We start from the raw sequence: 113,376 nt of genomic DNA on the forward strand, positions 1-113,376 counted from the left end.
CCGGACGCGCAGAAAAAGGCGCAGCGCAAAGGCGCGTCGGAGGCGTCACGGGGAGGGGAAATCGCCCGTGTCGAGCGGATGCTGCGGCTCCGGCGTCCCCTGACCGACGTGCAGCGCGCCGCGTTCCGGAGCCGGTTCTCGGACGCGCAGTGCGACGAGCTCGGCGGCCGCGCGAAGAGCGGACCGGTGCTCCGCGAAGCGCTCGACTGGGCCGCGCGGATCCAGAAGACGCTCGAGGGCCCCCACGAGGGGCTGCGGTACTCCGGAGAGCGGTTCACCTGGCTGCTCGAGTGCCTCCTCGCGCTCGCGAAGGAGCGCGCGCTGTACAAGAGCGCGCAGGGCTCTCCCGACGGCGCGCGCTGCCTCGGAGAGCGGGCGCGGGCGGCGTCGCTGGAGCTCCGCGACGACCTCCTCGGCCTGCTCGCCGAGCTGGCCGGCGGGGTGGAGGCCGAGGTCGATGCGCTCGCGAAGGCGCAGGGGACGGCCGCCGACGATCGCGAGCTCGCCGCGTCGCTGCGCGCGCTGGCGGGGCTCGCGGAGGACTGGCTGCGCCGAGGGGGCGACGTGGAGCGCGCGCTCGTCGCGTCGGCGGGCCTCACCCAGGCCCACGCGCAGGCCGCCTGGCGGTCCGCCGACGAGCTCGAGCGCGCCGCCGCGGACGTCGCCCGGGCCGCGGGCGAGGGCGGCGAGGGCGCCGCGGTCGCGAGCGGCGGCGCCGCGCCGGGCGAGGGCGGGGAGGGGGGCGGGGGCGAGCGCGACGCGACGGCGCTGGCGCGCGCCGAGGGGCGCCTCCTGCGGGAGATGGCGGTCGCGATGCGCAGCTTCTCGGAGGCGCGCCGCAAGAACCGCGCGATCCGCAAGCTCGTCCCCGGACCTGCGACGCGCGGCGTGCTCAAGCCCCGCAAGGCGCGGGCGCCTGCGCCGGAAGAACCGACCTCCGAGCCGGGGGCGCAGCCGTCCGAGCCGGGGGCGCAGCCGTCCGAGCCGGAGGCGCAGCCGTCCGAGCCGGAGGGGACGTCGCTGGCCCAGCCTGCGCCGGATCACGACGCCGCGCACCACGCCTCGATGAACGGCCAAGCCTGACCGCCGGCGCGCCCGGGCGAGCCGCCGGCCCGCTGTGCTCCGCCCGGCGCTTCCCGCGCGGCGCTCCGCCCCGCGCTTCCCGCGCCGGCGCGCCCGTGCGAGATCGCGCCTGCCGGCGATCTCCCGCCGGCCAGCGCTCATGCCGGGCTACGTCGCCCTCGTCCTCCACGCCCACCTGCCGTACGTGCGCCACCCCGAGCACGCGCGCTCGCTGGAGGAGCGCTGGCTCTTCGAGGCGCTCTGGGAATGCTACCTCCCGTTGCTCGGGGTCCTCGATCGCCTCGCCGCCGATCGCGTCGTCGCCCCGCTGACCCTCTCCGTCTCGCCGCCGCTCCTCGCGATGCTGCGCGACGAGCTGCTCCTCCGCCGGTTCGAGGATCACCTCCGCCGGCACGCCGCGCTCGCCGCCCGGGTCGAGGCCCGCTTCGCCGGCAGCGGCTTCGCGGCGGCCGCCGCGTTCTACCGCGCGCGGCTCGCCGGCGCGGCGAGCGCCTGGGCGGCGCTGGGCGGCGACGTCCCCGGCGCCCTCCTGCGCCACGCCGCGGCGGGCCGCGTCGAGCTCCTCACCACCGCCGCGACGCACGCGTACCTGCCCGGCCTGCTCCCCACGCCGGCGTCGATCCGGGCGCAGATCCGGCTCGGCCGCCGCGCCTTCGCGGCCCTCGCGGGCGCGCCCGAGCCGCGCGGCTTCTGGCTGCCCGAGTGCGCTTACGCGCCCGGCATCGACGCCGATCTCGCGGCGGCCGGCGTCCGCTTCACGGTGCTCGACGCCCACGCCCTCGCGCTCGCCGCGCCGGCGCCGTCCGCCGGCGCGTCCGTCCCCGTGCGCTCGCCGGCCGGCGTCGCGTGCTTCGCGCGCGATCGCGACAGCGCGCGCGAAGTCTGGTCGCGCGACGCCGGCTACCCGGGCCACCCGGTCTACCGCGAGTTCTACCGCGACGTCGGGCTCGACCTGCCCGAGCGCGAGCTCGACGGGGAGATCGGCCCCGGCGGCGCCCGGCTCATGACCGGCCTCAAGCTCCACCGCGTGACCGGTCCCGGCCCCGACAAGGCGCCCTACGACCCGGCCCGCGCGTCCGCGCAGGCGCGCGCCCACGCCGCGGCGTTCGTGGCCCGCCGCGAGGCCGCGCTCGCGTCGATCCGCGGCGCGCCGTTGGCCGGCGCGCCGTTGGCCGGCGCGCCGGGCCGCGGCGCGTCGGCCCCGCCCATCCTCGTGGCCCCGTACGACGCCGAGCTCTTCGGCCACTTCTGGCTCGAAGAGCCCGAGTTCCTCGAGCACGCCCTGCGCGGCCTCGCCGCCTCGGATCGCGCCGTCCCCATCGCGCTCGGCGCGTACCTCGAGCGCCACCCGCCGGCGGAGGTCGTCGCGCCCGCTGCCTCCACGTGGGGCGAAGGCGGCTACGGCGCGTACTGGACGGGCCCGAGCGCGGCGCGCCTGTGGCGGCACGCCCATCACGCCGAGCGCGCGGTGCTGGGGGCGCTCTCGCGTCGCCGTGGCGCGGGCGGCCTGCCCGGCCGCGCGCTCGACCAGGCGATCCGCGAGCTCCTCCTCCTCCAGTCGAGCGACTGGGCGTTCATGATGTCCGCCGGCGACATGGTCCCTTACGCGGAGGCGCGCACGCGCGCCCACGCGGCCCGCGCTCGCCGCCTCGCGGGCCTCGCCCAGGAGCCCTCGGCCGCTCCCGCCGACGTCGCCTGGCTCGACGCGCTCTGTGCGCTCGACCCGTTCCTCGCCGAGCTCTCGGGCCCTGCGCTCCAGGACGCCTTCGACCCGTGGCGATGAGAGGCGTCTCCATGGCGCTGCCCCGTCCCCGGACATCTCCGGAGATCGGGAGCTGAACCGCTTTCAACCTCGCGAAGGCACACACACGGGAATGCGCCTTTGCTGAAATATTCTATAGAGGAATTCGCCGCGACCGCTGGCGGCCTGCTCCGAAGCGCAGCACCTTTGCGCCGCGGATGCCACGGAGGCCGCGGCCGCGGCGCGCGACGTTGGAGGAGGGCGCATTCGCGCGGCGGCTCACCGCTCCGGCGCCGCCTTTCCGGAGGATGACCGGCGATTCACCGCTCCGTTTCATTGTCGATCGCCGGCCGGCGCAACCCCGAGCGCGGCGCGCAGCACGTTTTTCTCGGCATGGCGGCATAAAGTGCGAGAGGGACGGAGACATCGCCGGATCACCCCCTTGATGACCGGCCGGTCAGGACCCTACTGTGGTGCCCGCCAGCTTTGCTCCTGGACCGCACCGGCAGGCGCTGGCAAAGAACCGGGCGGACTCCCCATGACACATCCTCCTTGCGGACCCGAGCGCCGTATCGCTCGACGGGTTTTCGGCGCTCGTAGCGCCGCCTCGAACCACTCCCGCGCCGCCGTCGTCGCGGCGCTCCTCGCCGCGCTCGCGGCGACCACGCTGACCGCCTGCAAGCGCCCGGAAGCGGAGGCGAAGCCCGCGCCCGCGCGCGACACCGCCGCGCCTCGCGAGAAGCCCGCCGTGCGCTTCGGGAAGGTGACCGCGCGCCCGCTCCCGCAGACGCTCGACATCAGCGGCACGCTCGTCGCCGACGAGACGAGCGAGGTGGCGACGCAGGTCGCCGGCTCGGTCGTGAGCGTCGAGGTCGACGTGGGCTCCCGGGTCAAGAAGGGCGACGCGCTCGTCGTGCTCGACGCGCGCAACCTGGCGCTCCAGTCGCAGGCGGCCTCCGCCGCCGTGGCGCAGGCCCGGGCCAAGCTCGCGCTGCAGCAGGGCGCGTCGCCGAAGGACATCGATCCCGACCAGGTGCCGGAGGTCCGGGCCGCGAAGCAGAGCATGGAGCTCGCGAAGGCCGAGGCCGACCGCGTGAAGCAGCTCTTCGACCAGGGCGCCGTCGCCCAGTCGACCTGGGACGCGGCGCGCACGCAGGCGCAGAACGCGACCGCGCAGTACGAGGCCGCGGTCAACGGCATCCGCGCGACCGTCGCCGCGCTCTCGTCGGCGCAGGCGCAGGCGGGGCTCGCCTCGAAGTCGGTGGCCGACACGACGGTGCGGGCGCCGTTCGACGGCGCCGTCGCCGAGAAGCGGATCAGCGTCGGCGAGTTCGCGAGCCCGGGCCGCGTGGTGGCGGTCGTGGTCCGCGACAACCCGCTGCGGCTCCGCATCGACGTGCCCGAGGCGGACATCGCGAGCATCGAGGTCGGCAAGCCGGTCCGCATCTCGGTCGCCGCCTTCCCCGATCGCACGTTCCCGGGCGTCGTGAAGCGCATCGGCGCGAGCCTCAAGGCCTCCTCGCGCACGCTGCCCGTCGAGGCCGAGTTCGACAACAGCGAGGGGAAGCTCCGGCCCGGCCTCTTCGCGCAGGGTCAGCTGGCGCTGACCGGCGAGTCAAAAACGGCGCTCCTCGTGCCCGAGGCGGCGGTCGGCACCTCCGGGACGAGCGCGCGCGTGTTCGTGAGGTCCGGCGATCGCGTGACGGAGCGGCTGGTCAAGACCGGCCGCAAGGTCGACGGACTCGTCGAGGTGATCGGCCCGGTCGCCGATGGGGAAGAGGTCGCGATCGACAAGGTGAGCGAGCTGGCGGACGGCATCGAGATCGCGGCGGCGCAGTGAGCCGAGCGCGCTGCGCGTCTCATTACTGAAGAAAGGTAGCGACCATGCAATGGCTCGCGGCAATCTGCATCCGTAGGCCGGTGTTCGCGTCGGTGATCGTCCTGCTCCTGACGGTGCTCGGGGCGTTCTCCTACTTCGGCCTCGGCGTGGACCGGTTCCCCAAGGTCGAGTTCCCGTTCATCGTCGTGACGACGGTCCTCCCCGGCGCGGCGCCCGAGGAGGTGGAGACGGAGATCTCCGACAAGATCGAGTCCGCGGTCAACACGATCAGCGGCATCGACGAGCTGCGCTCCGCGTCGGTCGAGGGGCTCAGCCAGGTCATGATCTCCTTCCAGCTCGAGAAGGACGTCGACGTGGCCGCGCAGGAGGTGCGCGACAAGGTCGAGGGCATCCTCGCGGAGCTCCCCGAGGGCATCGATCCGCCGATCGTGGGCAAGCTGGATCCGGACGCCGCCCCGATCCTCACGCTCGCCGTCTCCTCGCCGAAGGCGGACGTCCGCGAGGTGACCGAGTTCGCCGACAAGACGCTGCGGCGCGAGCTGGAGTCGCTCGCCGGCGTCGGCCAGGTGCTGGTCATCGGCGGCCGCAGCCGCCAGATCAACATCTGGATCGATCCGGAGAAGCTCGAGAAGTACTCGCTGACGGGCGGCGTGGTGGCCCAGGCGCTGGCGAGCCAGAACGTCGAGATCCCCGCCGGCCGCATCGAGCAAGGGGGCAGGGCGCTCACCCTGCGGACGCGCGGCCGCGTGCAGTCGGTCGAGCAGATGGCGGACATCGTGCTCGCGAACCGCGACGGCTACTCCGTCCGGCTCGGCGACGTCGCCGAGGTCCAGGACGGCATGGCAGAGCCGGAGTCCGCCGGCTTCCGCGGGCTCGACCCCGCCGTGCTCCTCAGCATCCGCAAGCAGAGCGGGACGAACACCGTCGAGGTCATCGACGGCCTGAAGGCGCGGATCAGCGACGTCGAGAAGCGCCTCCCCCCGGGCTACCAGATCGTCATCGCCCGCGATCAGTCGGAGTTCATCAAGAACTCGGTCAACGCCGTCAAGGAGCACCTCGTGCTCGGCGCGCTGCTCGCCGCGATCATCGTCGCGCTGTTCCTCGCGAACGCGCGCAGCACGGTCATCTCCGCGATCGCGATCCCGACGAGCATCATCTCCACGTTCGCCCTGATGAGGGTGGCGGGCTTCACGCTCAACGGCATCACGCTCCTCGCCCTGACGCTGGCGGTCGGCATCGTGATCGACGACGCCATCGTCGTCCTCGAGAACTGCTACCGCTGGATCGAGGAGAAGGGCGCGAGCCCGTGGGAGGCGGCGCTCCAGGGCACGCGGGAGATCGGCCCCGCGGTGCTCGCGACGACGCTCTCGCTGGTCGCGGTGTTCCTCCCGGTCGCGTTCATGAGCGGCATCGTCGGCCGCTTCCTGAACTCGTTCGGCCTCACCATGGCGTTCTCGATCCTGGTCTCGCTGATCGTGAGCTTCACGCTGACGCCGATGCTGTCGGCGCGGTGGCTGAAGAAGCCGGACAAGGGCGGCTCCCACAGCTCCAAGGAGTCGCGCTTCTACGGGCCGATCGAGCGCGGCTACATGTCGCTCCTCCGCTGGTCGATGGCGCACCGCTGGGTCATCGTGCTCGCCTCGGTCCTGGCCCTGTTCTCGATCCCGGTCCTCGGGGGCCTCGCGAAGTTCAACTTCCTCCCGGTCGAGGACGAGTCGCAGTTCCAGGTCACCCTGCGCGCGCCCGAGGGCGTGAGCCTCGACGGGACGCGCGTCATCGCCACGCGGCTCGCCTCGGACATCGAGAAGCTCCCGGGCGTGAGCTACACGCTGACGACGATCGGCGACGATCCGCAGAAGACGCCCAACCTCGCCACCATCTACGTGAAGCTCAAGCCCACGAGCGAGCGCGAGCTGTCGCAGCAGGACCTCATCGACCGGGCCCGGCGCGAGCTCCAGCCGAAGTTCGACGCGGAGAGGCTCCGGGCGAGCATCGGCGTCGTGCCCGCGTTCTCCGGCGGCCAGAGCGCGCAGATCGCGTACCAGGTGCAGGGCCCCGACCTCCAGAAGATCGGCCAGTACTCCGACGCGCTGCTCCAGAAGCTCAAGGCGATGCCGGGCGTCGTCGATCCGGACACGTCGCTGCTCGTCGGCAAGCCGGAGATCCGCGTGAACATCGATCGCAAGAAGGCCGCCGATCTCGGCGTCCAGGTCGGCGACGTGGCCAGCACGCTGCGCCTCCTGGTCGGCGGGTACAAGGTGTCGACCTACAACGAGGGCGGGGAGCAGTACGAGGTGCGCGCGCGCGCGCTGCCGAGCTTCCGCTCGGACAAGGAGGGCCTCGCGAAGATCACGGTGCCGTCGACCAAGCTCGGCGCGGTCACGCTCGACAACGTGGTCACGTTCGCCGAGGGGACGGGCCCGTCGCGCATCGAGCGGTACAACCGCCAGCGGCAGGTCATGCTGACGGCCAACCTCGAGGCGGGCTACTCGCAGCAGACGGTCGTACAGGAGCTCGACAAGGCGGTGGCGCAGCTGAACCTGGCGCCCGGCTACTCCGCCGGCCCCGTCGGCGCGTCGAAGGAGCTCGCCAAGATGATGAAGAGCTTCCTCGTCGCGCTGCTCCTGTCGTTCGTCTTCATGTACCTCGTGCTCGCGGCGCAGTTCGAGTCGTGGCTGCACCCGATCACGATCCTCCTGTCGCTGCCGCTGACGGTGCCGTTCGCGTTCATCTCGGTCATCATCTTCCGGCAGTCGCTCAACATCTTCTCGCTGCTCGGCATCGTCGTGCTGTTCGGCGTCGTGAAGAAGAACTCGATCCTCCAGATCGATCACACGATCAAGCTGCGCGAGCACGGCTTGCCGCGCGCGCAGGCGATCCTCGAGGCGAACCGCGACCGGCTCCGGCCCATCCTGATGACCACGCTCGCGTTCGTGGCCGGCATGATCCCGCTCGTCGCCTCGAGCGGCGCGGGCTCGGGGACCAACCGCGCGACCGGGTTCGTGATCATCGGCGGGCAGACGATGGCGCTGCTCCTGACGCTGCTCGCGACCCCGGTCGCCTACTCGCTCTTCGACGACGTCTCGTCGTGGCTGAAGCGGGTCCTGCCCTTCATGCGGGGCGGCGACGATCCGGGAGCGCCTCGCGGGGAGGGGGAGGGCGGCGTCGCTCCGGCGGGCGACGGGGTCGTCGCGGCGGGCCATCACGGCGCCGCGGCGCGCGCCGTGATCGCGCACGAGGGCGGCCGGCCGGCGGGGGCGCACCTCGACTAGCCACGCTGCCTGGCGGCGCTCGGGGGCCGCGGCGCGCCACGCCCGGCCCCCGTCGCTGCCTCGACGCGGCGCCGCCACCCCGCGCGGCGCTCACCGCGACGCGCCGGTCACTGCGTGTCGCCGTGCACCTTGCGCAGGATCACATCCAGGAGACCGTCGAACGCGTCGCGCATCGCCCAGGCCTGCGCGGCGTTGTCGTCGAGCCCGGCGGCCTTGCGACGGCCCTCGGCGAGCGCCTGCCTCGGGCCCCGGCACGAGGGGCCGAGCCGGCGCTCCATGTCGAGCGAGGCGCCCTCGTAGATGTGATAGCAGGACGCGAAATCCCCCTGGTTGTAGAGGGGCGAGCCGACCTGGATGGCGCCGTCCATCGTCCGCGCCAAGACGAGGAGATCCCCCTCGGTGCAGCCGCGGAGGATCGCGAGCGCGTGGTGGGGCACCGAGCGCTTGACCGCCGGCAGCGCCTGCTCCTCGTCGGCCGTCTCGGCCGCGAAGGTCGAGAGCGGCACCGGGTCGGGGCGCACGAGCAGCCGCTTGAGGTAGTCGGCGGGCACGCCGAAGTTGAGGTTCTGCCCCTGCGTCGCCACCGCGGCGGCGACGCCGATCACCTCGCCGCGCTCGTTGAACAGCGGCCCGCCCGAGGAGCCCGGCGCGATCGGCGCGGAGATCTGCAGCAGCGTCAGCGCGGGATCGACCACGCGGACCGCGCTCACGAGGCCGTTCGACACGGTGTCGGCCAGGCCGAGCGGATGCCCGATCGCGACCACGGGATCGCCCGGGCGCACCGCGCGGCTGTCGCCCAGGGGCAGCAGCGGGAGCTTCCGCGGCGCGTGGATCCGGACGATCGCGAGATCCCGGTCCTCGTCGAACGCGAGCACCTCGAGCACCGGGTGCTCGCTCTGGTCCCAGAGGACGACCTTGAGATCCGGGATCCCGGCGATGACGTGGAAGTTCGTCGCGATCCAGCCGTCCTCGCGGACGAGGAAGCCCGCCCCCAGCGAGCCGTCGCCGCGGATCGTGACGACCGCCGGCGTGGCGCGCGCCGCGATCTGGGCCGGCGTCATCGCGGCCGACGGGGGCGCCGAGCTCGCCGGGTGGCCTGCGGAGCCGGCGCAGCCGAGCGCCGCGAGGGCCGCCGCGGCGAGGAGCCCGGAGAGGCGCGGCCAGCGGGGCCGCCGCGGCGGCCGGGAACGCGAGGGAAGGGCGGCGCTCGGGCGCCGGTCGTCGTCGTGGAGCTCGCCTTTCAGGCTGCGATGGTTCATGTCGCTCCCCGGGGCCGCCCCGTGAACGGCCTCTCTCCGCAAGCGTAACGAAGACCCGACGGGTCGTCTCGCGTGCACGAAGAAATTCCGGGCGCGGCCGCCTATGCTGTCGCGGTGAGCCAACACCACGACGCGCGCGATCCGATCTTCGCCCTCAGCGACGAGTTCGTCGAAACCTTCGCCGCACAATGTCCTGCCCACGCCACCCTGGCGGGCATCCCGTGCGACGACGGCGCCTGGAACGACTGGAGCCCGAGCGGCGCCGCCTCATGGGCCTCGACCGTCGCGTCCTTCCAGGAGAGGCTCCGGGCGCTGCCGCCGCCTGGTCGCGGGCCGGAGGCGCGGTGGGACCGCCTCGCACGCCGTGTGATGGCCGATCACCTGGACGAGCGGCTCGACGATTTCCGTCACGGCGAGCACCTGCGCGACCTCAACAACATCGAGTCGGCGTTCCAGCACCTCCGGGTGGTCTTCGACCTCATGGACGTGCGCAGCGCGGCCGGCTGGGACGCCATCGCGTCGCGCCTGGAGGGGCTCCCGCGGGCCTTCGACAGCTACCGGACGTCGCTGGAGGAGGGGCGCCGGACAGGCCAGGTCGTCGCGCGCCGCCAGGTGCGCGCCGTCATCGAGCAGGCGCGCTACCAGGTCGGCGAGGCGTCGTTCTTCCTCACGCTGCCCGTCGCCTACGAGGCGTCCGGCTGCGCCACGGACGCCGGCCGCGCGCGCCTCGCCGCCGGCGTGGACCGGGCGCGCGCCGCGTTCGGCGCGTTCGCCGATCATCTGGAGCAGACGTACCTGCCGAGCGCGCGCGCCGCGGACGCCGTGGGCGAGGAGCGTTATCTGCGCATGGCGCGACGCTTCCTCGGCGCGACCATCGATCCGATCGAGACCTACGCCTGGGGGTGGTCCGAGGTGCACGACATCGAGGCCCGGATGGCGCGCCTCGCCGGCGAGATCCTCCCCGGCGCGTCGCTGCCCGACGTGATCGAGGTGCTCATGACCGATCCCGCCCGGTGCGCGCACGGCGCCGACGAGTTCCTCCGCCTCATGTCCGAGCGCCAGCGGAAGGCGCTCGCCGAGCTCGACGGCGTGCATTTCGACATCCCCGATCCCATCCGCCACATCGAGGTGAAGCTGGCGCCGCCGGGCGGCGCGCTCGGCGCGTACTACATGCCCCCGAGCGACGGCTTCAAGCGGCCCGGCACCGTCTGGTACGCCGCCGGCGACAAGCAGCAGTTCCCGCTCTACGAGGAGATCACCACGGCGTACCACGAGGGATTCCCCGGCCATCACCTGCAGTGCGCGCTCCAGGTGCACCTCGAGGACCGGCTGAGCCGGCTCCACCGCTTCCTGGTGACGTGCTCCGGCTTCGCCGAGGGGTGGGCGCTCTACGCCGAGCAGCTGATGTACGAGCTCGGCTATTTCGAGCGCCCCGACTACGTGCTCGGGATGCTCGCGGGCAAGCTCACGCGCGCCTACCGCGTCGTCCTCGACATCGGCATGCACCTCGAGCTGCCGATCCCCCAGCACGCCCCGCTCCACGCCGGGGAGCCGTGGCGCTACGAGACCGCGGTCGAGTACCTCCACCGCCGCGCCTTCCTCACGCTGGATCACGCGCACAGCGAGGCGACGCGCTACCTCGGCTGGCCGGGGCAGGCGATCTCGTACAAGGTCGGCGAGCGGGTCGTCCTGGAGCTGCGCGAGGAGCTGCGGCGCCGGCAGGGCGAGGCCTTCGATCTCAAGGCGTTTCACGCCAAGGTGATCGGCTCTGGCTCGGTCGGGCTCGACCACCTGCGCGAGATCGTCATCGAGGGCGCGGAGGACGGGGCGCTGCGCTGAGAGCGCGCCCGCGAGGCGGGGACGCCGCCGGTGCGGGCGCGGGGCGACAACCGGCGCGCCTCGCTCCCGAGCGCCTCCGGGCCCCCTGGCACGGTCCTTTCTTTACCTCGCTCCCGAGCGCCTCTCCGCGTCTGGCGGCTGATTCCAGGCGTCTCGCTGGCATTCTTTGGCACAGGAGCGAATCCCATGACAGCTCATCGTCTTCCTTGGTTCCACATCAGCGGCCTGCTCTCGGTGGCCGTCGCCCTCGCGTCGGCGGGCGCGCTCGCGGGCTGCCACATCAACGTCGTGGATGGCGGGACCCCCTGCGACGTGGACGGCACCGTCTACAGCCCCGGCGACTCGTTCCTGGACAAGGACGGCTGCAACACCTGCGTTTGCTCGGACGACGGGACCATCGCCTGCACCCGCAAGGCGTGCGTGCCCGGCTGTACGTACGACGGCGTGAACCACGCCCCCGGCGACTCCTTCCGCGCCTCGGACGGCTGCAACGCGTGCATCTGCGACCCCTCGGGCAGCGGCAACGTCGAGTGCTCCACCATCGCGTGTGAAGGGTGCGCGCCGGGCGAGGAGCTCCCGATGGACGACGGCTGCAACACCTGCAGGTGCGACGCCGACGGCATCGCCGTCTGCACGGCCGTCCTCTGCTACGACGGCTGCTTCTACGAGGGCTCGATCTACGAGGTGGGGGAGGCGTTCCCGTCCATCGACGGCTGCAACACCTGCACGTGCGCGGCCGACGGCAGCGTCGCGTGCACCGAGCGCGCCTGCGCGTGCGACCCGGAGGCCGAGTGGTGGCGCAGCTACGCGGGCGACAGCCCGGAGACGTGCCAGCTCATCGACTTCGTCTGCCCCGACACCACGGCCTACTTCCAGAACGCGTGCGGCTGCGGCTGCGAGCAGGACGCGAGCTGCCCGCCGTCCTTCAACTGCATGCCGCCCGAGCCGTGCGACGTCGAGGCGATCCAGGAGCGCTGCCCCTACTCGGAGATCGTGTTCTGATCGCCGGCCAGCGCGCCCGCGCCTGCCTCCGGGCGCCGGGCGCGCCTCGCTCGCCCGCCTCCCGGCTCGACGCGCGGCCGCGCGCGTGCCAATCGAGGCGGGTGAGCTCTCCCCCGGCGAGCGAGATCCCCGAGGCGCGGCCGAGCGGCTCGGACCTGTGCACCGCGTGCGGCCTGTGCTGCACGGGGCTGCTCTTCGACGTCGCGCCGCTCGAGGAGGACGAGCTCCCGCTCGCCGAGAAGCTGCGCCTGCCGCTCGCGTGCAACCAGTACCACGACGCCTTCAGGCTGCCGTGCCCGTGCCACCGCGACCGGAAGTGCACCGTCTACGAGACGCGCTTCTCCGTGTGCAGCAGCTACGAGTGCGGCCTGCTCCGGCGCTGCAAGGCGGGCGAGGTGCCGCTCGACGAGGCGCTCTCCCGCGTCGAGCGCGTGCTCCGCTTGACGGACGCCGTGCGCCGGCGCGTGCCCCCGCTGGAGCCGCCGCGCCCGCTCTGGGACGAGGCCCGCGAGCACCTCCGCCGGCGCGACGCCGAGGACGCGTCGCCGGCGTGGCGCAGCGAGCGGGAGTCGCTCGTCGCCGCGCTCGCCGAGCTCAGGGCCGCTTGCAGGGAAGGGCTCGATCCGTAGCGCCGGCGGCGCCGGAGACGCCGCCATCCCAGCGGAGAGCGGGATCGGGCTCCCCGGGGCTCGCGCTGGATCGAACCGCCGATCTGCAGAGTTGCTCCGGGGAGATCTCGCTTCGCCGCGCGCTCGCGAAGAGCGCCGGGGCCCGCGATCGGGATCGCGGCGACTCCCGCGCTGCGCCCTGGTCGAGCGCGGTTCGTCCACGACTTCGCGCGTCGCGGGCGCGACCCGGCGGGCTCGTCCGGCCTCCCGGTGGCCAACGCCGCGCCGTATATACGATCGATGGAACCGAAGATCCGCCGACTGACCAACAAGTATTCCGCCATCACCGCGGTGACGAGCTTCGTCACGCAGCCCATTCCCGGCGCAGACGAGCTGATCGTGGTTCCCATCCATTACTGGTTTTCCGCGTCGCTGACGCGGGCGCGGGGCGTGCCGCTCCTCGGGGCTCCGTGGCTTCAGGTGAGCAAGATCATCTGGGGCGGAGCCGCTGTGCGGCTCTTCGCCAACTTCACGCTCGGCCTCGTCCCGGTCGCCGGTCTCTTCTCCAACGCGATCACCGCCGTCGCGCTGACCGAGCTCCTGGGCCGTTACCTCGACAGCGCGCTGAGCAGCCCGGCGGCGCCTCCCTCGATCTCCCTGAGGACCATCCGAGACGTGGTGGCGAGGTCGCGCCGAGCGCGGAGACCTCGGCGAGCGTGGCCCGCGATCCGTCGGGCCTTCCAGCGATCGGTCCCCGGGCCGACCCCGGCTTGAGCCGCCAGCGCCCCCGGCGCGGGCCGCCGCGGCCTCTGCGCGCGGGGCGGTCTCTCCTGGCGATCGCCGCCCAGATCGAATAGATCCCCGGCCATGCTCTCCGAGACCCGCGAGAAAGTCCTGGACATCAAACGGCGCTTTGAGGCGCTAAGGGGGCATCTTTGACGTCCCTAAGCTCGAACGGATGCTCCAGGACCTGACCCAGACGACGCTGTCGTCCGGGTTCTGGAACGATCAGGAAAAAGCCCAAGCCGTCCTCCGCAAGCGCGCCCAGGTCGAGGCGAAGCTCGAGATGGCGCAGAAGCTCGGCCGCGAGATCGAGGATCTCGCGGAGTACCTCGAGCTCGGCGCCGCCGAGGGCGACGAGGGCGTCATCGCCGACGCCGACGCGCAGTCCGACGCGATCGCCGCGCGCCTGCGCAAGGCCGAGCTCGATCGCATGCTGTCCGGCCCCGCCGACCGCGGGAACGCCATCGTCAGCATCCACCCGGGCGCCGGCGGCACCGACGCGAAGGACTGGGCGTCCATGCTCCTCCGCATGTACCTGCGCTTCTGCGAGCGCCGGGGCTACAAGACGGAGATCATCGACTACCAGGACGGCGACGAGGCCGGCATCGACGCCGTGACCTTCACGGTGGCCGGCGACGCCGCCTACGGGTACCTGCGCTCCGAGGCGGGGGTCCATCGCCTGGTGCGGATGAGCCCGTTCAACGCGGATCACACGCGCCAGACCGCGTTCGCCGCCGTCGAGGTCACCCCGGACAGCGACGACGAGATCAACATCCAGGTCAACGAGAAGGACATCGAGATCACGACGATGCGCGCCGGCGGCAAGGGCGGGCAGAACGTGAACAAGGTGGAGACCGCCGTTCGCCTGCGCCACATCCCGACCGGCCTCAACATCGTGTGCCGCGCCGAGCGCAGCCAGCACCAGAACCGCGCGATGGCGATGAAGGTCCTCAAGGCGAAGCTGTACGAGATGGAGCTCCAGAAGCGCGAGGCCGAGGTCCAGGCCTACAACGCCGCGAAGAGCGCCATCAACTTCGGCAGCCAGATCAGGAACTACGTCCTCGCGCCCTACCGGCTCGTCAAGGACGTCCGCACCTCCACCGAGGCCACCGACGTGGACTCCGTCCTCGACGGCGATCTCGAGGGCTTCATCGAGGCCTATCTGCTCGCCGCGGCCGGCGGCTCGCTCAGGAAGGGCGGCTCGGTCGCGGAGGACGACGCTCCGTGAGCCAGCAAAAAGACCGACCGAACGACAAGAAGAGCGAGCGGCTAGCGAAAGAGGCCGCCGAGGCCGCGCGCGCCGAGGAGACGCTGATCGCCACCCGCAAGGCGAAGGCGGCCCGCCTCCGCGCCCGCGGCGAGAACCCGTTCGCCAACGACGTCACGACGGGCGAGCCGCTCACCGAGCTCGCCGCCGTCCGCGCCCGCTTCGACGGGGCGCGGGCCGCGGCCGAGCCCCGGCCGGAGGGCGCGGCGCCGGACCGGCCCGCCGCGCCGACGGTGGATCGCTACGACCCGGCGCGCGTCGAGCCGATCCCGTTCCGCGTCGCGGGCCGGGTCCTGTTCGTGCGCTCGTTCGGCGGCGTCACCTTCGTGCGGCTGCGCGACCGGACCGGCGAGCTCCAGCTCTACTGCGAGCAGGGGAGCCTCGCCGATTTCGAGCGGCTGGAGGACATCGATCTCGGCGACTTCGTCGAGGCCCACGGCGCCGCCATGGCCACGCAGAAGGGGGAGCTCTCGATCCGCGCCGAGCGCCTCCGGCTGCTCACGAAGGCCTACCGCCCGCTGCCGACCAAGACGAGCTTCAAGGACGTCGAGTCGCGCTACCGCATGCGGTACGTCGACCTCGTGGCCAACCCGCACGTGGCGGGGGTCTTCCGCGCCCGCAGCGCGATCGTCGCGGCGCTGCGCGAGTTCCTCGACGCGCGCGGCTTCCTTGAGGTCGAGACCCCGACGATGCACACGCTCGTCGGCGGCGCGGCCGCGAAGCCGTTCAAGACCCACCACAACGCGCTCGATCTCGAGCTCTTCATGCGCATCGCGCCCGAGCTCTTCCTGAAGCGGCTCGTGGTCGGCGGCTTCGAGCGCGTCTACGAGATCGCGCGCTGCTACCGGAACGAGGGGCTGTCGACGCGGCACAACCCCGAGTTCACGATGCTCGAGTACTACCAGGCGTACGCGACGTACGAGACCCTGATGGACGCGACCGAGGCGATGCTCCGCCACGTCGACGCCCGCCTCGCCGAGCGGCTCCCGGCCGAGCACGCGGCCTGGGCCTCCCAGCGCGCGTTCTCGCTCGAGCGCTTCGCGCGCGTCCCCATGGCCGAGGGGCTCGCCCGCGCCCTGGCCAAGGCGGGGCTCCCCGCCGACGTCCCGCAGCGCGTCGCCGCGGACGACGCGCCGATCAAGGAGTGGGCGAAGGCCGCCAAGGCGAGCGGGCGCGAGATCGACTGGACGAACTTCCGCGCGGGCGCGAAGAAGTGCGAGTCGCCCGGCGAGCTCGTCTTCTGCGCTTACGAGTACGTGGTCGAGCCGTTCCTCACGAAGGACTACCGCACCGAGGCGGGCGACAAGAGCGTCCCCGTCTTCATCATCGACTATCCCTTCGAGGTCTCCCCGCTCGCGCGCAAGAAGGACAGCGATCCCTCGCTGGTCGACCGCTTCGAGCTCTTCATCGAGGGCCGCGAGCTCTGCAACGCCTTCAGCGAGCTCAACGACCCCGAGGACCAGGACGCGCGGTTCCGCGCGCAGGTCGCCAAGAAGTCGCGGGGCGAGGAGGAGACGATGGATTACGACGCCGACTACGTCCGCGCCCTGGAGCACGGCCTCCCGCCGACGGCGGGCTTCGGCATGGGGGTCGATCGCCTGACGATGCTCCTCACCGGCGCGACATCCATCCGCGACGTCATCCTGTTCCCCCTCCTGCGCCCCGAGACCGACGCGTGATCGAGCTCTCCCGACCCCTGCAGGCCGCGCTCCTCGCCGCCGTCGCGCTGGGTGTCCTCTTGCTCGCCTGGCGCGGCTACACCCGCTTCGACAAGAAGGGCGAGCTCGAGCCGCGGCGCCCCGTCGTCGCGCGCGTCGGGCTCGTGCTCGCGCTCGCGGGCGGCGCCCTGCTCGCGCTCGCGCTCGTCACGTCCGGCGGGGGAGCGAAGGCCCTCGGGCTCGTCGGCGTGGTCGTCGCCAGCAACCCCGAGATGATCGCCGGCGCCCTCGGCGGGCTGGCCGGGACGGGCGTCGGCTTGCTGCTCGTGACCGCGACGGGCCTCGGCTGGCGGGTGTTCGGCGCGCGAGGGCCCAAGGTCCGCGCGTTCGTCAGGGCGCTGGGCGTGATCGGCCTCGTGGCCGCGCTCGCGGTCGCCGTCGTCTGGCTCGCGGTCCTGCCGATCCATCCGACCCTGAAGTGGCTCCTCGCGGGCGTCCTGATCGCCGCGGGCGTGGGCTACGCGATCGCCGGGACCCGCCCCGTCCGCAGGGGGCTCTACCGCGCGCTCGGCTGGTGGTGGGGCGCGCTCGTGGGCGTCACGTTCGGCGTCACCGCGGCGCTCACGGCCAGGATGCCCGTCGGGCGGCTCGCGTCGCACAACACCACCGATCAGATCATCCGCTTCGCCGCGCTCGTCTCCAGCACGGTCTTTCTGTTCTTCGTGCTGTCGGCGCTCCTGCCGCTCGCCCTCGACGCCCTCGAGCGCCGGAGCTTCGTGCTCCACGTGGGCGCGCGCCACGTGCGCGCCTCGAAGAGCGGCTTTCTCACCGTGATCTCGGTCCTGTCGATGGCCGGGGTCGCCGTCAGCTCGTGCTCCCTGTGCTCGGTCACGAGCATCATGGGCGGCTTCGGCGCCGACCTGAAGCGCAAGATCCTCGGCAACAACGCGCACATGGTCGTCGACGCGACCCGCCCCGGCGGCTTCGGCAACTGGGACGACAAGCTCACCAAGGTGCGCGTCGCGCTCGCTCCTTACGGGGGCGCGGCGACGCCGGTCGCGGCCGGCGAGGCGATGGGCTCCAGCGCCTCGAACACCGCCGGCGCCATCGTCCGCGGCATCGATCCGGACACGATCGGGCAGGTCATCGATCTCCAGAAGAACATCGAGGTCGGCAGCTTCGACTACCTGCGCGATCCCGAGAAGCTGACCAGCCTGCCGCCGGAGGAGATCATCGGCCGGGGCCCCGGCGGGGAGCCGTACTTCAAGGGGCCCGACTTCCGCCAGCCGCCGGACGTCGACCCGTCGGTGCGCGACTACCTGAAGCGGCAGACGCGCGTGTACCCGGGCGTCGTCATCGGCCGCGAGCTCGCGAAGTCGCTCCACGTGCTCGTCGGGGACGAGGTGACCCTCCTCTCGCCGGTGGGCGAGCTCGGTCCCACCGGCGTGATGCCGCGCTCCCGCAGGTTCCGCGTCGCGGCGATCTTCTACAGCGGCATGTACGAGTACGACGTCTCGCACGCGTACGTCTTGCTGGACGAGGCGCAGAAGTTCTTCGGCCTGGAGGACAAGATCACCCATATCGACATCCGGATCCCGGATCCCGAGCGGGTGCAGGATGTCCGCCCGGCCGTCGAGGCGGCGGTCGCCGCGGGCGCCGCGCTCGACGAGGCGCCGGAGGGCGGCAAGCCGCCCCCCGAGCTCCGCGTCCGCGACTGGGTCGAGAGCAACAAGAGCCTCTTCAGCGCGCTCAAGCTGGAGAAGATCGCGACGTTCATCATCCTGTCCATCGCCATCGCGGTCGCGAGCTTCTGCATCGTCTGCACGCTGCTGCTCATGGTGACGGAGAAGGGCAAGGAGATCGCCGTCCTGAAGGCGCTCGGGGCCTCGGACAACGCGGTGATGCGCGTGTTCATGCTCGAGGGCGTCATCATCGGCGCCATCGGCACCGTCTACGGTGTCGGCACCGCGCTGGCGGTCTGCACGGGGCTGTCCTGGTTCGGCGTCCGGCTCGATCCGGACGTCTATTACATCGACCGGCTGCCCGTGAACGTGAACGGCTCCGACTATGCGATAGTCGCGGTGGCGGCGCTGCTCATCTGCACGATCGCCACCCTCTACCCGGCCCGCGCCGCCTCGAAGCTCTCTCCGGTCGACGGGCTCCGCTACGAGTAAACCCCTCCATGTCCACTCCGCTCGTCGTCGTCGAAGATCTCCGCAAGACGTTCGTTCACATGGGGCGCGAGCTCCACGTGCTCTGCGGCATCGATATCGTGATCAACCAGGGCGAGGTCGTGGCGTTCGTGGGCCCCTCCGGGGCCGGCAAGAGCACGTTCCTCCACTGCATCGGCACGCTGGACCTCCCGACGAGCGGCCGCATCCGCCTCGGCAGCGACGAGCTCACCGGCATGCCGAGCTCGCGGCTCGCGGCGATCCGGAACCGGATGATCGGCTTCGTCTTCCAGTTCCACCACCTGCTCCCCGAGTTCAACGCGGTCGAGAACGTGATGATGCCGGGCCTCATCCAGGGGAAGACCCGCCGCGAGATGGAGCCGATCGCGCGCGCGCTGCTCGCCGAGGTCGGGCTCGCCGCGCGCGCGACGCACCGGCCGGGCGAGCTGTCGGGCGGCGAGCAGCAGCGCGTGGCCCTGGCGCGCGCGCTCGTCCTGTCGCCGAAGCTGCTCCTCGCCGACGAGCCGACCGGGAACCTCGACACCGCGACGAGCGACTCGATCCACCAGCTGTTCTTCGAGATGAACCGCAAGCACGGCACCACGGTCGTCGTGGTGACGCACAACCTCAGCTTCGCCGAGTCGATGCCGCGCGTGGTGACGATGCGCGACGGGGCCGTCGAGAGCGACCGCATCGGCAACGAGCGCGCCGCGGCGGCCGGGTACCGCGGCGGCTCAGCCGGATAGCCGCTCGCTCAGGAGCTCGGCCGCGCGCAGCGACATGGCCATGATGGTCATCTGCGGGTTCACGCCGAGCGACGAGGGGATCGCGCTCCCGTCGCACACGTAGAGCCCGGCGACGTCGTGCGCCTGGTGGTCCGGCCCGAGGCACGACGACCGCGGATCGACGCCGATGCGGCACGTCCCGAGCGGGTGGAACGCGGCCACGTCGATGTCCCCGGCCTTGATCTGCCGCCCCTTGAGCCGCTCGAGGTCCTCCGGGCCGTTCACCTCGTCGCAGCCGGCGACGAGCGGCAGCACGCGCCGCGCCCCCGCGGCCAGGAACACCTCGCAGAGCAGCTCGATCCCGCGCTGCATCCGCGCGACGTCCTCCGGGTTCATCGTGTAGAGCACGAGCGGCGTGCCGCCGAGCCCGGGCCGCACCTCGCCGCGGCTCGTGTCCTTGATCATGAACCCGAACGTCGCGAGGTGCGGGTACCGCTCCATGAGCTCGGTGTAGCGCCGCCCCGTCCACGGCACGGCCAGCGCGGCGACGTCGAACGGGAGCGAGCCGCCCTCGAACATCAGCCCTTCGTCGGCGAAGTGGTCGATCTGGTAGCCCTGCGGGATGCCTCGCCACTGGTCGACCCGCTCGTCGAAGAGCGCCATCACCTTCGACGCCGGGTGGATCGACAGGTTCTTCCCCAGCATGCCGCTCGAGAGGCACGCCCCGCTCCGGCGCAGCAGGAGCGGCGTCATCAGCGCGCCGCCGGCCACCACGACGGCCTCCGCCTTGACCACGAGCCGCGGCCGCCGCCGCCTCGCGCCGCCGGCCGCGCGGCCGCCCCCGGCCCTCGTGTCGCCGCCGAGCACGGCCGTCGCCCCGCGCGCGCGGCCCGCCACGACGTCGATCGTCCTCACGCGCGCCGCCGTGATGAGCTGCGCGCCCCGCTTCAGCGCCTCGGGCACGTAGCTCACGTCGGTCGAGCGCTTGGCGCCGGTCGGGCAGCCGAAGCAGCAGATCCCCTGTCCGTCGCAGTCCGGCGCGTTGCGCTGGAGCGGCCCGTGCTGCAGGCCGAGCCGCTCCGCGCCGCGCCGGATGATCGGCCCGATCGCCCCGAGGTGCAGCGGATCGGCCGGGGCGACCTGGAGCATCCGCTCGACGCGCTCGTAGTAGGGCGCGAGCCCCTCGGACGAGAACTCCGCGGGCAGCCCCATGCCGTCCCGCCACGACGCGAAGGTGCTCTCCGGCGCCCGGTAGCAGGTCCCGGAGTTGATCACGGTGCTCCCGCCGACGGCGCGCCCCGCGAACACCGGGATCCCCACGTTGCCGATCGCCATGTCGAGCCCGTGGTCGCGGTACATCTCCCGGTACGCGCGCGCCGGCCGGCCGGTGAAGCTCGAGCGGCGGTGGTAGTCGCCCTCCTCGAGCATCAGGACCGCGTGCCCCCGCGACGCGAGCTCGTAGGCGGCGGCCGCGCCGCCGGCCCCGGTGCCGATCACGAGCACCTCGCACTCGAGCTCCAGGTCTTCCTCGACCTCGCGCCCGTTCGTCACCTGCGACAGCCAGCGGGGGCTCTCGTCGCGCACGGTGGGCAGCTCGTAGCGGCAGCCCACGTGCTCGAACATCTCGGGCCGGTCGTAGTGGAGGAACCGGAGCGGCGTGAGCACGGCGCGGAGCAGCGAGCGCAGCGCCAGCGCCCGGCTCTGCTCGAAGCCGCGGAGCACCTCCATCCGCTCCTCGAGCGGCAGCGCCGACAGCGGCCTGAGCCGCGTCGCCACCGGCGCGAGCTCGATCGCCCACAGCGCCGCGCGCAGCCCCTGGGCCAGGTGCGGCGGGATCGACGACAGAAAGGCCGCGAGGCGGGCGGCGGTCGCCGCGCCGGCGCCCTCGAGGAAGCGGCCGGGCGGCATCGCCGCCTCGGCGAGCGCGGCGGCGATGCGCAGCTCCCGCTCCGAGAGCGCCGGCTCCGCGCCAGGCCGTCCCCCTGTCGCGGGCGCGCCCTCCGCCGGCTGCGCCGTCCCGGGCCAGCGCTCCTTCCGCTCCAGCCGCTCCAGCGCGGGCCAGCGCCTGAAGTCGAAGTCCAATCCCAGGGTCATGGTCGTCCGAGCCCCTCGTGAAAACTTCTATTAATTCTGTAGCAACAGAATCGTCGAAATGCAAGGCGGCCCGGTCCGCTCGGTCTGCGCGTTCCGGTCGGAGCGCGCGGCGGCGTCGCTCAGGGCATGGGCAGGACCCAGATCGGCGCGCGGGGCTCCAGCGCGAGGTGGTGCCAGGCGTCCTCGGCGATCGCCAGGCCGCGCTCTCCCTCGTCGCGGAACTGCGCGGCGACCGCGCGGAAATAGGGGGCGTCGGGGCGCTCGAGCGCGACGATGCCCTTCGGATCCGACGGGCTCGGCGCGAACGGCCGCCCTGCCTTGGCCTTCTGGGTGTCGCTCACGAGGGAGATCTCGTCCATGCGGGCGGTGAAGTGCGGCCCGCCGTCGAACGGGTCGACCCTGTGGGCGTAGCGGAAGCCGACGCGGCGCAGGAGCTTCTCCACGCCCCGGGTCTGCGACCCCACCTTCCCGATCACGCGCTGGGCGTCCTCGGGCAGCAGCGAGGCGTAGATGGTCCCCTCGGGGAAGAGCCCCTTGATGAACTCCTTGTTCTTCTTGGAGAGGAGGTCTGCCTCGGCATAGCTCATGTCGGTGAACTTGCGCCCCAGCGCCTCCCAGAGGTGGCTTGTTCCATCCGGCTCGAGCGGGGGCATCAGCTCCGCGAGGATCTCCTCCTGGAACAGGTCGGGCCGCGCGGCCATGTAGAGGAAGCGAACATACGAGATCATCGTGCCGAGCCGCTCGGGCCCCTGCCGGTAGTCCGGCATGAGCACGAGTCCGCCGATCTCCGTCGGTCCATTGTACGAGTAGCCGATGCGCAGCACGGTATGATGGAAGTGCTTGTCGATCGTGGCCGAGTACTTCTCCTCGTCGAGCACGTCGAAATAGATGTACGGGACGCCGCGCCGGCCGAGCTGCGCGATGATCATCGAGGTGCCGACGATCATGCCCTTGTCGCCCTTCGTCAGGTCGACGAGCACGAAGACGTATTGGCGCAGGCGGGGGTCCTGGATGGCCCCGCTGAAGCTCCGGTGGCTCTCGGCGACGATCTCGTGGATTGCGTCACGGTTGTTCGGCAGGTTGACCGAGTTCAGGTGGCGCGCGACATAGAGGAGCTGCTCCTCGTCGCCGGTCACGGCTGCGCGTATTTCAAACGAGATCATCGGGAGAAGCCTACGCGTGGCGCTCGCGCTTGGCCATTGCTCCGGATGCCGCGCGCGGGGCGTACAACAGAGCTCGCCGCGCGCCGCCCGTCCCCGCCGGCGCGCGGGCGGCGCGAGCAGGCCCCGCGCGGCGGCGCGCGTCAGCCGAGCTGAGCGCGGAGCGCTTCGTCCATGGCGTCGAGCGGCGGCTCGCGCCCGGTGTACAGCCGGAACTGCTCTGCCGCCTGGTGAAGGAGCATCCTCCCGCCGTGAACGGCGGTGGCCCCGCGCCGCCGCGCCGCCTCCACGAGCTCCGTGATCATCGGCTTGTACACGATATCCATCACCAGGAGACCCTCCCGCAACGCCTCCTCCGGGACGGGGCTCCGCGGGTCGACCTCGGCCATGCCGCGCGAGGTCGCGTTGACGAGGACATCGTGGTCGGGCGTGAGCGCCCCGTCGTCGAGGGGCACGGCCGCCCCGCCGACCGCCGCGGCGAGCTGCCGCGCCTTCTCGAGATCCCGGTTCGCGATGGTGACGCGGGCGCCGCGCTCCGCGAGCCCGAACGCGACCGCGCGCGCCGCGCCCCCCGCGCCGAGGAGCAGCACCCGCGCGCCCCCGAGCTGCGTCGCCTCCTCGAGCGCCCGCGCCGCGCCGATCCAGTCCGTATTGTACCCCCGGAGGCGCCCGCCGTCGTTGACGATCGTGTTCACCGCGCCGATCCGCGCGGCGATGGGATCGATCTCGTCCAGCAACGGAATTACCGCCTGCTTGTAGGGCATCGACACACCGAGGCCGCGGATCCCGAGCGCCCGCATCCCGCGCAACGCTCCCTCAACATCGGTCACCGCAAAAGGGATATAGGTAAAATCGAGCCCCAGCGCGCGGTAGGCGGCGAGGTGCATGGCGGCGCCTGTCGATACCGGATGAAGCGACATTGATCCGCAGAGTGTGAGGCGGCCCAGAGCTTGGGAGAATGATGCAGTCGACGAAGTACAGCCGTGCATGCAGCGAAGCTGGCCTGTCTGCAGCGCGGATGCTAGCCCCGCCAGCGATGAGCGAGCAGAGCTCCCCGGGGCCGGCGGCGGAGGCGGCGACAGCGTGCCTCGAGCCCGCCAAGGCCGGCCTGTTCATGCCCCGAGCCGATCGCGCGTTCGCGCGGCGCGCCTACCAGACCGTCGCGCCGCTCGGCCGCACCCTCCTCAAGGTCCTCGCGGTCCTCGCGATCCTCACGCTGGGTCGCTCGACGCTCGCGGACCAGTACCACGTGCCCACCGGCTCGATGTGGCCGACGATCGCCCCCGGCGATCGCATCCTTGTCGACAAGGTCGCCTACGGGCTCCGCGTCCCGCTCACGGATCGCTACGTGTTCGAGCGCAGCGGGCCGAGCGCCGGCGACGTGGTGCTCTTCGCGGATCCGCGCGGCGGCGCGACCCTCCTCGTCAAGCGCGTGATCGCGCTCCCCGGGCAGACGGTGATGCTCCGGCGAGGCGTGCTGTACGTCGACGGCGCGGCGCAGGCGACCGAGGAGCTCGGGGACGGCACGCGGGTCGAGCACCTCGGCCCGGTCACGCACGCGGCGGGCGAGCCCGACCTCGAGGCGTTCGGGCCCGTCGTCGTGCCCCCGGGCCACCTCTTCGTGATGGGCGACAACCGCGCCGCGTCGCTCGACAGCCGGGCGATGGGCGCGGTGCCGCGGGAGCTCCTCCGCGGCCGCGTGCTCAGCGTCGTCTATCACCACGACGCCGAGGGTTTCGATCTGTCCCGCGCCCTGCGGAGCGTCGACTGACCGCCCGGGTCACGCGTCGCCTCGCGCCATCATCGCCCTGAGCTCGTCGCCGCTCAGGGTCTCGACCTCGTAGAGCCTCGCGGCGATGCGCTCGAGCGTCGCGCGGCGCCCGCAGATCATCGCGCGCGCCCGCGCCTCCGCGTCCGAGAGGATCCGCGCGACCTCCGCGTCGATCTCGCGCGCGGTCGCGTCGCTGCACTCCCGCCCCGCCCCGGACGGGGGCGCGCCCCGCGGCTCGCCGAGGAACGACAGCGGCCGGCGCGGCTCCAGCGCCGAGAGCCCGACCCCCTGGCCCATGCCGAGCTCGCGCACCATGCGGCGCGCCAGCTCCGTCGCGTTGAGCAGGTCGTCCTGCGCGCCGGTCGACAGGTCCCCGACGGCCTCCGCCTCGGCGGCGCGCCCGCCGAGCAGCACGACCAGCCGGTCGAGGATCTCCTGCCGGCTCCACAGGTAACGGTCCTCCCGCGGCAGCTGCATCGTGTACCCGAGCGCCCCTGGCCCGCGCGGCACGATGGACACCTTGCGCACCGGGTCCTGCGTGGGCAGCAGCGTCGCCGTCAGCGCGTGCCCCACCTCGTGGTAGGCGACCACGAGCTTCTCGCGCGCGCCGAGCCGCCGGCCCCGCCGCTCGAGCCCCGCGAGCCCGCGCTCGATCGCGGCCTCCAGGTCGATCTGCCCCACCGCGGCCGCCCTGCGGCGCGCCGCGAGCAGCGCCGCCTCGTTGACGACGTTCGCGAGGTCGGCCCCGACGAGCCCCGCCGTCTGCGCGGCCACGGCGTCGAGATCCACGTCCGCGTCGAGCGCCACCTTCCTCCCGTGCACCGCGAGGATCTCCCGCCGCTCGGCCAGATCGGGCCGATCGACGTGCACCCGGCGATCGAACCGCCCCGCCCGGAGGAGCGCCGGATCGAGGATCTCGGGGCGGTTCGTCGCGGCGATCACGACGATGGCCGCGCGCGCGTCGAACCCGTCCATCTCGGTCAGGAGCTGGTTGAGCGTCTGCTCGCGCTCGTCGTGGCCGCCGACCGAGCCGCCGATGCCGCGGGCCTTGCCGACCGCGTCGAGCTCGTCGATGAACACGAGGCAGGTCCCCTTCTCGCGCGCCTGGGAGAAGAGATCGCGCACGCGCGCGGCGCCGACGCCGACGAACATCTCCACGAACTCCGACCCGCACGCGCTGAAGAAGGGGACGCTCGCCTCTCCCGCGATCGCCCGGGCCAGCAGCGTCTTGCCCGTGCCGGGCGGCCCCACGAGGAGCACCCCCCTGGGCATCCGGCCGCCGAGCTTCTCGTAGCGCTCGGGCGCCTTGAGGAAGTCGACGATCTCGCCGAGCTCGGCCTTCGCCTCGGCGCTGCCCGCGACGTCGCGGAACGTCGCCGTCGACCCTCGCTCCTCGTAGAGCCGCGCCTTGTTCTTGCCGAAGGCGGTCGCGGCGCCCGAGACGTTCCCCGCCGCCGCCGACCGGCGCGACGCGAGGTGGACCATCGCGACCAGCGCGGTGAGGGGCAGCGCCAGCCAGAGGTACGGAAGCAGCCCTCGCTCGTCCGCGGCGCGCGTGTACGGGATTCCGCGCCGGTCGAGGGCGGCGAGCAGATCCTTCTCGGTCTGCTCGATGCGCCCCGTGCGGTAGCTCCGCGGTGCGCTAGCGCTGAGGCCGGGCGCCGCTCGCCCGACGTACACGCCGTCCCGGATCTCGACCTCGGCGAGCTCTCCGCTCTCGGCGAGCGAGCGGAACCGCGCGTACGGGATGCGGCTGTCGGACGCGACCACCACCTGAAGCAGCAGCGCCGAGCCGAGCACCAGGACGAGAACAATCCAGAGCGACCGCATGGCCCGCCTCCGCGCGGACAGGCGACGTCGCCGGCAAGCCCGGTCCGCGCCACGGTGCGCCCTGCACGGAGTCTGCCAAGGCGGCCCGTGCACCCTCGAGGCAACACGAGACGAGGGACCGCTCGACCGATGAAGTTGCGTAACAGGCGAAACAGCGCCGAGCGCGTCCGGCGCGCCGTGGACGCACGGCGCGAACCGATCAACCCTCATCGCATGGGGAGAGCTCTTTTCTTGATCACGGGTCCGTTGACGATGTCGTTGCTCGGGTGCGGCGGGGCTCCGCCACCTCCGGCCGAGCAGCCCGAGCCCGCGCGGCTGGAGGAGCCCGAGAAGGGCGCCGAGCCCGCGCCGGAGGCCGCCCTGGGCGCCGAGGCGCAGGAGGCGGAGCCCGCTCCGGCGACGCCGTCCGCCGCGCCGGCGGCGCCGCGGCGCGACGACTCGGTGCCCGACGACTACGCGCTCATGCACGGCGACTGCGTCGAGCTCGGCAAGCAGCTCACGGTGCTCACGCGCTCGGAGCAGGTCGCGGCGCTGAGCGCCAAGCTGACGCCGGAGCAGCGGGGCGAGACCGAGAAGAGGATCGACGCCGTCGCGGCCACCCTCGGGGAGCAGTACGCGCAGTCGTGCGAGCAGAACGTCGGCAAGCACGTGGATCCGAGGTCGCTCAAGTGCGCGTTCGACGCGCGGAGCGTCAGGGCGTTCGAGGCCTGCCTCAACGCGCCGCCGCCGGCCAAGTGACGGCTCCGCGTCGCGTGCGCCGGATGACGGCGCGCGCGATGCGGATATAATGCGCGCTCGCATGGACGCTTCCCTCCTCGACGACCCCTGGATCGCCGCTCAGGTCGACGCCGCCGTGGCGCCTTACGTGGGCCGCCTGCCGGCGCACGAGGTCGCGTGGATGCGCGAGCAGCTCGCGGAGGTCTTGCTGCACGACGAGGAGGCGATCCGCCTCCTGCGGCGCGCGCACCCGCGCGAGGTCGACGAGAGCGGCGAGCGGGCGTTCGGGGTGCTCGGCGCAGCGGGGCGCGCCAAGGCGGGCTAGCGGTGCGCACTCCGGAAGACCGGCTGCTCGCCGAGGGGCTCGATCTGCTCCAGCTGGTCGCGAAGCGCGTCGCGCGCCGCCTGGGCCGCCGCATCCCGGTCGAGGACCTCGTCGCGCTCGGGCACCCGGCGCTGCTCGAGGTGGTGCGGACGTACGATCCAGGCCGATCCTCGTTCGAGGCGTACGCCAAGCGGAAGATCCGCTGGGCGATCTTCGACGGCATCCGGCGGGAGACGCGCTGGCGATCTGCGGCGGCGCGGGCCAGCGCGCTGGCTGCGTCGGCGCGGTTCGCGGAGGGGCGGGGGGCGGAGGACGACGCCGACGCGCCGGCCACGCAGGAGGACTACGCCGCGCGGCTCGGCAGCCTGCTCGCCGGGCACGCGGCCGCGATGGCGCTCGGCCTGCTCTCGAACCAGGGCGACGTCGCTGCGGTGCCCGACGCCGCCGACAGCCCCGAGGAGCGCGCCTCTGCCGCCGAGCTCGCGCAGACCGTGCGGCACGCCGTGCGCGAGCTCCCCGAGCGCGAGCGCGCCCTGGTCGAGCGCCACTACTTCGACGACGAGCGCTTCGATCAGATCGCGCAGGATCTCGGGATCAGCAAGAGCTGGGCGAGCCGCCTGCACAGCCAGGCGATCGCGCGGCTGGGCGAGCTGCTCCGCGCGCTGCGCTGACGCGCGGGCGCGCCGCTCCTCCCGGGCGCGCCCGCGCCTCGTTCCCCCTCGACGGATGGCCGTTATCGCTGCCGGCTCTGGACCGAGCGGAGGTAGGGGGCGCGCTCCTCGTCGGTGACCGCCTCGTTGCTGATCACGCGGTGGTCGCGCGGCATGAAGTGAACGAGGCGGACCATCATGTGGTCCTTCGCGATGGTCAGCTTCCCCTTGCGGCGGAGCTCCGCGGCCTCCTGGAAGGTCTGCACCTTGGGATCGTAGGCGATCATGTGCAGGTCCCTTCCGAACGGCTCGGGCAGGTCTTCGATCTCGACGATCTTGTAGATGCGGATCCCTCCGCTCTTCTCGGTGGCCGCGACCACGGCGCCGACGACCAGATCCTTGCCGGTCGGATCGGAGGTTTCGGGCACGGGGGGCGCGCGGTCACAGGCCGGCGCGAGGGTCAGGATGCCGGCGCACACGGCGGCGGCGAGCGCGATCGACCTCATGGGCGCTGAATAACATCGATGCGACCCGGCGCAAGCGGCTACCGCGCTCGGCGCGGAGGGAGCGCGGCGCGCCGCGACGTCGTCCGCCGCCGGGGGGCGGCGCTGTGGTAGACGCGCCTTCGAGACAGTGGCCGGGAGCGATCCCTCGGAGGAATGCGATCATGCGACTCGAGGACACGAAGTTTGTCGTCACAGGCGCCGCCCAGGGGCTGGGTCGCCACTATGCGCTGCGGCTCGCGGAGTTCGGGGGCCAGGTCGCCGCGGGCGACGTGAACGAGGAGGGGCTCGCGTCGCTGGTCGAGGCGAGCCAGGGTCTCCCCGGGAAGATCCACGCGCGGCCCTTCAACGTGGCGGTGGAGGCGGAGGTCGAGGCGTTCGTCCGGTTCGCGCATGGGGCCATGGGCGGCCTGAACGGCCTCGTGAACAACGCCGGCATCCTGCGGGACGGCCTCCTGGTCAAGAAGGACCGCCAGACCGGCGCCGTCGTCAAGCTGAGCGCGGCGCAGTGGCAGGCGGTCATCGACGTCAACCTGACGGGCGCCACGCTGATGGTCCGCGAGGTCGTCGCGAAGATGGTCGAGACCGAGCAGAAGGGCGTCATCGTCAACATCAGCTCGATCGCGCGCCACGGCAACCGCGGCCAGTCGAACTACACCGCCGCGAAGAGCGCGCTCGCGGCGAACACGAAGACCTGGGCGATCGAGTTCGCGCCGTTCGGCATCCGCGTGGGCGCGGTCGCGCCCGGCATGATCGAGACGCCGATGACGCAGGGCATGCACCAGAAGGCGCGCGACGCCCTGGTCGCCATGATCCCGGTCGGCCGCATCGGCGTGCCCGAAGACATCTGGCAGGCCGTGCGCTTCGTGATCGAGTGCGAGTACTTCAACGGCCGCTGCATCGACGTCGACGGCGGTCTCACGATGTGACCCCGGCGCGGCGGCCCCGGGGATCCCACCGCGTCCCCGCGGCGTCCCCCGCGCCCCGCGCGTCCTCACCGCGTCCCCGCGCGTCCTCACCGCGTCCCCGCGCGTCCTCACCGCGCCCCATCGCTTCGCGCCTCGCCTCCTGAACACCCAAGGTGCTGCCCGGCGGCACCCGTCGTCGGCCTGCCCCCCGTCCGGCGGCCCCACGTCTCGCTCCGCCGGCGCTGCAGTCGGGGGCCGGGGGGCGCCCGAACCTCGAGAGGCCGAGCCACGAGCCGGCTCGGCGATCCGCCCACGAAACATTCGCGCTTGACGCGTCGATATTGAAAGCTATGTTCAATATCAACCTACCCGTTTAACGTAGCCGGGGGTTCTGCATGTACGTGTGCCTCTGCATGGGCGTCTGTGATCGAGAGATTCGCGAAGCGGTGAACGAGGGGGCCTGCTCCCTGGCCGAGGTGATGGAGTGCACGGGGGCCGGCACGCGGTGCGGCTCCTGCCAGCCGACGATCGCCAAGCTCGTCGGCGCAGGCGAGCCCGTCTCCGCCCCGCGCCGCCTGACGATGGCGCCGGTCTCCAGCGCAGCCTGATTCTCTGGATCGCCGCTGCGCTCCGGGGTCTCCCTGGCTCTGGCGGAGATCGGCGACCTTTTCTTAGAAATTTCTTGCGCACTTCCGTGGACCTTGCGCATTTGACCTGGGCGCTGGCGCTCCCGCCGGCGCCTCCTCGCCGTGGCAGGCGGGGCGAGCACGAGAGGCACGAGCGCGAGAGGGTCCGATGAAGGGTGCGAAAGATGTCGTCGACGCGTTGAACGAGGTGCTCGCGGCGGAGCTCGTCGCGATCAACCAGTACTTCCTGCACGCGAAGATGTGCGCGCACTGGGGCTTCGTCACGCTCGCCGCGCGCGGCCGCGCCGAGTCGATCGACGAGATGAAGCACGCGGACGCGATCATCGATCGCATCCTCTTCCTGGAAGGGCTGCCCAACCTGCAGCGCCTGGACACCCTTCACATCGGGCAGACCGTGCCGGAGCAGCTCAAGAGCGACCTCGAGCTCGAGTACCACGCGGTCAAGCGGCTCAACACGGCGATCGCCCTCTGCCGCGACAAGGGGGATCGCACCTCCGAGGAGCTCCTGGCCAACATCCTCGAGTCCGAGGAGGACCACATCGACTGGCTCGAGACGCAAATCGGCCTGATCGAGAAGCTTGGCGAGACCGCCTACCTGTCCCAGCAGATCCGCGAGTAGGGTAGGGTGGGGCTCGGCCCCCCGCACCGACGGCGCACCCCGCGCGCCTTCTGGCGGCGGGGGCCGCGCTTGACGTACGATACTCTGGACGCATGTCCAAGGCGCCGCGGACGACCGCGCCCGCGCGGTTACGCGCCGGCTCGGTGCGTCGGCCGTGATCGTCGCGCCGCGCCCGTCCCTCGAGGAGGATGAGCGCGGCGGGGGAAATCCATGTCGAAGATTCTTGTCGTCGATGACCAGCGGAACATGCGGACCACGCTCGCGATGATGCTGCGTGGCGCCGGGTACGAGGTCGATGAAGCGGGCGACGGCAGCCAGGGCGCCGACCTGGGCGCCAAGGGTGCGTACGACGTCGTGCTCACCGACCTGCGGATGGGCGGCTTCGACGGCATCGGCGTCCTGCGCGCGGTGAAGGAGTCGAACGCGAACACCGAGGTCATCGTGATGACCGCGTACGGCACCATCGAGAGCGCGGTCGAGGCGATGCGGCTCGGCGCGTTCGACTACATCCAGAAGCCGTTCTCGGAGCAGGAGCTCCTCGTGAAGGTGGAGCGCGCGATCCAGAACCGGAAGCTCACCGGCGAGGTGCAGCTGCTCGCCAGCGAGTTCAAGGAGCGCTACCGGTTCGAGAACATCGTGGGCCGCTCGCAGGCGGTCCGCGAGGTGCTGGGCCGGATCGTGAAGGTCGCGCCGACCGACGCGACGGTGCTCATCACCGGCGAGAGCGGCACCGGCAAGGAGCTGGTCGCCAAGGCCATCCACGCCAACAGCAAGCGCGCCGATCGCCCCTTCGTGCCGGTGAACTGCGCCGCCATCAGCGAGACGCTCCTCGAGAGCGAGCTGTTCGGCCACGCGCGCGGCTCGTTCACCGGCGCGATCTCGGCGAGGAAGGGGCTGTTCGAGGAGGCCGACGGGGGCACGTTCTTCTTCGACGAGATCGCCGAGACCCCGCTCACCTTCCAGGCGAAGCTGCTCCGCGCGATCCAGGAGAACGAGATCCGCCGGGTCGGCGAGAACAAGCCCATCCACGTCGACGTGCGCATCATCGCCGCGACGAACCAGGAGCTCCTGACCGCGGTGGCGGAGAAGCGGTTCCGCCAGGATCTCTACTACCGGCTGAACGTCGCGCGCTTCGTGCTCCCGCCGCTGCGCGCGCGGCGCGAGGACATCCCGATCCTCTGGGAGTTCTTCCTGGAGAAGTACAACCGGAAGATGGCCTGTCGCGCGCGCGCCGCGGACGGCGTCATCGAGGCGCTGACGCAGTACGACTTCCCCGGCAACATCCGCGAGCTCGAGAACATGGTGGAGCAGGCGGTGGCCCTCTCGGGCGGCGGCGTCATCAGCGTCGACGACGTGCTGCCCGCCGCGGTGCAGCCGAAGCGGGCGCCCGAGGGCGGCAGCCGGCTGCTCGCCGACGTGGTCGACGGCGCCGAGCGCCAGGCGATCGAGGCCGCGCTGCGGGAGTGCGACGGCAGCCGGGAGCGCGCCGCCGAGGTGCTCGGGATCAGCGCGACCACCCTCTGGCGCAAGATGACCCGCCTGACGATCACGTATCCCCCGGGCTGAGCTGCCCCTCCGCGGCCGCTCTGCCGTTCCTGACGACCAGGCTCGGCAGGACGTTCCCTCGGGGTACAGCAGGTCTCCGCAGACCCGACTGAGCAGGCCAGTGCTCACCCGGCTGAGCAACCTTCTGCCCACCGGGCTCAGCCGGCGTGTGCCTGCCCGCGGTTCGACCGGCACGTACGGCCAGGCTGAGCAACAGACCTGACTCGGCAGCAAATCAGGGCAGCTAGACCACGTTGGCTTGCATCTTTGCAATGGTGCAGGGTCGGGATTTGCCTTAGTGCAATGAGGCAGCTGATGTAGACTGTGCGCATCTGTTTCACTTCGGCGTCGGCAACCGCTACACGGTGATTCGGCAGCTTGGCCCGGCAATTGCAAAAACGTGAGCCAAGAACTGATAGGCGTAGTCATGGTTGGCGGCGCTCGCCGCAGGAGGACGCTTAATGGCCCGCATGCTGATCGTGGACGGTGAGAATTCCCAGCGTCGCGCTCTTTCAGCAGGGCTAAGCGTCGAGGGGTTCGAGGTCGTCTTCGCCGCCTCGTTCCAGGATGCGCTGCGCATCCTCGGCGCCTCCCCGGTCGACGTGGCGATGATCGACCTGATGATGCCGGACCTGAACGGCCTCGAGCTCGCCCGTCACATCCGGCATGCCTTCCCGAGGGTGCGGGTCGTGCTCTCCAGCCCGTATCACCTCTCCGCGCGCCAGGTCGAGCGCGCCGACTGCGGCGCCGTGGCGTTCGTCCCGAAGCCTTACAAGGTGGGCGAGATCTGTCGCTTCCTGCGCGCCAAGACGAACGTGCTCACGCCCGCGTCGTGCTAGTAGCGCGGCGTGCGCTGCGAGCTGCTCGACTACGAACTCCCTGAAGCGCTCATCGCGTCGCGCCCCCCCGAGGAGCGCGACGGCGCCAGGCTCCTCCTGGTCGACCGCCGCCGCGAGCCCGGCGAGGTCGAGCACGCCGCGATCCGCGATCTCGACCGGCACATCGAGCGCGGCGCGCTCGTCGTCGTCAACGACACGAAGGTCGTACCCGCCCGGCTGTTCGGCAAGAAGCGCGGCACCGGAGGGCAGGTCGAGCTCTTCCTGCTGCACCGGCTGGACGAGGCGCCCGACGGCGGGGAGGGGACCGCCGGCCACCCGCGCGAGGGCGCGACGCGCCCCGAGCGCTGGCGAGCGATGGGCCGCGCGTCCAAGCCGATCCGGCCGGGCGCGGTGCTCGATATCGAGCGCGACGGGGCGCTGGTCGCGGAGGTGCTCGAGCGCGCGGACGACGGCGTGCTCACGGTGCGGCTCTCGTCGCCGGCAGGGCTGTCCGTCGAGGCCGCGATCGACGCGTACGGGCACGTCCCGCTCCCGCCCTACCTCGGCCGCGGCGACGACGCGTCGGATCGCGAGCGGTACCAGACCATCTTCGCCCGCGTCCCGGGCGCGGTCGCCGCGCCCACGGCGGGCCTCCACCTCTCGCCCGCGCTCGTCGAGCGGCTCCGCGCGAACGGGGTCGAGATCGCGAGCGTCACGCTGCACGTCGGCCTCGGCACGTTCCAGCCGGTCACGGTCGACGACCTCGACCAGCACCCGATGCACGCCGAGGTCTACTCGATCCCCGAGGCGACCGCCGGCGCGGTCGCGGCCGCGCGCGAGCGCGGCGCGCCGGTGGTCGCGATCGGCACCACCGTGGTGCGCGCGCTGGAGAGCGCGGCCGACCCGGCGCGCGAGGGCCTCGTGCGGGCGCAGTCCGGGGAGACGCGCCTCCTGATCCAGCCCGGCTACCGGTTCCGCGTCGTCGACGGCCTGCTGACGAACTTTCACCTGCCGCGCTCGACGCTGCTCGCGCTGGTGTTCGCCTTCGCCGGCCGCGAGCGCGCGCTCCTCGCGTACCGCGCGGCGATCGAGGCGCGCTACCGCTTCTATTCTTATGGAGACGCCATGCTGATCCGCGGCGCGAGCGCGCCATGAGCCGGACGCCCGGCTTCGCCTTCTCCGAGCTCGCGCGGGACGGTCATGCCCGCACGGGCGTGCTCTCCACGCCGCACGGCGACGTGCCGACCCCGACGTTCATGCCGGTCGGCACCCAGGGCAGCGTGAAGACGTTGACCCCCGCCGAGGTGGCCGCGACCGGCGCGAGGATCGTCCTCGGCAACACGTACCACCTGTGGCTCCGCCCCGGGCCCGAGCTCGTCGCGCAGCTCGGCGGGCTGCACGCGTTCACGCGCTGGCCGCACGCGATGCTCACGGACTCCGGCGGCTTCCAGGCCTTCTCGCTCGCCGAGCGGCGCACCCTCGTGGAGGACGGCTTCGTGTTCCGCTCGCACCTCGACGGCGCCCGCAAGGCGCTCACGCCCGAGGTCGCGATGGAGGTGCAGGGGCTGCTCGGGGCCGACATCGCGATGCAGCTCGACGTGTGCCCGCCCGGCGGCGCGCCGCTCGCGGAGGTCGAGGAGGCGTGCCGCCTGACGACGCGCTGGGGGAAGCGCTGCCTCGCCGCCAAGCGCCCCACCCAGGCGCTCTTCGGCATCGTTCAGGGCGGCACCTCGGTCGCCCTGCGCACGGCGCACGCGGACGAGCTCGGGGCCCTGCCGTTCGATGGGCTCGCCCTGGGCGGCTTCTCCGTGGGCGAGCCGATCCCGCTGATGCACGAGGTCGTCGCGCAGATCGCGCCGAACCTCGATCCGTCGCGACCCCGCTACCTCATGGGCGTGGGGACGCCGCTCGATCTCGTTCACGCGATCGGCGCCGGGGTCGACATGTTCGATTGCGTGCTCCCCACCCGGAACGCCCGCAACGGGCAGGCGCTCACGCAGCACGGCAAGATCGTCATCAAGCAGGCGCGCTACAAGGAAGACCGATCGCCGCTCGACCCGACCTGCGCGTGCCCGACCTGCGCCGGGGGCTACAGCCGCGCGTACCTCCGGCATCTCTACATGGCGGGCGAGATCCTGGTGCTGCGCCTCCTGACCGAGCACAACCTCCACCTGTATGGCCGCCTGATGCGCGAGGCGCGCGCGGCCATCGCCGAGGGGCGGTACGCGGCGTTCGCCCGCGCGTGGCTCGGCGCGCGCGATGCCACCGAGTAACCGAGCAACCGAGCAGCCGCGCAGCCGCGCAGCCCCATGGCCGAGCGACCGCGCGATCGAAGGCCGCCTACATCGTCTCCATGGTCTCTGGAGGCGCTCCTGGAGCGGCCGCGGCGGATCGCGCGGAGGGCGCAACGTCCGCGCTGCCCGGGAGGGTTCCGAGTTACGATGGGCGGATGGTGAGCCCTCGCCTCCGGCACGGCGTCGCGCGCCCGCACTTGCGCGCGCGGGGCTACGGCTCGGCCGCGCTCGATCCGCCCGTAGGCCCGAGGCGCCGGCGCACGAGCCCCAGCCAGCCGCACCCGCCGAACGGCCGCCCTCGCGCGCGGACCGCGTGCTTGCCCGCGCTTTCCTCGTCCATTAGCCTTCGAACTCGGCCCGCGGAATGACGCAAGACGCCAACAAGAAGCCGCTCGGACGCATCCTCCTCCAGCAAAGGGCGGTCACCCAGCCCCAGCTCGAACAAGCGCTCCTCGAGGCGCGCGCGAAGGGGGTCCCCCTCGCCACGAACCTCATCGAGAGCGGCACCGTCTCCGAGGTCGCCGCGCTGAAGGCCCTCTCCGAGCAGAGCGGCGTTCCTGGCATCGACCTCAACCAGGTCTGCATCAAGCTCAGCGACCTCTCGATCCTGCCGCGCGAGATCGCCGCCAAGCACAAGCTCCTGCCCGTGCTCGTCCGCGAGGATCGCATCCTCGTGGCCATGGCCGCGCCCGCCGACAAGAAGGTGATCGACGAGCTCGAGTTCGTGACGGGCAAGCGCGTCTTCCCGTACATCGCGCTCGCGGGCCCCCTCGTGCGGACCATCGCGGCCGCCTACGACATGAAGGAGCAGGGCGAGCCGTTCTTCGTCGGCGCCAAGTGCCCGCCCGAGGTGCTGAAGCGGGCCGGGCTCGGCGCCGCGACCGCGTCTTCCGCGCCGGAGGCGCCGCCCGCGCCCGCGCCCGCTCCTGCGCAGCCTCCGCCCCGCCGGCCTGCGTCCGCCGTGCCGCCGTCGACGGTCGCACAGGCCCCTGCCGCTCCTGCGCCCGCGCCCGCGCCCGCGCCCAGCGCCGCCCCGCCGGCGAAGCCCGCGCCGGAGCGCCCGCGCGACGACGCCGAGATCTCGTTCGCCGATCTGACCGACGACCCGAGCCCGCCCGCTGCCCCGTCGCCGGCCCGCATCTCCTCGGCGGGGCCCCCGCTCGTCGTCGACGACGCCATGCGGAGGGCGGCGGCCGCCGACGAGCTGACGGACACCGATTTCGGCACCGCCGACCGCGATCTGTCCGTGGTCGAGTCGCTCCCGGGCGCAGGCAAGGCGCCGCAGGGCGATCAGACCACGATCCTCGTGGTCGACGACGAGCCGGAGATCCGGAAGCTGCTCCGCCGCATCTTCGAGGAGCGCGGGTACCGCGTCGAGGAGGCCGACCGCGGGCTCCTCGCGCTGCGCATGGTCAAGGAGAATCCGCCCGACGTGATGATCCTCGACGCCATGCTGCCCGAGGTGCACGGCTTCGACATCGCCCGCCGCATGAAGGGCACCCAGCGCTACGGCCACATCCCGATCATCATGATCTCGGCCGTCTACCGCGGGTGGCGGTTCGCGGAGGACCTGAAGTCGAGCTACGGCGTGGAGGCGTACATCGAGAAGCCCTTCCGCGTGGCCGACGTCGTCGCCGCCGTGGAGAACGCGCTCCAGGCGCGCTCGATCCGCGGCGATCAGGACCGGATTTCGGCCGAGGCAGAGCGCCTCCTCGCCGCGGGGATCGCGGCGTACCGCGCGGGCGATTTCGACAAGGCCGTGCGGCACCTGCGCGAGGGCACGGCCATCGATCCGCTCGCGTACCGGCTGCACTTCCACCTCGGCCTGCTCTACGGCAAGCAGGGGCAGCTCTACGACGCCATCCAGGAGCTGGAGACGGCGCTGCACATCAACGGCAAGCACTTCCCGGCCCTGAAGAACCTCGCGGTGCTCTACCAGAAGGCCGGGTTCCGCAACAAAGCCATCGAGACGTGGGAGCGCGCGCTGGGCGTCGCGCCCGATGACCCGACGCGGCAATCCATCAAGGAGCACCTGCTCGGGTTGCTCTAGCCGTCTAGCCCATGTCGCCCGCGGCCAAGCTGTCGTAGACTGCGCCGATTCCACCGGCAGGCGCGTCCCTGGATGAAATTCATCTGCGATAACTGCAAGGCCAAGTACCAGATCGGCGACGAGAAGGTCGCCGGCAAGATGGTGCGGATGCAGTGCCGGCGATGCGGGCACCTCATTCAGGTGAGCGCGAGCGTCACCGAGAGCTCCGTGGCGCGGGCTCTCCCGGTCGAGCCGCCGCGCGCGACGGCCGACGACGCGCAGCTCGCCCCCCCGAGCGACGAGGCTCCGCCCGCCGGGCTCGGCGCGACGGTGGCCGACGCCGGCGCCGCGAGCGCGCCGAGGCCGCCGCCGGCGTCGTCGCGGGGCCAGGGCGCTGCGCCGGCGCCGCCCCGGCCGGCGTCGCAGGCCCTCCCGCGCCCGGGGGGCGCGCCTCGACCTCCGGCGCCGCGCGCTGCGCCCGGGCCGGCGTCGGGCCCGCTCCCTGCGCCGGGGGCACCGACGCCCGGGACGCCCGCGCCCGCCGTGCCGCGGGCCGCCCAGCCCGCGCCCGCCGCGCCGCGGGCCGCCCAGCCCGCACCCGCCGCGCCGCGGGCCGCCCAGCCCGCGCCTGCCGGTCCGGCCGCGCCCGCCGCGCGGGCGGCGGAGCCTGCGCCGGCCGCAGCGGCCGCCAGCGCGTTCACGCGATCGATGTCCAACGACCGGCCGCTCGGGAAGGCGCCGGCCGTGCGCGCCACGGCGAGCGAGGACTGGTACGTCGGGGTCGGCGGGGTCCCGCTCGGCCCGGTGCGGCTCGCCGTCATCCGCGAGAAGGCGCTCGCCGGCGCGGTGGACGGCGACTCCCTCGTCTGGCGCGAGGGCTTCGACGAGTGGCTGCCCCTCAAGAACTTCCCGGAGCTGCTCGAGATCGTCACGCAGGCCCAGACGACCCGCGTGTCCGCGCCCGCGCGCCGCACCAGCAGCACGGGCTTCGCCGCCGTTCAGCCGCAGGTCCCTCCCTCGGCGAAGGCGCCCTCGTCGTCGAGGGTCCCCCCGCTCGCTGCGGCCGCGCCCGCGCGCTCGGCGGCGCTCGAGCCGGAGGCCCCCGGCCTGAGCGAGCGGTCCCCCGCGGTCGCTGGCGCGGTCGCCGCCTTCACCGCGGCGGGGACGCCGGCCGCGAGCGCGCCGGCGACCTCCGCCGCGAGCGCGCCGGCCGCGTGGCCCGACGCCTCGAGCGGCGCCGCGCGGCCCCACGCCGCGGGCGCCGCGCCGGTCGAGGTGCTGGCCGATCCGTTCGCGGCCGGGCCGGCGGCCGCCGCCGTGTCCGCGCCGAGGTCCGACCTGGCGCCGCCCGCCTCGGCCGACGTCGCTCGCGCCGCGGGCGGCCTGGCCCTGGGCGGTTCGCCGTCCGCGACGGCGCCAGCGGGCGGCGTGGCCAGGGGCGGCTCGCCGCCCCTGACGGCGGCGCCGGCCGGCGCGCTCTCCTCCGCGGAGCCCGCGCCCCTCGTCGCCACGCCCGGCAGCCTGGTGGAAACGGTCGCGCCGAGGCGGCGCTCGGGCATGAGCCCGCTCGCCTACGCCTTCATCGCCATGGCGGCGGCGTTCGGCGGCGTCTCTGCCTACGTCCTGCTGTCGCCCAAGCCGCAGACCACCGTGCAGGTCGTGACCGCGCCGCCGAGCAACCCGGTCGATCTCCCCACGGCCGCCCCGCCGCCGCCGCCCAGCGTCGAGCCGGAGGCGCCGCCCCCCGCCGAGGCGCCTCCTGCCAGGCCGGAGCCCGCCTCGCCCGGCAAGCCGGGCGCCGTGGCGAGCCAGCGGCCTGCGTCGGAGAAGCCGGTCGCCTCCGCGACCGGGGCGCAGCTCGACCGGTCTGGGTTCGGCGCCGGGGTCCCCGGCCCGACGTCGGGGCCGGGCAGCCAGGGCGCCGGCTCCAGCCTGACCCCCCTCTCCCAGGGGGAGATCTCCGGCGTCGTCGAGGCGAACCGGCCGAGCGTCCGGCGCCACTGCTGGCAGCCCGCCCTCGACGCGCGCGACCGCAACGCGTCCACCACCGCCCGCGTCTCGGCCTCCGTGGTCATCGGCGCCTCGGGCGCCGTCCAGTCCGTCTCGGCCGGCGGCTCGGAGAAGGACTACCCCGGTCTGGCGAGCTGCATCGCCTCGCGGATCAAGTCCTGGCGGTTTCCGCCCTCCTCGGGCTCCACGCCCGTGACCATTCCGTTCGTCTTCGCGGCCCAGTGAGCGCTCGCGGGGAGGGGAGGCCGCTCCGCCGGGGCGCAGCGCTTTACGCATGCCCGGGCAGGCGGTAATCGACGCGATCATGGCAGAGCGCAAAGTCCGAATCCTCGTGGCCAAGCCCGGCCTGGACGGCCACGACCGCGGCGCGAAGGTGGTCGCCCGGGCACTCCGCGACGCGGGCTTCGAGGTGGTCTACACGGGCCTGCACCAGACCCCCGACATGATCGCGTCCGCCGCCGTGCAGGAGGACGTCGACGCCGTGGGGCTGTCGATCATGTCCGGAGCGCACAACACCCTCTTCCCCGCCGTCATCGAGGCCCTCCGCAAGCACGGCGCCGAGGACATCGTGGTGTTCGGTGGGGGCATCATCCCGGACGAGGACATCGCGCGCCTCCAGGACGCCGGCGTGAAGGGCGTCTTCACCCCCGGGACCACCCTGAAGAGCATCGTGGAGTGGGTCCAGACCCACGTGACCCCCCACAGCTGACCGCCGCGGCGGCGCGGCTCCCCACTCTCCCCCACCGCGCGCGCCCACGCTCCCCCACCGCGCGCGCCCACGCTCCCCCACCGCGCGCGCCCACGCTCCCCCACCGAACGCTTCCCCACCGGCAGGCGGCTCGCTGAGCCCGTCCGGTCGCCGTCCATGGTCCCGCCTGCCGGCCCGCGAAATCGGGCGTCCAGGGCGGCGATCCGCCTCGCTTCCTTTCCGCCTTGCCAGCGTCCGCCAGAAGCGGTCGCGCTCACCTTCCAGGGGCTCCCCACTTCCTCCCACGGACCTGGATGCGCCACCAGATCGCGAGAAAACGCGCGGTTTTGTGAAAGAACACCTTGTGGATAAATACCCTACATAGGTGCCGGTTGAGGTCCAGAAATCTCCCAAACTGTTGACACTCGGCACCTCCCTCCGTAGCGTGGCGGAGCTTCGTGGGAAGAAGTGGCAGAGAATGTCACGACGCGGTGAGCGCTCGTTGGGGCAACGCGTCGCCAAGCCCTCGGCAGGACAGGCCAGCCGGAGCTGGGGTCGATGAGCACGATGTTTCGCGGTCACTTCGAGCACGCGATCGACGCGAAGGGGCGCACGAGCCTCCCTTCGCGCTTTCGGGACGTGCTCGCGGCCGCGAACGACCTGCGCATGGTCATCACCCCCGCCCTCTTCGACCCCTGCCTACACGCGTACCCGATGAAGGCCTGGGAGGAGCTGGAGGCTAAAATTGCAGCGCTGCCGCAATTCGATTCGAACGTGGTCGCGTTCCGGCGCCGCTACCTGTCCGCGGCCGTCGAGTGCGACCTCGACAAGCAGGGCCGGATCCTCATCCCGCCGTCGCTCCGCGAGCACGCGAGCCTCACGAAGGACGTCCTGTGGGCGGGGATGGGCCAGACGATCGAGCTCTGGGCGAAGGAGCGGTGGAAGGCCGCCCAGCAGATGAGCGAGGTCGAGCTTCAGAGCTTCAAGACAGCAATCGCGGAGCAGTTCCGCCTATGAACGTCGTCAATGTAGTCCCCATGCACCTGCCCCCTCCGCCACCGCGGCCGCGCGGCGAGCAGCACGTCTCCGTCCTCGGCCGCGAGGTGGTCGCCGCCCTCGCGCCCGTCAGCCAGGGCGTCTACGTCGACGCGACGCTCGGCGCCGGCGGCCACACCGAGGCGATCCTCGAGACGCCCGGCGCCCGGGTCATCGGGATCGATCGCGACGAGCGCGCCCTCTCCATCGCGCGCGCCCGGCTCGCCCGGATGGGGGACCGGGTGACCTACGTTCACGGCGAGTTCTCCGAGATCGAGCGGCACCTCGCCGCCCTCGGCGTCCCGCAGGTGGACGGGCTCGTGGCCGACATCGGCGTGAGCTCCATGCAGCTCGACGACCCGGGCCGCGGCATGAGCTTCCGCGCCGAGGGGCCGCTCGACATGCGGATGGACCGGAGCCGCGGCGAGACGGCGCTCGAGCTCATCGAGCGGCTCAGCGACGAGGAGCTCGCGGACGTCATCTACCGCTACGGCGAAGAGCGCCGCAGCCGGCGGGTCGCCCGCTGTATCAAGCAGGCGGCCGAGGGCGGCGAGCTCGCGACGACGCTCGACCTCCGGCGCGCCGTGGTGCGCGCGGTCGGGCCGGCGCGCATCGGCGGCGTCGATCCGGCGACGCGCACGTTCCAGGCGCTGCGCATCGCCGTGAACGGAGAGCTCGACGAGCTCGAGGCGCTGCTCGAGGCGGCGCCCAGGATCGTCGCGCCCGGCGGCGTGCTCGCGGTGATCTCGTTCCACTCGCTCGAGGACCGCATCGTCAAGCGCGCGCTGCGCGAGCCCGAGGTCTGGCAGCCGCTCACCAAGAAGCCGGTGACCGCGGGCGACGAGGAGATCGAAGGCAACCCGCGGGCCCGCAGCGCGAAGCTCCGCGCCGCGCGGCGCGTCTCCGGCCCGGAGGCGCTCGCGTGACGCAGCAGCGCCCGTTCCTCGTGCTCTGGACGCTCGCGGTGGCCGCGACGGTGGCGGCGTTCGTCGTGCACCTCGCCCTGCGCGGGCGCACGGTCGACCTCGGCTACCGGCTCGGCCGGGCGCGCGCCGAGCAGGCGCGGCTGCGCGAGGTCAAGCGGGTGCTGTCGCTCGAGGCGGCCAGCTACGAGACGCCGCAGCGCGTGGAGATGGTCGCCCGCTCGCTGCTCGGCATGACGCCCCCGCCGCCCGAGCGGGTCATCCCGGTGCGGGGCTACACCGCGCCGCCGGAGCGCGATCCGGCGAGCGGCGAGGCCGGCAGCGCGCCGCCGAGCGGGGGTCAGCCGGAATGAAGAACCTCGATCCGCGGCGCGCGCGGTGGATCCGCATCCGCATGGGGCTGCTCTGCGGGCTGATGGCGCTCGGCCTGGGCGGCGTCGTGTCCGGCGCCTACCGGATCGAGGTCGAGGACGGCGACGCCTGGTACGACCTCGCCGAGCGGCAGCGCCAGCGGCGGCTCCACATCACGCCGAAGCGCGGCACCATCTACGACCGCAACGGCGCGCCGCTCGCGGAGAGCGTGGAGGTGCCCAGCGTCTCGGTGGACGCGGTCGAGATGCTCCGCGGCGTCGACGAGCAGTACATCCCGATGCGGATCCAGCAGTACGCCGAGCGCATCGCGCAGGCGCTCTCGCTGCCGGTCGAGGACGTCGCGGAGAAGCTCGGCCGGCGGCGCCGCTTCGCCTGGCTCAAGCGCCGCATCTCCGAGCAGGAGGTCGAGAACGTCCGCGCGCTCGGCGACCGGACGCAGCGCTACCCGGTGCGCGGGCTCGTGATCGAGGGCGAGGGGCGCCGCTTCTACCCGAACCGCGAGCTCGCCGGCCCGCTGCTCGGCTTCGTCGCCACCGACGGCGAGGGCAAGGAGGGGCTCGAGCTCAGCATGGAGCGCGAGCTCCGCGGCAACGCGGCGGAGGTGCGCGGGCTCCGCGATCGATCGGGCCGGCTCATCTTCTCGGAGGGGATCGAGGACGAGCAGGCGCTCGCCGGGCACAACGTCCACCTCACGATCGACAAGGGCATCCAGTTCACCGCCGAGCGCGAGCTCGAGGCGGCGATGAAGACCTACGAGGCGATCGGCGGTGCGATCGTGGTCGTCGACCCCGAGAACGGCGAGATCCTCGCGATGGCGAGCGCCCCGGGGTTCAACCCGAACGACTACTCGCAGAGCGATCCGGGATCCCGGCGCAACCGCTGCGTGGTCGATCGCTTCGAGCCCGGCTCCACGATGAAGGTGTTCGCCATCGCGAGCGCGCTCGCGGCGAAGAGCGTCTCCCCGAGCGCGACCATCTACTGCGAGGAGGGGAACATGGCGATCGACAACGTCGTGATCCACGACACGCACGTGCACAAGTGGCTGACGCTGCCGCAGATCCTCGGCCAGTCGTCGAACATCGGCACGGCGAAGATCGCGCTCGGGCTCGGCGAGCAACGGCTCTACGAGGGCCTCCGCCGGTTCGGCTTCGGCGACCTCACCGGCGTGCCGCTGCCGGGCGAGTCCGTGGGCGTGCTGCGGCCGCGCGGCCGCCCCTGGGTCCAGGTCGAGACGGCGTCGGCCTCGTTCGGGCAGGGGATCAGCGTGACGACGCTCCAGCTCGCCATGGCCATGGCGTCGGTCGCCAACCGCGGGCGGCTGCTCGAGCCCATCCTCATCAAGCGGATCACCGACGGCACCGGCGTCACGCTGTCCGAGACGTCGCCCCGCGTGCGCCGCGACGCGGTGCCCGCGTCGATCGCGCGGATGATGTCGGAGATGCTCGTCGCGGTGACGGAGGGCGACGGGACCGGCGTGGAGGCGAGCATCCCGGGCTTCCGCGTCGCGGGGAAGACGGGCACGGCGCAGAAGATCGATCCGGCGACAGGCAGGTACACCGACACCCACTACGTGGCGTCGTTCGTCGGGTTCGTCCCGGCCGAGCGGCCGCGGCTCGCCATCGCCGTGGTGCTCGATGAGCCGCTGGGCGGCACGTACGGCGGCGGCTCGGTCGCGGCGCCCGTCTTCCGGCGGGTCGGCGAGATGGCGCTGCGCTACCTGGGCGTTACCCCGCGCGGGAGCGTGCCGATGAAGCTGTCGGAGGTCGCCGAGCAGTCGGGCGAGGACATCGCGGCGAACACCTACCAGGTCCTGAACGAGGCGCGCGCCGCGGCGGCGCCGATCGCGGCGGGGGTGGTCACGCCGTCCGCGCCGCTCAAGACGGGGGAGCTGCGCGTGCCCGATCTCACGGGCCTGCCGCAGCGCGAGGCGGTGAGGAGCGCCGCGGCGCTCGGGCTCGATCCGAGCGTCGAGGGCACGGGGAGGCTCACGCGCCAGGAGCCCCCGGCCGGGACCGTGCTGCCCAAGGGATCGCCGCTGAAGCTGATCTTCGAGCCCCCCACATGACGGCGCCCGACCACAACGAGGCCGGCGTGGCCGAGGTCGAGCTCGCGCTCCGCCTCGGCGACGTGCTGCGCGAGATCCCGGGCGCCGCGCTGTCACCCGCGGACGCCGCGGAGCTGCTCGTGACCGGCGTGCACCTCGACTCGCGCAAGGTGGAGCCGGGGGACATCTTCGTCGCGCGCGCGGGCGCGCGGGCGCACGGCGAGCGCTTCATCCCCGAGGCCGTCGCGCGCGGCGCGCGGGCGGTCATCCTCGCGCGCGGGAGCGCCGCCGACACGCTCGGCGCCGCCCGCGTCGAGGTGCCCGACGTGCCGCTCGCGCTGGCCCTGGCCGCCGCGGCGGTCTACCGGCACCCGACCTTCACGCTCGACGTCGTCGGCATCACCGGCACGAACGGCAAGACGACGACGGCCCACCTCGTGCAGGCCTGCATCGATCGCTGCGGCGGCCGGGCCGGGATCGTGGGGACGCTCGGCTACCGCTTCGGCGATCTCGACGTCCACGCCTCGCACACGAGCCCCGAGGCGGACGAGCTCGCGCGCGTCGCCGCGGCGATGGTCGGCCGCGGCGCGACGCACCTCGTGATGGAGGTCTCGTCGATCGCGCTCGCCGCGAAGCGCGTCGACGCGGTCCGCTTCCGGACCGCCGTCTTCACGAACCTCACCCAGGATCACCTCGATTACCACGGCACGATGGAGGCGTACGCGGAGGCGAAGGCGCGCCTGTTCGTGGATCTCGGCCCCGGCGCCGCGGCGATCAACGTCGACGATCCCTTCGGGCGAGAGCTCGTCCAGCGGATCGCCCCGGGCGGGCTCTCGCGCCCGGTCGCGTCGACGCTCGCGCGCTACTCGACCGAGGTGGGCGCCGGCCCGGACGCGGCGGAGATCGCGCCCGTCGAGCTCGTCCACGAGGCGCGCGGCATCTTCCTCCGCGCCCGCACGCCCGCCGGCGAGGTCACCATCCGGTCCCACCTGCTCGGCGCGCACAACGCGTCGAACCTGCTGGCCGCCCTCGCCGTGGCGTACCTGCTCGGGTTCGACGTCGGCGACGCCGCGGCGGCGCTCTCGTCGCCGATCCAGGTCGCCGGCCGCCTGGAGCGCTGCGATACCCCGGGCGTCGACGACGTGATCGTGCTCGTCGACTACGCCCACACGCCGGACGCGCTCGCCCGCGTGCTCGCGAGCGTCCGCGCCCTCGGCGGCGGGCGAATCCACTGCGTGTTCGGGTGCGGCGGCGACCGCGATCCGCTGAAGCGGCCGCGGATGGGCGAGGCCGTAGGCCTCGGCGCCGACGTCGCCATCGTGACCAACGACAACCCGCGGAGCGAGGATCCGCGCGCGATCGCCGACGCCATCCTGCCGGGCCTCGCCGCCGGCCGCGCGCGCGTCGTCGTGGAGCTCGATCGCGCGCGCGCCATCGAGCGCGCGGTGCGGGACGCCGAGCCCGGGGACCTGGTCCTCATCGCGGGCAAGGGCCACGAGCCGTACCAGATCATCGGCGGCGTCACGCTGCCGTTCGACGATCGCGACGAGGCGCGCCGCGCGCTCGCCGCCCGCCGCGCCCGGGCCGGGGCCGAGCGGCAGCCGCGCGGAGGTGCGGGATGATCTACGAGCTCTTCTACCCGCTCAAGTTCCACTACAGCTGGCTGAGCTGGCTCAACGTCCTGCGCTACATCCCGTTCCGCACGATCATGGCGACGATCACCGCCATGGTGCTGACGTTCCTGCTCGCGCCGTGGTTCATCCGCGAGCTGCGGCGCAAGCAGATCGGGCAGGTGGTCCGCGCCGAGGGGCCCGAGACGCACAAGATCAAGGCGGGCACGCCGACGATGGGCGGCGCGCTCATCCTGCTGTCGCTGCTGCTCCCCACCGTGCTGTGGGCCGACCTCCGGAACCCGTTCGTCCTCGCGACGACGGCGGTGACCGCGGGCTACGGCGTCATCGGCTACCTGGACGACTTCCTCAAGATCAAGCGGCGGAACAGCGGCGGCCTGCCGGGCCGCTACAAGCTCATCGGCCAGGTGCTCATCGGCGGCGCGGCCGTGGCCTACACGTTCCTGCTCGCGTCCAAGCTCCCGCCCGACTGGGCGGAGATCAGGACGCGGCTCGCGATCCCGTTCCTCGCGTTCTCGAAGTACCACATCGAGCTGCCGCTCTACGCCTACGTCCCGTTCGCCGTCTTCGTCGTGGTCGCGACGTCGAACGCCGTGAACCTCACCGACGGCCTCGACGGGCTCGCGATCGGCCCGGTGATCATCAACGCGGGGACGTACCTCATCCTCGCGTACATCGTCGGCGCCTCCATCGCGAACTTCTCGCTCGCGGCCTACCTCGACATCCCGGCGATCGCGTCGGCGGGCGAGCTGTCGGTGTACTGCGGCTCGGTTATCGGCGCGGGGATCGGCTTCCTCTGGTACAACACGTACCCCGCGCAGGTCTTCATGGGAGACGTCGGGTCGCTCGCCCTCGGGGGCGGGCTCGGGATGCTCGCCGTCTTCACCAAGAACGAGCTCCTCTCGATCATCCTCGGGGGGATCTTCTTCATCGAGACGGTCAGCGTCATCACGCAGGTCCTCTCGTTCAAGCTCACCGGCAAGCGCGTCTTCTTGATGGCGCCGATCCACCACCACTACGAGAAGAAGGGGTGGGCGGAGCCCAAGATCATCGTGCGCTTCTGGATCATCTCCATCCTCCTGGCGCTGGTCTCCCTGGCGTCGATGAAGCTGCGGTGAGGGCATGATGGACGTCCGCGGGCGAACAGTGATCGTCGTCGGGCTCGGGCGGAGCGGCGTCGCGGCCGCGCGCCTCCTCCTTGCGCGCGGCGCGCGCGTGATCGCGAACGACGGCGCGCCGCGCGAGCGGCTCTCCGCCGCGGCCGCGTCCCTCGAGGCGGAGGGCGCCGTCCTCGCGCCGGGCGGGCACGATCCGGCGCTGTTCGACGGCGCCGACCTCGTGGTCGTCTCGCCGGGCGTGCCGTCGTTCCCCGCGCTCGACGCCGTCGAGCGCTCCGGGCGCGAGGTCATCGGCGAGCTCGAGCTCGCGTCGCGCTTCGTGTCGGCGCCGATCGTGCTCGTCGGCGGGACCAACGGCAAGAGCACGACGACGGCGCTCACGGGCGCGATGCTCGAGAGCGCCGGCCTCCGCACCTTCGTCGGCGGCAACTTCGGGACCCCGCTCGCCGAGGCCGTCGGGGAGGCGTGGGACGCGCTCGTCCTCGAGATCTCGAGCTTCCAGGCGGAGCGCGTCCCGACGCTGCACGCCCGCGCGCACGCCCTGCTGAACATCACGGACGATCACCTCGATCGCTACCCGAGCTTCGCGGCGTACGCGGACGCGAAGGGCAACCCGTTCGAGCGGATGACGCCGGAGGACGTCGCGGTCGTGCCCTTCGGCGACGCGCTCGTCGCCCGCCAGGCGGCGCGCGGTCGCGCCCGCGTGGTGACGTTCAGCGGGCGCGACGCCCGCGCCGACGTGAGCGCCTCGGGCGGCGCGATCGTCGATCGCGTCGCCGGCGCGAGCTACCCGCTGGAGCGCGTCCGCCTCTCGGGCGCGCACAACCTCGCGAACGCCTGCGCCTCCGTCGCGCTGGCCGCCGCGCTCGGCGCCCCGCCGGCGGCGATCGCCGACGCGCTCGCGCGCTTCGAGGGGCTCCCGCACCGGACGGTGCTCGTCGCCGACGTCGAGGGGGTCCGCTACTACGACGACTCGAAGGGGACCAACGTCGGGGCCTCGGTCGCCGCGCTCTCCGGGCTGCGCGAGGCGAAGGCGGTGCTGATCGCGGGCGGGCGCGACAAGCTCGGCGACTACGCGCCGCTCGTGGCCGCGCTGCGCGAGCGGGGGCGCGCCCTCGTCGTCCTCGGCGAGGCCGCGGACCGCATCGCCGCCGCGGCGGAGGGCGCCCTGCCGATCGCGCGGGCGGGCTCGATGGACGAGGCGGTCCGCGCCGCGCGCTCGCTCGCACGGCCGGGCGACGCGGTGCTGCTCAGCCCCGCGTGCTCCAGCTTCGACATGTTCCGCGACTACAAGGACCGCGGCGACGCCTTCGTCCGCGCGGTCCGCGCGCTGGAGCGAGCCGCCGGGGAGGTGGCGTCGTGATGTGGAGCGGCAAGCTCGGCGCGGGCGAAGGCGCGCCCAAGAACCGGCACATCGGTCCCTCGGAGCAGGACAAGCCGGCGCCCGGCGCGGCCCTCGCGGCCGCCGAGGCCTTCTGGAAGGGGTCGAGCCCCTCGGGGCCCGTCGACGCCCTGCTCGCGGCGGTCGTCACCGCGCTCATCGGCTTCGGCGTGGTGATGGTCTACAGCGCGAGCGCCGTCGAGGCGACCGTCCGCTACAAGGACGCGCAGTTCTTCCTCAAGCGCCAGGCCGTCTACGCGGTCCTCGCGATCGCCACGATGTGGATCACGAGCCGCATCGATTACCGCCGGATCAAGGTCCTCACGTACCCGGTGCTCATCGCCGTGACCGCGATGCTCGTCGCCTGCGTGGCGGGGCTCGGCCACAAGGCGGGCAACGCGTACCGGTGGCTCGCGCTCGGCCCGGTCAACGTGCAGCCGGCCGAGGTCGCGAAGCTCGGGATCGTCCTCTGGCTCGCCTACTCGCTCTCCAAGAAGGCCGACCGCATCAAGTCGTTCTCCGTCGGCTTCCTCCCGCACCTCATCGTGGTCGGGCTCCTGATGCTCCTCTGCCTCAAGCAGCCCGATTTCGGCAGCGCGGTCGTGCTGCTCTTCCTGACCTTCACGCTGCTGTTCGTCGCGGGCGCGCGCGTCCCGTACATCGCCGCGTTCTCCATGCTGATGGCGCTCGCCGCCGCCGCGCTCGTGCGCTTCAGCGGCTACCGCTACGCGCGCTACCTCGCGTGGATCGACATGGACAACAACCGCGCCGACCTGGCGTACCAGCCGTTCCAGTCGGTCATGAGCTTCGGCTCCGGCGGGGTCTTCGGCCTCGGGCTCGGGCGGGGGCTGCAGGTGCTCTACCTGCCGGAGGCGCACACCGATTTCGTGTCCGCGATCGTCGGCGAGGAGCTCGGCTTCGTCGGCATCGTCGGCCTCTGCGCGGCGTACCTCGTCATCGTCTCGCGGGGCGTGAAGATCGCCCTCGAGGCCGACGACGACTACGGCAGCTTCATGGCGTTCGGCATCGCGACGCTCTTCGGCGTGCAGGCGATGACGAACCTCGCCGTCGCGATGGCGATCCTCCCGACGAAGGGGCTCACGCTGCCGTTCCTCAGCTACGGCGGCTCGTCGCTGCTCGTGAACGCCGCGGCCGCGGGCATCCTGCTCAGCATCAGCCGCGCGCGGACCCCGGTGGCCACCGCGCAGGGGGGCGCGGCGGGCGCTTCGCCCGTCCCGGACGCGCCGAGCGCGTCCGCCGTGATCGCCACCTCGGCGGAGGGGGGCGGCGCATGGTGACCGTCCTGATCGCCGGGGGCGGCACCGGCGGCCACGTCTTCCCGATGGTCGCCGTCGGCGACGCGGTCCGCGCCGCGGCGCGCGACGAAGAGGCGCGCGTCGTCTACGTCGGCACCGCGCGCGGCATCGAGGTGCGCGTCATGCGCGAGCGCGGCGACACCCTCGAGCTGCTCCACGTCCTGCCGCTCCGCGGGGGCGGGCTCTCCGGCTTCGTGCGCGGCGCCGCCCGCGCGGGCCGCGTCCTGCCGGAGGCGAGGCGGCTCGTCGAGCGGCTCGACGCCCGGGTCGTCCTCTCGCTCGGCGGGTACGCCGGCGGCCCGGTCTCCCTCGCGGCGCGCTCGCTCGGCGTGCCGGTCGCGATCCTGGAGCCGAACAGCGTCCTCGGGCTCTCGAACCGGCTCCTCTCGCCCATCGTCGACCGCGCGTACGTCGCCTTTCCGGAGGCGGCGCGCGCGCTGCGCCCGAGCACCGTGCGCCTCTTCGGCGTCCCGCTCCGGCGCGCCTTCGCCCGCGCGCCGTACGCGCCGCGCGAGGGCAAGCTCCGCCTGCTCGTGCTCGGCGGCAGCCAGGGCGCGCTCGCCCTGAACGACGTCGTCCCGCGCGCGATCGCGCAGGGCCGCGAGCGCGGCGTCGACCTCGAGGTCGTGCACCAGACGGGCAGGGACCGCGAGGCCGCGGTCCGGTCGCTCTACGCCGAGCTCGGCCTCGCGGAGCGCGCGCGCGTGGTCCCGTTCATCGACGACGTGGCCGAGGCGCTCGCCGCGGCCGACGTCGTGATCGCCCGCGCGGGCGCGTCGACGCTGGCCGAGCTCTGCGCCGTCGGGCGCCCGTCGATCCTGATCCCGTACCCGTTCGCGGCCGACGATCACCAGCTGAAGAACGCGCAGTCCCTCGAGCGGGCCTCCGCCGCCGTGGCGATCGCCCAGGCCGACGCCACCGAGGCGCGCCTCGCCGGCGAGATCGCCCGGCTCGCGGCCGCGCCCGCGCTCCGCGCCCGCATGGCGGACGCCGCGGCGGCCTTCGCCACGCCGGACGCCGCGGCGCGCGTCGCCGCCGATCTGCTCGAGCTCGCGCGGGCTCCGCGCCACCGCGCGCTGCGCTTCCCGGCCCCCTTCGGCCGCGCGGCGCGCGGCGGGGAGGCGCAGCGCCGCGCCGTGATGGAAGAGGCCGCGCCGCTCGGTGCTGCCCTCGGTCAGGAGGAGGCAGGCTGATGTTCCGCGGTCGGGTTCGCCACGTTCACTTCGTCGGCATCGGGGGCGTCGGGATGAGCGGCCTCGCCGAGATCCTGCGCTCGCTCGAGTTCGAGGTCTCCGGCTCGGACCTCAAGGAGAGCTCGACCACGCGGCGGCTCACGTCGCTCGGCGTCCGGATCGACATCGGCCACCGCGCCGAGAACGTCTGCGGCGTCGATGTCGTCGTGTACTCGAGCGCCATCCGGCCCGACAACCCCGAGCTCACCGAGGCGCGCGCGCTCGGGATCCCGGCGATCGGCCGCGCGGAGATGCTCGCCGAGCTGATGCGCGTGAAGTACGGCGTCGCGATCGCGGGCTCGCACGGCAAGACCACCACGACCTCCCTCGTCGCCACGGTCCTGCGCGCCGCCGGCCTCGATCCCACCGTCGTCGTCGGCGGCAAGATGGCGGCGCTCGGCACGAACGCGCGGCTCGGCGCCGGCGACCTGCTCGTCGCCGAGGCCGACGAGAGCGACGGCTCGTTCCTGCGGCTCACCCCGACGATCGCGGTCGTCACCAACATCGATCCCGAGCACCTCGATCACTACGGCACGCACGAGCGCATCAAGGACGCCTTCGTCGAGTTCGCCGCGCGCGTGCCGTTCTACGGGCTGGCCGTGCTCTGCCTCGACCACCCGCACGTCCAGGATCTGCTCCCGCGCATCCCGCGCCGCCACGTCACGTACGGCGTCTCGCCGCAGTCGGACTACTCGGCGCGCGGCATCCAGTTCCGCGGCCTGGAGACGAGCTTCAACGCGTACCGCCGGGGCGAGCCGCTCGGCGGGTTCACGGTGAAGATGCCCGGCGCGCACAACGTCCTGAACTGCCTCGCCACGATCGCGGTCGCGGACGAGCTCGAGGTGCCGCTCGACGTCACCAAGCAGGCGCTCGCCACGTTCGGCGGCGTCGCGCGCCGCTTCACCGTCGTCGGCTCGATCGGCGGCGTCACGCTGATCGACGACTACGGCCACCACCCGGCCGAGATCCGCGCCACCATCGACGCGGCTCGGCGCGCGTTCCCCGGCGAGGACCACCGCGTCGTCGTGGCCTTCCAGCCGCACCGGCACACCCGCACGCGCGACCTCTTCGACGAGTTCACGCGCGCCTTCAACCAGGCCGACGTGCTGCTCGTCACGGACATCTACCCCGCGGGCGAGGCGCCGATCCCCGGCGTCACCGCCGAGCGCCTCGTCCAGTCGATCCGGGAGCACGGCCACCACGACGCGCGCTACGTCGCGGACAAGGCCGACCTCGCGGAGGCGCTCGAGCAGATCGTCCGGCCGGGCGACGTGGTCATCGCGCTCGGCGCCGGCGACGTGAACGCCTGCGTGCGGGAGCTCAAGGCGCGCCTCGAGGCGAAGGCGCCGCAGGAGGGCAGCCCATGACCGAGCGCCCGAGCGCCCCGCCGCCGAACCGCCGTCGCGCGTCGACGGCGCCCCCCGCGCCGCCTGGCCGGGCGGCGCCCGCGCGCGGCCCGAAGCCGGAGCCCGTGGCCGCCGCGCCGGCGCCGAAGAACGAGCGCGTGCGGCCGGCGACCCCGTCGTCGCACGAGTCGCCGCCCCCGCCCGCGACGAGCGTCTCCGTGCGCCCGCCGCGCCCGCCGCCTTCGAGCGGCTCGCCCGCGGAGGCGCGCCCGGCGCGGCCGGTCTCGCGCCACCTCCGCGCGCTCCAGCTGCTCGCGGGCGCCGCCGTCGTGCTCATCGCCTCGACCGCGGTCGCGTGGGGCGCGCGCCGCTACATCGTGTCGAGCCCCCGCTTCGCCGTGCGCACGGTGCTCGTCGACGGCGCGGTGCGCCGCTCCGCCGAGCAGGTCGCGAGCTCCGGCGGCATCGAGGTCGGCAAGAACATCTTCACGCTCGACCTCGAGCTCGCCGGCGCCTCCATCTCCACCGATCCCTGGATCGAGAAGGCGACGGTCACCCGGAAGCTCCCCTCGACGGTCCACGTCAGCGTCGTCGAGCGGGAGGCGCAGGCCCTCGTCGCGATCGGCGGCGATCTCTACCTCGCGACGCGCGACGGAGAGCTCTTCAAGGAGCTCGCCGAGGACGACCCGTTCGATCTCCCGATCGTCACGGGGATCACCGGCGAGCAGGTGGCGCGCGATCGCGCCGGCGTCGTCATCGCGGTCCGGCGCCTGCTCGACGTCGTCGAGGACATGGAGCGCGCCGGCGTCGCCCGCCGCTATCCGATCCAGGAGCTCCACGTCGAGCGGGACGGGTCGGTTGTCACCACCATCGGCAAGGAGGGGATCGCGCTCCACCTCGGGCAGCCGCCTTACCGCGACAAGGTCGGCCAGGCGGCGCGGGTGCTCACCGAGCTCGCCCAGCGGAAGGCGAGCGCGTCGGTGATCTTCCTGGACAACGACGCGCACCCCGAGCGCGTCGTGGTGAGGATGAGATGACCGCCGTCGCGCCCGCTCTCCGCGCCGGCGATCGCCGAGCAAAACTTGGCCGGCTCTCTTGGCTCGTGGCAGCGTCGTGCCCGCCTGACACGCGCATGGGGCTCGTCCCCGCATGAGGTGGTGCACGCAATGAAGAGCCGGATGGAGACTACTGAGATCGTCGTCGGCCTCGACATCGGGACGACCAAGGTCTCGGCGGTCGTGGGCGAGATCGACGCTGATGGGATCACCATCCTCGGGGTGGGCAACGTCCCGTGCCGCGGCCTGAGGAAGGGCGTGGTGAGCAACATCGACTGGACGGTGCGCTCGATCGCCGAGGCGATCGAGGCCGCGCAGACGATGGCGGGCGTCGAGATCCGCACCGTCTACGCCGGCGTCGCGGGCAGCCACATCCGCTGCCAGCAGTCCGACGGCGTCGCCGCGGTCTCGGGCGGCGAGGTCACCCGGCTCGACGTCGAGCGCGTCCTCGAGGGCGCGCGGGCCATCCCGGTCGACGCCGATCGCCAGATCCTGCACGTCCTGCCGCGCGAGTTCACGGTCGACAACCAGGACGGCATCCGCGACCCGGTCGGCATGAGCGGCGTCCGGCTCGGGGTGAAGGTGAACCTCATCACCGCCGCGACCTCGTGCGTCCAGAACGTCGTCCGCTGCGCGGAGCGCTGCGGCCTCACCGTGGCCGACGTCGTGCTGGAGCCGCTCGCCAGCGCCGAGGCGGTGCTCTCCGAGGACGAGAAGGAGATCGGCGTCGCCATCATCGACATCGGCGGCGGCACGACCGACCTGCTGCTCTACGTGGACGGCGGCATCGCGCACGCCAGCGTGATCCCGGCGGGCGGAAACAACGTGACCGCGGACATCGCGGCCGGGCTGCGCACGCCGATGGGCGAGGCAGAGCGCCTGAAGCGCAACGCCGGCTGCGCCCTCGGCCGCATGGTCGGCGACGAGGAGGAGATCGAGGTCCCCGGCGTCGGCGGGCACCTGCCGCGCAAGGCGGCGCGCCGCGTCCTGTCGGACATCATCGAGCCGCGCGTCGAGGAGATCTTCGCGGTCATCCGCAAGCGGATCGAGGACACCGGCATGCTGGAGCAGCTCTCGGCCGGCGCGGTGGTCACCGGCGGCGGCGTCCTGATGGAGGGGATGACCGAGTTCGCCGAGGAGATCCTCGGGATGCCGGTGCGCCTCGGCGTGCCGGTCGGCGTGCGAGGCATCACGCAGCTCGTGGCTGGCCCGCAGTACGCGACCGGGGTGGGCCTCGTTCAGTACGGCGCCAACGCTCTCGCGCAGGCGCGCGCGCTCACGCCGGTGACGCACGAGTCCGCTCACGCCGGCCGCGCGGAGGCCCGCCGCGAGAAGCTCCGCGAGCGCGAGCCGCGCCGGGAAGTCATCGAAGAAATGCAGATTGAAAAGAGGTCGAGCGGGAGGTTCTGGAACTGGCTGCGAGCAGCATTCTAGGCATGACGTAGCAAGAGAAAGTTGTTAGACAATTGGGTTTGAGAGGGCCGGAGAACGCGCTGGCGAGCCCTCTTGAACGCAAAGTCAAGAGGGTCTGAAAAGCGGTGTTCGAAGGGGAAGAGGCGCCCCGCCGAACGCCGTCCGGAGCGAGGACGTCCTCGCATACTTAGGGTTCCGTGCCGCTCGACCTCCGCGAGGGTCGGCGCCGGGCCGAGCGGCTAGCTGTACATCCCCGGGAGGAGTTCATGAGTTTCTCCATCGAGTTTGCCGACGAGCACACCGGGTACGACGCCCGGATCAAGGTCATCGGTTGTGGCGGTTCTGGCGGCAATGCAGTCAACACGATGATCAACTTCGGCCTCGAGGGCGTGGAGTTCATCGTCGTCAACACCGACGCCCAGGCGCTCGGCGCGAGCCTCGCGCCGACCAAGCTCCACATCGGGGCGAGCGTCACGCGCGGTCTCGGCGCGGGCGCCGATCCCGAGAAGGGCCGCAAGGCGGCGCTCGAGGACGTGACCCGGGTGAAGGAGTGCATCCAGGGCGCGGACATGGTGTTCGTCACCGCGGGGATGGGCGGCGGCACCGGCACCGGCGCCGCGCCGGTCATCGCGCAGCTCGCGCGCGAGGAGGGGTGCCTCACCGTCGGCGTCGTGACGAAGCCGTTCTTCTTCGAGGGCAAGCAGCGCTCGCGCCGCGCCGAGCTCGGCCTCGCGATGCTCGCCGAGCACGTCGACACGCTGATCACGATCCCGAACCAGAAGCTCCTCACGCTCGGCGACGAGGACCTCTCGTTCGTCGAGGCGTTCCGCAAGGCGGACGAGGTCCTCTACCAGGCGATCAAGGGCATCAGCGATCTCATCACGCAGAACGGGATCGTGAACGTCGACTTCGCGGACGTGAAGACGGTGATGTCGAACATGGGCCGCGCGCTCATGGGCACCGGCTGCGCGAAGGGGCAGGGCCGCGCTCGCCTCGCCGCCGAGATGGCCGTCAGCTCGCCGCTGCTCGACGACATCTCCGTCGAGGGCGCGACGGGCGTGCTCATCAACATCGTCGGCGGCCCCGACATGCGGATGCGCGAGATCGAGGAGGCCGCGACGCTCGTGCAGGAGCAGGCGCACGAGGACGCGAACATCATCTTCGGCGCGACGATCGACGAGAACATGGGCGAGATGATCAAGGTCACGGTCATCGCCACCGGCTTCGATCACCTCGTCGCCGAGGTCCCCCAGCAGCTCGCGAGCGCCGCGCAGCCCCGCGCGACCGCGCACTCCATCGGCGCGTCGCTCTCCGCCGCGACCGGGCCGATGTCGGCCCGCTCCGCCCCGAGCGCTCCTCCCATGACGCAGCGCCAGCCGCACCGTCACGAGGAGGTCGCGTACCCGGCCACCCGTCGTCCGGCGCCGCAGGTGCAGTCGGCGGGCGGCGGCGGCCCGCGCGACCGCGCGAGCTTCGTCCCGCCGCTCGACTCCGACTGGGACACGCCCGCGTTCCAGCGCCGCGGCCAGTAGCAGCGCCGCGGCCCGCGCGGCCAGTAGCAGCCCCGCGGCCCGCACGGAAGATCCTCGCGACGCCCGGGTCACCTTGGGCGTTCACGCTGTATTACGCGTTGACAGGCGCGGGCGACGACTTATGGTCTGCCGGCGCCTATGCCCCCTGTCGGGCAGGATCGACGCGGCGGTCCACCATTCATGAGTGAAAAGCGCGACTTCTACGAAGTTCTTGGCCTCGCGCGGGACGCGACGCCTGACGACATTCGCAAGGCCTATCGTCAGGCTGCGTTGAAGTACCACCCGGACCGGAACCCCGGCGATGCGTCGGCGGAGGCTCGCTTCAAAGAGGCCACCGAGGCGTACCAGGTCCTCTCCGACGAGGAGAAGCGCAGGCGGTACGACCAGTTCGGCCACGCCGGCCTCGAGGGGATGGGCGGCGCGGCCGACAGCGACATCTTCTCGCACTTCCAGGACATCTTCTCCGAGTTCTTCGGCGGCTTCGGCGGCGGGCAGCGGCGGCGGCGCGGGCCGGCGCGCGGCCAGGACATCCGGGTTCAGCAGCGGCTCTCGCTGCGCGACGCCCTGCTCGGCTGCAAGCGCGAGGTGGTCCTGCGGACGCCGGTCGCGTGCGAGGAGTGCTCCGGCTCGGGCGCGAAGCCGGGGACCAAGCGCAAGCCGTGCGGCACGTGCGGCGGCGCCGGTCAGGTCTCGACCTCGCGCGGCTTCGTGATGTTCACCCAGACCTGCCCCGAGTGCTCGGGCGAGGGGTCGGTCATCAAGACGCCGTGCGCCGTCTGCAAGGGGTTCGGGGCGGTCGAGAAGACGCGGAAGGTCGTGGTCAACTTCCCGGCCGGCATCGACGGCGGCCAGCGGCTGCGGGTGCCGGGCCAGGGCATGCCGGGCGCCCAGGGCGCGCCGCCGGGCGATCTCTACGTCGACGTCGATCTCGCCGCGGACGAGCGCTTCGAGCGCGACGGCCTCGATCTCATCACGCGCGTGCCCATCTCCTTCGTCGACGCGGCGCTCGGCAGCACGGTCAAGATCGACCTGCCGGACGACACGGCGGTCGAGGTCGAGGTCCCGGCGGGCGTCCAGCCCGGCGAGGTGATCTCGGTCAAGGGCAAGGGCGCGCCGCGGATCGACGGCCGCGGACGCGGCTCGCTCCAGGTGATCGTCCAGGTCGAGGTGCCGCGGAACCTCACGCCCGCGGCGCAGGAGCTGCTCCGCAGGTTCCAGGACGAGGTGGCGAAGCACCAGCCGGCGGCGAAGGCGGCGACCGCGTAGCGCCCGTCGCGAGGGCGCGCCGCGCGGTCAGCGCGTCGTGCCGATCCAGGCGCCCGCGCACGCGAGGCTGAAGGCGATCGGGGCGAGCGCGGTCGCGAACACCACGGCGACGGGCGCCGCGAGGCCGAGCAGCACCAGCGTGCCGACGATGGCGAGCGCCGCGGAGGCGGCCGGCTCGAGCAGGCTGCCGGTCGACGACGCCCGGGCGACCAGGTAGCCGGCGAACGGGAACGCCGCGATCGCCCCGGCGACCAGGAGCAGGAGCGGCGCTGCCGCGGCGGTCGAGGCGTCGCCGCGATCCACCGCCGCGAAGTCGACGCCGAAGCGGTGGCCGAGCGCGACCGCGAGGGCGAGCGTGGTGGTCATCACCCCGACCGTGACGAGCGCGCCGAAGGCGATCCAGGTGAGCATCACCGGCCGCTCCGTGCGCCTGAGCGCCTCGCGCACCGTGCCGAGCGACGGCGGCGCGATGTGGGGCAGGAAGCGGCGCTCCTTGCGCTGCGAGCTGTGGGGCGATGCGCTCCGGCGGAGCAGATCGCGCGCGGCCAGGAAGACCACGAAGCCGATGCCGAGCAGCACCGGGGCCGCGAGGAAGAGCGCGACCGGGCGGCACGCGAAGACGATGTAGTCGTAGGCGCCGTTGAGCACCATCGCCACGAGCCACGCGGCGTTGAAGCGGCGCCCGCCCAGCGGCCGCTTGCGCTCGCGGCCCAGCGCGTAGCCCCAGAGCGAGGCGAAGGAGAGGTGCGCCGGCACGGCGAGCAGCGCCCGCACGATGTCGATCGACGACAGCGGCCGGCCCCACAGGTACACGGCGTTGTGGGCCGACACGAACCCGAGCGCCGCGGCGGCCGCGTAGACGAGCCCGTCGAACGGCTCTTCCACGGTGCGCAGCCGGGCGATCGGCGCGACCGCCGCGACCTTGAGCCCCTGCTCCAGCGGCGCCGCGACGACGAACAGGTAGACGAGCGTCACCGCGTCGAGCGTGCCGGCGTTCTTGTCGAGGCCTTGCCAGCGCTGGAGGAAGCTCTCGAGCAGCAGCGCCGGCACGAACGCGAGCGCGCCGAGCGCCGCGGTCGCCACCACGAACCGGCGCCTGCCGTAGAGGCGCTGCGACGCGAGGAGGAGCGCGGTGAGCCCCCCGACCGGCGCGGCGACGGTGGCGAGCCAGAGGAGCACGGAGGCGGCGTTCATGGCGCGAGCGGCAGGGCGGTGGGGCCGGCGGCGCGGCGGCTAGAAGTGGAGCCCGGCGACCGCGGTCAAGGCGAGCGCCGAGCCCACGCTGGAGCCCTCGGCCGCGAGCAGATCGGCCTTGGCCTGCTGCGGCGTGGCGGCGGCCTCGCCCTTGATCCGGTCGATCTGCGCCGTGGAGAGCCCGGGCCTGGTCAGCGCCAGGAGCTCCCAGCTCGCGTTCGCGCCGATCGAGAAGACCGGCGAGAGGTAGAGGTCGAGCCCGCCGGAGATCCTCCCGTAGACGCCGCGGATCGCGATGGCGTCGGCCGCGCCGCTCACCGCGCTCTTGAAGCTCCCGAGCCCGGCGTAGCCGAAGCCGAGATCGACGTGCGGATCGAGCCGGCCGAGCGGGAGGTGCAGGCCGACCTCGCCGCCGAGGCTGAAGAGCTGCCAGTCGTCGAAGAACCCGACCCGCCCGCGCGCGCCCAGCGTGAAGTAGAGGAGCCGGACGCCCGCGCCGGCGCCGAGGACGCCGCCGTTCGCCGAGCTGGAGATGAACCCGGCCGTGAGCTCCTCCTCGTCGATGTTGAACGTCTGGAGGCCGACGTTCTCGTAGCCCCCCTCGACGTTCAGCCAGATGAGCTCGAGCCCGCGGCCCGAGTCCTCCTTCTTCGCGTCGTCGAGGCGTCGTTCCGTGTCGTCGGGCGACACGGGCTCCGGCTCGGGCATCGTCATGGGAGGCGGCGGCGCAAGGCCGCCGGCCTGCATCGATGGATCGTACGGGTTCGTCTGCGCGGGCGCGGCGCCGGCGGGCGCGGCAGCGCCGGGCGACGCCCCCAGGGCCGGCTGGCCCTGCTGCGCCGCGGCGGTGGACGCCGCGGCGGCTGACGCGAGAACGGTGAGCAGGCAAAGCGCGCGGCGAGCGATCATTCGTCCTCTTCCTGAAGGTTGCCGCCGAGCCCATCCGTCCGTCCCCTCGACTCCAGGGCCTCGTCGTCGTTCGTCGAGGAGACGGGTGGGCCGGGCACCCGGTAGCTGCCGTCGAGCCAGCGGCCGAGATCCACCAGCTTGCACTGGGGCGAGCAGAACGGAAAGACCGCGTTCTCGGGCCTGGGCCCCGCCGACTTGCGGCAAATCGGGCAACTCGCGCCTGCCGAAGCTCCCATGCGGCGTAACGTAGCAGCCTCCATCGCGGGCATGTAGCCCGCCAGCCCGCCTCCGCCTCCGCGCCGCGCGCGGACCGAGCTCGCCGGCGCGGCGCCCGTCAGCGCGCCGGGACGGCGAGGTACCGGGTCGCGCCGTTGCGCCGCACCCGGAGCAGCAGATCCTGGCGCCCGGCCGCGAGCAGGCGCGCCGTCAGATCGGCGCCGCCGCGCACCGGCGCGCCGTTCAGGTCGAGGACCACGTCGCCCACCTCGAGGTGGCCGGCCGCCGGGCTCTGCGGCGAGATCGACTCGACGAGCGCGCCCTCGAGCGCGTCGCTCGCCAGCACGCCGAACGGCGGCTCCTCGGCGTCCGTGGGGGCGCGGCCGTCCGGCGCGCGCCGGCCCGGCGGCGGATCGCGCAGGGCCGATCGCTCGAGCTTCACCGTGGCGCGCCGGTCCGCGCCGCCGCGCTTGTAGGTGATCTTCACCTCGTCTCCGGGCTTGGATCGCCGGAGCGCGCGCGCGAGCTCGCGCGCGTGGTCGACGCGGCGCCCCTCGACCGACGTGATCACGTCGCCGGGCCTGAAGCCCAGGCGCGACCCGGGGCTCTCCGGCTCGACCTCGGTGATCAGCGCGCCCATCCGGCCGGGGAGCCGGAGCGCGCGCGCGAGCGGCGACGTCACCTCCTGGAAGCTGATCCCGAGGCGCCCGCGGTCCACGCGGCCGGTCTCCCGCAGCTCGGGGAGGATCTCCAGCACCTCGTCGATCGGCAGGGCGAAGCTGATGCCGCGGCCGCCCTCGTGGATCGCCGTCGCGATGCCGATCACCTGTCCCGCCGCATTGAAGAGCGGCCCGCCGCTGTTGCCAGGGTTGATGGCGGCGTCGGTCTGGAGGTACCCGTCGAGGCCCCCCGCGCCCATCGGCCTCGACGTCGCGCTGATGATGCCGCGGGTCACCGTCGGCCCGAGCCCGAACGGGTTGCCGATCACGAGGACGTCGTCTCCTGGCCGGATCGGAGCGCTCGATCCGAGGGACGCGGCGCGCAGCGGCCCCGCCCCGCGCAGCCTCAGCAGCGCCACGTCGAGCGCAGGATCGCGCCCGACCACGGTCGCCTCGAAGGCGCGCTCGTCCGAGAGCTGCACCTCGATGCCGAACGCGTCGCCGATCACGTGCTCGCTCGTCAGCACGAGCCCCTCCGCGGCGATCACGAACCCCGAGCCGATCGCCCGCTCCACCCGCGGCGCGCTGCGGCCGAAGGGGGATGTCGGGGTCGCGCGCCCGTCCGGCAGCGAGGTCGCCCGCAGCGTGGCGACGGTCACCACGACGGGCCGCACCTGCTCGATCAGCGCGGGCAGGGGCCACGCGCCGCCGGCCGCCGGCGGCAGCTCCTCGCGCGGGATCGAGCACGGCGCGCTCGCCGCCTCGCGAAGCGCCGGGGGGGAGAGCGCGGTCGCCCGGTCGTCGCAGGCAGCGAGCGGCGCGGCGCCGAGGAACCCGACACACGCCCATGCGGCAGCGCGGAGCCGTTCCACGCGCCGGACGTAGGGCTTCGAGGGGAGACCGCAAGCAGCGCCGGGACCGCGCTGGAGAGCGCGCCCCGCGCGCAGGCGGGCGACGCGCGGCCTGGCCTGGACGAGGCCGCGCGACGCGATCAGCCGGGGGGCGCGCCCCGCGCGGCCTCCGTGCGCACCACCTGGACGACGACGTCGACCAGGCGGCCCCCGGGCTGGGCGAACGACGCCTTGCCGCGACCGCCCTCGAAGCGCCACGCCAAGTCGGCCGGCGCGCCCGTCTCGCCGTCCTCGGCGCCGGCGCGGATCACGGCGCTCACCTCGAGCGTTTGTTTCCCGGCCGTCACCGCGCCACGCGCCACGGCGAACGTCCCTCGGCCGAGCAGCGCGATCGTCCGCTTCGCCAGGTTGCCGAGGTGCCGCGCGGGCGGCTCCTCCCCCTCCGGGCGCCACGACGCGATGTGCCCGGCCTCGTCGATGTCGATCACGAAGCGCGCCTTCCCGGCGCTCCCCAGCGGCAGCGTCGCCCAGATCGGATCCGCCTGGCACGCCGGCGGGATCGCCCTCGTGAATGCGCGCCCGAGGCTGCGCACCGCGCTCGGGCCGGCCGCCCCGAAGTCGCCGTCTCCGCCCTCGCCCGCGCTCGTCCGCGCCGCGGCGGGGCGCGCCGCGTCGCCGGCGGCCTCGTCCGCCGCGGGCGCGCGGCGCTCGTCCGCGGGCCGCGGCGTCGCCCTGGGCCGGGGCGCCGCCCTGGGCCGAGGCGCCGCCTGGACGCGCGGCGCCGTCGCGGGCGGCGCCGGCGCGACGCCGGTCTCGTCATGGCGCGCCGCGGGCGCCTCGGGCCGGGCGGCGTCGGCCGGAGCGGGCGCCGCCGGGGCGCGCTCCGGTCCGGTGCGCGCGTCGGCCGGGGGCGTGGCACCGCCGCTGCCCGGCAGCGCCGCGGTGGTCCCGGTCCAGAGATCGATGGGCTCGCGCGCCGCCGTGGGCGCGGCGGGAGCGCTCACGGGCGCCTCCGGGGCCAGCCGCGCGGACCCCCACGCGCCGAGGTGCACGAGCGTCGAGACGAGGAGCGCCGGCAGCATCGCTCGTTGATCGCGCATCCGCTCGCACTCCGCGCCCGGGCCCGGCCGAAGGGCCGCGGCCCCCAGCACCTCGCTGAAGCTCGTTGCCCGTGGCCCGTGGTTCTGCCAGACAGCACCGCGTCTGCAACGTTCCCGAGCGCGCCTTGAAGCTCCTCGCCCTCTCGACCTCGACCCCGCGCGGCAGCGTCGCGCTCTTCGATGCAGCGGACCTGGACGGTTCCGCCGAGGCGGCCGCGCCTCCGGGCGGCGCCGCCCCCGACGCCGATCGCGCGGCGGCGCTTGGCGCGGGCGGGCGCCTGCTCGCCGCGACGGCGTACGCCGACCTCCACGGCCACGCGGAGCGCATCTTCGGCGCCATCGAGGAGGTGCTCGCCGCGGCGGGCGTGCCGCCCGCGGCGGTCGAGGCGCTCGGCTGCGACGTGGGGCCCGGCTCGTTCACCGGCGTGCGCGTGGCGGTCGCGGCGGCCAAGGGCGTCGCGCTCGCGCTCGACACCCCGATCGCCGGCGTCACGTCGCTCGAGGCGATGGCCGCCGCCGCGTTCGCCGGAGGCGCGGCGGCCCCCGGCGATCTGCTCGTTCCGCTGATCGACGCCAAGAAGGGGGAGGTCTTCCTCGCCGCCTTCGACCGGCCCGCCGCGCCGCCTTCGATGCCGCCGCGGCACCTGCCGCGCGACGCGGCGTTCGACGCGGTGGCCGCGCTCGCCGCGGGCCGCCGGATCGTCGTCGTCGGCGCGGTCGCCGACGAGATCGAGGCGCTCCGGCCCCTCGCCGTCCGCGGCGAGGCGCTGGATTTCCCCGACGCCGCGTGGATCGCGCGCCTCGCGGCGGGCCGGCTCCGGGCCGCCGCGCCGGGCGGCGATCGCGGGAGCGCGGCCCGCGGGCACGACCCGGAGCTCCTCGAGCCGCTCTATGTGCGCGCGCCGGACGCGAAGCCAGCCGAGCTGGGATACACTCCGCCCCGATGACCAGCTCGTCTGAAGGGGACGGCGTCGCGCCCGACGCGGAGCGCGAAGCCTCGAGCGACAGCGACGCGGAGCCCGCGCCGCTGCCCGCTGCGGCTGCGGCGCCTGCGCGTCCTCGCTCCACCCCCGCCGCGGCGCCCGAGGCGCCCGACGAGCTCTCCGCCCGCGCGGAGCCGGCCGAGTCGGTGCCCGATCCCGAGCGGCTCCGCGCCCGGTTCGGCCGCCCGTTCGAGGCGGGCGACGTCATCTTCCGCGAGGGCGAGCCCGGCACCGAGGCCTATCTCCTGGAGGAGGGGAGGATCCGGCTCATCAAGAAGGTCCGCGGCGCCGAGCGCAGCCTGATGGTCCTGAAGCCCGGCGATCTGTTCGGCGAGTCCGCGCTCCTCGGCGGGGCGGCGCGCTGGTCCACGGCGATCGCGCTGTCCCGCGGCGTCGCGCTCGCGCTCGATCAGGGCACCCTGCAGAACCTCGTCGAGCGCAACCCGGCCGTCGCCCTGCGCATCATCAAGCAGCTCGTGGGTCGGCTCCGCGACGCGGAGGACCAGATCGAGATCATGATGCTCACCGACACGCAGTCGAAGGTGGTGAACGCCCTGCTCAAGCTCGCGCAGCAGTCGCGCGCCGCGAGCAACGCCTCGTCGAGCGGCGCCTCGTTCGCGATCTCGCCGATGGAGCTGTCGACCCGCGTCGGCCTCGACGTCGACACCGTGAAGCGCGCGGTGCAGCAGCTCCGCGAGGGCCAGTACCTGCGCGTCGCCGACGAGCGCCTCGAGATCCCCGACGTCGAGGCGCTGCGGAGGTTGTTCAGCCTGCTCGGCGTCAAGGACGAGATCCGCGGCGAACAGTGAGGTCCAGGAATCCCCCGCTCCGGCATCCTAGGCTGACCTGACATCTGCTGAAAGCGGAATCGCGATCGCGAGGACGCGCCGCGTCTACGAGGCAGATTCGCGGGTTGACGTGACCAGCGGCCTGGTTTACTCAGGGGTCCCCGCAGGGCAGCTCACCTCTCGCCCTGACGTGCTGCCGCGCTGCGGCATTGCTCAGCAGCGGAATCAAGATCGCACATGACATCGCAGCGACACATGACAGCAGCGACCCGCGCGGGGTGCATCCGCGGCGCGGCTGTCGTCCTGTCGCTCCGGTCGCTGCTCGCGGTCGCGTCGGTTGCTCCGGTTGCGCCGCTCGCGCTCGCGGCGTGCGGCGGCGCGCAGCCCGCGGCGCAAGCGGACGAGACGCGATCGCTCGCCGAGTACGACCTCGCGCGCGATGCGTTCCAGCACGGTCGCCTGCGCGAGGCGCTCGCGCACGTCGAGAAGGCGCTCGCGCTCGACGAGGACAACGCGGAGGCGGCCTACCTGGGCGCGCTGATCCTGCTCGGCTTCTGCGCCGGCGACGCCCACTCGAGCGACTGCCGGTTCGACAGCGCCGAGAAGATGGCCCGGCGCGCCCTCGAGGCGAACCCCGAGATGCGGGACGCGAAGAACGCGCTGGGGGTCATCCTCGTGCACCAGCGGCGTTACGACGAGGCGATCGCGGTGCTCAAGCCGCTCTCCGAGGACATCCTCTACGCCTCGCCGGAGAAGTCGTGGGGCAACCTCGGCTGGGCGTACCTGCTCAAGGGCGACAACGACGCGGCGATCGACGCGCTACGCCGCGCGGTCGCGGCGCAGCCCCTCTTCTGCGTGGGGCAGTACCGGCTCGGCCTCGCCTACGAGAAGCGGGGCGAGCTCGATCTGGCGCGCGAGGCGTTCACCAGGGCGGTCGAGACCGACCAGCCGGAATGCCGGCGGCTGCAGGACGCGTTCGACGCGCGCGCCCGCGTCGCCGAGAAGAGGGGGCTCGTCGACGACGCGCGCGCCGATCTCGAGCGGTGCCGCGAGATCGACGCGACGACGCCGGTGGGGCAGCGCTGCGCTGCACAGTTACAGACGTTGCAATAGGCCCTCGGCGCGCCTCGCTCCGAGAAGGATCTCGGGGAGCGTTAAGGGGTTGAGCAACGGTTCTCGGGGTGAGTAGAGTGACGACCGAATGACGATGGGTGGAATGGGATGGAGTCGATCGGACGCTACCTGAGACGCACGCGTGAGGCCCGAGCCATGAGCGTGGAGGAGGTCGCCCGCGCCACGCGCATCCCCGTGATCTCCATCGAGCGGATCGAGGCAGATCATTTCGATGACCTGCCCGGCGAGGTGTTCGTCCGCGGGTTCCTGAAGGCGTATGCCCGCGCCGTCTCGCTCCCGATGGAGGAGGTGCTGGCCCGATACACGGCGAGCCGCCGGATCGCGCTGGTGACGCCGTTGCCTATCGCAGCGCCCGCGCGCCGCACCCAGAGCCGGCGGTTCGGGGTCGCGATCGCGTTCGTGCTGCTGCTCATCTTGTTCACGCTGGCGCTCAGCATCGTGCTCCGGCCCCGCGGCCACGACATGCCGCCGGAGCTGTCGAAGGGCACCGTCGCGGGGGCTCGTACCTCGCTCTCGGCCTGAGGGCCAAATTTTCGCCGCGCGCTCGCCGCGGCTCGCGATTCAACCCGCCGTCCTCTGCCATCTCCTGCCATGCCCCGATCCGTTCGCCCGCGGACGGAGCGGCTCCGCACCGAGGCGCTCCTGGTCCGGCGTGTCCCCTTCGGTGAAGCCGATCTCCTGGTCGGGCTCTTCACCGAGCAGGGCGGGCTCTTCTCTGCCACCGCGCGCGGCGCGCGCCGCTCGGCGAAGCGCTTCCCGGCGCTCGAGCCGATGCACCTCTTGCGCGTGACCCTGGAGGTCCGCCCCGGCGCCGAGCTGGCCCAGCTCACCGAGGCCGCGATCGAGCGCCCGCGCCTGCGGCTCGCGGGGGATCTCGGGCGCCTCGAGGTCGCGGGGCGGGCGCTGCGCTGGGTGCGCGAGATCGCGCCTGCGCACACCGCCGAGCCGGCGGCGTGGCGCGAGCTGAACCAGCTCCTCGATCGGCTCGACGAGGAGTCCGCGCCGCCGCCTCAGGCGCTCCTGGCGGAGACCGGCTTGCGCTTGCTGACCGCCTTCGGCTGGGGTCTCGAGCTCACGCAGTGCGTCCGGTGCGGGCGCGCGTGCGACGCGACGCAGTCGGCCCACGCCGACCCGGCGCGCGGCGGCCTCGTGTGCCGTGCGTGCGGCGGCGGCCCGCTCTTGCTGCGCCCCGAGCCGCGGGAGCGCCTGCTCGCCGCGATGCTCGGCGGGACGCCGATCCCGGAGGAGGACGTCCCGATCGCGCTCGACCTGGTGGAGGGCGCGCTCACCGCGCACGCGAGCGGAAGCTAGATCGTCAGCGCTTCACGCGACCGCTGTCCAGAAGCGGCTCACCGCGCGCGGCGCGTCCGGCGGCCCCTCGATCTCCACGTACGGCCTGCCGGGCGCGGTGCGCGGGAACGAGAAGCTGCCGGTGTTCGCGTACCCGTCGCCGAGCGCTTCCTTGTGCGTGTGGCCGAAGACCACCAGCTTCGCGCCGGTCGTCCTCGCCACGCGGCCGGCGCTCTCGGCCAGCCGCTCCGCGACGGTGCCGGCGTAGCGGTTGTGGCCGCTCGCCCAGCTCACGCCCATCAGCAGCGCGCCGAGGCTCAGCGCCGCGGCGCCGGTCTCCCGCGCGCCCAGGCCGAGCGCCGCGACCCCCGCGCCCATCGACAGCGTCGCGATCACGCGATCGAAGTAGAGCCGCGTGAAGGTGCTCGCCGCGCTCTCGAGCGTCGGCGTGGCCGCGAGCCCGAGGAGCTCGTCGGCCATCGCGCGCGGCACCCCGAGCTCGTGCGCGAAGCGCTCGACGACCTCGGCCCCCACCTCCGCTTCGCCCCGCGCGCGGTAGAGCGGACCGCTCTTCAGCATCGCGCCGATCGCCGCGTGGAAGTAGCGGTAGATGACGTACGGCGCGCGGGGGCCGTACCAGGTGAACGCCGAGAGGAACAGCCGGAGCGGCGTCTGGTCGTTCGCCTGCAGATAACGGTGCGCGCCGGTCGGCGCGATGAACTCCTCGACGAAGTGGACGCCGAGGCTGCGCTCGCCGACCACGAGCGGGTGCGCAGGGGCGTTGTCCGGGTCGTACAGGTGCCCGTGCTCGATGTGGATCCCCCCCTCGCGGAAGAACCAGGGCGTCGTCCGGATCCGCGACCGGGCCTCGCCGGTCAGCTCGAGCGCCTCGCCGAGCGCCTGCGGAAAGTCGGGCGCTCCGACCTCGGCGTCGTGGTTGCCCCCCGCGAGCCAGAGCTCGCCGCCCCGGTCGAGGTGCTCGGCGAGCGCCGCCCGCGCGGTCGGGTGCGCGAAGAGCGCCTCGCGCAGCGCGCGCGGCCGCGGCATCCAGGGCGACTCGGACGAGAGATCGAAGAGATCGCCCGCGACCACGAGGCGGGCCCCCGGATGGGCCGCGACGAACCGGGCGAGATCTGCGGTCACGTCGCCCGGCGTCTGGCGCACGAGGTGGAGATCGGCGAGGACGACCGTGCGGCGCTGCGTCATAACCCTCTCTATTCACCACGTCCGTCCGGACGCTGCAACTCGCCGCCCGTCGCGATCTCGCCCGGACGGAGGTCGCGGCGTGCGAGCTCAGCGCTCGACATCGGCATCGCGGACTCGTCCCTCCTGGGCTCGACGCCCACGCCGCCGCGTCCCATGCAAGCATGTATGGAAGGCTCGGAGCGGACGCGACCTTCGGCCCAGCGGGTGAGCGGCGGGCTGCTCGCGGAGATCACCCGCGCGCTGAAGGGCAAGGACATCGAGGCCCTCTCCCGGATCTACGCCGACGACGCGGTGATCGAGGAGGTGAGCGGACGGCATCCCCCGGCTCATCCCAACGTCACCACCGGGAGGCAGGCGATCCTGGAGCGGCTCAAGGACGAGCTCTTCCGCGATCCGGTCTCGGGCTGGGCGCGCCAGCTGGACGCGACGGAGATCCTGGACGGCATCGAGACCGACGACGGGCTGGCGTTCACGGAGGTGCGGGTCTACGCCGCCGGCGACCGGGTCGTCGCGCAGCACCTCGCCCGCAAGAGGAACGGCCTCATCGGCCACGATCGCGTCGTCGTCGCCTGGGACGCGGAGTGATCCTCGGCGATGCGCCGGCCGCGCCGCCGCGCGCGGTCGACGCCGGCGCTGCCCGCGCGGCGGCGATGTAGAGTGGCGCCGTGACCACCGCCGTCCTCCTCAGCTGCCACGGGACCGTCGAGCGGCTCGACGATCTGCCGACGTTCCTCGCCAACATCCGCCGCGGCCGGCCCGCCCCGCCGGAGCTGATCGAGGAGGTGCGGCGCCGCTTCGAGAGGATCGGCGGCTCGCCGCTCATGCGCATCACGCAGGCGCAGGCGGACGCGCTCGCCGCGCGTATCGGCCTCCCGGTCGCGATCGCGGGGCGCCTCTTTCATCCGTATCCCGGCGAGGTGCTCGCGTCGCTCCACGCGAGCGGCGTGCGCAGCGTCGTCTCGCTGCCGCTCGCGCCGCAGTCCGTCGACGTCTACCACGCCGTGGTCCGCGACGCGGCCGCGAAGCAAGGCGGCATGGAGGTCCGGTGCGTGCCCGCGTGGGGGCTCGAGCCGGCGCTGATCGACGCCTTCGTCGAGGTGATCGACGAGGCGCTCGCGCGCTTCCCCGAGGAGCGCCGGGCGCGCGTGGCGGTGATCCTCTCGGCCCACAGCCTGCCGCAGCGGATTATCGACGCCGGCGATCCGTACGAGCGCCAGTTCCGCGCGATGGCCGCCGAGGTGGAGCGCCGCGTCGCGCCCCGGGGCAACCCGGTGCTCGTCGCGTTCCAGAGCCAGGGCATGACCGGCGACGCCTGGCTCGGCCCGGATCTCCGGTCGGCGTTCGAGGCGCTCGCCGCGCGCGGCGCGCGCGAGGCGCTGGTCGCGCCGATCGGCTTCGTCGCGGATCACGTCGAGACCCTCTACGATCTCGACGTCGAGGCGCACGTCATCGCCCGGGAGGCGGGCCTCGCCCGGCTCGAGCGGGCGCCGGCCGTGAACACGCGGCCTCGCTTCATCGACGCCCTGGAGGCGCTCGTCCGCCGCGAGCTCGGGCCCGCCGCTCCCTAGGCGGGCCGCCGCCGGCTCAGCCGCGTGCGCGACGGCCCTTGCGCGGGAGCCGCGCGATGGCGGCGTTGAGCAGCGCCGGCGCGTGCCTCGCGAGCGACACCCCGAGCTTGGCGTGGCCGGTGATGATCACCTCGGCGCGGCGCGCGGCGATGGCGTCCATGATCTGCCGCGCCGCCGTGGGCGTCGGCAGGATGAGCCAGCGCGGCACCGGCTCCCGGGCGCCGTCGAGGAGCTTGCCGGCGTTGTCGATCCGGCGGATCTCGCTCTCCACGAACCCCGGGGCGACGTGCGTGACCGCGACGCCGTCGGCGTGGAGCTCGGCGCGCAGCGTCTCGGCGAGCGCGCGCACCGCGAACTTGCTCATGGTGTACGCGCCCATCGTGGGGAACGCGAGGTAGCCGCTCGCGCTGCCGATGAGCGCGACGCCGCCGCGCGCGCGCTTGAGCTCCGGCAGCGCGGCCTTCACGGTGCGCAGCGCGCCGAAGACGTTCGTCTCGAGCTGCCGGCGGAAGTCGTCGAGCGAGAGGTCCTCGACGCGGCCCATCACGCCGAACCCCGCGTTCGCGATGGCCACGTCGAGCCGCCCGAACGCCTCGATCGCCTGCGCGACGGCGCGCTCCACGTCGCCGTCGCGCGTGACGTCGCACGCGGCGGCGATCGCCTCGCCGCCGGACGCCCGGAGCTCGCCGGCGAGCGCCTCGAGCCGCTCGGTCCGTCGCGCCGCGAGGACGACGCGGCCGCCGCGCCGGGCGACCTCCCGGGCGAGCGCCTCGCCGATGCCCGACGACGCGCCCGTGATCAGAACGACCTGCCCTGCGAGCCTGCTCGCCATGGCCCCCCGCATACCACGATCGCGCGGCGGCCGACCCTGGCGCGCCCTCGGCCGCTCGCTCATGCTCGGCCTTCCTCCTCTCGGCTAGGATGGGCTTTGCCCGGCCCGACCGGGCGCCGCATTCCCAGCGGGAACCTTCGATTGATTCCGCACGGCTCCGCACGGCTCCCGTGCGGTGACGTACGACTGCGAACGATGGCGCACGGTTGCGCACGGGGTCTCATGCGAAGCCACTCGATCCGCCGCTCTCTCGCCGCCCTCCTCGTCGCCGCCGCCTGCGCGGCCCAGGCGCCCGCGTCCGCGGAGCCGCCCCCTTCGCTCGCGCGCGCCGAGGCGCTCGTCGCGCAGGGGGATTACGCCGGCGCCGAGAAGCTCCTCCTCGCGCTCCAGGGCGGGAAGGAGCGCGCCCCCGCGCTGCTCACGAAGGCGCGGATCGAGCTCGCGACGGGCCGCTACGACGACGCGGCGAAGACGGCGAAGGCGGCCGCCGCGCTCGGCAGGGAGGCGAAGATCGCGGCCGCGCCGCTCAGGGCCGAGGCGCTCGCGCGCCGCGGGAAGGTGGCCGAGGCGATCGCGGCGGCGCGCGAGGTCGAGCGGGAGGACGAGGCCCGCCGCGCGCGGCTCGTGCTCGGCGAGCTCCTCATCCAGTCGGGCAAGCGGGGCGAGGCGCGCGCGCCGCTGATGACGATCATCGACGACTACAACGACGACAAGATCACCGCGAACGACGCGGAGGGCCTGTCGCTGGTCGGGCGCGCGGCGCACCTGCTCCGGAGCGCGCGCGACGCGAACGACGCGTTCAACGCGGCCGAGAAGGTCGGCGGCAAGCAGCGGGTCGAGACGTTGCTCTGGCGGGCCGAGCTGTTCCTCGACAAGTACGACCCCGGCCACGCCGGTCAGGTGGTGAAGGAGGCGCTCAAGCTCGCGCCGAAGGACCCGATGGCCCACGTCGCGATGGCGCGCGTCAAGCTCGACAGCGCGCTCGACTTCGGCGGCGCCGACAGCGAGGTCGCGCAGGCGCTCGCCGTGAACCCGAACCTCGCCGAGGCCTACTTCGTGCGCGCCGGGCTCGCGCTCCGCGACCTGGACATCGACGCCGCCGACGCCGCGGCCGACCGCGGCCTCCAGGTGAACCCGGGCGATCTGGAGCTGCTCTCGATCAAGGCGGCGGGCCGGTTCCTCGCCGACGACGCGGCCGGCTTCGAGGCGCTCAAGGCGAAGGTGCTCGGCCTGAACCCGGAGTACTCGCGGTTCTTCCAGATCGTCGGCGAGTTCGCGGAGTGGGAGCACCGCTACGACGACATCGTCAAGATGATGGGGGAGGCGACGCGGGTCGATCCGAACGACGCGAAGGCGTACGCCACCTTGGGGCTGAACCTGATCCGCGCCGGCGACGAGAAGGGCGGTCTGCAGGCGCTCCAGAAGGCGTGGGACAAGGATCGCTTCAACGTCCGGGTCTTCAACACGCTGAACCTCTACGAGAAGGACATCGCCACCCAGTACGTGACCGTGGAGGGACAGACGTTCCGCGTCCGCTACCACAAGGAGGAGCGGGCGATCCTCGAGCGGTACGTGCCGCGGATGCTCGAGGAGGCGTGGGGCTCGATGGTGAAGCGTTACGGCTTCACGCCGAAGGTGCCGGTCTCGATCGAGCTCTACGCGTCGACGGAGAACTTCAGCGTGAGGACGAGCGGCCTGCCCAACGTGGGCATCCAGGGCGTCTGCTTCGGCCAGACGCTCGCCGCGCTGAGCCCGGCGGCGGCGGAGTTCAACTGGGGCAACGTGCTGTGGCACGAGCTCGGGCACGTCTTCGCGATCCAGCTCTCGAAGAACCACGTCCCGCGCTGGTTCACCGAGGGGCTCAGCGAGTACGAGACGATCGTGCGGCGGCCGGAGTGGCACCGCGAGGAGGATCCGGCGCTGTTCGCCGCGCTGAAGGGCGGGAGGATCCCGGCGGTCGCGGGGTTCAACCGGGCCTTCACGCACGTCGACGACATCTCGGACGTGACGATGGCGTACTTCGCGGCGAGCCAGATCGTGGTCTTCATGGTCGAGGAGTTCGGCTTCTCGAAGGTCGTGTCGATGTTGCCGCGGTGGGCGGCGGGCAAGCGCACGCAGGAGGTCGTGAAGGAGTCGCTCGGCGTCGGGACCGAGGAGCTGGATCGTCGCTTCCGCGCGTGGCTGAAGCCGCGCCTCGAGCGCTACGAGAAGCAGTACGTCCCCGATCTCCAGGCGCCGCCGCTCGACGACGCGCGCAAGGCGGCGGCGCGCGCTCCGAAGGACGCGAGGCGGCTCGTCGAGCTCGCGCTCGCGCTGGAGAAGGACGGGCAGCACCAGGAGTCCGAGGCGGTGCTCGCCGAGGCGCTGCGGGTGGACCCGAAGCAGCCGGACGCGAACTACCTCAAGGTGCGCGCGGCGTTCGGCGAGAAGAAGCTCGACGAGGCGGCGAGGCTGTTGAGCAAGATGGTGGCCGACGGCCACGACGGCTACGTCGTGCGGATGAAGCTGGCGGATCTCGCCGAGCTGAAGAAGGACGCGGCGAGGATGAAGGCGAACCTCGAGGCGGCGTCGCGGTTGGATCCCACGCAGGCGGAGCCGCTCCAGGGGCTCTACGATCTCGCGCGGCGGCAGAAGGACGCGGCGGGTGAGCTCGCGGCGCTGCGGCGTCTCTCGCTGCTCGACCAGCACGATCGCCGGGTCTGGCGGCGGCTCTTGCGGCTGCTGGTGGAGCGCGGCGCGTGGGAGGAGGCGCGCAAGGTCGGCGAGAGCGCGATCTACGTCGACGTGGCGAACCCGGAGATCCACCGGCTGTACGCGCGGGCGCTGGCGCGCACGGGGCGGCACGTGTCGGCGATCTACGAGCTGAACAGCGCGATCCTCGCCGGGGCGAGGGCGGCGGACGCGGCGGAGATCTACGGGGAGCTCGCCAAGGCGTACGCGAAGATGAAGCAGGACGACTACGCGAAGCAGGCGCTGGAGTACCAGAAGGCGATGCGGGGGGCGTCGCCGCCTGCGCCGCGGGCGATGCCGGATTGAGGGGAGGGGCGAGGGGCGGAGGAGAGGGGAGGGCGGAGATCCGGGCTGCACGCGCCGGAGGGGGTCTCCGCGCGGCAGGGCGCGGGTGGGCGCTCGGCCATCCGCCGAGGCGGGGACGGGAGAGCTTGCGCTGAGAACACCGCCCGGCATGTCTCCCTTCGGGCCTTGCCACCTGGGACGTTTCGTCGCGCGCCACACAAGGCGCGCCTGAGACGCGGAGCCCGCTGGGACCTTATGGCACCTCGGTCGGTGCTCGCCGCGCCCACCCGCGCCCTGCCGCGCGGAGACCCCCTCCGGCGCTCACGTGGTGCCAGATCAAGCCGCCACGCGCCGGGGCGACCACAGCAACACAACGCTCCCCCCAGCTACGCGCTCAACGCTCAACGAGCACGGCCTGCCCTCGGCGGACCGGATACGGTTCCGGAGAGGCAGCTGGGAGCCGCCGAGGAACCGGAAACGGTCTGGGGAGATAGCTGGGGAGCCCTCGATGAACCGGAAACAGTCTGGGGGAGATAGCTGGGGAGCCCGCCGGAAACCGGAAACGGTTTAGGGGAGATAGCTGGGGAGCCCTCGGGGAACCGGAAACGGTCTGGGGGAGATAGCTGGGGAGCCCTCGGGGAACCGGAAACGGTCTGGGAAGGGTAGCTGGGGAGCCCTCGGGGAACCGGAAACGGTCTGGGAAGGGTAGCTGGGGAGCCCTCGGGGAACCGGAAACGGTCTGGGAAGGGTAGCTGGGGAGCCCTCGGGGAACCGGAAACGGTCTGGGAAGGGTAGCTGGGGAGCCCTCGGGGAACCGGAAACGGTCTGGGAGGGGTAGCTGGGAGCCCTCGCGGAACCGGAAACGGTTCGGGGGAGGCAGCTGGGAGCCCCGAGGAACCGGAAACGGTCCTACGGCGCAGCAGCAGTCATGCGCCCGAGGCTTCAGCGGGCCGGGAGCGCGGGGCGCCGTCGCCCGCCGCCAGCTCGGCGGCTGCTTGCTCCCGCTGCTTCCGCACCGCGCGCGCAAGGAGGGGCGCCTTGCGTGCGAGGCCCTCCAGGCTGAGCTCACCCTCGCAGTACATCCGGTACCACTCCTGCCGGAACGAGACGACGTTCTCACCGTCGCCGAGCTTGAGCCGCTTCAGCATCGTCTGCGCGCGATCGCGGACCTCCGGCGGGCAGCGATCGGTCAGCACCATCTGGCAGGACGGCAGGATGATCTCGAACCAGCCGTCGCCGACCTCGAACGGATCCAGCACCTGATCGGAGCGGAGAGCGCTCTTGCTGCTGTTGATCCATGCCGCGGCGTACCGAAAGTTGGTCCACTCGTAGGCGAGGTTGGGATCTTCATCTCGCGAGACGAAGTGGTCGACCGTCCCTGGCGTCGAGAGCCACATCGCCGTGTAGCCGCACAGATCCTTGAAGGCGGCTCGAAGGTCGCGCGCCGCGCGGCGCCAGTACCCCGGCGTGCTCCTGGCGTCGCCCCTGGCGAACCACCGCTGGCCGGGCTGTCGGACGCTGAGGTCGAAGCCCGCGGGCTCGGGCGCACGCTCGAACGGGATCATGCGCCCGCCCGCTCCCGGCGCACGATCCAGCGCGGCCAGAAGCGATCCTGATCCGGCAGGAGGCGCACGAGCTCTCGATGGATCTCCTCCTCGCTCCTGAGCCCTTCCGGCAGCGCGCCGGTCTCGCCGCGCATCAGCGCCTCGGCGGCCTCGATGGCGCGCTCCGCCTCGATCGAGCGCGCCTGCTCCAGACCGAACACCGGGGAGGTGAGCCACCCGATCGCATCACCGCCCTTGGCCCAGGGGAGCTCACGTACGGCCACGTCGGCGCCGTCGAGCCCGAACACGAACAGCTTGTCCCTGGCCGGCTTGAAGTGCGGCTCCATCGACGCGAGCACGAGGGGCGAGTGCGTCGTCAGCAGCACCTGCGGGCGCATCGAGGGAGAGAGCCCGCTCAGGGCGCCGAGGAGCGCGGGGACGATGTGCCGTTGCCACTTCGGGTGCAGGTGCGTCTCCGGTTCCTCCATCAGCACGACAAGGCGATCCGAAGGCTCCCAGCCGATGAGGCGTGACGCCTGCACGTGCTCCGACCAGGACCACGCAATGAGGTAGGAGAGCGCGAGGATCCGCTTCATCCCGGCCGACGCGTGGACGATGGGGATCGTGCCGTAGGGCAGCTCGATGGTCGGGAACTTGCGCACGTCGTCGAGGTAGAGCCGCACCGGCTTGCCGGGCCTCATCGTCTCCTCGGGGTGGGAGAGCTGCTGCAGCACACGGCAGAGGAGCTGGAACGGGTGGGCCTCGTCGCCATCCGCCGCCTCGAGCTGCCACGTCACCCAGTCCTGGACGAGCCCGTTGCAGACGGGCCTGCCCTCGTGATCGAGCCCGTCCCAGAGCTGCCTTTCCTCGAAGAGATAGGGCTGAGGATCCAGCGAAGGCGCGGACAGCGGCCGGTATGGAGCGCTGCCCATCGATGCGCTATTCCGATACGGATCCCAGACGGAGCACGCGCCGTTCGTGCGGATGTAGAGCACCGGGACCATGCCGCGTACCCACGAAGGCATGGCGACGCCGGCCGGGGTATTTGTCAGGCCGCGGCTCATGTCGCGACCAAACCGGTCGCGCCACTGCTGAGCAACGCGATCGTACTTGCTCTCGAACTGAACAGGCCTGGTGCCCGGCTCGGCCTCACCCGCGATGCGCGCGCCCTCTTCCTTGCCTGGCCGCGGCAGCACCGGCCGATCCGTCCATGTTCCGGTGAGCGCCCACCATGCGACCTCGAGCACGAAGCTCTTGCCGAGCCCGTTGTCGCCGGTGAGCACGTTGAGCCGCTCGCCGAGCTCCAGGTCGAGCCGGTCGGCCGGCCCCACGCCCTCCAGGTGCAGCGATCGCAGCATCGTGGTTCCGCGTACCACACCCGCCGCGGCTCAGGCCATGCGTCGCGCTGCCGCCACGCCCGTCCTCGCGACGCCCGTCGCGCCGAGGGGAGGGTCTGCGCGGCGGCCGCGGGTGGGCGCGGCGAGCACCGACCGAGGTGCCATAAGGTCCCAGCGGGCTCCGCGTCTCAGGCGCGCCTTGTGTGGCGCGCGACGAAACGTCCCAGGTGGCAAGGCCCGAAGGGAGACATGCCGGGCGGTGTTCTCAGCGCAAGCTCCCGCGTCCCCGTCTCGGCGGATGGCCGAGCGCCCACCCGCGGCCGCCGCGCAGACCCTCCCCTCGGCGCGGCCCGCCGGCAGGGCCCCGTCGCCGTCTCCGTCGCCGTCTACTCGTCCTCCGCCTCCCCCTTGTCCCCGCGCAACCCGAGCGCCTTGCACTTCTTGTAGAGGTGGCTCCGCTCGAGCCCGAGCCCCCGCGCCGTCGCCGCCATCTGCCCTCCGTAGTGGCCGAGCGCCTCCTCCAGGATGGTCCGCTCCGCCTCCTCCGCGAGCACCCGGAACGGCACCCCCGGCCGGAAGATCCCGCCCTTCATCGCGGCCTGCTGCCCGCCCAGGCAGACCTTCACGTCGCCCTCGTCGATCGTCTCGTCCGGCGTCAGGATCACCAGACGCTCGATGATGTTGCGCAGCTCCCGCACGTTCCCCGGGAAGCTGTAGGCGACGAGCATCCGCATCCCGCCCTCCGTGAACGCCATCCCCGGCCGATCGTTCGCCTGCGTCGCGAGCGCCAGGAAATGCCGCGCGAGCAGCGGCACGTCCTCGCGCCGCGCCCGGAGCGGCGGCAGCGACAGCGGCAGCACGTTCAGCCGATCGTAGAGGTCCGGCCGGAACTGCCCCTCGCGGCACGCGGCCTCGATGTCGCGGTTCGTCGCCGCCACCACGCGCACGTCGACCTTGATCGTCTCGTGCCCGCCCACGCGCTCGATCTCCCGCTCCTGCAGCACCCGGAGCAGCTTCGCCTGCATCGCGAGCGGCATGTCCCCGACCTCGTCGAGGAACAACGTCCCGCCGCTCGCGCGCTCGAACTTCCCCCGCCGCTGCTTCGTCGCGCCCGTGAACGCCCCCGCCTCGTGCCCGAACATCTCGCTCTCGATGAGCTCGCTCGGGACCGCCGCGCAGTTCATCTTCTCCAGAGGCCCGCGCGCCCGCTTCGACGCCGCGTGGATCGCGCGCGCGACGAGCTCCTTGCCGGTGCCGCGCTCGCCCGTCACGAACACCGTCGCGGTCGCCCTCGCCGCGCGCGCGATCTGCTCGCGCAGCTCGTGCATCGCCCGGCTCTCGCCGATGAGCTCGCCCACCTGGCCCGTCTGCGTCCGGAGCGCCTTCGCCTCGGCCTCCGCGCGGACCAGGCGCAGGGTGTTCTCGAGCACCAACAGCAGCCGATCGGTCGACAGCGGCTTCTCCAGGAAGTCGATCGCGCCGAGCCGCGTCGCGCGGACGGCGGCGTCGACCGTCGCGTGGCCGCTCATCATCACGACCGGGATCTCCGACCCCCCGGCGCGGATCCGCTGGAGCAGCTCGACGCCGTCGCCGTCGGGCAGCGAGACGTCGAAGAGCGCGATGTCATAGCTCCGCTTCGCCAGCTTCTCCTCGGCCACGCCGACGCCGCCGGCGACGTCGACCGTGTAGCCCTCGAGCGACAGGGCCTTCTGCAGTGTCGTCAAGATCGCTCGCTCGTCATCGAGCACCAGCACATGTCCGCGCGGCATGCTTGCCACCGTAGCGCGGAACCGCCGCGGCCGACGCCCGACGGCGCGCGCGACGCCCGACGGCGCGCGCCGCCACGCAGCAGCGTGCGTCGAGCGCGCGTCGGCAGCGACAAGAACCCGTGGCGACGACCCGACGCGGGGGCGCCGCTGCGCCACAGGCGCCGCCCCGCGCGCCGGAGCGCGCAGCGCCGCGCCCCTCTCGCCGCGGCCCGTGACGCCCCGACCCCCGCCGCGCCTCCGTCGTGCGCGCCATGGAGAAAGGGGCTCCGGCGCCCGTGCGCTATGGTAGCTTGACGCAGGATGTCTGCCGACGGTCCGGCGACGGCGGAAGGAGATCTGGAGCGGACGCCGTTCGCTCACCTCTTCGTCTATGCCGTCGACCATCGGCTGACCGGCGCGCTCATCCTGGTGGAGCCCACCGGCGCCGAGCACACCCTGCGGATCGTCCGCGGATCCCCCGTCAAGATCCGCCCGAGCGACGGCTACGCCCGGCTCGGCGAGATCCTGCTCGAGGAGGGGGTGATCTCCGCGGACATCCTGTCGGACGCGCTCGCGACGAGGGGCCTCCTCGGCGACGTGCTGCTGCTGACGGGGCTCCTCGACGCCCCGACCATCGACTGGCTCGCGCAGATCCAGTTCGTGCGGCGCATGGTGCGCCTCTTCGACCTGCCTCCGGAGACGAAGTACCGCTACTTCGACGGCCTCGACGTGCTCGCCGACTGGGGAGGCGATCCAGCGAAGGTCGATCCGCTCGGGCTCCTCTGGGCCGGGCTGCGCGACCACGGCGAGCGCTCGACGCGGCTCCACCGGACCCTGGAGCGGATCGAGTCGGTGCCCCTCCGCCTGCACCCCGCCCTCGAGCCCGGTCGCTTCGGCTTCAGCGAGGGCGAGCTCGCCGTGCTCGACGTGGTCCAGAGCTCCGCGCCCTCGCTCCCCGCGCTCCTCCGGTCCGGGGTCGCGCCGGAGTCGACGGTGCGCAAGCTCATCTACGCCCTGGCGATCACCCGTTACCTCGATTTCGGGAAGGGCATCCCGGTGGGCGCGGAGCCCTCGTCGAGCGTGCCTCCGGCCAGCGCGGCGAGCCTGTCGCTCGGGCGCATGCAGCTCCGCCCCACCGTGCATCGCGTCGGCGCCGCTGCGCCGGATCCGGCCGGCGACGGCGAGCGCGCACCGGTGCTGGGTCGAGGCCGCCGCCGCGAACGCATGTCCTCGGAGCCGTCGCCGGTGTCCACCGTCGCGGGGACGTCTCCGCTGAGCGGAGGCTCGCTCTCCGCCGCGGTGGCAGCCGAGCTCGCCAGCGCCGCCGGGATCGCCAGCGCCGCCGGCATGGACGGCGGCCGGCCGCCGCGCGAGCCCTCCGGCGCCGGCAGGGACCGCGACGCGTGGGGCTCCTCTGCTCCGCCCGGCGAGGGCGGCCCCGGCGGCTCGCCGGCGACCGAGGACTCCTGACGACGACGGCCCGCGGCGGAGCTCCACGCCCGACGAGGCCGCGCCGCGCTGGAAGGCGCCCGACGAGGCCGCGCCGCGCTGGAAGGCGCCCGACGAGGCCGCGCCGCGCTGGAAGGCGCCCGACGAGGCCGCGCCGCGCTAGAAGGCGCCCGACGAGGCCGCGCCGCGCTGGAACGCGCGCGCCGAGGCCGCGCCGCGCTGGAAGGCGCGCCCGCGTTTCTTTATAGGCGCCGAGCGATGCCGAGCCCCGCGCAACGCCCGCTGCCCGCTCAGGTTCACCTCCCCTCCGGCACCGTGGTGCGCCTGTCGGACGCCGCCGCGCGCGCCGAGGCCGCGACCCTCTTCGGCGCCCCCGGCGGCGGCGGCGAGCGCTCCTCCGTGGGCAGGTGCGCGCGCGACGTGCAGGTCCTCGCGGGCCCGTCCGTCCTGGCCGACGCGCGCGGCGCGCCGCTGGATCCGCTCGGCCTCCGACTCGCCGACGCCCATGTCTTGCGCGCGCTCCTCGCGTCGGCCGGCGTCGTCCCCGAGGAGCCGGGCGCGTACACCTGCGAGAACTGCGGCGCCCCGTTCGAGGTCGCCCCGTCGCGCCTGCTCGAGATCGGGCCGTTCACCGACGGCGAGCTCGACGATCCAGAGCTCGATCGCCCGTTCGATTTCGGCGCGCTGCACCCGATCCCGGCGCTGCGCGTGGGGCGCGCCGTCTGCCGCGGCGTGCGGTTCGCCGAGCGGACCGTCGAGGAGGCGATGCCGCTGCTCCGCCTGCCCGGCGAGGGCGCGCTCCGGATCACGCCGTCGCTGGTCGTCGCCATGGGGATCGCGGCGCTCGGGCGCGAGCGGCGCGCGCCCGTGATCGCCGACGCGCTCGCCGCGGCGCCGGACGAGGCGTGGGCGGCGATCGTCGACCTCTACCACGAGGCGCGCTACCCCGCGCGGCTCGTCGCGGTCCACCGCTGCCAGGGCTGCGGCGCCCGCAACGATCTCGACGTGCCCCTCGAGCGCGAGCTCGCGCGCGCGCCGCTCCGCGCCCCCGAAGCGGGCGCGGACGATCCCGAGGAGCAGCCCGGCGCGCCGGCGGGGAGGGCGGGCGCCTTCCCGGATCTCGACGCCTTCGAGGCGCGCGTCCGCGCGGCGGCCGAGCGCATCTACGCGGCCCGCGGCGTGCGGAACATCGACCTCTTCATCGACGCGGGGGTGCCCGCCTGCGACGACGGCGGCGAGCCGCTGCTCGGCTGCTACACGCCCGGGACGCCCGCGGACGAGCTCGGGATCGCCCGCCCTCCGGAGATCCGGATCTTCTACCGGACGTTTCGGTCGGAAGCGCGCGCGGACCCCGGGTTCGACGTGGACGCGGAGATCGCCGAGACGATCGACCACGAGGTGACCCACCACCTGCACCACCTGGCCGGCAGCGATCCGCTCGACGACGAGGAGCACGCGCAGATCGAGCGCGAGGAGCTGCGCCGGATCGGCCACGCCGAGGCCGCGCGGCGGGCGCGGCGCGGCGCGCTCTCGGATCTCGCCGGCTTCGCGCGCGCGACGTGGCCGGCCTGGGTGATCGCCGCGGTCGGAACGGCCCTCGCGTGGTGCGAGGGCGGACGCTGACGCGCCGGCGCCGCGCGCCCCGCGTTCGCCGCTTTCTTCGAAGCGGGGGATGAGCTGTTTATACTGCGGGGACAGCAACAAGATGTGCCGGGGAATACCGGCTCCTCGAGCGCCGCTGTGCTCCAGCCGAGGATCGTGAAGACGAAGAGCTCGCCGGCCGCCAGGGCCGGATCCACCAAAGCGCCCCGTCCTGCCAAGCGGGACGGCGATGCGCAGAACCGCCGGGGAAGCCCGGATGCGGTCGAGAAGCGCCGGGCGGCGCGCCGGTTCAACGAGCTGCTCCTGGGCGGCGGCGGCCGCGCCGGCGACGGCCGCACCGAGCGCCGGCGTCGGCGCCTGCTCGCCGAGCTGGCCGAGGGCGTCGCGCGCCGCGGCAAGCGCGCGCTCAAGCCGATCGACGTCCTGTCGCGGGTCGAGGAGCTCCTCGAGCTCGGCGAGCCGCTCGCCTCGATCCGCAAAGCGTACCCGCCGCCGCCCCCGGTCGAGGTGACGGCCGAGCTCGTCGAGGGCCTGCGGCACCTCCACCGCGCGTATGGTTTCTCCGCGGACGTGTACCGGTTCGTCGGGCTCGACGCGCACGCCCTGCGGAAGGCGGGGGTGCTGCGGGGCGGCGAGCGCGGAGAGCAGGGCGCGTCCGCCGAGGCCGCGCGCCGCGGCGCGGCTTGACCTTGCCCGCCCGCGCGGGGATAACCCGCTCCGATGCGCGCGAGAACGGTGAAGCTCTCCCTCGCCGCGGCCGCCGTGGCGTCCGTGTGCGCGGCGTCGACCGGCCTGTCGCTCCGCGCCGAGGCGCAGACGCCGGCCGGCGGCGCGGCGGACGCGGTGGTGGCGCGCGTCGGCGACCGGGTGATCACGGCGCCGGAGGTCGAGCGCAGGCTCGCGCAGATCCCGCCGTTCCAGCTCCAGAGCTTCGGGCGCACCCCGGACGAGATCCGGAGGAACTTCGTGAGCCAGGTCCTCGTGCGCGAGCAGCTGCTCGCCCAGGGGGCCGCCGCGCAGAAGCTCACCGAGCGCGCCGACGTGCAGGATCGCGTCCGCAGCGTCCTGCGCGCCGCGCTGCTGCAGCGGCTCCAGGCGGAGGCGGCGGCGAGCTCCCCGGTGACGGACGAGGAGGTCCGCGCCTACTACGAGGCCCACCGCGACAAGTTCAGCTCCCCGGCGATGGTCGCGCTCTGGCGCATCCTCGTCGCGACGCGCGAGGAGGCCGAGGCGATCCTGGCGGAGCTCAAGAAGGACCCGTCGCCCCAGCGCTTCAAGGACCTCGCGCGCGAGAGGTCGCTCGACAAGGCGACCAGCATGCGCGGCGGCGATCTCGGCTTCGTGGCGCCTGACGGCGCCACGTCCGAGCCCGGGCTGAAGGTCGCCCCGGGGCTGCTGGAGGCCGCCGCCCGGGTGAAGGACGCGGAGCTCGTGCCCGAGCCGGTGCCGGAGGGCGATCGCTTCGCCGTGCTGTGGCGGCGCCAGAGCCGGCGGCCCGTGAGCCGCTCGCTGGAGCAGGAGGCGCCGTCCATCCGTCAGATCCTCGCGCACGGCAAGGCCGAGGCGCAGGTGAAGCAGCTCCTCGAGCGCCTGCGGGCGCAGGACGTGTCGGGCTACGCGCCCGAGCTCGTCGACCTCATCGACGTCACCTCGACGGGCGATCTGCAGCCGCTGAAGCGCCCGGGCACCCTGGCGAGCAGCCGCCGCCCGGGCGCGCCCCCGCCATCGCCCGTGCCGCGCAACGACATGCGCTGACGCACGGCGACCGGACGCGGAGCGCGGCGCCTACGCCATCGCATCGCCGCGATCGATCGAGGGCGAGGGTCAGCTGAGGGCGACGGCGAGCGCGATGGCGGCGAGGCCGGAGGCGATGGTGAGCGCGAGCGCGGCGTGGCTGCCGGCGCGTCGGGCGCGCTCGGCCGCGCCGGGGTGGAGCGCGTAGACCCCGAGGAGCAGCGCCGTGGAGGCCCTGCCCGGCACCCGGAGCGAGGCCGACAGGAGCTGCTCGGCGCCCTTGACGCCGCCGGTGACGAGCATGACGAGCGCGCCCAGCGGGCCGGCCATGAGGTCCCAGCCGCACGCGTAGAGCCCGAAGCGGATCGCGCGCCGCCGCTCGGGCCGCGCTCCCTGGCGGCGCGCGCCGAGGTCGAGCGCGGCGCCGTGCAAGGTGTGCGCGAGCACCATCCACACGGTGAGCCCCGGGACGCCGAACGCGAGCCACTGGAGGGCGCTCTCGCGCGCGGCCGGGTTCCGGGCGAGCTCCAGCGTCAGGCCCGGCAGCGCCAGCGCGGCGACGGGCAGGAGCGCGACGATCATCGAGAGGATCGCCAGCGTCTCCGCCAGCAGGGCGAACCGCATGGCCGCCGAGATCGCGCCGTCGGGGATCGCCGCGAAGAACGTTTCGGCCCCGAGCGTGGTCGCCTTGGAGGTGGCCCAGAGCCGCGACCAGACGCCGTCGATCGTCCGCTCCCAGGGGATGATCGCGACGACCCCCGAGCCCTCGTCGGTCGCCGCGGCGCACCCGGCGCAATCGGGCTGGCCGCAGCACGCGCAGAGCACCGCCGCGGGGACGTCGAACACCTCGTCGTCCCGCGAGAGCTCACGGCGTACGCTGGCAGATTTCTTGGCCATTGCGCACCTTCGAGGAGCGGACGGAGGCCACTCCCATCAAGGTTACGTCGCACGAGCTGGCCTGTCGACCCGAGACGCCCCCCGGGCGCGCGCTCGTCGTCGTCCTCGTCCTTCCCGCCCGCTTCCCGTCCGCTTCCCGTCCGCTTCCCGTCCACGCCTCCGCATGCGCGCCCGGCGCGCGAGCCTCCCGGGTCCCGACGCGCGATCCTCACCGGTCTCACCGGTACCCTCGCGGCGCGGGATCAGCGCTGCGCTCGGAGCGGAGAGCGCCACGATGCCGGAGATCGGCCATCGTTTCCTGCGCCACGCGCCATGCGCCACGCGCTCAGTGCAGCACCTCGTCGCCCCGTCGCCGCTGTCCCGTGGGGAGGTCGTCGATCCTTCCCCCGAAGAACGCCGCGGTCGCCAGCGCGAGGAGCGCGATCGCCCCGGTCGCGTAGAGCCCGTATCCCCACGTGAAGCGGACCGGACGGAGCAGCGTGCTGGCCGGCGTGAACAGCAGGCGCATCGCGACGGTGGTGAGGGCGACCGCGGCGAGGAAGGCGACGGCCACGCGGGCGCCGCGCATCTTGTGGATCGAGCGCCGCGTCAGCACGAGCGGGATCATCACGAAGAACGCGACCGCGGGGGCCCACATCCACCCGAGCCTGCGCGCGAGCCCGAAGCCGCTGAGGTCGCGGAGCTCCGGGGCCGTCTCGTGGACCCACGGCGCGAAGAACGCCGCGAGGCCGAGGACCGCGAGCGCGAGCAGGGCCCCCCTGCCTCGCCCGGCGTAGGTCCACGGGAGCGGCTCCAAGTGCGGCGGGAGCGGCTCGTCGGGGTCGTCGTGGAGCGCCTCGTACGAGGGAGGGAGCTTCGAGAGCGCCTCCAGCCGGAGGCCGCAGGCGGGGCAGGTGGGCGCCTCGTTGGCCTCGAACATCTCCCGGCAGAAGGGGCAGGCGTAAAGCCCGGTCATCGCGGCGGGAGGTATAGCGCACAGCGGCCGAGCGCGCGGCGAGCGGCGGCCGAGCGCGCGGCGGACGGCGCGCGGTGGTCGAGCGCCGCGCGCGGCGACCAGCGGACGGCGCGCGCGGCGAGGTCCGCATTCGGGGTTCCACCGAGGCGGGGCTTAGCTCATAGTTGCGCCCCATGGGCAAGCGTGATCGGCTCTCGGGCGAGGAGATCGCCGGGTTCGTCGCTGCTCACCCGGGCTGGGTGCAGGCGGGCGAGCGGCTTGAGCGGAGCTACTCGTTCCCGGATTACGGGGCCAGCGTGGGCTTCGTGATGCGGGTCGCCCTGCTTGCCGAGCGGCGCGACCATCACCCCGACATCGAGCTGTCGTGGGGCAGGGTGCGGGTCGCGTGGTCCACGCATGACGCTGGCGGTCTGACGGCGCTCGACCTGGAGCTGGCCGAGCTGACCGACCGCCTGAGCACGGGCTGACTCCGCGCGTGGGCAAGGTGCTGGCGATGCTCCCGAGCGAGCTGCTGCGACGTCTGGATCTGGGGCTGGAGGGGGAGCTGCCGCACCTCGAGGAGGCGCTGACGCACCCGAGCTTCTCGAACGAGCAGCGGGGCGGCCGGCGCGTGGACAACCAGCGCCTCGAGTTCCTGGGGGACGCCGTGCTCGGGCTCTGCGTGACGGAGCTCTTGATGGAGCGGTTTCCGGGGGCGCGCGAGGGGGAGCTCTCGATGATGCGCTCGGCGCTGGTCAACACGGACGCGCTCGCGGCGTGGGCGCGGGGCATCGAGCTCGGCGCGGCGCTCCGGGTCGGGCGCGGCGCGGAGGTCGCCGGGGAGCGCGACCAGACGAACGTGCTCGCCGACGCGGCCGAGGCGCTCGTCGCGGCCCTCTACCTCGACCGCGGCTTCGAGAGCGCGCGCGCGCTGAGCCGGAAAATCGTCGCGAGCCCGCTCGCCCAGCTCGCGAGCGGCAGCATGCTCGGGCGCGACGCGAAGAGCGAGCTGCAGGAGCGCGTGCAGGCGCGCGGCGCGGCGTCGCCGCGCTACCGGCTGATGGGCACGGAGGGGCCGGACCACGACCGCGCGTTCCTCGTCGCCGTGGAGGTCGATGGCCAGGTCATCGGCACCGGCCGGGGCCGGTCGAAGAAGCTCGCGGAGCAGGCGGCCGCGCGCGCCGCGCTGGTGGCGTGCGCCGCGCCGGAGCCCAGGGCCGCATCCGATGAACGAGCGCCCGCCGAGGCCGCGGGAGGCGCGCCCGAGGGCGCAGGGGCCCCGCCAGCCGGCGGGATCTCCCCCGAGCAATCCGTGAACGACCGAGGACCCAGCCGATGATCCGTCACCTGTTTCTTGCCTTCACCTTCGCGCTCTGCTCGCTCTTCGTCGCGCTGCCGGCCTGGGCCGGGAGCTACCTGGACAGGGCGAGCCTGCTCCTCGAGGAGGCGCGCAGGGAAGGCGACATGCTGCTGCCGCGCACCCATGACAAGGAGCTCATCATGGTGGTGCACGCGCTCGCCGAGGCGCGCGCGCAGGTGGCGCGCAAGATGGAGTGCCCTGCCTCCGTCTCCAGGGCGCACCCGCACCTCCTGCTCGTGCTCGAGAACAGCGAGCGCGCCGCCGACGCGGCCGCTCAGGGCAACTTCAAGAAGTTCATGGAGCACCTGACCGTGGCGCGGAACGAGGATCGCGCGTTCCGGGCGCTCCTCGCCGAGCTCGGCTACGCGCTGCCCGATCTGAGCTCGAAGCGCTGAGGGGCTGCGGCCGCGCCGGGCGTCCCGGCGCGGCGCGCTTCAGAACACGGCGCCGAGATCGAGCGCCAGGGTCCACTGCGACCCGAGCCCGGCGAACTTGTTCTCGCCGTTGATCTCGTGCTTCGAGCCCTGGTTTGCGTCCTCGGGGCTCACGACGTCGGTGACGAAGTGCGCGCCGAACTTGACCATCTGGAACCGCAGCTGCGCGCCGAAGTGGAGCCGGTGGCGCGTCATGCGCACGGCGTCGAACACGACGGTGTTGTTGAAGTCGGCCTGGGAGCCGCCGTCGCACACCGGCTGGCCGTCGTGGGGGAGCGTCTCGCCGTTCGAGCCCGCCACGGGGTTCGCGGGCGAGTTCAGCCCGCGGAAGTTGCAGTAGCTCACGGCGTCGGTGTTCGGGGTGAGATCGATCAGCCCCGAGTCGCCGAAGATGTGGATCCACTGGTAGCCGGCGTACGGGGTGACGACCACAGTGCCGCCGATCGGCAGAGGCTTCGAGATCTGCGCGTCGAAGCCGGCGACCGTCAGCTGGAACTCCTCGCTCCCGGTGACCGTCCGGACGCTGCCGCCGACGGCGAACTCCGGGAAGATCGCGGGGATCCCTCGGCGGAACCCCTCGAACAACGCCCAGCGCACGTCGGCGCCGCCGCTTACGAGGCTGGTGTTGGCGAGGAACCCGACCGCGCCGGTCAGCTCGAACCCGAACGGAAAGCCCTTGCGCACCTTGAGGGAGTAGTGCTGCAGGAACGAGTCCGGGCTCCGGTTCTCGATCGAGGACTGTCCGCTCGCCGGATCCGGCGGCCCCTGCGTGCCGCGCTTCCAGTAGTCCGCCTCGCTGTCAATCTTCGTGTAGTCGGCCTCGATGCCGATCTCGAACCCGCCGTAGCCCGTGGTCCGCGCCGAGTGCATCGCCGAGGGCGCCACCGCGAAGCCGTACTGCGCGATGAGCTTCGCGAACGCCGCGTCGTCGGTCAGGCAGCGCTCGTAGCCCGACGCGGGGTTGTAATAGACGCCGCCGTCCGGCCCTCGGACGCTGCAGGGCGCGGCGGCACCGGCGCTCGAAGCCCGGTCGCGCACGAGCCGCGCGAGCGCCGGGTCCATGGAGTCCGCAGCCGCCAGCGAGGACGACGCCACCCCTGCGAGGGCAATAGCCGATGCGATCCAGCACGATGCGCGCATTCCGTGTCTCCGAGGCGGGAGGCTACGTGTCCGCTCGTACAGCCGTCAAGCGGACAGAGGCGCCTCGGACGGTTCCGATCGCGTTTTGCGCGCGGCGCGTGGGCCGGCACCCGGCGAGGCGGCGGCGGCGGTGAGGGTGAGCCTGCCCGCGCGCGATCCCTCCGCTCGGGGCTTGCGGCGCGCGGGCGCGTCGCGGAAAGAGAGGGCGTGCTCAAAGATGGTCGCCCCCGGCTCCGCGCGGCGCCGCTCGATCCGCCGTTCCGGATCGTGCTGGTGGAGCCGGAGATCCCGCAGAACACAGGCAACATCGCGCGGCTCGCGGCTGCGACGCAGAGCCCCTTGCACCTGCTCGGGAGGCTGGGGTTCCGCATCGACGAGCGGAGCGTCCGCCGCGCGGGGCTCGACTACTGGCACCTGGTCACGCTCGAGCAGCACCTTGACATCGCCCACTTCCGCCACCGGCACCCGAACGCGCGGCTGCGCCTGTTCAGCGCCGTGGCGCAGCGGAGCTACCTCGACGCGGACTTCCGGCCGGGCGACGCCCTCGTCTTCGGCAAGGAGAGCGTGGGCCTCGATCCCGATCTCCTCGCCCGCATGCCCGACGACGTGTTCGGCATTCCCACGCTGGGCCCCGTGCGTTCCCTCAACCTGGCCAACGCGGTGTCCATCGTCCTCTACGAGGCGCTCCGCCAGGTGGGCGCGCTCGCGGGCGCCGCGCCGGGGTGAAGCCGCGAGCCGCAGCGAGCGCGCGGCTTCACCCCGCGCGGGGGCGCGCGCGGTGGACGCCGGCGGGGCATCGTTCTAAGGGACGGGGCCGATGATCGCGCACCGGCAGCACGCACGGCACGGCGGCGGAGGGGCGGCCGCGCGCCTCGCTCGGGCCGGCGTGGCCGTCGCGCTCTCGGTCGCGGCGCTCGCCTCCGCCGGGTGCAGCAGGCGGCCTCCGAACGGCACGCCCGACGGCGCCGTCCGGGAGCTCGTCGTCCGTCTGCGGCAGCTCCACGGCGATCCGGCGGACGCCAAGGCCGCCTTCGAGCTCCTGTCCCGGCGCGCTCGGGACAACCTGGCCGCGCGCGCGCAGCGCTACAGCGCGGCGACCGGCAAGGCGATCGCGCCCGAGGCGATGATCACGCCGTCCCGCTTCCTCCTGCGCTTCGAGCCGCAGCGGTACGTCGCCCAGATCGCCGGCGCCCACGCCCTGGTGGACGTCGCCGGCCTGCTCCCGGGCGAGCGCGCCCAGATCCCTTGCGTCTACGAGGATGCGGGGTGGCGCGTCGATCTCGCGCTGCCCCCGCTCCCGCCCGTCCAGAAGCGGCCGGGCAGCGATCTCTGAGCGCGCTCGACCGGGCCGGCGCGGGCCGCGGCGCGCTGCCCGGCCCCCGGCGCGGGATTTCCGGCCCACAAAAGCCCGGAGGCCGGCAGTGCCGGCCTCCATCGGCAGCGGCCACATGGCCGCTAGCCATGAGGGTTCGCCTCAGTTGGCGAGAAAGATCGCCTCGATCTCGGTCTTCACCTGCTCTTCCGTCTGGCCCCGGGCGATCGCGATCTCCTTGACGATCAGCGTCCGGGCGGTGTCGAGCATGCGGCGCTCACCGAACGAGAGTTGCTTGTCCGTCTTCAGGCGGTAGAGGTCGCGGAGCACCTCCGCGACGTCGTAAATCGACCCGGTCTTGATCTTGTCCATGAAACCGCGGTAGCGGCGGTTCCAGGTCTGATTGTCGAACGCGATGGTGCGCTCGCGGAGGATGTCGAAGATTTCCCGGATTTCCTGCTCAGAGATGACCTGGCGAAGGCCGACCGCGCTCGCGTTGCTGACAGGGACCATGATCTTGCGATCCGTGTCCAAGATGCGGAGAACATAGAATCGCTGGCGATTCCCAGCGATGTCCTTCTCCTCGATGTTGACAACCTCGGCAACGCCTTGGGCCGGGTAGACGGCTTTGTCGCCCACCTTGAACTGGATCTCCGAACGAGCCTGCATATCGTCTCCTTTGCCTTCCACCCCGCCGTCTCTTTATTTTTTCGTCTGCCTCCCGAAATCCTCTTCGGGAAGCGGCCGTTGAACATGCGGTTGAACCTGGACCCGCAGAACCGACAGACACCGTCGCGCATTCCTAGAAAAGAGCCGTGAGCCGCCTCTCGAGACCGCTGTGCGAGAAGCAGACGCGCGAGCACCACCGCCATGACCTTCGAGAGGTCGGTGCTCCGGCGTGCACAGTGAAATCTTGAGCAGCGGCGGTAGAAGCGGACGGTTCCGGGCGGAAGGGATTGAAGTTGGGGGAACGGCCCTTTCGAACAAGGGCCAGTTTGCGCCAGGCGCGCGCACTCTAGTGAGCCGGCCTAAATACGTCAACGAAAATCCCCGTAGCTGACCCATCGTGGCGAGATCATTCTGGTTTTTCTCTCGGGATCCGGCGGGGTCACAGTGTGCACCGATGGGGCATCCGGGTGGATGCACGCTGGCTCACGCCCCCTAGTCTAGGGCAGAGCGGGCGTCTCCGGGAGAGGTGGCGGACCTGACCGGGGTGGGATGGGTCGAAAAATCTGGCAGCCACAACGGTACCTACCGCTGTGGCCGTCCGTACCTCGGACGCGCCGGGGGGCTCAGGCGGCGCAGAGCCGCTCGGCCAGTCCCCAACGGACGCCGCGATCCGAGGTGACGAGATCCACGGGCGCTCCGGCGAGCCGCGAGGCCCACGCCAGGATCTCCTCGATGAGCACGCTGCCCGCCACGATGACGTCGGCGCGCGCCGGATCCAGGGCGGGCAGCTGCCTGCGCTCGGCGAGCGGCAGGGCGGCGAGGCGGGAGGTGGTGGCCACGATCTCCGCCCCGGATAGCCGCGCGCCGTGCACGCGGGCGCCGTCGTAGGGCGCGACGCCGCGGACGAGCGCGGCGAGGGTCGTCACCGTCCCCGCGACGCCGACCAGGGTGGGCGCCGCGAGCAGGCGCACGGACGGGACCGTCGCCAGGGCGGCCCGGCAGTCCGCGCGGACCGCCTCGAGCTCCTCCGCGGCCGGCGGATCCGCGCGGATGTGGCGCTCGGTCAGCCGGACGCTCCCGACGTCGAGGCTCACCGCCCGCTCCACCGCGCCACCGATGCCGCCGACGATGATCTCCGTACTGCCTCCGCCCACGTCGAACACGACTCTGGGGCCCTCGGCCGGCAGGTCGAGCCCCGTCAGCGCGCCGGCGTACGTGAGCTCCGCCTCCTCCGGCCCGGAGATCACGCGGGGCGCGACGCCGAGGAGCTCGCGGGCGCGGGCGATGAACTCCTCCCCGCCGGCGGCGTCGCGCATCGCGCTGGTCCCGACGGCGTCCACGCGCTCCACCCCCAGGGACCTGAGCTCCTCGCCGTAACGGGCGAGGCAGGCGAGCGTGCGCTCGACGGCCTCGGGCGCGAGCGCGCGCGCCGCGTCGACCCCCTGGCCGAGCCGGGTGATGGTCGCGCGCTCGACGAGCGCCACGAGCTCACCCCCGCGGCGCTCGGCGATGAGAAGGAGGACCGAGTTGGTCCCGATGTCGATGGCCGCGACGCTCATGCGGGAGACCTCACTGGGTGAGCGTCTTCAGGTCGAGCATCTCCTCGACGTTCGGCAGCACCACGAGCTCGCAGCGCCGGTTGGCCTGCTTGTTCTCCGGGGTGTCGTTCGGCTTCACCGGGTCGGTGTCGCCGTAGCCGGAGGCGCTCCACTTCTCGGGCTTGAGGCCGCCGCCGCCCTTGTCCTGGGGCTGGAGCAGGAATGCCAGCACCTCGCGGGCGCGCATGACGCTGAGCCCCCAGTTGTCCTTGAAGCGGCCGCCGGCGAGCGGGGCGTTGTCCGTGTGCCCGGCGACCTGGAAGGAGCGCGACGACAGCCCGGCGTCGTTCCGGATGACCTCGGCCACCTTGAGCAGGATGTCCTGGCCCTCCTTCTTGAGCGTCTCCCGGCCGGAGTCGAAGAGGACGTCGCCGGGCAGCTGGATGACCATCCGGTTGTTGCGGACGGTCACGTTGAGCCCGAGCTTCGTGAGGGCCTGGAGCTTCTCCCGCAGGACCTCGAAGCGCTTCTTGATGTCCTCGAGCTGCTGGGCGCGGCGGCGGAAGTCCTCGAGCGCCCGGGCCTGCTGCTCGAGGTTCGCGTTCAGGTTGGAGATGTCGACGCCCGCGGCCTTGAGCTGGGACTTGAGCTGCTCGATCCGGGCCGCCGCCTCGTCGAGCTCGCTCTTGGCTTTCTTGTTCTGCGCCTGCTCGGCGCTCAGCTGGGTCTTCAGGCCCTCGATCTCGCGGACCTTCGCCTGCATCTCCTCCTCCGAGTAGCCGCACCCGAGCGGCCCAGAGCCGGCGAGGAGCGTTGCGCCCAGGAGCAACCACGACGTCGAGCGACGAACCAACATACCTTTCCTCCTAGAGCCGCGCGGCGCTCGGCCATCCGGGGCGCCGCGCAGGCGGCGCGACCGTAGCGAGGCGAATGGCGCCGCACAAGGCTCTCTAGAGCCTGCGCAACGCTGGTGCTCCGTGCGACCATGAGCTCTCCGGCGCCGTTCGCCGCGCCGCGCGGGCGCGCGATCGCCAGGGAGGAGCGCGGAGGGCCAAGACAGACATTCGAGCGGTTGTCAACGAAAATCCGGTGTCCAGTGCGGTCTGGTTGTTTTCGCCACGGCCTGATCTGGCGTTTACCCTCGCAACGCTTGCGGACCAGTTTGCCTGGAACACACGGGATACATCAGTTTAGGGCCTGCAAGATTTTCCTTGACCATCACCATGCGTGGCAATATACGTCGTGCAACATCTGTTGCCTCGGTCAGGAGTTTGTAGCGGCGAGGACGTTGGGCGATGTCCGCCGTGCCGGGGCGAATGCAGGAGGATTTCCAATGGCTGCTAAGAAGACCGCGAAGAAGCCTGCGAAGAAGGTGACGAAGTCGGCCAAGAAGCCGGCCGCCGCGAAGGCCGGGAAGGTCGCGAAGAAGCCGGCGCGGAAGGCAGCGAAGAAGGCCGCCCCGAAGCGCGCCGCCGCCAAGAAGACCCCGAAGCGCGCGGCCGCGAAGAAGCCCGCCGCCAAGAAGGCCGCTCCGAAGCGCAAGGCGAAGGCGGCTGGCAAGCGCGCCGCCGCGCCGAAGAAGGCGGCCGCGCCCCGCGGCGGACGCGCCGCCGGGAAGCGCGCGCCGGCCAAGGGCGCGAGCACCCGCGGCGCGCGCAAGAGCACGCCGGCCCCGGCCCCCGCGAGCACCGGGCCGTCCGACGAGTCGGAATAAGGCGCAGAAGGCGCGCCTCGCGTTTCTCTACAGCTCGAGGCGCCGCGAGCGGGCCGGCCGGCCGCGACGAGACAATCCGTCTTATAAGACGTCCGGGGGGTGAGGACGCCGCAGCGACGGCGCGCTGAGCCAGGCCGGGCGCGCGGGTGGACGAGGTCCCCGCGACGGTGCCCAGGGCCGCGGCGACCGGCATCGGCGCGACGCGCAGCTCGCTGCCGCGCCATGCGGCGCGGCGCTGGAGCTGCGTGCGGCGCGCGTGCATCCCGATCGGCGTGGAGGGCGGAGAGGCCTGCCGGCGCCGCAGGTGGCGGGCGAGCTCCCGGCGGTGGAGCGGCGGCGCGGCGCGCCGGGGGCGCTCGCCGGGAGATCGCGGCGGCGCGGCGTCGAGGGCGCTCGCCGGGCGGTCGTCAGGCGCGCGCCCGAGCGATCAGGCGCGCTCGCCGAGGTAGAGCCGGAGGGCGCGCGCCGCGCCCTTGCGATCGAACGGGACGCCGACGAGGTCCTCGCGCTTCGAGATCTGCTCGAAGAGCTTCACCAGGAACTCGGAGAACGCCTCGCACTCGCGGATGGCGGCGTCGAGCCGCTGGGGATCGAGCAGGTCGCTCTCCTCGAGCGCCGTCATCGCCGCGACGAACGCGTCGACGCGGGGGTAGTCGCCCACCCGGAGCAGCGGGTAGCCCATCGCCCGGAAGTACGAGAGGAACTCGCGGACGAACGCGAAGCTCGCGATGCCCGTCCACCGATCGGGCGCCGGCCCGGTGTTGCGCGCCTTGCTCGCGAACGCGCGGGCGATCTGGGCGAACATCCACACGTCGCGCCGGAGGCGATCGCTCGTCGCCCGCCGCGCCGCCTGGTCGTCGAAGACGCGGCCCTCCTCGAGCTTCGCGCCGAGCGACCTGCCGAGGAACAGGATCGCGTTCTGCAGCGCGGGGCGGAGGCCGTGCGCGACGGCGCGGAGGCGGACGCGGTACTCGGATTCGCTCACCAGCGCGTCGGCGGGCGGAAGATCGTGCTCGAAGGCGCGGCGCATCTCGAGCCGCAGGTTCGCCGCGAGCCCGGTCAGCGCGGCCTTCGTGGAGAGCAGGCGGTGCCCCTCGGCGGCGAGCTCGTCGTGGCGCGCGACGATGTCGCTCGCGGGCACGCGCAGGAGATCGCGCTCGAAGCTGTCCGCGAGCAGCGCGCCAGCGCGGCGCCGGAGGTAGTTCGAGAGCGCGCGGGCGTCGCTGCGCAGGACCGCGAGCACGAGGTACCCGCGCCCGGCGACGCGGTGATCCGAGTGATCGAGCGCGATCGCGTCGAGCAGCCGGAGGTACCGGAGCATCCGGAACAGCGCGAGGAACGTGAGCGCCACGAGTCGGTGCGCCTGCTCGCCGGGCACGCGGTGGATCAGCTCGAGCACCTGCGTGGAGGCGATGCGATCGAACTCCGGGCGAAACTCGAGCGCGTGGAGCGGGTTGAAGAACGTGCTCTGCGCGATCTCGCGCATCGCCGTCGCGAGGTGGGCGTAGAAGAGCCTGAAGTTGACCCGCGGCAGCCGGAGCAGCCCGCCCGCGACCTCGATGAGGTTCGTGAACCCGTGCCGCAGCACGAAGAGGCTGGACTCGGGCGACTCCTGCGCCATCGTCGCGTGCAGGAGGCGCGTGCGCGCGGTGTCCTCCGGCAGCACCGTCTCGAGGTAGCGCTGGAAGACGAAGGCGCGATCGCGATCGCCGAGCATGGCGCGCGTCAGCTGGACGACGCGCGCCATGCCGTCGCGCGCGTGCTGGAGGTGCTCACGGAAGTCGTGGCTGACGATGGTCTGGCGCCGGCCCGCGCCGGGGTGGTTCCGCGGGTTCGCGAAGCAGGCGACGCCCTTGAGGAGGATCTCGAGCTCGAAGAGCGTCTCGTCCTTCTTGTCGGCGGCGAGGCGCGCGAACCACGCCTCGCGGGCCTGCTGCTGCTCGCGCCTCAGGCCGCGCGTGTCGCGGAGCAGCTCGGCGTAGGCGTTGCGGCCGGGGTAGCCCGAGCCGCGCAGGATCCCCGAAGCGTCGCTCGACACTGACGTGCTCCTCCCCGGCGGCGCGCTGCTAGTAGTTGCGCCGCTTGAAATCGAAGGGGTAGGTCAGCACGGTCTCCTTGCCGCTCGGCGAGCGCGCCCAGGTGATCGACTTCGCGAGCTCCGCCATGCACGACTCGATCTGCGGCGCGGTCACGTCGCTCTTGTCGCGCACGATGCTCGCCTCCTCGAAGGTGCCGTCGGGCTTCAGCTTGAGCTGCCACGTGATCCTGCCCTGCGCGCCCGGGTGCTTGCGGGCGTAGAGATCGAAGCAGCAGCGGAAGCCGTCGCGCCTCGCCTTGATCGCGTCGACGAGCGGCTGCAAGCGGTCGCTCGAGCCCGCGTCGGCGGAGGTCATCGCGTTGTTCATCACGACCCCGCCGTCGGGCGGATCGTTCGTGATCTCGGAGGCGATCACCTTGCAGTCCTCGACCGTCTCGGGCGCCTTCTTGCGCGCCGCGGGTTTGTCCGGCTGCGCCGGCGCGGCGGCCGCGCCCGGGTCGGCGGCGCCCGGGGCTGCGGCGCCCGGCTCGGCGGCGGCCGGCTCGGCGGCGGCGGCGGGCGGCTGCGACTCGGGCGGAGGCGATGCGCCGAGCGGCGCGCTGTCCGGCGGCGAGGGCGGAGCGGTGCCGCTCGAGCAGGCCGCGAACAGGGTCGCGGCGAGGAGGACTCCGGTGAACACGGCGCTGGCAGTGGCGCAGGGACGCATGGCGCGCATACTAATCGCTCCGGATGAGCGGAAGCGAGGCGCCTTGTGTTTTTCGCCCCGCGCGCCGTGGTCCGAGCTCTCTTTAGCGGCTGCTTACGGCTGCTTACGGCTGCCTTGAAGATTCCGCTGTCATTCATCGCAGGCGCCGCCCTCGCGGTCCTCGCGCCGGCCGGCTGCGATCCCGTCGCCGAGCCAGAGCTGTGCGGGGAGATCCCCCAGGGAGGGTGCCCGGTCGGGCGAGGAGGCAGCTGCGACGACGCCGCTTGCCGCGCCCTCTACGATTGCCTGGACGGCGCCTGGACCGAGGTCGCGCGGTGCGATCGGCCCGGTGAGCCCGCGCTGGACGCGGGCGCAGGCGGCGGAGACGCAGGCGCGGGCGGCGGGTGCGAGGCCGTGACGCTCGACCACGCCGGCGAGGCGCAGGGCTGCGCGCCCGCGCTGCAGCTGCCGGACTGCCCGGCGGAGGCCGCCGAGACCTGCGCGGACGCCGCGTGCCGGACCGGCTGCATCGATTTCTTCCTCTGCGCCGAGGAGGGGTGGAGAGGGGTCGCCTACTGCGACGACCAGGGGCGCGTCGTCGTGATGCCGTGAACGCTCCCGCCGTCGGCGCCCTCCTCCGTCGGCCGGCGCGGCGCCGGGGCGAGGGCCGTCAGCCGGCCTTGAGGAAGGGGCTCCACTCGTCGAACGAGTGCGGCAAGCCGAGCAGGATCTGCATGGTCGCCGACCAGCGCGGCGGCACCGGCTGGCGGATGAGCCGCATGCTGGCCTCGTCCGGCGTGCGCCAGCCCTTGCGGAGGTTGCACGTGCGGCAGGCGGTCACGAGGTTCTCCCAGGAGTCCTCGCCGCCGCGCGACCGCGGGAGCACGTGGTCGATGTTGAGATCGCGGACGGGCGGGCGGCGCGCGCAGTACTGGCACTGGTGCGCGTCGCGCAGCATCACGTTCTTGCGCGTGAGCCGGATCGTCGGGCGCCGCATGCGCTCGTAGCGGCGGAGGTGCAGGACGCGCGGCACGCGGAGCGAGCCGCCGACCACGGGGAGGCCGTCGTCCTTGTCTCGCACCGGCAGCCGCCGCCAGGCCGAGAAATCGTGGAGCTCGCCGAGCTCGTCGATGGCGAGGGCGGCGCCGCCGAAGAGCAGCAGGAAAGCGCGGCGCGCCGTCGTGATCTGCACAGGCTGGAAGAAGCGGTTCACCACGAGGACGGGAAGATCGAGCGGCTCGGTCCTGCGCTCGCGGCGAAACCCCGAAGACTCGTCGCCGAGATCGAGCTCCTCGTGAGGAGAGCCCCCCGGGACTGTAGCTACCCCGTCCGGCACGCTGAGGAGTGTAGCAACGAAAGCCCCCTTGAACATCCGGTGCTGCAGCGCGGAAATTCTGCTGGAACGCCGCCGTCGCGGAGGGCCGCGCGCGGGGCCCACCCCGGGGCCGTCGCCTGGAGACCGCGCCCGGTCCGCGGAGGCGCGGGGGCCGTCCTCAGGCAGGGCCCGCGGCCCGCGCGAGGCCAGGTGGCCGGCGCCCGAGCATCGCGGGCCGGGGGCGTCGCCCCGCGCCGCGGACCGCTTTCGGTCGGGCGCCGGTTTCGGTAAGACGCCTCCATGCCGAGGGACGGTCGCCTCCTGGGTCGAGCCGCCGGGGTGGGGAAGCAGGTCGGATGACGGAGCAGCGCGAAGGAGCGGAGCCAGAGCGAACGGCCGGCGCGGAGCCCCCCGCCGGCTCGCCGTGGGACGACCCGATCGAGCGCGCGCCGCTCGTGTTCCTCGATCTCGAGATGACGGGCCTGCGCCCCGAGAGCGACCGCGTGATCGAGATCTGCGCCGAGCGGGTGCGGGGAGACACGTGCGAGGACGCGATCACGTCGCTCGTGAGGCCCGAGCCGGGCGTGTTCGGCAACGCGCACGTGCACGGCATCGATCCGCAGGAGCTCGCGGGCGCGCCCACGTTCGCCGAGCTCTGCGATCGCATCGATCAGGTGACGGAGGGCGCGGTGCTCGTCGCCCACGCGGCCGCGTGGGACGTCGCGTTCCTGGAGGCGGAGCTCGCGCGGGCGGGGAAGGCGAGGCGCGTGCCGTACTACCTCGACACGCTCGTCCTCTCCCGCCGGGCCTTCGCCCTGCCGAGCCACAGCCTCGCCTCCCTCTGCCGGGAGCTCGGCGTGCACCGCGAGCGCGCCCACCGCGCCGAGGACGACGTGCACGCCCTGCGCGCCGTGTTCCGCAAGGTGCTGGAGGTCCTCGCCCCGCGCACGCCGCGCGACCTGTGGCACGTCCGGATCGGCGAGCGCCACGCGCGCCCGGAGCTGGTCGCCGCGGCCGTGCGCGCGGCCGAGCATGCCGTCACGGTGCGGGTGCGGTACCGGCCGGCGCGCCGCGGGCCGGAGGAGCTCGTCGTACGGGTGACGGGGGTGCGAACGGACCTCGACCCACCCCGGGTTCTCGGCTATCTGCTCCCGTCGCGCAGCCGCCGCGAGCTACGGGCCGATCGCATCCTGGCGATCGAGCCGATTTCGTCGGGAGAAATCGGCCCGGACGGCGCGCCGCAAAAGGCCTGAGATCCACGTGCGAATCCATTCGAATCGAAACGCGCCGACGAGGAGCTCCCTCGCTGTTCGCCTCGGCGGCCTGCTGACCGCGACCCTCCTCGCGTCGTGCTCGACGATGGTCGGCCCGGAGTCCGCCCGCCCGCCGGCGGCGGAGAAGTGGCTCGCCCGCGCTCGACAGGAGTTTCAGTCCGCCGACGTCGACAACGCGCGCGATGCGGTCGCGAAGGCGCTGACGATCGTCCCGGCCGACACCGAGGCCCGCCTGCTCGCGGGGCGCATCGCGCTGGCCCGGCTCGACTACGCCGAGGCGCTGCGCCTCCTCAAGGGCGTCGCCGGCTCCGAGGCCGCCGGGATCCGCGGGCGCGCGCTCTGGTACAAGGGCGACCTCGACGCCGCCGCCGACGAGCTCGAGGCGATGCTCGACGATCCGGATGTGGTCGACGACTGGGCGAAGTCGATCGCCAAGCTGGCGCGGCGCGGGGCGGGGCGCGCGCCGTTCACGCTCTCGGGCGGGCTCCTGGCGGCGATCGAGATGCCCCACGTCAACCCCGCGGCTCCCTTCTTCGTCGTCGAGCTCGAGATCGACGGCGAGTCGGCGCTCGCGATGGTGTCGACCGGCACCGGCGAGGTGGTCCTCGACAGCAGCACGCGCAAGGAGCCGAGCTGGGTCTCGCTCCGCTTCGGCCGGCGGCTCGAGGTCAACGACGTCCCGGCGCTCACGCAGGACCTCTCGGGCATCTCCAAGCAGATCGGCGCGCCGGTCAAGGCGCTGCTCGGGGTGAACCTGATCCGGCACCTCAACGCGACCATCGACTACGCCGGCCGGCAGTTCGTCGTGCGCAGCTTCTCCCCGCCGGCGCCGCCCGACGCGACGCGCGTCGACGTGGCCTTCATCAAGGGCGGCGGCATGGTGCTGCGCAGCAGCCTCGGGCCCGACAAGACGGTGCAGGGGCCGATGCTCATCGACACGTCGATGACGTTCCCGATCGCGCTCGACAAGGAGGGCTGGAAGAAGGCGGGCTTCGAGGCCGACGGTCTGAAGCGGGTCGAGCAGGATCCGGAGCAGAAGCTGAAGCAGGGCGTCGTGCCGATGCTGCGGCTAGGCGCGCTGGAGATCCCCAAGGTCCCCGGCGTGTACGGGGCGCCGCTCCAGGCCGTCGAAAAGCAGCTCCAGCTCGATCTGGACGGCGTGATCGGCGCGGGGCTGCTCGCCTACTTCCGCGTCACCTTCGCCGACGGCGGTCGGCTCATGTGGATCGAGGACGACACCGCCGTGAACAAGGTGCTCCAGGGCGGCGAGCCGGCGCCCCCGAACGAGGGGCAGGGCCCCGCCGCCCCTGCGGACGGGGCCGGCCCCGCGGGCGGCATCGGCTCGCCCGCGCCCCAGGCGCCCGCGCCCCAGGCGCCGCCGGCCCCGCCCGCGGCCGCGCCGAAGTCGGCCCCGCCCGCGGGCGCTCCCAAGCGGACGCCGGACCGGTGAGCGCGATGTCCAAGGAACTGCTGGCGGTCTACGCCGGGAGCTTCGATCCGATCACGTTCGGTCACCTCGACCTGATCCAGCGGGCGTCGAAGCTGTTCGATCAGGTGATCATCGCGGTCGGCCGGCATCCGACGAAGCACCCGCTCTTCACCTACTCGGAGCGGCTGGAGCTCCTGCGCCAGACCACGAGCGAGGTGACGAACGCGCGGATCGACTCGTTCGAGGGGCTGCTCATCCAGTACTGCCAGCGGGTCGGCGCGCGGGTGATCGTCCGCGGGCTGCGCGCGGCGACCGACTTCGAGTACGAGCTGCAGATCGCCCACGCGAACGCGGACATGCTCCCCGGCGTCGACACCGTGTTCCTGCCGACGCGCACGCACTACGGCTTCGTCTCGGCGTCGCTCGTGCGCGAGATCGCGAGCCACGGCGGCGACGTCAGCCACTACGCCCCCGCCGTCGTCTGCGACGCGCTCCGGGCGAAGTTCGGCGCCGCGAAGCCCTGAGCGCCGGCGCGCTCAGTAGGTGCCGAACGGGGTCGGCATCAGCAGCAGCACGAAGAGGAGCAACGTCACCACCGCGATCGCCTTGCGCCCCGGCGACAGCTCGCCGGGCTCCGTGGGCGGGTGCTCCCGCCCGCCCATCCGCAGCATCAGGTAGACCAGGCCGAACCACGTGAGCCACGGCATCCCGTTCGCGACGCCGGCGCGCAGCGCGTCGGAGAGCCCGTCCGCGATGAAGTGCCGCGTGAAGTAGACGACGTTGCCGACGAAGAGCGCGAGCATCAGGAAGTGCGCGGCGCGGCCGTAGCGGTCCTGCCGCTTGCCGAACAGCGCGTAGGCGACGTGCCCGCCGTCGAGCTGGCCGACCGGGAAGAGGTTGAGCGCCGTGATGAGCAGCCCGGCCCACCCCGCCATCGCCGTGGGGCCGAGGAAGACGTCGTGGTTCTCCGGGATCGGACCGACAGCGAGCCGCCTCAGCAGGAGATAGAGCAGGCTCCGCCCTTCCTGCAGCGCGGGTCCCGACGTGGCGTGCACCTCCGAGTGCATCAGGCCCACGAAGAGGACCGGGAGCGCCACCACGAGGCCGGCCAGCGGCCCGGAGGCGCCGATGTCGAGCAACGCGTTCCGCGACTTGATCCTGCCCTTCATCGAGATCACCGCGCCCATCGTGCCGAGCGGGCCGATGAGCGGGAGCGGGATGAAGTAGGGGAGCGACGCCTCGACCCCGTGCGCGCGCGCCGCGAAGTAGTGCCCGAACTCGTGCGCCAGCAGGATCGACAGGAACGGCACCGCGAACGGCCAACCTTGCAACAGCGCCTTCAGGAGGGAGAGCACGCTGTCGTCCTTGGGCGTGACCTGAGCCCAGAAGGTGCCGGCGACGAACACCGAGACGACCGTCAGGCAGAAGAGCGCGAGGTTCTTCTTCCAGCGAAGCGGGGGCGGACGCGAGGCGGCGGCGCTCGGCCCTGGGAAGCTCGCCGCCGAGGGCGAGAGCTCGGCCTCCACGTCGAGCGCGCTCGGGGAGGTGGTTCGACGATCGTCGGTCATGCGCCGCTAAGCGTGGCCGTCTCCTCGCCGCCGCTCAAGCGGTCCGCGCGATCCCGCGTCCGGGCGGGCACCTCGCCGCGCGCCGCGCCGCCGGAGCGCGCGCCGCGCGCGGCCGCGTTCGTCGCCCCGTCGCCGCCGCGCGAGACGGTCCCAGCAGGCGCCGCCAGGCTCGCGCGCCGCGCCGGATGACCTTGCGCGTCAGCCCTGCGCCCTCGTCCCTCGGCGGAGCCAGCCGGGCCGGCGGGAGCGGCCGCGCCGGCCCGGCTCCGCGCAGGCGAGCGCGCCGTGGCCGCGGATCGGTGCGGCGGCGAACGTCCCGCTGCGCCCGCGCGCGGCGCCGGGTCGGCCCGCGCGCTCTTCTGCGCCGCCGCTGCGCGCGTTTGCCCTTCGACAGGCGCGACTGCGCTACGATCGATCCATGCCTCCTGCTCGCGTCGCCGCCGAAGCGCTCGTGGGCAAGCTCCTCTGCAACAAGTACCGCGTCGTGCAGCTGCTCGGCAGCGGCGGGGTCGGGCACGTCTACCTCGCCGATCGCACCGGCAGGCCCCGCGAGGCCGCGCCGTCGCGCGTCGCGCTCAAGGTCCTCCGGGCAGAGCTCCGCGACGATCCGCTGCTCGTCGCGCGGTTCGAGCGAGAGGCGGACGCCGCGTCGCGCGTCCGTCACCCCAACGTCCTCCGCGTCGAGGCGCTCGAGCGCGCCGGCGATGCGCCGTGCTTCGCGATGGAGCTGCTCGTCGGCCTCGACCTCGCCGACACGCTGAGCTTCACGCGCTCCCTCGTCCCCGCGCGCGCTGTCCGGATCGCCGCCGACCTCGCCGCGGGCCTCGAGGCCGCGCACCGGGCCGGGGTGATCCACCGCGACGTGAAGCCGGAGAACGTGTTCCTCGTGCACGCCGCCGACGGGCGCGAGATCGTCAAGCTGCTCGACTTCGGGTTCTCGTTCATCGCGGGCCAGGGCGAGGGCGCGCTCTCCCCCCGGGTCGTGGGGACGCCCGAGTACATGGCGCCCGAGCAGGCGCAGGGCGCTCCGGCGGCGCCCGCCGCCGACGTCTACTCCCTCGGCATCATGCTCTACGAGATGCTCGCGGGCCGCGTGCCGTTCCAGGGGGCGTACCCGGCGATCGCGGAGAAGCACGCGCGCGAGCCGCCGCCGCCGCCGCACCGGCTGCACCCGGGGCTCCTCATGTCGCGCGAGCTCGACGCGGTCGTGCGCAAGGCGCTCGTGAAGGATCCGCGCGGCCGCTTCGCCTCGATGGCGGAGCTGCGGCAGGCGCTGCTCGCGACGCCGGAGGCCAGCGCCGGGGCGCCGCTCGCCGCCCAGGCGGGCGCGACCCCGCCGCCGGCCCCCGGGCTCGGGCACTGGGGTACAAAACCGTGACGCCGGCTCGCTCCGGAGGCTTCTGTCGGCCCCCCCTGCGCCTCGGCTTTGCTCTCACGGCAAAGCCCTGCTAGACGGCCGTTAGCATCTCTTGTTCCGGGCGACAGCCGGATCCGCTCGCCAGGCCGAATCAGGCCGAGGCGAGCGAGCCGGCACGGTTCGGGGGTCCGCGGGCGCGGGCCTCATCGCGCGGGTCGGTTCTCCAGGGAGTACCCAGAATCGCGCGCCAGTCGTCCTCCACTCCCTCCAGGCGTTGCCTGGTGCTTTCTCGGTTGCTGATTATGGGTCGCGCGACCCCATCTCCTGATAACGGCACAGCGGCACATCAAGACGCCGATCTCCCGACGTACGAGGTCCGAAGCGCCCCCGGGCTGCGCGTAGGACCCGAGGGCGAGCTCGCGCCGACGGACACGGGCGCCCTCGACGGCGATCCGTTCCGCGTCGAGCTCGTCGACGAAGACATCCCCACCCCGCGCCGCTTCCAGGTCGTCTTCGACGAGGCGCGGATCGATCCGGACGTCCAGAAAGTCGTCCGGCGCCTCGTTCGCCACGGATACCAGGCTTACCTGGTAGGCGGTTGTGTGCGGGACTTGCTGCTCGACCGCCGCCCGAAAGATTTCGACGTCGCCACGAGCGCCCGGCCGGAGGAGGTCCGCGAGCTGTTCCGCAACTCGCGCATCATCGGCCGGCGGTTTCGCCTGGTGCACGTCCTCTTTCAGGGCGGGAAGGTCATCGAGGTGGCGACCTTCCGCCGCAACCCGAAGGAGGACTCCGAGGACGGGAGCGAGCTGCTCATCCGGAGCGACAACGCGTTCGGCGTCGCGCACGAGGACGCCCTGCGCCGCGACTTCCGGATCAACGCGCTCTTCTACGACGTGGAGGCGCGGCAGATCCTCGACTGGGTCGGCGGCATGGAGGACGTGCGCCGCCAGGTGGTCCACACGATCGGCGACCCCGAGACGCGCTTCCGCGAGGATCCGATCCGCATCCTGCGCGCGCTCAAGTTCGCCGGCCGGCTGGGCTTCGCGATCACCCCGGACGTCTACGACGCCGTCGTCTACTGCCGCGACGCGCTCGCGCTCGCGGCCCGCCCGCGCCTCTCCGAGGAGATCCTGCGCCTCCTGCGCGGCGGCCAGGCGCGCCGCACCATCTACCTCGCGTGGGAGACGGGGGTGCTCGACGTCCTCCTGCCCGAGGTCTCGGCGCTGCTCTACGACGATCGCGGCGACGACGGCCCCGGCCAGCGCCTCTGGCGCGTGCTCGACTACGTCGACCGGCGCACCGCCGCGGACCGGCCGCTCGACGACACGGTCCTCTGGACGCTCCTGCTCCTCGAGCCGATGAAGGAGGCCTGCGACGGCGTCCGCGATCGCGCCGCGGCGGTCGCCGACTTCCTCGAGCCGCTCATCGACCGGCTGGCCATCTCCCGCCGGTACGCCGACGGGATGCGCCGCATCGTCGCCGTCCTGCCGAGGCTGGCCGGCGGCCGCGCCGGCCGCTTCGCGCGGACCGACATCTTCCAGCCCGCCCTCGACGTGCTCGCCGCCGAGCTCACCGCGCGCGGGGAGTCCACCGAGGCGATCGACCGGCTCCGCTCCGCCCCGCAGCCGCGGCGCCACCACGCCGATGCGGCGCAGCACCGGCGCTGACCGGGGCGCCGGCGGCCGACGGTGACGGCCGGCGGCCGACGGTGACGGCCGGCGGCAGGCGCGCGGACGGACCGGCCGGCGTGGAACATCGCCGGGGTTTCTGGTTTCATAACAGCCCCCTGATGTCCGCTCCGGTCGCGCGCCCGCGCCCTGCTGCTCTGCCCGCTGTCTCCGCCTCCCGGCGCCGGCTCGGCGGCTGGGCGCGCGGCCTGCTCGTGTTCGCGCTCGCCTGCGCCGTGTCGCCGCTCGCGGACGCGCAGGTGTCGCTCCTCCACGAGTTCATCGCGCCGGACCCCGCGGAGGACGTCTCGCTCGCCACGACCACGCTCGACGGAGGGCTCCCGGCGGCGATCCAGACGCCGAGCGGCCTGGCCACGGCGCCCGATCCGCAGCGCCCGCCGTCGAACCAGCAGCAGGTCTACAGCTCCGTCGGCTCCGACGCCGGCCCCGACGCCTCCTACGAGCCGGATCGCGACACCCGCCGGCCGAACATCGAGCGCTACGACGACCCGTTCTCCCCGGCGACCGCGCCGTTCAAGCGGCTGCAGGCCTACGACGCCGTGCGGGCGGACTACTCGCTCGTCGTCCGCGATCGGAGCCTGAAGACGGTCGAGGTCGGCGGCAAGGTCGCGGCAGGCGACGAGGCGTTCTACGGGGACATCGCGGTCGACCTCGTGCCGAACGAGCCGGTCCGGATCCCGACGGTCGGGCCGGACACGCGGCTCGTGCGGGTGCACGTGAACCCCGACACGCCGGTGGTCGTGCTGCGCGACGGCGCCGACAACTGGTTCGTGCGCGGCACGAAGAGCGCGCGCGTCCGGCTCGTCGTGCAGCTCGCGATCGCCCGCGCGACCTTCGGCAGCGATTTCGCCGAGGTCGACTGGGGCAAGCTCGCGCCGTTCCGCCCGCCGCAGGAGCCCTCCCACGAGGCGGCGTTCAAGCAGGTCGCCCAGGCGATCGGCATCTCGACGGCGATGCGGCCGCGCGAGGTCGTGCAGAAGATGGTCGAGTACTTCCGGTCGTTCGCCCCGTCGGACGACCCGCCCAAGGGGCACGGGGACATCTACCTCGATCTCGCGCTGTCGCGAAAAGGCGTCTGCCGCCACCGCGCCTTCGCGTTCCTCGTCACGGCCCTGCACATCGGGATCCCCGCGCGCATGGTCGTCAACGAGGCGCACGCCTGGGTCGAGGTCTTCGACGGCTCGCTCTGGCACCGCATCGACCTCGGGGGCGCCGCCCTCAACATGGACCAGGAGGTCGATCCGAGCCGCCCGCCGTACGTGCCGCCGCCGGACCCCTACAGCTGGCCGGAGCAACGCGACTCGGGCCAGGACCTCGCCGATCGGACGCGCGCCGAGCAGATGCAGCAGGGGCCGCCCGGCCCGGGCGGCGCCGGCTCCGCCAGCGCCGGCGCGCCGCCGCCTCCGGCGCCGCCGGCGCCCACCCCCACGAGCGACGCGGCCGAGCGCGCCGCGGCGCGCACCGACGTGGCCGTGACGGCATTGGACAGGGAAATCCGCCGCGGGTTTCCGCTCCACCTGCAGGGCCAGGTGAGCAGCGACGGCGCGCCGTGCGGTCACGTGCGCGTCGACGTGATCCTGACGGGGAACGCGGCGCCGCAAGGCTTGACGATCGGCTCGCTGTCGACCGATGAGCGCGGTCGCTACGACGGGGCCGTGATCATCCCCGGCGACGTCGCGCTCGGCGACTACGAGCTCGCGGTCGCGACGCCGGGCGACGCCCGCTGCAAGGCCGGCCGCACCGAGACGGCCGCACCGTGAGCGACGCGCCGGGACGCGCCCTGGAGCCCCCGCGCGTGGCGGTCGGCGCCGTCGTGATCGAGCGTCGCCCGGGCGCGCCCGAGGCGCCGCGCGTGCTCCTCGTCCGGCGCGCCCGCCCGCCGCTCGAGGGCTCGTGGTCGCTCCCCGGCGGACGCGTGGAGCCGGGAGAGCGGCTCGCGGACGCCCTCGCCCGCGAGATCCGCGAGGAGACGGGCCTCGAGATCCGCGTCGGCCCCCTCGTGGAGGTCGTGGAGATCGTGGCGACTCCGTACCATTACGTGATCCTCGACTACCTGTGCGAGTCGACCGGAGGCGTCCTCTCTCCCGGAGACGACGCCTCCGAGGCGGCCTTCGTGCCCATCCCCGAGCTGCCCGCCTATGGCCTCACCGACGTCGCGCTCCGCGTGATCCACCGGGCCCTGGCCATGGCGACCGCGGGCTGAGACCGCGCGATCCAGGGAGAGCCCGACTTGGCGCGGCCCGCGCCCAGGCGGGATGTCGGCCGAGGCGCGACTCTCCACGTCGTGCGCCGGTGTTCGGCAATGCCAGCGTTATTTTACCGCCCCATCGCTCACGACATGCGCGTCGACGGCGTTAGGTTTCACGTGGGTGCCGGGATGAGCGCTGGTCCAGCGATGGTGAAGGGCATGGTGGTTGTCGTGGCGGCGACCCTGCTGTCTGCTCCTCTGCTGTGCTTCGCGCGGCCCGGAAACGACGGCGCTGGGCTCTTCGCGCTGCCCGCGCCCCGCGCATTGCGCGCCGCCGCGCCGCACGGCGCGCAGGGCGGCGCGGCCGCGGACCCGGGCGGGCTCGCGGCGCGCATCGCGCGGGCGCTCTCGACGACCGTCAAGCGGGTGGTGCGCTCGGGCGTCGCCCCGATGTTCCTCGGTCTGCACGGGTTCGGTGTGACCGTGTCCGGTGAAATGTGATGAGCGCGGCTACCCGCGATAGCGCGATGGCCGGATGAGCGAGCGCGCGGCGCGCGAGCGCTGACGATGCGATCGTGAAATCGAATTCGCACGCGATTGCCGCGGCGTCCGCATTGCGGCGCTTCTGGAGACATCGTAAACCGAGAAGTCGATGAGCTCGACGCGAAGAGCGCGGAAGGAGGAGCAGAAGGAGGAGCGGCGGAGGATCATCATCGACGCAGCCTGGCAGCTGTTCCAGGAGACGCCGTATCTCGAGGTGACCATGGCGCAGGTCGCCGAGCGTACGCGGCTCGCCAAGGGGACCCTCTACCTCTATTTCACCACCAAAGAGGAGCTCTTCCTCGCGGTGGTCGATCAAGAGCTCGCGAAGTGGTTCCATGAGGTGGATATCCGCCTGACGCATCTCGGCGCCCCCCAGGGCGAGGAGGCCCCGGCGCGCCCCCGCCCGCCGCGGGCCCGCCGCGGCGCGCCCGCGGCGCCCGGCGCGGACGCCGCGGGCAGCATCGCCTCCATCCTGTCGACGACCCTCGCGGCGCGCGACGCGATGACGCGCTTGCTCTCCATCCTTCACAGCGTCCTCGAGCAGAACGTCAGCTACGAGGCCGCCCTCCGCTTCAAGCTCTCCCTCCTCGCCAACATCGAGCGCACCGGGACGCTGCTCGAGCGGTGTCTGCCGTCGCTCGCGCCAGGGCAGGGCGGCCCGACCCTCATCCGCATGTATGCCCTGCTCATCGGCATGCGCCAGGTCTGCGACCCCAGCGACGTGATCCGCGATATCCGCAGCCGGCCCGATATGGGCCTTTTCCGGATCAACTTCGGCGAGGAGATCCGGGCCTCGTTTGCCATCCTCCTGAGCGGCGCGATCGCGCCGCCGCTCGCGCCCGAGCGGCTCGGCGCCCCGGCCCTCCACGGGATGACCTCGGCCGAGCGGCGACGCCCGGAGGGGTGAGCGGCGCGCTCACCACGGATCCCGCGCCGACATCGGCGGCAGGTGATCGGCGAACGGCTGGTTGAGGATGCGGGCGATGACGGACTTCCACGTGGTCGCGTCGTTCTCGAAGTCCTCGTGCCGCCGCGCCTCCGAGCCGTGGGGAGGCGGCCTCGTGTTGGGCCCCTTGATCCACTCCGCCCGCGGAAACACGGTGGGCCGATCGTCCCGGTTCTCGGTGAGGAGCTCGAGCACGTCGGCGTTCTCCGGGTCGAGGAGCCCCGCCTCCATGCCGAGCAGCGAGACGCCGCTCGTGCCGGGCACCCGCGGGCGCCGCTCGAGCGCGTTCGAGACCAGGTAGAGCAGCGACCTGCCGTAGACCTCGCAGTGGTCCTGGAGCTCCGCCTCGTCCGTGAGCGTGAACAGGGCGAACCTCCGGACCATGCCGCTCTTGATCGGCGGCATGTACGTGTCGCGGAACGCGTCGAGGGCGCTCGCCGGAGCGAGCAGGGAGAGCGACTCGATCGGGAGCCCGAGCCCGAGCTGACCCCGCATCGGGCCGCCCTCGATCCGCTTGCCCTTCTCCGCGGTGACCAGCTGCACGAGCGGCGCGAGCAGGAACGTGCCGCTGGAGTGGGCGACCAGGTGGAGCTCGATCCTCGGATCCTGGTCCATCAGCGACGCGAGGCGGCTGATCATCTCGCGGACGCCGCCGTGATCGGCGTCCATGGTCGCGTCGCCCGCGGCGAGCTTCATGCGATCCCACTCGGCCTTGCCGCCCATGCGCCGGACGAGCGGCTCCAGGGCGTCGTCGCGGCGATCGATCATGAACCCGAACGCCCTGGGATCATAGCCGTCGTGGCGGCGGCCCTCCGTGGCGCGGTGGAGGATCTCGAGGAGGCGCGGGTAGTGGTCGGTCTCCCAGAGCAGCTCGATGGGGTAGATCTCGTGGCCGAGCAGCTTCGGCCGGAGGCGCGACATCCGGTTGATCGCGTCGATCTGCCGGCGCAGCCCGCCGCCCGCGATGAGCACGAGCCGGCGGCGCCTCCAGCTCTCGGTCGCGCTCATGAAGTCTTCTTCCATGATGATGCGGACGTCCTCGGAGGACGTGCCGTAGGCCCCGCGCTGCTGGAGCTGACCGTGCATGTCGACGCTGATGAGGTGCGGCCGCAGGCTCGCGAACGTCCGGCTCGTGGAGGCGAGCGGGCGCAGCGAGCGCGGCTGGTTCAGGCGGATGGGGACGCCGAGCCGCCCGACCCACGCGTCGAAGCCGTACTGGAGCCAGTCGTCGTAGCAGAGCCGCCCGAAGCCGCTCTTGCCCCAGCCGAGCCCCCAGGAGTTCTGGAGCCAAAAGCCCTCCGCGTCATACCCCACGATCGCGAAGGCGTGGCCGCCCCAGGGGGCGATGAACGGGTTCGTCTTGTCGACCGGCGGGATGATGCCGTTCTTCTGGGTCCCGTAATACCAGCCATTGAACGGGATGAGCGCCGAGGCCGCGATGATCCCGACCTCCGCGAGGGCGTTGTGCATCGCCGGGAGGTCCTTGTGGTTCACGCGTTGATACAGGCCGAGCGGCCGGAGCATCGCGTCCGTGGCGCGCTCCGGCGTGAGCGTGCCGTGGAGATCGTTCGGGTCCCACGGCCATTGCTCATAAGAGCAAATACCGTGTTTGTGCCAGCCCTTCATGGCGCCCCTCAGGCTGGAGCCCCTCGCGTCGTCCTCGCCCGGGTACTCGTCGTAGCGGCGCGCCATCGTGTACACCATGTTCTGGCTCACGAGGCCGTACTCCGGGGAGACCTTGCGCTTGCGCAGCAGGAAGTGGGCCACGGTGGCGACGGTGAAGCCGGTGCAGCCGTTGTTCCTGCCCTGGTCGAGCACGGGCACGCCGTAGTCCATGAAGCGCTCCGGGGGCATGACCGGAGGCACCTCGATCATCGTGGGCCGATAAAGGGTGTCGCGGAAATCGAGGACGTCGGCGCGGGCGTCGGTCGTGATGTCCCCGTGACGCTCGGCGAAACGCTCGGAGTCGATCATGGTGTCCGATCTCGTGAAGTCGCCGAGTGTCGCACGGGCGGCGCTCCTGGCAAAGTCGGCTGCGCTCGGCCCTCGGACGAGCCTGCCCGTGCTAGCGTCGCCCGCGCGGCGCCGCCGCGCCGTCGAGAGGTGGGATGAACGAGGACAGCCGCGCAGAGCGAGGAGGGGAGGGCGCGCAGGGCGACGCCGGAGACGCCGGAGACGTCGTCGACGTCGTCGACGTCGTCGACGTCGGGGCGCGGCTCGAGGCCGAGGTGCTGCGGCGACTCGCGTCGTTCCGAGGCCGGCTCGGGGGCGAGCTCGGCGCGCTGTTCGATGAGCTCGCCGCGCGCCTCCGGCTCTTCGAAGGAGAGCCGGGCGAGGGCTACTTCTCCCACCCGGCCGCGCTGCCGGTGCTCGAGCTGCCGCTCTGGGTCGCGACGCGGCCGGGCGGCCCGGCGCCCGCGGCGGACGCCGGATCGCCGGCGCTCCCGCCGCTCGCGGTCGATCTCGCCGAGGCCGCGGCGATCGGGTACCTGCACGTCCGCATCGAAGACGACCTGCTGGACGAAGGGGTCGGCGAGCCCGGCGCGGCGGTGCTCCTGTCCGGAGCGCTGTTCGCCCGCCACCAGGCGCTGCTCGCCCGCTCGCTGCCCGGCGGGAGCCCGTTCTGGGATCTCTTCGAGGAGGTGTGGCTCGGGTACGGCGAGGCGATGCTCCTCGAGCGGCGGCTGCACCGGGGCGCAGGCCCGCGCGACGCCGCCACGTTCCGGCGGGTGCTCGCCCGCTCGCGCCCGCTGGTGCTCCCGGCGGCCGCGGCCCTGTTCGCGCTGTCGCAGGCCGAGCGCCTCGCGGCGCTCGAGGAGTTCGTCGCGGCGCTCGCCGCGGCGCACCAGCTGTTCGTGGACCTGCTCCACGCCGAGAAGGATCGCGCGCTCGGGAACGCGACGTACGTGCTCGCCCGGCTCGGCGCGCAGGTAGAGGCGAGGGACGCGGGGCGGCCTCGGCCGGACGGCGCCGCCCCCGCCGGGGGCGAGCCGCGCCACGATCCGGCGGGGCGCGGCGCGGCGGCCCTGCGCGCGCAGCTGTTCGCGCGCGGCGGCTTCGACGCCATCCTGGAGGAGGCGCGTTGTGAGCTCGCTCGCGCCGAGGTCGCCGCCGGGGCGCTCGGGCTGCCGGAGGCCGCGCGCTTCTGCAGGGAGCGCGAGCGGTACATGACCGAGATCCAGCGGCGCGTATTCCGCGCGTTCTTCGGCGCGCTCGCGGGCGAGCCCGCCGCGAGCGGCGGCGCGCCGCGCTGAGCCGGCACGCCGGCGCTGCGCCCGGGCGCGCGCGGCGCGCCTGCTGGTACTTGCTAGCCGTTTGCAGGTCTCCTAGCCTCCCGAGCGAGAAAGCGAGGAGTCGTGACGTCGAAGAAAACAGAGGCAGAGCTCATCGGTCGTGCCGTTGTGGATTCGAGCTTCCGCCAGCAGCTCCTTGCCGATCCCGAGCGCACCATCGACGCGGAGGGATACGAGGTCGGGCCGGAGACGCTCCAGCGCATCCGCGACGCCGCGACCTCGACGCCCGAAGCCGTCGATGCGGCCATCGCGGCCGCGGCGCGTGACGGCGGGGTCGGTATGTGACGTTGTCCCCTGCCTCAGGGGCGACCGCCGTCTGGCCCTGGCTCGACCCGGACGACAAGGTGGCGTGCGAGCGCTCCTGGTCCGCGCTGCCGTGCGCGGGCGCGCTCCAGCGCGGTGACGCGGCCTGGGGCGCGCTCGCGATCGAGCGCGGCGTGGGCGCGCCGCCGGGGCGCAGCATCCCATGGGCCAGCTGGGCGCTCCGGCTGTGCGGCCGCGTGTCGGCGCCCGCCGCGGCGGCCGACGCCGCCGTGGCGGTCGCCGCCGTGGCCGCCGGCGGCGTCGAGGGCGCTCCGGACGCGCTCGCGCGTGGCGCGCTCGCGGCGCGCCTGCTCGCGCGCCACGCGGGCGAGGCGCGCGCTGGCCGCTGGCTCGTGGATCTGGCCGGGCTCGCGGAGGCCTCGTGGCCCCGCAACCCGGTCGTCGCGGGCGTCGCCGGCGCGGCGCCGGACGCCGCGGCGGGGCGCGCCGGCGCCGCCGGCTCGCGCGAGGTCGTCGCCCTCTGGACGGCGCCCGCGCTCGTCGCCGGCGACGATCTCGCGCCCGCGCGCCGCTTCGGAGAGGCCGTGGCCGAGCCGCTCTGGCTCCTCGACGGGCTCGCGCGCCTCTGGCTCGATCCCGCCGCGCCGGACCTCGCGGCGCCGACGCTCACGCCGCTCTTCGCGCTCTGGCTCGGCGGCGCGGATCTCGCTCCTCCGCTGCTCCGCGCGCTCGCGGGCGAGCGCGCGTCCCCCGTGCGCCGCCGCGAGATCCACGCCCTGCTCGCGACGCGCCCGTACCGGGCCGCGCTCGCCGCGCGCGCGCGCGGCGCGCTCGCGTCGGCCCGCGAGGCGGCGGCCGGCGCGCCTCGCGCGCGCTCGACCGAGCGCGGACTCGCCGAGGCGCAGCTCGAGTTCGTCGACGCGCTCGGCGAGCGCTTCCGCTTCTTCGAGGGGCTGATGGCGTTCCGCGATCTGCTCGGCGCCGGCGCGGCGCCCGCGCGGCCGTGGGGCGACCGCGCGCCGCGCGAGGACGCGGGCGCCGATCTGCAGGCGGCGGTCGCGTTCCTCGCGGAGTCGGCGCCGTGGCCGGAGTCCTGGGAGGTGCAGCGCTTCGGCGTGCTCGGGTCGCGCGAGCAGCCGGTCGGCCACTGGTTCGTGCGGGCGACGATCCTGAAGGCGCTGCTCGAGATCGGGGACGCCGGGCGCGACGTCCGCGCGGACGTTGCGGCGCTGCTCGACGAGATCCCGGCCGGAGAGCTCCGCTACTTCGGCGCGTTCCACGATCTCCCGCCGGACGCCGACGACCTCGCGATCATGCTCCAGCTGGTCGCCGAGACGGGCGCCGCCCGGGATCGCGCCGAGACGTGGATCGAGGTCATGCTGGCCAACGTGGGCGAGGATGGCGTCGTGCCGACCTGGTTTTACCGTGGGCCCGCGGGGCCGACCACGCCGGGCGCGGCGTGGGCCGGCGACGACTGCACGGCGGTCCGGCTGAACCTGCTCGCGGGCCTGCTCTCGTTCGACGCGGCGCGGTTCGCGCGGCTCATCGACGGCAACGCGCGGCGCGTGCTCGGCGCCGCCGCGGAGGGCGGCATCGAGGGCGCGTGCTTCTACGACGCCGCGTACACGGACCTCGCGTTCCTCCGCTTCGCGCGCCTCTACCGGGAGCGGGCGCGGGAGGCGCCGCGGGCCGCCGACGTCGCCGCGGTCGAGGCCGCGATCCTGGCGCGGATGCTCGGAGCGCAGCGGCTCGACGGCGGCTTCGGGACGCCGCTCGGCACGGCCGCGTGCCTCGAGGGCGCGGCGATGGCGGCGTCGCCGGACCCGCTGCTCCTGGAGCGGGGGCTGCGCTACCTCGGCGAGCGCCAGCTCGTGGACGGGTCCTGGCCGGCCGAGCCGCTCTACCGGGCGCCGATGAAGCGCGGGCGCGAGGGGCACCACCAGGGTAGGGCGCTGACGACCGCGCTCTGCGCCCGCGGGCTCGCCGCGGCGTGGTCCCGGCTCGAGCGCGGAGGGGAGCGGCGCGCATGAACATCGAGAAGTCGCCGGAGATCGTGCGGATCCTCCAGGCGCAGGAGATGCGCGGCGAGCAGATCGTGAACCACATCC

General features: G+C 73.2%; 99 protein-coding genes (2 of these 99 only partly in view). 72 read left to right on the plus strand and 27 right to left on the minus strand.

Translation table 11 applies throughout. The features are described from left to right. The 4 genes from WME83_RS10510 to WME83_RS10525 all read left to right on the plus strand — a co-directional run. A protein-coding gene (locus WME83_RS10510) for a hypothetical protein (protein WP_437319140.1) crosses the window boundary here: on the plus strand, positions 1–1,083 show its 3' portion. It extends 45 nt beyond the left edge of the window; the window shows 1,083 of its 1,128 coding nt (coding positions 46–1,128); its start codon lies off the left edge, out of view; its stop codon occupies positions 1,081–1,083. A gap of 139 nt (positions 1,084–1,222) precedes the next feature. Continuing rightward, complete coding sequence (locus WME83_RS10515) at positions 1,223–2,866, plus strand: 1,4-alpha-glucan branching protein domain-containing protein (protein WP_437319141.1); 1,644 nt, start codon at positions 1,223–1,225, stop codon at positions 2,864–2,866. Positions 2,867–3,572: 706 nt separating this feature from the next. Beyond that, complete coding sequence (locus WME83_RS10520; RefSeq protein ID WP_437319142.1) at positions 3,573–4,664, plus strand: efflux RND transporter periplasmic adaptor subunit; 1,092 nt, start codon at positions 3,573–3,575, stop codon at positions 4,662–4,664. A gap of 44 nt (positions 4,665–4,708) precedes the next feature. Beyond that, the gene (locus tag WME83_RS10525; RefSeq protein ID WP_437319143.1) at positions 4,709–7,936 is read left to right on the plus strand and encodes an efflux RND transporter permease subunit; all 3,228 of its coding nucleotides are present in this window, start codon (positions 4,709–4,711) and stop codon (positions 7,934–7,936) included. A gap of 107 nt (positions 7,937–8,043) precedes the next feature. On the opposite strand, the gene WME83_RS10530 is transcribed toward WME83_RS10525, so the two are convergent. Beyond that, entirely contained in the window at positions 8,044–9,195 is a 1,152-nt protein-coding gene (locus tag WME83_RS10530) for a S1C family serine protease (RefSeq protein ID WP_437319144.1), read from the minus strand. A 114-nt stretch (positions 9,196–9,309) separates the two neighbouring features. Here WME83_RS10530 and WME83_RS10535 point away from each other — a divergent pair, with 114 nt between their 5' ends. The 8 genes from WME83_RS10535 to WME83_RS10570 all read left to right on the plus strand — a co-directional run bounded on the left by WME83_RS10535 (position 9,310) and on the right by WME83_RS10570 (position 19,269). Further along, positions 9,310–11,034, plus strand: a complete 1,725-nt coding sequence (locus WME83_RS10535) for a DUF885 domain-containing protein (protein WP_437319145.1) — start codon at positions 9,310–9,312, stop codon at positions 11,032–11,034. A 186-nt stretch (positions 11,035–11,220) separates the two neighbouring features. Next, entirely contained in the window at positions 11,221–12,036 is an 816-nt protein-coding gene (locus WME83_RS10540; RefSeq protein ID WP_437319146.1) for a hypothetical protein, read from the plus strand. Positions 12,037–12,137: 101 nt separating this feature from the next. Continuing rightward, entirely contained in the window at positions 12,138–12,665 is a 528-nt protein-coding gene (locus WME83_RS10545; RefSeq protein WP_437319147.1) for a hypothetical protein, read from the plus strand. A gap of 279 nt (positions 12,666–12,944) precedes the next feature. Beyond that, a complete protein-coding gene (locus WME83_RS10550; protein WP_437319148.1) occupies positions 12,945–13,418 on the plus strand; it encodes a hypothetical protein in 474 nt (157 codons plus the stop codon). A gap of 93 nt (positions 13,419–13,511) precedes the next feature. Continuing rightward, a protein-coding gene (gene prfB / locus WME83_RS10555; protein ID WP_437319149.1) for a peptide chain release factor 2 occupies positions 13,512–14,655 on the plus strand; the annotation gives its coding sequence in 2 pieces (ribosomal slippage) (positions 13,512–13,580 and positions 13,582–14,655; 1,143 coding nt in all). Further along, positions 14,652–16,373 carry a lysine--tRNA ligase gene (gene lysS, locus WME83_RS10560; protein ID WP_437319150.1) on the plus strand — a complete coding sequence of 574 codons (1,722 nt, stop codon included), beginning with the start codon at positions 14,652–14,654 and terminating at the stop codon, positions 16,371–16,373. The genes prfB and lysS overlap by 4 nt, the downstream gene beginning before the upstream one ends. Further along, positions 16,370–18,526 carry an FtsX-like permease family protein gene (locus WME83_RS10565; protein WP_437319151.1) on the plus strand — a complete coding sequence of 719 codons (2,157 nt, stop codon included), beginning with the start codon at positions 16,370–16,372 and terminating at the stop codon, positions 18,524–18,526. The genes lysS and WME83_RS10565 overlap by 4 nt, the downstream gene beginning before the upstream one ends. An 8-nt stretch (positions 18,527–18,534) precedes the next feature. Continuing rightward, complete coding sequence (locus tag WME83_RS10570) at positions 18,535–19,269, plus strand: ABC transporter ATP-binding protein (protein WP_020734056.1); 735 nt, start codon at positions 18,535–18,537, stop codon at positions 19,267–19,269. Here WME83_RS10570 and WME83_RS10575 read toward each other — a convergent pair. The 3 genes from WME83_RS10575 to WME83_RS10585 all read right to left on the minus strand — a co-directional run bounded on the left by WME83_RS10575 (position 19,258) and on the right by WME83_RS10585 (position 23,491). Beyond that, entirely contained in the window at positions 19,258–21,342 is a 2,085-nt protein-coding gene (locus tag WME83_RS10575) for an FAD-dependent oxidoreductase (RefSeq protein WP_437319152.1), read from the minus strand. The two genes, WME83_RS10570 and WME83_RS10575, sit on opposite strands and share 12 nt — an antisense overlap. 119 nt (positions 21,343–21,461) lie before the next feature. After that, the gene (locus WME83_RS10580) at positions 21,462–22,505 is read right to left on the minus strand and encodes an arginine N-succinyltransferase (protein WP_437319153.1); all 1,044 of its coding nucleotides are present in this window, start codon (positions 22,503–22,505) and stop codon (positions 21,462–21,464) included. A 140-nt stretch (positions 22,506–22,645) separates the two neighbouring features. Beyond that, complete coding sequence (locus WME83_RS10585) at positions 22,646–23,491, minus strand: shikimate dehydrogenase (protein WP_437319154.1); 846 nt, start codon at positions 23,489–23,491, stop codon at positions 22,646–22,648. A gap of 47 nt (positions 23,492–23,538) precedes the next feature. Here WME83_RS10585 and lepB point away from each other — a divergent pair, with 47 nt between their 5' ends. Further along, positions 23,539–24,273 (plus strand): signal peptidase I, encoded by a 735-nt coding sequence (gene lepB / locus WME83_RS10590; protein WP_437319155.1) that lies wholly within the window; start codon positions 23,539–23,541, stop codon positions 24,271–24,273. Positions 24,274–24,282: 9 nt separating this feature from the next. On the opposite strand, the gene ftsH is transcribed toward lepB, so the two are convergent. After that, complete coding sequence (gene ftsH / locus WME83_RS10595) at positions 24,283–26,103, minus strand: ATP-dependent zinc metalloprotease FtsH (RefSeq protein WP_437319156.1); 1,821 nt, start codon at positions 26,101–26,103, stop codon at positions 24,283–24,285. A 213-nt stretch (positions 26,104–26,316) separates the two neighbouring features. Between ftsH and WME83_RS10600 the strand changes: the two genes are divergently transcribed. The 3 genes from WME83_RS10600 (at position 26,317) to WME83_RS10610 (ending at position 27,816) form a co-directional block, all read left to right on the plus strand. After that, positions 26,317–26,841 carry a hypothetical protein gene (locus WME83_RS10600; protein ID WP_437319157.1) on the plus strand — a complete coding sequence of 175 codons (525 nt, stop codon included), beginning with the start codon at positions 26,317–26,319 and terminating at the stop codon, positions 26,839–26,841. 61 nt (positions 26,842–26,902) lie between these two features. Then, on the plus strand, positions 26,903–27,145 hold the full coding sequence (locus tag WME83_RS10605; RefSeq protein ID WP_020734062.1) for a hypothetical protein: 243 nt from the start codon (positions 26,903–26,905) through the stop codon (positions 27,143–27,145). A 2-nt stretch (positions 27,146–27,147) separates the two neighbouring features. Further along, positions 27,148–27,816 carry a sigma-70 family RNA polymerase sigma factor gene (locus WME83_RS10610; protein WP_437319158.1) on the plus strand — a complete coding sequence of 223 codons (669 nt, stop codon included), beginning with the start codon at positions 27,148–27,150 and terminating at the stop codon, positions 27,814–27,816. 62 nt (positions 27,817–27,878) lie between these two features. On the opposite strand, the gene WME83_RS10615 is transcribed toward WME83_RS10610, so the two are convergent. Continuing rightward, positions 27,879–28,301: a hypothetical protein gene (locus WME83_RS10615; RefSeq protein WP_437319159.1), complete on the minus strand. Its 423-nt coding sequence runs from the start codon at positions 28,299–28,301 to the stop codon at positions 27,879–27,881. A 161-nt stretch (positions 28,302–28,462) separates the two neighbouring features. Between WME83_RS10615 and WME83_RS10620 the strand changes: the two genes are divergently transcribed. The 24 genes from WME83_RS10620 (at position 28,463) to dnaJ (ending at position 57,520) form a co-directional block, all read left to right on the plus strand. Next, positions 28,463–29,227 (plus strand): SDR family oxidoreductase, encoded by a 765-nt coding sequence (locus WME83_RS10620; RefSeq protein WP_437319160.1) that lies wholly within the window; start codon positions 28,463–28,465, stop codon positions 29,225–29,227. A gap of 374 nt (positions 29,228–29,601) precedes the next feature. After that, positions 29,602–29,814 carry a (2Fe-2S)-binding protein gene (locus tag WME83_RS10625; protein WP_437319161.1) on the plus strand — a complete coding sequence of 71 codons (213 nt, stop codon included), beginning with the start codon at positions 29,602–29,604 and terminating at the stop codon, positions 29,812–29,814. A 187-nt stretch (positions 29,815–30,001) separates the two neighbouring features. Then, positions 30,002–30,472: a bacterioferritin gene (gene bfr / locus WME83_RS10630; protein ID WP_437319162.1), complete on the plus strand. Its 471-nt coding sequence runs from the start codon at positions 30,002–30,004 to the stop codon at positions 30,470–30,472. A 210-nt stretch (positions 30,473–30,682) separates the two neighbouring features. After that, entirely contained in the window at positions 30,683–32,038 is a 1,356-nt protein-coding gene (locus WME83_RS10635; RefSeq protein ID WP_437319163.1) for a sigma-54-dependent transcriptional regulator, read from the plus strand. Positions 32,039–32,448: 410 nt separating this feature from the next. Continuing rightward, a complete protein-coding gene (locus tag WME83_RS10640; protein WP_437319164.1) occupies positions 32,449–32,856 on the plus strand; it encodes a response regulator in 408 nt (135 codons plus the stop codon). A 9-nt stretch (positions 32,857–32,865) separates the two neighbouring features. After that, positions 32,866–33,990: a tRNA preQ1(34) S-adenosylmethionine ribosyltransferase-isomerase QueA gene (queA, locus tag WME83_RS10645; RefSeq protein ID WP_437319165.1), complete on the plus strand. Its 1,125-nt coding sequence runs from the start codon at positions 32,866–32,868 to the stop codon at positions 33,988–33,990. After that, positions 33,987–35,108 (plus strand): tRNA guanosine(34) transglycosylase Tgt, encoded by a 1,122-nt coding sequence (tgt, locus tag WME83_RS10650; protein ID WP_437319166.1) that lies wholly within the window; start codon positions 33,987–33,989, stop codon positions 35,106–35,108. Before queA ends, tgt begins: the two co-directional genes overlap by 4 nt. Before the next feature lie 385 nt (positions 35,109–35,493). Continuing rightward, positions 35,494–37,179: a response regulator gene (locus WME83_RS10655; protein WP_437319167.1), complete on the plus strand. Its 1,686-nt coding sequence runs from the start codon at positions 35,494–35,496 to the stop codon at positions 37,177–37,179. Between the two features lie 72 nt (positions 37,180–37,251). Then, positions 37,252–39,393 carry a GYF domain-containing protein gene (locus tag WME83_RS10660; protein WP_437319168.1) on the plus strand — a complete coding sequence of 714 codons (2,142 nt, stop codon included), beginning with the start codon at positions 37,252–37,254 and terminating at the stop codon, positions 39,391–39,393. Positions 39,394–39,472: 79 nt separating this feature from the next. Next, positions 39,473–39,877 carry a cobalamin B12-binding domain-containing protein gene (locus WME83_RS10665; protein WP_044987939.1) on the plus strand — a complete coding sequence of 135 codons (405 nt, stop codon included), beginning with the start codon at positions 39,473–39,475 and terminating at the stop codon, positions 39,875–39,877. Positions 39,878–40,414: 537 nt separating this feature from the next. Further along, positions 40,415–40,873, plus strand: a complete 459-nt coding sequence (gene mraZ / locus WME83_RS10670) for a division/cell wall cluster transcriptional repressor MraZ (RefSeq protein ID WP_020734074.1) — start codon at positions 40,415–40,417, stop codon at positions 40,871–40,873. Then, positions 40,870–41,817, plus strand: a complete 948-nt coding sequence (gene rsmH / locus WME83_RS10675) for a 16S rRNA (cytosine(1402)-N(4))-methyltransferase RsmH (protein ID WP_437319169.1) — start codon at positions 40,870–40,872, stop codon at positions 41,815–41,817. Before mraZ ends, rsmH begins: the two co-directional genes overlap by 4 nt. Next, positions 41,814–42,167: a cell division protein FtsL gene (locus tag WME83_RS10680; protein WP_061622442.1), complete on the plus strand. Its 354-nt coding sequence runs from the start codon at positions 41,814–41,816 to the stop codon at positions 42,165–42,167. The genes rsmH and WME83_RS10680 overlap by 4 nt, the downstream gene beginning before the upstream one ends. Then, complete coding sequence (locus WME83_RS10685) at positions 42,164–44,251, plus strand: penicillin-binding protein (protein ID WP_437319170.1); 2,088 nt, start codon at positions 42,164–42,166, stop codon at positions 44,249–44,251. Before WME83_RS10680 ends, WME83_RS10685 begins: the two co-directional genes overlap by 4 nt. Beyond that, a complete protein-coding gene (locus WME83_RS10690) occupies positions 44,248–45,852 on the plus strand; it encodes a UDP-N-acetylmuramoyl-L-alanyl-D-glutamate--2,6-diaminopimelate ligase (protein ID WP_437319171.1) in 1,605 nt (534 codons plus the stop codon). The genes WME83_RS10685 and WME83_RS10690 overlap by 4 nt, the downstream gene beginning before the upstream one ends. Then, positions 45,849–46,979 carry a phospho-N-acetylmuramoyl-pentapeptide-transferase gene (gene mraY / locus WME83_RS10695; protein ID WP_020734079.1) on the plus strand — a complete coding sequence of 377 codons (1,131 nt, stop codon included), beginning with the start codon at positions 45,849–45,851 and terminating at the stop codon, positions 46,977–46,979. Before WME83_RS10690 ends, mraY begins: the two co-directional genes overlap by 4 nt. Positions 46,980–46,983: 4 nt before the next feature. Further along, positions 46,984–48,342, plus strand: coding sequence for a UDP-N-acetylmuramoyl-L-alanine--D-glutamate ligase (gene murD, locus WME83_RS10700; RefSeq protein WP_437319172.1), 1,359 nt, complete (start codon positions 46,984–46,986; stop codon positions 48,340–48,342). Further along, positions 48,342–49,658 (plus strand): putative lipid II flippase FtsW, encoded by a 1,317-nt coding sequence (gene ftsW / locus WME83_RS10705; protein ID WP_437319173.1) that lies wholly within the window; start codon positions 48,342–48,344, stop codon positions 49,656–49,658. Before murD ends, ftsW begins: the two co-directional genes overlap by 1 nt. Further along, entirely contained in the window at positions 49,652–50,869 is a 1,218-nt protein-coding gene (murG, locus tag WME83_RS10710) for an undecaprenyldiphospho-muramoylpentapeptide beta-N-acetylglucosaminyltransferase (protein ID WP_437319174.1), read from the plus strand. Before ftsW ends, murG begins: the two co-directional genes overlap by 7 nt. Continuing rightward, positions 50,869–52,275 (plus strand): UDP-N-acetylmuramate--L-alanine ligase, encoded by a 1,407-nt coding sequence (murC, locus tag WME83_RS10715; RefSeq protein WP_437319175.1) that lies wholly within the window; start codon positions 50,869–50,871, stop codon positions 52,273–52,275. The genes murG and murC overlap by 1 nt, the downstream gene beginning before the upstream one ends. Continuing rightward, positions 52,272–53,291: a cell division protein FtsQ/DivIB gene (locus tag WME83_RS10720; RefSeq protein ID WP_437319176.1), complete on the plus strand. Its 1,020-nt coding sequence runs from the start codon at positions 52,272–52,274 to the stop codon at positions 53,289–53,291. The genes murC and WME83_RS10720 overlap by 4 nt, the downstream gene beginning before the upstream one ends. Before the next feature lie 129 nt (positions 53,292–53,420). Next, on the plus strand, positions 53,421–54,743 hold the full coding sequence (ftsA, locus tag WME83_RS10725) for a cell division protein FtsA (protein ID WP_437319177.1): 1,323 nt from the start codon (positions 53,421–53,423) through the stop codon (positions 54,741–54,743). Positions 54,744–54,988: 245 nt separating this feature from the next. Further along, positions 54,989–56,254, plus strand: coding sequence for a cell division protein FtsZ (gene ftsZ, locus WME83_RS10730; protein ID WP_437319178.1), 1,266 nt, complete (start codon positions 54,989–54,991; stop codon positions 56,252–56,254). A 180-nt stretch (positions 56,255–56,434) separates the two neighbouring features. Next, a complete protein-coding gene (gene dnaJ, locus WME83_RS10735; protein ID WP_437319179.1) occupies positions 56,435–57,520 on the plus strand; it encodes a molecular chaperone DnaJ in 1,086 nt (361 codons plus the stop codon). Positions 57,521–57,547: 27 nt separating this feature from the next. Here the strand turns inward: dnaJ and WME83_RS10740 are convergent, their stop codons facing one another. The 5 genes from WME83_RS10740 to WME83_RS10760 all read right to left on the minus strand — a co-directional run bounded on the left by WME83_RS10740 (position 57,548) and on the right by WME83_RS10760 (position 62,449). Next, the gene (locus WME83_RS10740) at positions 57,548–58,714 is read right to left on the minus strand and encodes a PrsW family intramembrane metalloprotease (protein WP_437319180.1); all 1,167 of its coding nucleotides are present in this window, start codon (positions 58,712–58,714) and stop codon (positions 57,548–57,550) included. Between the two features lie 39 nt (positions 58,715–58,753). Next, the gene (locus tag WME83_RS10745; RefSeq protein ID WP_437319181.1) at positions 58,754–59,623 is read right to left on the minus strand and encodes a hypothetical protein; all 870 of its coding nucleotides are present in this window, start codon (positions 59,621–59,623) and stop codon (positions 58,754–58,756) included. Further along, the gene (locus tag WME83_RS10750; RefSeq protein ID WP_437319182.1) at positions 59,620–59,859 is read right to left on the minus strand and encodes a DNA gyrase inhibitor YacG; all 240 of its coding nucleotides are present in this window, start codon (positions 59,857–59,859) and stop codon (positions 59,620–59,622) included. The genes WME83_RS10745 and WME83_RS10750 overlap by 4 nt, the downstream gene beginning before the upstream one ends. 98 nt (positions 59,860–59,957) lie before the next feature. Next, a complete protein-coding gene (locus WME83_RS10755; protein ID WP_437319183.1) occupies positions 59,958–61,370 on the minus strand; it encodes a trypsin-like peptidase domain-containing protein in 1,413 nt (470 codons plus the stop codon). Between the two features lie 119 nt (positions 61,371–61,489). After that, positions 61,490–62,449 (minus strand): hypothetical protein, encoded by a 960-nt coding sequence (locus WME83_RS10760; RefSeq protein WP_437319184.1) that lies wholly within the window; start codon positions 62,447–62,449, stop codon positions 61,490–61,492. A gap of 125 nt (positions 62,450–62,574) precedes the next feature. On the opposite strand from WME83_RS10760, the gene tsaB reads away from it, so the two are divergent. The 5 genes from tsaB (at position 62,575) to recO (ending at position 66,665) form a co-directional block, all read left to right on the plus strand. Then, positions 62,575–63,396: a tRNA (adenosine(37)-N6)-threonylcarbamoyltransferase complex dimerization subunit type 1 TsaB gene (gene tsaB, locus WME83_RS10765; RefSeq protein WP_437319185.1), complete on the plus strand. Its 822-nt coding sequence runs from the start codon at positions 62,575–62,577 to the stop codon at positions 63,394–63,396. Further along, positions 63,393–64,241, plus strand: a complete 849-nt coding sequence (locus WME83_RS10770; protein ID WP_437319186.1) for a Crp/Fnr family transcriptional regulator — start codon at positions 63,393–63,395, stop codon at positions 64,239–64,241. The genes tsaB and WME83_RS10770 overlap by 4 nt, the downstream gene beginning before the upstream one ends. A 234-nt stretch (positions 64,242–64,475) precedes the next feature. Further along, positions 64,476–65,333 (plus strand): tetratricopeptide repeat protein, encoded by an 858-nt coding sequence (locus WME83_RS10775; protein ID WP_437319187.1) that lies wholly within the window; start codon positions 64,476–64,478, stop codon positions 65,331–65,333. Positions 65,334–65,441: 108 nt separating this feature from the next. Further along, positions 65,442–65,876, plus strand: a complete 435-nt coding sequence (locus WME83_RS10780; RefSeq protein WP_437319188.1) for a helix-turn-helix domain-containing protein — start codon at positions 65,442–65,444, stop codon at positions 65,874–65,876. A 69-nt stretch (positions 65,877–65,945) separates the two neighbouring features. Then, positions 65,946–66,665 (plus strand): DNA repair protein RecO, encoded by a 720-nt coding sequence (gene recO, locus WME83_RS10785; protein WP_437319189.1) that lies wholly within the window; start codon positions 65,946–65,948, stop codon positions 66,663–66,665. A gap of 12 nt (positions 66,666–66,677) precedes the next feature. On the opposite strand, the gene WME83_RS10790 is transcribed toward recO, so the two are convergent. Then, positions 66,678–67,850 carry a hypothetical protein gene (locus WME83_RS10790; RefSeq protein WP_437319190.1) on the minus strand — a complete coding sequence of 391 codons (1,173 nt, stop codon included), beginning with the start codon at positions 67,848–67,850 and terminating at the stop codon, positions 66,678–66,680. Positions 67,851–68,015: 165 nt separating this feature from the next. On the opposite strand from WME83_RS10790, the gene WME83_RS10795 reads away from it, so the two are divergent. Both WME83_RS10795 and hemH read left to right on the plus strand, forming a co-directional pair. Further along, entirely contained in the window at positions 68,016–68,435 is a 420-nt protein-coding gene (locus WME83_RS10795) for a hypothetical protein (protein ID WP_437319191.1), read from the plus strand. An 80-nt stretch (positions 68,436–68,515) separates the two neighbouring features. Next, on the plus strand, positions 68,516–69,418 hold the full coding sequence (gene hemH, locus WME83_RS10800; RefSeq protein WP_437319192.1) for a ferrochelatase: 903 nt from the start codon (positions 68,516–68,518) through the stop codon (positions 69,416–69,418). A 16-nt stretch (positions 69,419–69,434) separates the two neighbouring features. On the opposite strand, the gene WME83_RS10805 is transcribed toward hemH, so the two are convergent. Continuing rightward, complete coding sequence (locus tag WME83_RS10805; RefSeq protein ID WP_437319193.1) at positions 69,435–70,250, minus strand: SDR family oxidoreductase; 816 nt, start codon at positions 70,248–70,250, stop codon at positions 69,435–69,437. 222 nt (positions 70,251–70,472) lie between these two features. On the opposite strand from WME83_RS10805, the gene WME83_RS10810 reads away from it, so the two are divergent. Then, positions 70,473–73,286 carry a tetratricopeptide repeat protein gene (locus WME83_RS10810; RefSeq protein ID WP_437319194.1) on the plus strand — a complete coding sequence of 938 codons (2,814 nt, stop codon included), beginning with the start codon at positions 70,473–70,475 and terminating at the stop codon, positions 73,284–73,286. 905 nt (positions 73,287–74,191) lie between these two features. Here the strand turns inward: WME83_RS10810 and WME83_RS10815 are convergent. The 3 genes from WME83_RS10815 to WME83_RS10825 all read right to left on the minus strand — a co-directional run bounded on the left by WME83_RS10815 (position 74,192) and on the right by WME83_RS10825 (position 77,915). Next, positions 74,192–74,830, minus strand: coding sequence for a hypothetical protein (locus WME83_RS10815; RefSeq protein WP_437319195.1), 639 nt, complete (start codon positions 74,828–74,830; stop codon positions 74,192–74,194). Beyond that, entirely contained in the window at positions 74,827–76,167 is a 1,341-nt protein-coding gene (locus tag WME83_RS10820; protein WP_437319196.1) for an AAA family ATPase, read from the minus strand. Before WME83_RS10820 ends, WME83_RS10815 begins: the two co-directional genes overlap by 4 nt. A gap of 365 nt (positions 76,168–76,532) precedes the next feature. Next, entirely contained in the window at positions 76,533–77,915 is a 1,383-nt protein-coding gene (locus WME83_RS10825) for a sigma-54-dependent transcriptional regulator (RefSeq protein WP_437319197.1), read from the minus strand. Between the two features lie 300 nt (positions 77,916–78,215). Between WME83_RS10825 and WME83_RS10830 the strand changes: the two genes are divergently transcribed. The 4 genes from WME83_RS10830 (at position 78,216) to WME83_RS10845 (ending at position 82,700) form a co-directional block, all read left to right on the plus strand. Continuing rightward, complete coding sequence (locus tag WME83_RS10830; RefSeq protein WP_437319198.1) at positions 78,216–79,364, plus strand: hypothetical protein; 1,149 nt, start codon at positions 78,216–78,218, stop codon at positions 79,362–79,364. Between the two features lie 237 nt (positions 79,365–79,601). Further along, positions 79,602–80,966, plus strand: a complete 1,365-nt coding sequence (locus tag WME83_RS10835; protein WP_437319199.1) for a metallopeptidase family protein — start codon at positions 79,602–79,604, stop codon at positions 80,964–80,966. Between the two features lie 135 nt (positions 80,967–81,101). After that, complete coding sequence (locus WME83_RS10840) at positions 81,102–81,632, plus strand: hypothetical protein (protein WP_437319200.1); 531 nt, start codon at positions 81,102–81,104, stop codon at positions 81,630–81,632. A gap of 33 nt (positions 81,633–81,665) precedes the next feature. Continuing rightward, complete coding sequence (locus tag WME83_RS10845) at positions 81,666–82,700, plus strand: peptidyl-prolyl cis-trans isomerase (RefSeq protein ID WP_437319201.1); 1,035 nt, start codon at positions 81,666–81,668, stop codon at positions 82,698–82,700. 69 nt (positions 82,701–82,769) lie between these two features. Here WME83_RS10845 and WME83_RS10850 read toward each other — a convergent pair whose 3' ends face one another. Continuing rightward, the gene (locus tag WME83_RS10850) at positions 82,770–83,576 is read right to left on the minus strand and encodes a hypothetical protein (protein ID WP_437319202.1); all 807 of its coding nucleotides are present in this window, start codon (positions 83,574–83,576) and stop codon (positions 82,770–82,772) included. Positions 83,577–83,901: 325 nt separating this feature from the next. Continuing rightward, the gene (locus WME83_RS10855) at positions 83,902–84,531 is read right to left on the minus strand and encodes a hypothetical protein (RefSeq protein WP_437319203.1); all 630 of its coding nucleotides are present in this window, start codon (positions 84,529–84,531) and stop codon (positions 83,902–83,904) included. A 173-nt stretch (positions 84,532–84,704) separates the two neighbouring features. Between WME83_RS10855 and WME83_RS10860 the strand changes: the two genes are divergently transcribed. From WME83_RS10860 to WME83_RS10870, 3 genes are read left to right on the plus strand one after another with little or no spacing between them, the layout of a single operon-like run. Beyond that, positions 84,705–84,998 (plus strand): 4a-hydroxytetrahydrobiopterin dehydratase, encoded by a 294-nt coding sequence (locus tag WME83_RS10860; protein ID WP_437319204.1) that lies wholly within the window; start codon positions 84,705–84,707, stop codon positions 84,996–84,998. Between the two features lie 26 nt (positions 84,999–85,024). Next, a complete protein-coding gene (rnc, locus tag WME83_RS10865) occupies positions 85,025–85,849 on the plus strand; it encodes a ribonuclease III (protein WP_437319205.1) in 825 nt (274 codons plus the stop codon). Further along, positions 85,846–86,265 carry a hypothetical protein gene (locus WME83_RS10870; protein WP_437319206.1) on the plus strand — a complete coding sequence of 140 codons (420 nt, stop codon included), beginning with the start codon at positions 85,846–85,848 and terminating at the stop codon, positions 86,263–86,265. Before rnc ends, WME83_RS10870 begins: the two co-directional genes overlap by 4 nt. A 39-nt stretch (positions 86,266–86,304) precedes the next feature. Here WME83_RS10870 and WME83_RS10875 read toward each other — a convergent pair whose 3' ends face one another. Then, positions 86,305–87,366 (minus strand): hypothetical protein, encoded by a 1,062-nt coding sequence (locus WME83_RS10875; RefSeq protein WP_437319207.1) that lies wholly within the window; start codon positions 87,364–87,366, stop codon positions 86,305–86,307. Between the two features lie 285 nt (positions 87,367–87,651). Between WME83_RS10875 and WME83_RS10880 the strand changes: the two genes are divergently transcribed. Together WME83_RS10880 and WME83_RS10885 are read left to right on the plus strand one after the other, a co-directional pair. Further along, positions 87,652–88,170 (plus strand): tRNA (cytidine(34)-2'-O)-methyltransferase, encoded by a 519-nt coding sequence (locus WME83_RS10880; protein WP_044987962.1) that lies wholly within the window; start codon positions 87,652–87,654, stop codon positions 88,168–88,170. A gap of 91 nt (positions 88,171–88,261) precedes the next feature. Then, positions 88,262–88,777 (plus strand): hypothetical protein, encoded by a 516-nt coding sequence (locus WME83_RS10885; protein ID WP_437319208.1) that lies wholly within the window; start codon positions 88,262–88,264, stop codon positions 88,775–88,777. Positions 88,778–88,918: 141 nt separating this feature from the next. Here WME83_RS10885 and WME83_RS10890 read toward each other — a convergent pair whose 3' ends face one another. The 3 genes from WME83_RS10890 to WME83_RS10900 all read right to left on the minus strand — a co-directional run bounded on the left by WME83_RS10890 (position 88,919) and on the right by WME83_RS10900 (position 91,819). After that, complete coding sequence (locus WME83_RS10890) at positions 88,919–89,425, minus strand: CarD family transcriptional regulator (RefSeq protein WP_012234339.1); 507 nt, start codon at positions 89,423–89,425, stop codon at positions 88,919–88,921. 623 nt (positions 89,426–90,048) lie between these two features. Further along, positions 90,049–90,984: a Ppx/GppA phosphatase family protein gene (locus tag WME83_RS10895; RefSeq protein WP_437319209.1), complete on the minus strand. Its 936-nt coding sequence runs from the start codon at positions 90,982–90,984 to the stop codon at positions 90,049–90,051. 10 nt (positions 90,985–90,994) lie between these two features. Next, positions 90,995–91,819: an OmpA family protein gene (locus WME83_RS10900; RefSeq protein ID WP_437319210.1), complete on the minus strand. Its 825-nt coding sequence runs from the start codon at positions 91,817–91,819 to the stop codon at positions 90,995–90,997. Positions 91,820–92,296: 477 nt separating this feature from the next. Between WME83_RS10900 and WME83_RS10905 the strand changes: the two genes are divergently transcribed. Beyond that, the gene (locus tag WME83_RS10905) at positions 92,297–92,677 is read left to right on the plus strand and encodes a histone H1 (RefSeq protein WP_437319211.1); all 381 of its coding nucleotides are present in this window, start codon (positions 92,297–92,299) and stop codon (positions 92,675–92,677) included. A 427-nt stretch (positions 92,678–93,104) separates the two neighbouring features. Here the strand turns inward: WME83_RS10905 and WME83_RS10910 are convergent, their stop codons facing one another. Next, on the minus strand, positions 93,105–94,715 hold the full coding sequence (locus WME83_RS10910) for a hypothetical protein (protein ID WP_437319212.1): 1,611 nt from the start codon (positions 94,713–94,715) through the stop codon (positions 93,105–93,107). Positions 94,716–94,743: 28 nt separating this feature from the next. Continuing rightward, on the minus strand, positions 94,744–95,421 hold the full coding sequence (locus WME83_RS10915; RefSeq protein WP_437319213.1) for an AgmX/PglI C-terminal domain-containing protein: 678 nt from the start codon (positions 95,419–95,421) through the stop codon (positions 94,744–94,746). Between the two features lie 114 nt (positions 95,422–95,535). On the opposite strand from WME83_RS10915, the gene WME83_RS10920 reads away from it, so the two are divergent. Further along, entirely contained in the window at positions 95,536–96,012 is a 477-nt protein-coding gene (locus WME83_RS10920; protein WP_437319214.1) for a hypothetical protein, read from the plus strand. A gap of 58 nt (positions 96,013–96,070) precedes the next feature. Here the strand turns inward: WME83_RS10920 and WME83_RS10925 are convergent, their stop codons facing one another. Then, complete coding sequence (locus WME83_RS10925) at positions 96,071–96,772, minus strand: HNH endonuclease (RefSeq protein WP_437319215.1); 702 nt, start codon at positions 96,770–96,772, stop codon at positions 96,071–96,073. Positions 96,773–97,071: 299 nt separating this feature from the next. Between WME83_RS10925 and WME83_RS10930 the strand changes: the two genes are divergently transcribed. From WME83_RS10930 to coaD, 3 genes are read left to right on the plus strand one after another with little or no spacing between them, the layout of a single operon-like run. Then, positions 97,072–97,968: a 3'-5' exonuclease gene (locus WME83_RS10930; RefSeq protein ID WP_437319216.1), complete on the plus strand. Its 897-nt coding sequence runs from the start codon at positions 97,072–97,074 to the stop codon at positions 97,966–97,968. Between the two features lie 7 nt (positions 97,969–97,975). Next, the gene (locus tag WME83_RS10935) at positions 97,976–99,439 is read left to right on the plus strand and encodes a tetratricopeptide repeat protein (protein WP_437319217.1); all 1,464 of its coding nucleotides are present in this window, start codon (positions 97,976–97,978) and stop codon (positions 99,437–99,439) included. A 5-nt stretch (positions 99,440–99,444) separates the two neighbouring features. Further along, positions 99,445–99,942: a pantetheine-phosphate adenylyltransferase gene (gene coaD / locus WME83_RS10940; RefSeq protein ID WP_437319218.1), complete on the plus strand. Its 498-nt coding sequence runs from the start codon at positions 99,445–99,447 to the stop codon at positions 99,940–99,942. Between the two features lie 12 nt (positions 99,943–99,954). On the opposite strand, the gene WME83_RS10945 is transcribed toward coaD, so the two are convergent. Continuing rightward, the gene (locus tag WME83_RS10945; RefSeq protein WP_437319219.1) at positions 99,955–100,986 is read right to left on the minus strand and encodes a site-2 protease family protein; all 1,032 of its coding nucleotides are present in this window, start codon (positions 100,984–100,986) and stop codon (positions 99,955–99,957) included. Positions 100,987–101,404: 418 nt separating this feature from the next. On the opposite strand from WME83_RS10945, the gene WME83_RS10950 reads away from it, so the two are divergent. The 6 genes from WME83_RS10950 to WME83_RS10975 all read left to right on the plus strand — a co-directional run bounded on the left by WME83_RS10950 (position 101,405) and on the right by WME83_RS10975 (position 107,672). Beyond that, a complete protein-coding gene (locus WME83_RS10950; RefSeq protein WP_437319220.1) occupies positions 101,405–102,364 on the plus strand; it encodes a serine/threonine-protein kinase in 960 nt (319 codons plus the stop codon). 281 nt (positions 102,365–102,645) lie between these two features. Continuing rightward, positions 102,646–104,013: a polynucleotide adenylyltransferase PcnB gene (gene pcnB / locus WME83_RS10955; RefSeq protein WP_437319221.1), complete on the plus strand. Its 1,368-nt coding sequence runs from the start codon at positions 102,646–102,648 to the stop codon at positions 104,011–104,013. A 122-nt stretch (positions 104,014–104,135) separates the two neighbouring features. Continuing rightward, complete coding sequence (locus WME83_RS10960; protein ID WP_437319222.1) at positions 104,136–105,794, plus strand: transglutaminase-like domain-containing protein; 1,659 nt, start codon at positions 104,136–104,138, stop codon at positions 105,792–105,794. Beyond that, positions 105,791–106,237: an NUDIX hydrolase gene (locus WME83_RS10965; RefSeq protein WP_437319223.1), complete on the plus strand. Its 447-nt coding sequence runs from the start codon at positions 105,791–105,793 to the stop codon at positions 106,235–106,237. The genes WME83_RS10960 and WME83_RS10965 overlap by 4 nt, the downstream gene beginning before the upstream one ends. A gap of 135 nt (positions 106,238–106,372) precedes the next feature. Next, a complete protein-coding gene (locus tag WME83_RS10970; protein ID WP_437319224.1) occupies positions 106,373–106,723 on the plus strand; it encodes a hypothetical protein in 351 nt (116 codons plus the stop codon). Positions 106,724–106,874: 151 nt separating this feature from the next. Then, complete coding sequence (locus WME83_RS10975) at positions 106,875–107,672, plus strand: TetR/AcrR family transcriptional regulator (protein WP_437319225.1); 798 nt, start codon at positions 106,875–106,877, stop codon at positions 107,670–107,672. A gap of 9 nt (positions 107,673–107,681) precedes the next feature. Here the strand turns inward: WME83_RS10975 and WME83_RS10980 are convergent, their stop codons facing one another. After that, positions 107,682–109,685, minus strand: a complete 2,004-nt coding sequence (locus tag WME83_RS10980; RefSeq protein ID WP_437319226.1) for a C1 family peptidase — start codon at positions 109,683–109,685, stop codon at positions 107,682–107,684. Between the two features lie 134 nt (positions 109,686–109,819). Between WME83_RS10980 and WME83_RS10985 the strand changes: the two genes are divergently transcribed. From WME83_RS10985 to WME83_RS11000, 4 genes are all read left to right on the plus strand, one after another. Further along, positions 109,820–110,965, plus strand: a complete 1,146-nt coding sequence (locus tag WME83_RS10985; protein ID WP_437319227.1) for a geranylgeranyl pyrophosphate synthase — start codon at positions 109,820–109,822, stop codon at positions 110,963–110,965. Positions 110,966–111,067: 102 nt separating this feature from the next. After that, positions 111,068–111,289: a Franean1_4349 family RiPP gene (locus WME83_RS10990; RefSeq protein WP_437319228.1), complete on the plus strand. Its 222-nt coding sequence runs from the start codon at positions 111,068–111,070 to the stop codon at positions 111,287–111,289. A 2-nt stretch (positions 111,290–111,291) separates the two neighbouring features. Continuing rightward, positions 111,292–113,298, plus strand: a complete 2,007-nt coding sequence (locus tag WME83_RS10995; RefSeq protein WP_437319229.1) for a hypothetical protein — start codon at positions 111,292–111,294, stop codon at positions 113,296–113,298. After that, positions 113,295–113,376, plus strand: partial view of an adenylate/guanylate cyclase domain-containing protein gene (locus WME83_RS11000; RefSeq protein WP_437319230.1) — the start only. 1,358 nt of this gene lie beyond the right edge of the window; 82 of the gene's 1,440 nt are visible here — the first part of the coding sequence; its start codon is at positions 113,295–113,297; its stop codon lies beyond the right edge, outside the window. Before WME83_RS10995 ends, WME83_RS11000 begins: the two co-directional genes overlap by 4 nt.

Source organism: Sorangium sp. So ce385, assembly GCF_051474135.1.
In the GTDB taxonomy this organism is placed as follows: Bacteria; Myxococcota_A; Polyangia; order Polyangiales; family Polyangiaceae; genus Sorangium; species Sorangium cellulosum_D.

Bases quoted from the DNA above. Each gene is read 5' to 3' on its own strand.
- WME83_RS10515 (WP_437319141.1), top strand. From the start codon at position 1,223: ATGCCGGGCTACGTCGCCCTCGTCCTCCACGCCCACCTGCCGTACGTG.
- WME83_RS10525 (WP_437319143.1), top strand. From the start codon at position 4,709: ATGCAATGGCTCGCGGCAATCTGCATCCGTAGGCCGGTGTTCGCGTCG.
- WME83_RS10530 (WP_437319144.1), bottom strand. From the start codon at position 9,195: ATGAACCATCGCAGCCTGAAAGGCGAGCTCCACGACGACGACCGGCGC.
- WME83_RS10540 (WP_437319146.1), top strand. From the start codon at position 11,221: ATGACAGCTCATCGTCTTCCTTGGTTCCACATCAGCGGCCTGCTCTCG.
- WME83_RS10550 (WP_437319148.1), top strand. From the start codon at position 12,945: ATGGAACCGAAGATCCGCCGACTGACCAACAAGTATTCCGCCATCACC.
- WME83_RS10570 (WP_020734056.1), top strand. From the start codon at position 18,535: ATGTCCACTCCGCTCGTCGTCGTCGAAGATCTCCGCAAGACGTTCGTT.
- WME83_RS10575 (WP_437319152.1), bottom strand. From the start codon at position 21,342: ATGACCCTGGGATTGGACTTCGACTTCAGGCGCTGGCCCGCGCTGGAG.
- WME83_RS10580 (WP_437319153.1), bottom strand. From the start codon at position 22,505: ATGATCTCGTTTGAAATACGCGCAGCCGTGACCGGCGACGAGGAGCAG.
- WME83_RS10585 (WP_437319154.1), bottom strand. From the start codon at position 23,491: ATGCACGGCTGTACTTCGTCGACTGCATCATTCTCCCAAGCTCTGGGC.
- lepB (WP_437319155.1), top strand. From the start codon at position 23,539: ATGAGCGAGCAGAGCTCCCCGGGGCCGGCGGCGGAGGCGGCGACAGCG.
- ftsH (WP_437319156.1), bottom strand. From the start codon at position 26,103: ATGCGGTCGCTCTGGATTGTTCTCGTCCTGGTGCTCGGCTCGGCGCTG.
- WME83_RS10600 (WP_437319157.1), top strand. From the start codon at position 26,317: ATGGGGAGAGCTCTTTTCTTGATCACGGGTCCGTTGACGATGTCGTTG.
- WME83_RS10605 (WP_020734062.1), top strand. From the start codon at position 26,903: ATGGACGCTTCCCTCCTCGACGACCCCTGGATCGCCGCTCAGGTCGAC.
- WME83_RS10615 (WP_437319159.1), bottom strand. From the start codon at position 28,301: ATGAGGTCGATCGCGCTCGCCGCCGCCGTGTGCGCCGGCATCCTGACC.
- WME83_RS10620 (WP_437319160.1), top strand. From the start codon at position 28,463: ATGCGACTCGAGGACACGAAGTTTGTCGTCACAGGCGCCGCCCAGGGG.
- WME83_RS10625 (WP_437319161.1), top strand. From the start codon at position 29,602: ATGTACGTGTGCCTCTGCATGGGCGTCTGTGATCGAGAGATTCGCGAA.
- bfr (WP_437319162.1), top strand. From the start codon at position 30,002: ATGAAGGGTGCGAAAGATGTCGTCGACGCGTTGAACGAGGTGCTCGCG.
- WME83_RS10635 (WP_437319163.1), top strand. From the start codon at position 30,683: ATGTCGAAGATTCTTGTCGTCGATGACCAGCGGAACATGCGGACCACG.
- tgt (WP_437319166.1), top strand. From the start codon at position 33,987: ATGAGCCGGACGCCCGGCTTCGCCTTCTCCGAGCTCGCGCGGGACGGT.
- WME83_RS10655 (WP_437319167.1), top strand. From the start codon at position 35,494: ATGACGCAAGACGCCAACAAGAAGCCGCTCGGACGCATCCTCCTCCAG.
- WME83_RS10660 (WP_437319168.1), top strand. From the start codon at position 37,252: ATGAAATTCATCTGCGATAACTGCAAGGCCAAGTACCAGATCGGCGAC.
- WME83_RS10665 (WP_044987939.1), top strand. From the start codon at position 39,473: ATGGCAGAGCGCAAAGTCCGAATCCTCGTGGCCAAGCCCGGCCTGGAC.
- mraZ (WP_020734074.1), top strand. From the start codon at position 40,415: ATGAGCACGATGTTTCGCGGTCACTTCGAGCACGCGATCGACGCGAAG.
- rsmH (WP_437319169.1), top strand. From the start codon at position 40,870: ATGAACGTCGTCAATGTAGTCCCCATGCACCTGCCCCCTCCGCCACCG.
- WME83_RS10685 (WP_437319170.1), top strand. From the start codon at position 42,164: ATGAAGAACCTCGATCCGCGGCGCGCGCGGTGGATCCGCATCCGCATG.
- WME83_RS10690 (WP_437319171.1), top strand. From the start codon at position 44,248: ATGACGGCGCCCGACCACAACGAGGCCGGCGTGGCCGAGGTCGAGCTC.
- mraY (WP_020734079.1), top strand. From the start codon at position 45,849: ATGATCTACGAGCTCTTCTACCCGCTCAAGTTCCACTACAGCTGGCTG.
- murD (WP_437319172.1), top strand. From the start codon at position 46,984: ATGATGGACGTCCGCGGGCGAACAGTGATCGTCGTCGGGCTCGGGCGG.
- ftsW (WP_437319173.1), top strand. From the start codon at position 48,342: ATGTGGAGCGGCAAGCTCGGCGCGGGCGAAGGCGCGCCCAAGAACCGG.
- murG (WP_437319174.1), top strand. From the start codon at position 49,652: ATGGTGACCGTCCTGATCGCCGGGGGCGGCACCGGCGGCCACGTCTTC.
- murC (WP_437319175.1), top strand. From the start codon at position 50,869: ATGTTCCGCGGTCGGGTTCGCCACGTTCACTTCGTCGGCATCGGGGGC.
- WME83_RS10720 (WP_437319176.1), top strand. From the start codon at position 52,272: ATGACCGAGCGCCCGAGCGCCCCGCCGCCGAACCGCCGTCGCGCGTCG.
- ftsA (WP_437319177.1), top strand. From the start codon at position 53,421: ATGAAGAGCCGGATGGAGACTACTGAGATCGTCGTCGGCCTCGACATC.
- ftsZ (WP_437319178.1), top strand. From the start codon at position 54,989: ATGAGTTTCTCCATCGAGTTTGCCGACGAGCACACCGGGTACGACGCC.
- dnaJ (WP_437319179.1), top strand. From the start codon at position 56,435: ATGAGTGAAAAGCGCGACTTCTACGAAGTTCTTGGCCTCGCGCGGGAC.
- WME83_RS10740 (WP_437319180.1), bottom strand. From the start codon at position 58,714: ATGAACGCCGCCTCCGTGCTCCTCTGGCTCGCCACCGTCGCCGCGCCG.
- WME83_RS10745 (WP_437319181.1), bottom strand. From the start codon at position 59,623: ATGATCGCTCGCCGCGCGCTTTGCCTGCTCACCGTTCTCGCGTCAGCC.
- WME83_RS10750 (WP_437319182.1), bottom strand. From the start codon at position 59,859: ATGGGAGCTTCGGCAGGCGCGAGTTGCCCGATTTGCCGCAAGTCGGCG.
- WME83_RS10760 (WP_437319184.1), bottom strand. From the start codon at position 62,449: ATGCGCGATCAACGAGCGATGCTGCCGGCGCTCCTCGTCTCGACGCTC.
- WME83_RS10770 (WP_437319186.1), top strand. From the start codon at position 63,393: ATGACCAGCTCGTCTGAAGGGGACGGCGTCGCGCCCGACGCGGAGCGC.
- WME83_RS10775 (WP_437319187.1), top strand. From the start codon at position 64,476: ATGACAGCAGCGACCCGCGCGGGGTGCATCCGCGGCGCGGCTGTCGTC.
- WME83_RS10780 (WP_437319188.1), top strand. From the start codon at position 65,442: ATGGAGTCGATCGGACGCTACCTGAGACGCACGCGTGAGGCCCGAGCC.
- recO (WP_437319189.1), top strand. From the start codon at position 65,946: ATGCCCCGATCCGTTCGCCCGCGGACGGAGCGGCTCCGCACCGAGGCG.
- WME83_RS10790 (WP_437319190.1), bottom strand. From the start codon at position 67,850: ATGACGCAGCGCCGCACGGTCGTCCTCGCCGATCTCCACCTCGTGCGC.
- WME83_RS10795 (WP_437319191.1), top strand. From the start codon at position 68,016: ATGGAAGGCTCGGAGCGGACGCGACCTTCGGCCCAGCGGGTGAGCGGC.
- WME83_RS10805 (WP_437319193.1), bottom strand. From the start codon at position 70,250: ATGGCGAGCAGGCTCGCAGGGCAGGTCGTTCTGATCACGGGCGCGTCG.
- WME83_RS10810 (WP_437319194.1), top strand. From the start codon at position 70,473: ATGCGAAGCCACTCGATCCGCCGCTCTCTCGCCGCCCTCCTCGTCGCC.
- WME83_RS10815 (WP_437319195.1), bottom strand. From the start codon at position 74,830: ATGATCCCGTTCGAGCGTGCGCCCGAGCCCGCGGGCTTCGACCTCAGC.
- WME83_RS10820 (WP_437319196.1), bottom strand. From the start codon at position 76,167: ATGCTGCGATCGCTGCACCTGGAGGGCGTGGGGCCGGCCGACCGGCTC.
- WME83_RS10825 (WP_437319197.1), bottom strand. From the start codon at position 77,915: ATGCCGCGCGGACATGTGCTGGTGCTCGATGACGAGCGAGCGATCTTG.
- WME83_RS10830 (WP_437319198.1), top strand. From the start codon at position 78,216: ATGTCTGCCGACGGTCCGGCGACGGCGGAAGGAGATCTGGAGCGGACG.
- WME83_RS10835 (WP_437319199.1), top strand. From the start codon at position 79,602: ATGCCGAGCCCCGCGCAACGCCCGCTGCCCGCTCAGGTTCACCTCCCC.
- WME83_RS10845 (WP_437319201.1), top strand. From the start codon at position 81,666: ATGCGCGCGAGAACGGTGAAGCTCTCCCTCGCCGCGGCCGCCGTGGCG.
- WME83_RS10850 (WP_437319202.1), bottom strand. From the start codon at position 83,576: ATGGCCAAGAAATCTGCCAGCGTACGCCGTGAGCTCTCGCGGGACGAC.
- WME83_RS10855 (WP_437319203.1), bottom strand. From the start codon at position 84,531: ATGACCGGGCTTTACGCCTGCCCCTTCTGCCGGGAGATGTTCGAGGCC.
- WME83_RS10860 (WP_437319204.1), top strand. From the start codon at position 84,705: ATGGGCAAGCGTGATCGGCTCTCGGGCGAGGAGATCGCCGGGTTCGTC.
- rnc (WP_437319205.1), top strand. From the start codon at position 85,025: ATGCTCCCGAGCGAGCTGCTGCGACGTCTGGATCTGGGGCTGGAGGGG.
- WME83_RS10870 (WP_437319206.1), top strand. From the start codon at position 85,846: ATGATCCGTCACCTGTTTCTTGCCTTCACCTTCGCGCTCTGCTCGCTC.
- WME83_RS10875 (WP_437319207.1), bottom strand. From the start codon at position 87,366: ATGGACCCGGCGCTCGCGCGGCTCGTGCGCGACCGGGCTTCGAGCGCC.
- WME83_RS10885 (WP_437319208.1), top strand. From the start codon at position 88,262: ATGATCGCGCACCGGCAGCACGCACGGCACGGCGGCGGAGGGGCGGCC.
- WME83_RS10890 (WP_012234339.1), bottom strand. From the start codon at position 89,425: ATGCAGGCTCGTTCGGAGATCCAGTTCAAGGTGGGCGACAAAGCCGTC.
- WME83_RS10895 (WP_437319209.1), bottom strand. From the start codon at position 90,984: ATGAGCGTCGCGGCCATCGACATCGGGACCAACTCGGTCCTCCTTCTC.
- WME83_RS10900 (WP_437319210.1), bottom strand. From the start codon at position 91,819: ATGTTGGTTCGTCGCTCGACGTCGTGGTTGCTCCTGGGCGCAACGCTC.
- WME83_RS10905 (WP_437319211.1), top strand. From the start codon at position 92,297: ATGGCTGCTAAGAAGACCGCGAAGAAGCCTGCGAAGAAGGTGACGAAG.
- WME83_RS10915 (WP_437319213.1), bottom strand. From the start codon at position 95,421: ATGCGTCCCTGCGCCACTGCCAGCGCCGTGTTCACCGGAGTCCTCCTC.
- WME83_RS10925 (WP_437319215.1), bottom strand. From the start codon at position 96,772: ATGTTCAAGGGGGCTTTCGTTGCTACACTCCTCAGCGTGCCGGACGGG.
- WME83_RS10930 (WP_437319216.1), top strand. From the start codon at position 97,072: ATGACGGAGCAGCGCGAAGGAGCGGAGCCAGAGCGAACGGCCGGCGCG.
- coaD (WP_437319218.1), top strand. From the start codon at position 99,445: ATGTCCAAGGAACTGCTGGCGGTCTACGCCGGGAGCTTCGATCCGATC.
- WME83_RS10945 (WP_437319219.1), bottom strand. From the start codon at position 100,986: ATGACCGACGATCGTCGAACCACCTCCCCGAGCGCGCTCGACGTGGAG.
- WME83_RS10950 (WP_437319220.1), top strand. From the start codon at position 101,405: ATGCCTCCTGCTCGCGTCGCCGCCGAAGCGCTCGTGGGCAAGCTCCTC.
- pcnB (WP_437319221.1), top strand. From the start codon at position 102,646: ATGGGTCGCGCGACCCCATCTCCTGATAACGGCACAGCGGCACATCAA.
- WME83_RS10960 (WP_437319222.1), top strand. From the start codon at position 104,136: ATGTCCGCTCCGGTCGCGCGCCCGCGCCCTGCTGCTCTGCCCGCTGTC.
- WME83_RS10970 (WP_437319224.1), top strand. From the start codon at position 106,373: ATGCGCGTCGACGGCGTTAGGTTTCACGTGGGTGCCGGGATGAGCGCT.
- WME83_RS10975 (WP_437319225.1), top strand. From the start codon at position 106,875: ATGAGCTCGACGCGAAGAGCGCGGAAGGAGGAGCAGAAGGAGGAGCGG.
- WME83_RS10980 (WP_437319226.1), bottom strand. From the start codon at position 109,685: ATGATCGACTCCGAGCGTTTCGCCGAGCGTCACGGGGACATCACGACC.
- WME83_RS10985 (WP_437319227.1), top strand. From the start codon at position 109,820: ATGAACGAGGACAGCCGCGCAGAGCGAGGAGGGGAGGGCGCGCAGGGC.